Annotated in this window: 100 protein-coding genes and 4 pseudogenes (2 of these 104 only partly in view); 77 read left to right on the top strand and 27 right to left on the bottom strand. The window is 54.8% G+C overall.

Translation table 11 applies throughout. The annotated features are described in order from the left end of the window. The 5 genes and pseudogenes from DYE26_RS07125 to DYE26_RS07110 form a co-directional block, all read right to left on the bottom strand. Positions 1 to 1,394 (bottom strand): annotated as a pseudogene (locus tag DYE26_RS07125) (spore germination protein); it reaches 12 nt to the left of the window's first position. A 386-nt stretch (positions 1,395 to 1,780) separates the two neighbouring features. After that, positions 1,781 to 2,194, bottom strand: a complete 414-nt coding sequence (locus DYE26_RS07120) for a GMC oxidoreductase (protein ID WP_036623205.1) — start codon at positions 2,192 to 2,194, stop codon at positions 1,781 to 1,783. A 63-nt stretch (positions 2,195 to 2,257) separates the two neighbouring features. Then, positions 2,258 to 2,854 (bottom strand): TetR/AcrR family transcriptional regulator, encoded by a 597-nt coding sequence (locus tag DYE26_RS07115; protein ID WP_051985460.1) that lies wholly within the window; start codon positions 2,852 to 2,854, stop codon positions 2,258 to 2,260. A 63-nt stretch (positions 2,855 to 2,917) separates the two neighbouring features. Next, entirely contained in the window at positions 2,918 to 3,238 is a 321-nt protein-coding gene (locus tag DYE26_RS34500) for a purine/pyrimidine permease (protein WP_255310155.1), read from the bottom strand. After that, entirely contained in the window at positions 3,187 to 4,236 is a 1,050-nt protein-coding gene (locus DYE26_RS07110) for a purine/pyrimidine permease (RefSeq protein ID WP_051985458.1), read from the bottom strand. The genes DYE26_RS34500 and DYE26_RS07110 overlap by 52 nt, the downstream gene beginning before the upstream one ends. 251 nt (positions 4,237 to 4,487) lie before the next feature. Here DYE26_RS07110 and DYE26_RS07105 point away from each other — a divergent pair, with 251 nt between their 5' ends. The 13 genes and pseudogenes from DYE26_RS07105 to DYE26_RS34790 all read left to right on the top strand — a co-directional run bounded on the left by DYE26_RS07105 (position 4,488) and on the right by DYE26_RS34790 (position 20,250). Beyond that, entirely contained in the window at positions 4,488 to 5,714 is a 1,227-nt protein-coding gene (locus DYE26_RS07105) for an MFS transporter (RefSeq protein ID WP_036628209.1), read from the top strand. Between the two features lie 198 nt (positions 5,715 to 5,912). Continuing rightward, positions 5,913 to 6,521, top strand: coding sequence for a TetR/AcrR family transcriptional regulator (locus DYE26_RS07100; RefSeq protein WP_124332176.1), 609 nt, complete (start codon positions 5,913 to 5,915; stop codon positions 6,519 to 6,521). A 16-nt stretch (positions 6,522 to 6,537) separates the two neighbouring features. Continuing rightward, positions 6,538 to 7,524 (top strand): ABC transporter ATP-binding protein/permease, encoded by a 987-nt coding sequence (locus DYE26_RS07095; protein WP_082207781.1) that lies wholly within the window; start codon positions 6,538 to 6,540, stop codon positions 7,522 to 7,524. 163 nt (positions 7,525 to 7,687) lie between these two features. Beyond that, positions 7,688 to 8,062, top strand: a complete 375-nt coding sequence (locus DYE26_RS07090) for a GntR family transcriptional regulator (protein WP_036628206.1) — start codon at positions 7,688 to 7,690, stop codon at positions 8,060 to 8,062. Positions 8,063 to 8,065: 3 nt separating this feature from the next. Beyond that, complete coding sequence (locus tag DYE26_RS07085; RefSeq protein WP_036623202.1) at positions 8,066 to 8,929, top strand: ABC transporter ATP-binding protein; 864 nt, start codon at positions 8,066 to 8,068, stop codon at positions 8,927 to 8,929. Then, positions 8,926 to 9,564: an ABC-2 transporter permease gene (locus DYE26_RS07080; protein ID WP_036623201.1), complete on the top strand. Its 639-nt coding sequence runs from the start codon at positions 8,926 to 8,928 to the stop codon at positions 9,562 to 9,564. The genes DYE26_RS07085 and DYE26_RS07080 overlap by 4 nt, the downstream gene beginning before the upstream one ends. Positions 9,565 to 10,089: 525 nt before the next feature. After that, positions 10,090 to 11,604: an ABC transporter substrate-binding protein gene (locus tag DYE26_RS07075; protein ID WP_240534136.1), complete on the top strand. Its 1,515-nt coding sequence runs from the start codon at positions 10,090 to 10,092 to the stop codon at positions 11,602 to 11,604. Between the two features lie 89 nt (positions 11,605 to 11,693). Further along, positions 11,694 to 12,647 carry a carbohydrate ABC transporter permease gene (locus DYE26_RS07070; protein WP_082207780.1) on the top strand — a complete coding sequence of 318 codons (954 nt, stop codon included), beginning with the start codon at positions 11,694 to 11,696 and terminating at the stop codon, positions 12,645 to 12,647. Continuing rightward, on the top strand, positions 12,644 to 13,477 hold the full coding sequence (locus tag DYE26_RS07065; RefSeq protein ID WP_036623199.1) for a carbohydrate ABC transporter permease: 834 nt from the start codon (positions 12,644 to 12,646) through the stop codon (positions 13,475 to 13,477). Before DYE26_RS07070 ends, DYE26_RS07065 begins: the two co-directional genes overlap by 4 nt. A 93-nt stretch (positions 13,478 to 13,570) precedes the next feature. After that, entirely contained in the window at positions 13,571 to 15,133 is a 1,563-nt protein-coding gene (locus tag DYE26_RS07060) for a response regulator (RefSeq protein WP_036623198.1), read from the top strand. A 7-nt stretch (positions 15,134 to 15,140) separates the two neighbouring features. After that, on the top strand, positions 15,141 to 16,970 hold the full coding sequence (locus tag DYE26_RS07055; RefSeq protein WP_036623195.1) for a sensor histidine kinase: 1,830 nt from the start codon (positions 15,141 to 15,143) through the stop codon (positions 16,968 to 16,970). Positions 16,971 to 17,109: 139 nt separating this feature from the next. After that, a pseudogene (locus DYE26_RS07050) lies at positions 17,110 to 19,827 on the top strand (DUF5695 domain-containing protein); the annotation flags it as partial. Continuing rightward, on the top strand, positions 19,819 to 20,250 hold the full coding sequence (locus tag DYE26_RS34790) for a galactose-binding domain-containing protein (protein WP_306308134.1): 432 nt from the start codon (positions 19,819 to 19,821) through the stop codon (positions 20,248 to 20,250). The pseudogene DYE26_RS07050 and the gene DYE26_RS34790, both read left to right, overlap by 9 nt. Positions 20,251 to 20,315: 65 nt before the next feature. On the opposite strand, the gene DYE26_RS07045 is transcribed toward DYE26_RS34790, so the two are convergent. The 3 genes from DYE26_RS07045 to DYE26_RS07035 are packed head-to-tail and all read right to left on the bottom strand — an operon-like array spanning position 20,316 to position 22,733. Continuing rightward, positions 20,316 to 21,050, bottom strand: coding sequence for an ABC transporter permease (locus DYE26_RS07045; RefSeq protein ID WP_115311190.1), 735 nt, complete (start codon positions 21,048 to 21,050; stop codon positions 20,316 to 20,318). A 16-nt stretch (positions 21,051 to 21,066) separates the two neighbouring features. Further along, positions 21,067 to 21,825: an ABC transporter permease gene (locus DYE26_RS07040; RefSeq protein WP_036623190.1), complete on the bottom strand. Its 759-nt coding sequence runs from the start codon at positions 21,823 to 21,825 to the stop codon at positions 21,067 to 21,069. Further along, entirely contained in the window at positions 21,822 to 22,733 is a 912-nt protein-coding gene (locus DYE26_RS07035) for an ABC transporter ATP-binding protein (RefSeq protein WP_036623188.1), read from the bottom strand. Before DYE26_RS07035 ends, DYE26_RS07040 begins: the two co-directional genes overlap by 4 nt. 125 nt (positions 22,734 to 22,858) lie before the next feature. Here DYE26_RS07035 and DYE26_RS07030 point away from each other — a divergent pair, with 125 nt between their 5' ends. Both DYE26_RS07030 and DYE26_RS07025 read left to right on the top strand, forming a co-directional pair. Next, positions 22,859 to 23,584: a response regulator transcription factor gene (locus tag DYE26_RS07030; protein ID WP_276307693.1), complete on the top strand. Its 726-nt coding sequence runs from the start codon at positions 22,859 to 22,861 to the stop codon at positions 23,582 to 23,584. After that, positions 23,581 to 25,008, top strand: coding sequence for a sensor histidine kinase (locus tag DYE26_RS07025; protein ID WP_036623186.1), 1,428 nt, complete (start codon positions 23,581 to 23,583; stop codon positions 25,006 to 25,008). Before DYE26_RS07030 ends, DYE26_RS07025 begins: the two co-directional genes overlap by 4 nt. Before the next feature lie 35 nt (positions 25,009 to 25,043). Here DYE26_RS07025 and DYE26_RS07020 read toward each other — a convergent pair whose 3' ends face one another. Next, positions 25,044 to 25,448, bottom strand: a complete 405-nt coding sequence (locus DYE26_RS07020; protein WP_051985456.1) for a hypothetical protein — start codon at positions 25,446 to 25,448, stop codon at positions 25,044 to 25,046. A gap of 378 nt (positions 25,449 to 25,826) precedes the next feature. Between DYE26_RS07020 and DYE26_RS07015 the strand changes: the two genes are divergently transcribed. The 3 genes from DYE26_RS07015 to DYE26_RS07005 are packed head-to-tail and all read left to right on the top strand — an operon-like array spanning position 25,827 to position 29,063. Next, on the top strand, positions 25,827 to 26,867 hold the full coding sequence (locus tag DYE26_RS07015; protein WP_036623182.1) for a nucleotidyltransferase family protein: 1,041 nt from the start codon (positions 25,827 to 25,829) through the stop codon (positions 26,865 to 26,867). Further along, entirely contained in the window at positions 26,864 to 28,024 is a 1,161-nt protein-coding gene (locus DYE26_RS07010) for a glycosyltransferase family 4 protein (protein WP_036623181.1), read from the top strand. Before DYE26_RS07015 ends, DYE26_RS07010 begins: the two co-directional genes overlap by 4 nt. Continuing rightward, positions 27,999 to 29,063: a glycosyl transferase gene (locus DYE26_RS07005; RefSeq protein WP_036623180.1), complete on the top strand. Its 1,065-nt coding sequence runs from the start codon at positions 27,999 to 28,001 to the stop codon at positions 29,061 to 29,063. The genes DYE26_RS07010 and DYE26_RS07005 overlap by 26 nt, the downstream gene beginning before the upstream one ends. Positions 29,064 to 29,266: 203 nt before the next feature. Here the strand turns inward: DYE26_RS07005 and DYE26_RS07000 are convergent, their stop codons facing one another. Genes DYE26_RS07000 through DYE26_RS06990 form a run of 3 tightly spaced genes read right to left on the bottom strand, consistent with a single transcriptional unit; the run spans position 29,267 to position 31,120 of the window. After that, complete coding sequence (locus tag DYE26_RS07000; protein ID WP_036623176.1) at positions 29,267 to 29,854, bottom strand: ferric reductase-like transmembrane domain-containing protein; 588 nt, start codon at positions 29,852 to 29,854, stop codon at positions 29,267 to 29,269. Continuing rightward, complete coding sequence (locus DYE26_RS06995) at positions 29,838 to 30,776, bottom strand: FAD:protein FMN transferase (protein ID WP_036623174.1); 939 nt, start codon at positions 30,774 to 30,776, stop codon at positions 29,838 to 29,840. The genes DYE26_RS07000 and DYE26_RS06995 overlap by 17 nt, the downstream gene beginning before the upstream one ends. A gap of 14 nt (positions 30,777 to 30,790) precedes the next feature. Further along, positions 30,791 to 31,120: a hypothetical protein gene (locus tag DYE26_RS06990; RefSeq protein WP_036623173.1), complete on the bottom strand. Its 330-nt coding sequence runs from the start codon at positions 31,118 to 31,120 to the stop codon at positions 30,791 to 30,793. A gap of 364 nt (positions 31,121 to 31,484) precedes the next feature. Between DYE26_RS06990 and DYE26_RS06985 the strand changes: the two genes are divergently transcribed. After that, complete coding sequence (locus DYE26_RS06985) at positions 31,485 to 32,096, top strand: SRPBCC family protein (RefSeq protein ID WP_036623172.1); 612 nt, start codon at positions 31,485 to 31,487, stop codon at positions 32,094 to 32,096. Between the two features lie 101 nt (positions 32,097 to 32,197). Here DYE26_RS06985 and DYE26_RS06980 read toward each other — a convergent pair whose 3' ends face one another. Both DYE26_RS06980 and DYE26_RS06975 read right to left on the bottom strand, forming a co-directional pair. Continuing rightward, the gene (locus DYE26_RS06980) at positions 32,198 to 32,830 is read right to left on the bottom strand and encodes a nitroreductase family protein (protein ID WP_036623170.1); all 633 of its coding nucleotides are present in this window, start codon (positions 32,828 to 32,830) and stop codon (positions 32,198 to 32,200) included. A 548-nt stretch (positions 32,831 to 33,378) separates the two neighbouring features. Then, positions 33,379 to 34,344, bottom strand: a complete 966-nt coding sequence (locus tag DYE26_RS06975) for a DMT family transporter (RefSeq protein WP_051985455.1) — start codon at positions 34,342 to 34,344, stop codon at positions 33,379 to 33,381. A 209-nt stretch (positions 34,345 to 34,553) separates the two neighbouring features. Between DYE26_RS06975 and DYE26_RS06970 the strand changes: the two are divergent. Both DYE26_RS06970 and DYE26_RS06965 read left to right on the top strand, forming a co-directional pair. Continuing rightward, positions 34,554 to 35,896, top strand: a pseudogene (locus DYE26_RS06970) (aminotransferase-like domain-containing protein). Positions 35,897 to 36,042: 146 nt separating this feature from the next. Next, positions 36,043 to 39,237 (top strand): bifunctional cytochrome P450/NADPH--P450 reductase, encoded by a 3,195-nt coding sequence (locus DYE26_RS06965; RefSeq protein ID WP_036623168.1) that lies wholly within the window; start codon positions 36,043 to 36,045, stop codon positions 39,235 to 39,237. A gap of 690 nt (positions 39,238 to 39,927) precedes the next feature. On the opposite strand, the gene DYE26_RS06960 is transcribed toward DYE26_RS06965, so the two are convergent. From DYE26_RS06960 to DYE26_RS06940, 5 genes are all read right to left on the bottom strand, one after another. Further along, the gene (locus DYE26_RS06960) at positions 39,928 to 40,344 is read right to left on the bottom strand and encodes a VOC family protein (protein ID WP_036623166.1); all 417 of its coding nucleotides are present in this window, start codon (positions 40,342 to 40,344) and stop codon (positions 39,928 to 39,930) included. Between the two features lie 49 nt (positions 40,345 to 40,393). Further along, the gene (locus DYE26_RS06955; RefSeq protein ID WP_036623164.1) at positions 40,394 to 41,326 is read right to left on the bottom strand and encodes an AraC family transcriptional regulator; all 933 of its coding nucleotides are present in this window, start codon (positions 41,324 to 41,326) and stop codon (positions 40,394 to 40,396) included. A 78-nt stretch (positions 41,327 to 41,404) separates the two neighbouring features. Further along, on the bottom strand, positions 41,405 to 42,583 hold the full coding sequence (locus tag DYE26_RS06950) for a MalY/PatB family protein (protein ID WP_036623162.1): 1,179 nt from the start codon (positions 42,581 to 42,583) through the stop codon (positions 41,405 to 41,407). A gap of 54 nt (positions 42,584 to 42,637) precedes the next feature. Then, positions 42,638 to 43,201 carry a beta-class carbonic anhydrase gene (locus DYE26_RS06945; RefSeq protein WP_036623160.1) on the bottom strand — a complete coding sequence of 188 codons (564 nt, stop codon included), beginning with the start codon at positions 43,199 to 43,201 and terminating at the stop codon, positions 42,638 to 42,640. Positions 43,202 to 43,231: 30 nt separating this feature from the next. Beyond that, complete coding sequence (locus tag DYE26_RS06940; protein ID WP_036623159.1) at positions 43,232 to 43,555, bottom strand: iron-sulfur cluster biosynthesis family protein; 324 nt, start codon at positions 43,553 to 43,555, stop codon at positions 43,232 to 43,234. 142 nt (positions 43,556 to 43,697) lie between these two features. Between DYE26_RS06940 and DYE26_RS06935 the strand changes: the two genes are divergently transcribed. From DYE26_RS06935 to DYE26_RS33335, 21 genes are all read left to right on the top strand, one after another. Continuing rightward, positions 43,698 to 45,215 (top strand): carboxypeptidase M32, encoded by a 1,518-nt coding sequence (locus DYE26_RS06935; RefSeq protein ID WP_036623156.1) that lies wholly within the window; start codon positions 43,698 to 43,700, stop codon positions 45,213 to 45,215. Positions 45,216 to 45,487: 272 nt separating this feature from the next. After that, on the top strand, positions 45,488 to 46,507 hold the full coding sequence (locus tag DYE26_RS06930; protein ID WP_036623154.1) for an ABC transporter substrate-binding protein: 1,020 nt from the start codon (positions 45,488 to 45,490) through the stop codon (positions 46,505 to 46,507). Positions 46,508 to 46,813: 306 nt separating this feature from the next. Next, a complete protein-coding gene (locus tag DYE26_RS06925) occupies positions 46,814 to 47,644 on the top strand; it encodes an ABC transporter ATP-binding protein (protein WP_051985454.1) in 831 nt (276 codons plus the stop codon). 37 nt (positions 47,645 to 47,681) lie between these two features. Continuing rightward, positions 47,682 to 48,428: an ABC transporter permease gene (locus tag DYE26_RS06920; protein WP_371861067.1), complete on the top strand. Its 747-nt coding sequence runs from the start codon at positions 47,682 to 47,684 to the stop codon at positions 48,426 to 48,428. Positions 48,429 to 48,533: 105 nt separating this feature from the next. Continuing rightward, positions 48,534 to 49,514, top strand: coding sequence for an aromatic acid exporter family protein (locus DYE26_RS06915; RefSeq protein WP_036623151.1), 981 nt, complete (start codon positions 48,534 to 48,536; stop codon positions 49,512 to 49,514). Between the two features lie 153 nt (positions 49,515 to 49,667). Continuing rightward, entirely contained in the window at positions 49,668 to 50,210 is a 543-nt protein-coding gene (cotE, locus tag DYE26_RS06910; RefSeq protein ID WP_036623149.1) for an outer spore coat protein CotE, read from the top strand. Between the two features lie 145 nt (positions 50,211 to 50,355). After that, complete coding sequence (locus DYE26_RS06905; RefSeq protein ID WP_036628193.1) at positions 50,356 to 51,843, top strand: putative amidoligase domain-containing protein; 1,488 nt, start codon at positions 50,356 to 50,358, stop codon at positions 51,841 to 51,843. 75 nt (positions 51,844 to 51,918) lie between these two features. Beyond that, positions 51,919 to 54,759 (top strand): DNA mismatch repair protein MutS, encoded by a 2,841-nt coding sequence (gene mutS, locus DYE26_RS06900; RefSeq protein ID WP_036623147.1) that lies wholly within the window; start codon positions 51,919 to 51,921, stop codon positions 54,757 to 54,759. A 41-nt stretch (positions 54,760 to 54,800) separates the two neighbouring features. Continuing rightward, positions 54,801 to 56,966: a DNA mismatch repair endonuclease MutL gene (gene mutL / locus DYE26_RS06895; protein ID WP_115311189.1), complete on the top strand. Its 2,166-nt coding sequence runs from the start codon at positions 54,801 to 54,803 to the stop codon at positions 56,964 to 56,966. 25 nt (positions 56,967 to 56,991) lie between these two features. Next, positions 56,992 to 57,774 (top strand): class I SAM-dependent methyltransferase, encoded by a 783-nt coding sequence (locus DYE26_RS06890; protein ID WP_036623145.1) that lies wholly within the window; start codon positions 56,992 to 56,994, stop codon positions 57,772 to 57,774. Further along, a complete protein-coding gene (gene miaA / locus DYE26_RS06885) occupies positions 57,761 to 58,735 on the top strand; it encodes a tRNA (adenosine(37)-N6)-dimethylallyltransferase MiaA (protein WP_036623143.1) in 975 nt (324 codons plus the stop codon). Before DYE26_RS06890 ends, miaA begins: the two co-directional genes overlap by 14 nt. Positions 58,736 to 58,759: 24 nt before the next feature. Continuing rightward, on the top strand, positions 58,760 to 58,999 hold the full coding sequence (gene hfq, locus DYE26_RS06880; RefSeq protein ID WP_036623142.1) for an RNA chaperone Hfq: 240 nt from the start codon (positions 58,760 to 58,762) through the stop codon (positions 58,997 to 58,999). Positions 59,000 to 59,211: 212 nt separating this feature from the next. Further along, complete coding sequence (locus DYE26_RS06875) at positions 59,212 to 61,899, top strand: penicillin-binding protein 1A (protein WP_036623140.1); 2,688 nt, start codon at positions 59,212 to 59,214, stop codon at positions 61,897 to 61,899. Positions 61,900 to 62,093: 194 nt separating this feature from the next. Then, on the top strand, positions 62,094 to 62,654 hold the full coding sequence (locus DYE26_RS06870; RefSeq protein ID WP_036623139.1) for a ribonuclease FAU-1 family protein: 561 nt from the start codon (positions 62,094 to 62,096) through the stop codon (positions 62,652 to 62,654). A gap of 3 nt (positions 62,655 to 62,657) precedes the next feature. After that, positions 62,658 to 63,338, top strand: coding sequence for a YdcF family protein (locus DYE26_RS06865; RefSeq protein ID WP_051985453.1), 681 nt, complete (start codon positions 62,658 to 62,660; stop codon positions 63,336 to 63,338). A gap of 285 nt (positions 63,339 to 63,623) precedes the next feature. Continuing rightward, positions 63,624 to 64,604: a stage V sporulation protein K gene (gene spoVK, locus DYE26_RS06860; protein WP_036623137.1), complete on the top strand. Its 981-nt coding sequence runs from the start codon at positions 63,624 to 63,626 to the stop codon at positions 64,602 to 64,604. Between the two features lie 26 nt (positions 64,605 to 64,630). Continuing rightward, positions 64,631 to 65,953 (top strand): GTPase HflX, encoded by a 1,323-nt coding sequence (hflX, locus tag DYE26_RS06855; RefSeq protein WP_051985452.1) that lies wholly within the window; start codon positions 64,631 to 64,633, stop codon positions 65,951 to 65,953. 18 nt (positions 65,954 to 65,971) lie between these two features. After that, on the top strand, positions 65,972 to 67,225 hold the full coding sequence (locus DYE26_RS06850; RefSeq protein ID WP_036623135.1) for a methionine gamma-lyase family protein: 1,254 nt from the start codon (positions 65,972 to 65,974) through the stop codon (positions 67,223 to 67,225). 84 nt (positions 67,226 to 67,309) lie between these two features. Next, on the top strand, positions 67,310 to 67,720 hold the full coding sequence (locus DYE26_RS06845) for a MerR family transcriptional regulator (protein WP_036623134.1): 411 nt from the start codon (positions 67,310 to 67,312) through the stop codon (positions 67,718 to 67,720). A gap of 24 nt (positions 67,721 to 67,744) precedes the next feature. Further along, positions 67,745 to 69,073: a type I glutamate--ammonia ligase gene (glnA, locus tag DYE26_RS06840; RefSeq protein ID WP_036623132.1), complete on the top strand. Its 1,329-nt coding sequence runs from the start codon at positions 67,745 to 67,747 to the stop codon at positions 69,071 to 69,073. A gap of 647 nt (positions 69,074 to 69,720) precedes the next feature. Further along, the gene (locus DYE26_RS33335; RefSeq protein ID WP_164815291.1) at positions 69,721 to 69,882 is read left to right on the top strand and encodes a hypothetical protein; all 162 of its coding nucleotides are present in this window, start codon (positions 69,721 to 69,723) and stop codon (positions 69,880 to 69,882) included. Between the two features lie 104 nt (positions 69,883 to 69,986). Here the strand turns inward: DYE26_RS33335 and lexA are convergent, their stop codons facing one another. After that, positions 69,987 to 70,613, bottom strand: a complete 627-nt coding sequence (gene lexA, locus DYE26_RS06835) for a transcriptional repressor LexA (RefSeq protein WP_036623131.1) — start codon at positions 70,611 to 70,613, stop codon at positions 69,987 to 69,989. 491 nt (positions 70,614 to 71,104) lie between these two features. Between lexA and DYE26_RS06830 the strand changes: the two genes are divergently transcribed. The 24 genes and pseudogenes from DYE26_RS06830 to DYE26_RS06720 all read left to right on the top strand — a co-directional run bounded on the left by DYE26_RS06830 (position 71,105) and on the right by DYE26_RS06720 (position 95,432). Further along, positions 71,105 to 71,389 carry a LysM peptidoglycan-binding domain-containing protein gene (locus DYE26_RS06830; RefSeq protein WP_227872762.1) on the top strand — a complete coding sequence of 95 codons (285 nt, stop codon included), beginning with the start codon at positions 71,105 to 71,107 and terminating at the stop codon, positions 71,387 to 71,389. A gap of 266 nt (positions 71,390 to 71,655) precedes the next feature. Further along, on the top strand, positions 71,656 to 71,829 hold the full coding sequence (locus DYE26_RS06825; protein WP_082207779.1) for a DUF896 domain-containing protein: 174 nt from the start codon (positions 71,656 to 71,658) through the stop codon (positions 71,827 to 71,829). A gap of 13 nt (positions 71,830 to 71,842) precedes the next feature. Next, complete coding sequence (locus DYE26_RS06820) at positions 71,843 to 72,379, top strand: hypothetical protein (protein ID WP_036623127.1); 537 nt, start codon at positions 71,843 to 71,845, stop codon at positions 72,377 to 72,379. 54 nt (positions 72,380 to 72,433) lie between these two features. Next, positions 72,434 to 73,231, top strand: a complete 798-nt coding sequence (locus DYE26_RS06815; RefSeq protein WP_115311188.1) for an HAD family hydrolase — start codon at positions 72,434 to 72,436, stop codon at positions 73,229 to 73,231. A gap of 64 nt (positions 73,232 to 73,295) precedes the next feature. After that, a complete protein-coding gene (locus DYE26_RS06810; protein ID WP_227872761.1) occupies positions 73,296 to 73,700 on the top strand; it encodes a FixH family protein in 405 nt (134 codons plus the stop codon). Positions 73,701 to 73,884: 184 nt separating this feature from the next. Continuing rightward, positions 73,885 to 77,325: a methionine synthase gene (metH, locus tag DYE26_RS06805; RefSeq protein ID WP_036623125.1), complete on the top strand. Its 3,441-nt coding sequence runs from the start codon at positions 73,885 to 73,887 to the stop codon at positions 77,323 to 77,325. A 126-nt stretch (positions 77,326 to 77,451) separates the two neighbouring features. Further along, on the top strand, positions 77,452 to 78,393 hold the full coding sequence (gene rnz, locus DYE26_RS06800; protein WP_036623123.1) for a ribonuclease Z: 942 nt from the start codon (positions 77,452 to 77,454) through the stop codon (positions 78,391 to 78,393). A 220-nt stretch (positions 78,394 to 78,613) separates the two neighbouring features. Next, positions 78,614 to 79,405: a TIGR01457 family HAD-type hydrolase gene (locus DYE26_RS06795; RefSeq protein ID WP_230877084.1), complete on the top strand. Its 792-nt coding sequence runs from the start codon at positions 78,614 to 78,616 to the stop codon at positions 79,403 to 79,405. Positions 79,406 to 79,505: 100 nt separating this feature from the next. Next, positions 79,506 to 80,324, top strand: a complete 819-nt coding sequence (locus tag DYE26_RS06790; protein WP_036623122.1) for an Fpg/Nei family DNA glycosylase — start codon at positions 79,506 to 79,508, stop codon at positions 80,322 to 80,324. After that, complete coding sequence (locus tag DYE26_RS06785) at positions 80,314 to 81,165, top strand: deoxyribonuclease IV (protein ID WP_036623121.1); 852 nt, start codon at positions 80,314 to 80,316, stop codon at positions 81,163 to 81,165. Before DYE26_RS06790 ends, DYE26_RS06785 begins: the two co-directional genes overlap by 11 nt. A 228-nt stretch (positions 81,166 to 81,393) precedes the next feature. Next, positions 81,394 to 81,621, top strand: a pseudogene (locus DYE26_RS34785) (cyclic-phosphate processing receiver domain-containing protein); the annotation flags it as partial. Positions 81,622 to 81,696: 75 nt separating this feature from the next. Next, positions 81,697 to 82,758: an SAM-dependent methyltransferase gene (locus tag DYE26_RS06780; protein ID WP_036628179.1), complete on the top strand. Its 1,062-nt coding sequence runs from the start codon at positions 81,697 to 81,699 to the stop codon at positions 82,756 to 82,758. A gap of 193 nt (positions 82,759 to 82,951) precedes the next feature. Continuing rightward, positions 82,952 to 84,463, top strand: a complete 1,512-nt coding sequence (locus tag DYE26_RS06775; protein ID WP_240534235.1) for a serine/threonine-protein kinase — start codon at positions 82,952 to 82,954, stop codon at positions 84,461 to 84,463. A 16-nt stretch (positions 84,464 to 84,479) separates the two neighbouring features. Further along, positions 84,480 to 85,379 carry an SAF domain-containing protein gene (locus tag DYE26_RS06770; protein WP_036623118.1) on the top strand — a complete coding sequence of 300 codons (900 nt, stop codon included), beginning with the start codon at positions 84,480 to 84,482 and terminating at the stop codon, positions 85,377 to 85,379. Between the two features lie 19 nt (positions 85,380 to 85,398). Further along, entirely contained in the window at positions 85,399 to 86,115 is a 717-nt protein-coding gene (locus DYE26_RS06765; RefSeq protein ID WP_036623117.1) for a MinD/ParA family ATP-binding protein, read from the top strand. A gap of 2 nt (positions 86,116 to 86,117) precedes the next feature. Then, the gene (locus DYE26_RS06760) at positions 86,118 to 86,975 is read left to right on the top strand and encodes a hypothetical protein (protein WP_036623116.1); all 858 of its coding nucleotides are present in this window, start codon (positions 86,118 to 86,120) and stop codon (positions 86,973 to 86,975) included. A gap of 2 nt (positions 86,976 to 86,977) precedes the next feature. Beyond that, entirely contained in the window at positions 86,978 to 88,858 is a 1,881-nt protein-coding gene (locus DYE26_RS06755) for an ATPase, T2SS/T4P/T4SS family (protein ID WP_036623115.1), read from the top strand. After that, positions 88,848 to 90,935 (top strand): hypothetical protein, encoded by a 2,088-nt coding sequence (locus DYE26_RS06750; RefSeq protein WP_036623114.1) that lies wholly within the window; start codon positions 88,848 to 88,850, stop codon positions 90,933 to 90,935. The genes DYE26_RS06755 and DYE26_RS06750 overlap by 11 nt, the downstream gene beginning before the upstream one ends. Positions 90,936 to 90,957: 22 nt before the next feature. Then, positions 90,958 to 91,446: a hypothetical protein gene (locus tag DYE26_RS06745; protein WP_036623113.1), complete on the top strand. Its 489-nt coding sequence runs from the start codon at positions 90,958 to 90,960 to the stop codon at positions 91,444 to 91,446. Between the two features lie 21 nt (positions 91,447 to 91,467). Further along, positions 91,468 to 91,929, top strand: a complete 462-nt coding sequence (locus tag DYE26_RS06740; RefSeq protein WP_036623112.1) for a hypothetical protein — start codon at positions 91,468 to 91,470, stop codon at positions 91,927 to 91,929. 13 nt (positions 91,930 to 91,942) lie between these two features. Next, complete coding sequence (locus tag DYE26_RS06735) at positions 91,943 to 92,497, top strand: hypothetical protein (RefSeq protein WP_036623111.1); 555 nt, start codon at positions 91,943 to 91,945, stop codon at positions 92,495 to 92,497. Next, positions 92,484 to 93,494, top strand: coding sequence for a hypothetical protein (locus tag DYE26_RS06730; protein WP_036623110.1), 1,011 nt, complete (start codon positions 92,484 to 92,486; stop codon positions 93,492 to 93,494). The genes DYE26_RS06735 and DYE26_RS06730 overlap by 14 nt, the downstream gene beginning before the upstream one ends. A gap of 89 nt (positions 93,495 to 93,583) precedes the next feature. Beyond that, positions 93,584 to 94,639: a ThiF family adenylyltransferase gene (locus tag DYE26_RS06725; protein ID WP_036623109.1), complete on the top strand. Its 1,056-nt coding sequence runs from the start codon at positions 93,584 to 93,586 to the stop codon at positions 94,637 to 94,639. Between the two features lie 115 nt (positions 94,640 to 94,754). Continuing rightward, a complete protein-coding gene (locus tag DYE26_RS06720) occupies positions 94,755 to 95,432 on the top strand; it encodes a response regulator transcription factor (protein WP_036623107.1) in 678 nt (225 codons plus the stop codon). Between the two features lie 66 nt (positions 95,433 to 95,498). Here DYE26_RS06720 and DYE26_RS06715 read toward each other — a convergent pair whose 3' ends face one another. Together DYE26_RS06715 and DYE26_RS06710 are read right to left on the bottom strand one after the other, a co-directional pair. Then, positions 95,499 to 96,008 (bottom strand): C40 family peptidase, encoded by a 510-nt coding sequence (locus DYE26_RS06715; protein WP_036623106.1) that lies wholly within the window; start codon positions 96,006 to 96,008, stop codon positions 95,499 to 95,501. A 260-nt stretch (positions 96,009 to 96,268) separates the two neighbouring features. Further along, a complete protein-coding gene (locus tag DYE26_RS06710) occupies positions 96,269 to 96,910 on the bottom strand; it encodes a thiamine diphosphokinase (RefSeq protein ID WP_036623104.1) in 642 nt (213 codons plus the stop codon). A 138-nt stretch (positions 96,911 to 97,048) separates the two neighbouring features. Here DYE26_RS06710 and DYE26_RS06705 point away from each other — a divergent pair, with 138 nt between their 5' ends. Beyond that, complete coding sequence (locus tag DYE26_RS06705) at positions 97,049 to 97,720, top strand: trimeric intracellular cation channel family protein (protein ID WP_036623102.1); 672 nt, start codon at positions 97,049 to 97,051, stop codon at positions 97,718 to 97,720. A 95-nt stretch (positions 97,721 to 97,815) separates the two neighbouring features. On the opposite strand, the gene DYE26_RS06700 is transcribed toward DYE26_RS06705, so the two are convergent. After that, entirely contained in the window at positions 97,816 to 98,544 is a 729-nt protein-coding gene (locus DYE26_RS06700; protein ID WP_036623101.1) for an alpha/beta hydrolase, read from the bottom strand. 195 nt (positions 98,545 to 98,739) lie between these two features. Here DYE26_RS06700 and pdhA point away from each other — a divergent pair, with 195 nt between their 5' ends. Genes pdhA through lpdA form a run of 4 tightly spaced genes read left to right on the top strand, consistent with a single transcriptional unit; the run spans position 98,740 to position 103,573 of the window. Then, on the top strand, positions 98,740 to 99,807 hold the full coding sequence (gene pdhA, locus DYE26_RS06695) for a pyruvate dehydrogenase (acetyl-transferring) E1 component subunit alpha (RefSeq protein ID WP_036623100.1): 1,068 nt from the start codon (positions 98,740 to 98,742) through the stop codon (positions 99,805 to 99,807). Positions 99,808 to 99,856: 49 nt separating this feature from the next. Next, on the top strand, positions 99,857 to 100,837 hold the full coding sequence (locus DYE26_RS06690) for an alpha-ketoacid dehydrogenase subunit beta (protein ID WP_036623099.1): 981 nt from the start codon (positions 99,857 to 99,859) through the stop codon (positions 100,835 to 100,837). Between the two features lie 26 nt (positions 100,838 to 100,863). Continuing rightward, a complete protein-coding gene (locus tag DYE26_RS06685) occupies positions 100,864 to 102,150 on the top strand; it encodes a dihydrolipoamide acetyltransferase family protein (RefSeq protein WP_036623097.1) in 1,287 nt (428 codons plus the stop codon). Positions 102,151 to 102,157: 7 nt separating this feature from the next. Beyond that, the gene (lpdA, locus tag DYE26_RS06680) at positions 102,158 to 103,573 is read left to right on the top strand and encodes a dihydrolipoyl dehydrogenase (RefSeq protein ID WP_036623095.1); all 1,416 of its coding nucleotides are present in this window, start codon (positions 102,158 to 102,160) and stop codon (positions 103,571 to 103,573) included. Between the two features lie 381 nt (positions 103,574 to 103,954). Here the strand turns inward: lpdA and DYE26_RS06675 are convergent, their stop codons facing one another. Genes DYE26_RS06675 through DYE26_RS06665 form a run of 3 tightly spaced genes read right to left on the bottom strand, consistent with a single transcriptional unit; the run spans position 103,955 to position 107,645 of the window. Next, positions 103,955 to 104,773, bottom strand: a complete 819-nt coding sequence (locus tag DYE26_RS06675; protein WP_036623094.1) for a class I SAM-dependent methyltransferase — start codon at positions 104,771 to 104,773, stop codon at positions 103,955 to 103,957. A 58-nt stretch (positions 104,774 to 104,831) separates the two neighbouring features. After that, positions 104,832 to 107,357, bottom strand: a complete 2,526-nt coding sequence (locus DYE26_RS06670; protein ID WP_036623092.1) for a DsrE/DsrF/DrsH-like family protein — start codon at positions 107,355 to 107,357, stop codon at positions 104,832 to 104,834. Continuing rightward, positions 107,358 to 107,645: an ArsR/SmtB family transcription factor gene (locus DYE26_RS06665; RefSeq protein WP_036623091.1), complete on the bottom strand. Its 288-nt coding sequence runs from the start codon at positions 107,643 to 107,645 to the stop codon at positions 107,358 to 107,360. 94 nt (positions 107,646 to 107,739) lie between these two features. On the opposite strand from DYE26_RS06665, the gene DYE26_RS06660 reads away from it, so the two are divergent. Continuing rightward, positions 107,740 to 107,979 (top strand): hypothetical protein, encoded by a 240-nt coding sequence (locus DYE26_RS06660; protein WP_124332149.1) that lies wholly within the window; start codon positions 107,740 to 107,742, stop codon positions 107,977 to 107,979. Between the two features lie 92 nt (positions 107,980 to 108,071). Here the strand turns inward: DYE26_RS06660 and DYE26_RS06655 are convergent, their stop codons facing one another. Beyond that, positions 108,072 to 108,845 carry a hypothetical protein gene (locus DYE26_RS06655; protein WP_036623088.1) on the bottom strand — a complete coding sequence of 258 codons (774 nt, stop codon included), beginning with the start codon at positions 108,843 to 108,845 and terminating at the stop codon, positions 108,072 to 108,074. 297 nt (positions 108,846 to 109,142) lie between these two features. Between DYE26_RS06655 and DYE26_RS06650 the strand changes: the two genes are divergently transcribed. The 5 genes from DYE26_RS06650 to DYE26_RS06630 form a co-directional block, all read left to right on the top strand. Beyond that, positions 109,143 to 110,774 (top strand): alkaline phosphatase family protein, encoded by a 1,632-nt coding sequence (locus DYE26_RS06650; RefSeq protein WP_036623087.1) that lies wholly within the window; start codon positions 109,143 to 109,145, stop codon positions 110,772 to 110,774. Between the two features lie 114 nt (positions 110,775 to 110,888). Beyond that, positions 110,889 to 111,683: a thymidylate synthase gene (gene thyA, locus DYE26_RS06645; protein ID WP_036623085.1), complete on the top strand. Its 795-nt coding sequence runs from the start codon at positions 110,889 to 110,891 to the stop codon at positions 111,681 to 111,683. 19 nt (positions 111,684 to 111,702) lie between these two features. Next, positions 111,703 to 112,194, top strand: a complete 492-nt coding sequence (locus DYE26_RS06640) for a dihydrofolate reductase (protein ID WP_036623084.1) — start codon at positions 111,703 to 111,705, stop codon at positions 112,192 to 112,194. 184 nt (positions 112,195 to 112,378) lie between these two features. Continuing rightward, positions 112,379 to 113,866 carry a glutamate synthase subunit beta gene (locus DYE26_RS06635; protein WP_036623082.1) on the top strand — a complete coding sequence of 496 codons (1,488 nt, stop codon included), beginning with the start codon at positions 112,379 to 112,381 and terminating at the stop codon, positions 113,864 to 113,866. A gap of 451 nt (positions 113,867 to 114,317) precedes the next feature. Beyond that, positions 114,318 to 115,343, top strand: the 5' end (the start) of a protein-coding gene (locus tag DYE26_RS06630) for a type IA DNA topoisomerase (RefSeq protein WP_036623080.1). 1,266 nt of this gene lie beyond the right edge of the window; the window shows 1,026 of its 2,292 coding nt (coding positions 1-1,026); its start codon is at positions 114,318 to 114,320; the stop codon falls past the right edge of the window.

Raw genomic sequence — 115,343 nt, 5'->3', positions numbered from 1 at the left:
CAGCTCCAATTCCTGCCCGACGCGGCGCTGCCGTTTATTAAGTACCTGCCAAGGAGCTCTAAAGAAAACGTCGAGTAACCCTTCCAAATGAAACGGAGCTACAGGTGACAGGTAAGGGACGCCGAAGGACCGCAGATTGGTTAAGTGAATCAGAATGGCGATCAAACCGGCCCCGAATCCGTAAAGCCCGAATGTCCCGGCGCAAATCAGCAGCGGAAAGCGCAAAAGGCTGACCGCCTGGCTCAAATTCGGATTGGGAATCAGAAACGAGGCGATCCCCGTCAACGACACCACAATAACGAGGGGCGCCGATATAATGCCGGCCTGAACGGCCGCTTGTCCGATAACCAGCGCGCCTACGATGCTGATGGTCTGCCCGACGGGACGCGGCAAGCGGACGCCGCCCTCGCGAAGCGCCTCGAACGTGACCTCCATCATGAGCGACTCCATAAGCGCCGGGAACGGAACAACTTCCCGCGATGCCGCAAGGGTCATCGTCAACGACGACGGGATCATTTCGGATGATAAGTTGTGACCGCTACGAAGATGGAAGGCAAGGCAAGAGCCAGGAAAGCGAACAAATACCTCAACATACGCAGCATGGAAGCGAACAGGAAATTGATGTAGTAATCCTCGACCGTCTGGAATGCGAACCAGAACGTCACGGGCAGGATCAGCGCAAAGGGCGAGCCGTTTACAAGCACGGCTACTTTGCCTTCGATCAGCGAGGCCGACACGGCATCGGGCCGCTGGGTCGACTGAAGCAACGGAAACGGAGACCGGGGATGATCGCTGATCAACTCTTCAATATACCCGGAGGTCAGTACGCTGTTCATATCGATTTTGTTCAGCCTCCGCCGGACCTCTTCTACTATGTTTTGGGCTGCCAGGCCGTCGATGTAGACGATTGCCACCTCGGTTTGTGACGTCGTTCCTAAGGTAATATTCTCCATCTTAAGCTGCGGCGTCCGGATAATATGGCGAAGTAGAGCCATGTTGACATCGATTCTCTCGATAAAGCCGAGCCGCGGGCCGCGAATCACCGATTCGGTGCTGGGCTCTTCCAGCTGGCGCTGCAGTTTGTTCCTGATCTTGATGGATAATGCCTGCCTGGAAGACTCGAAAAATAAGACGACCTCGCCATTGACGATGCGCCCGCCAGCTTCCTTCAGATTTGATACCGTTTCCATTGAGACAATCGATGGCAGATGATGCTTCAAGCGTTCAATCAACTGCTCCGGGGACTCAGCTTCTTTGGGATCCAGCTTCATTAACGGCGTTAACAATCCTTCGTCCCAAAGCGTATGATCGACCAACACCTCGAGATACACCGCCAAGCAGGGAAGTGAATGAACAATATAAAATTTCCGCGTGACCAGATCGGCGCAATGCATAAAAGCCTGTCTGATTGCCGCTTCGTTGAGGTCGAGACTGTCAGATAACGGCGTGTCGGGAGTCGGGTCGATCCCTGCCAGCTTTTTTGTCAGGCGTTTCGATAGACGTGTGTTTTTCAACAAGCTTCACTCCAATAGGTTCATGCTTAATAGGGTATCCTGCATCTTCCAGTTTATTCGGGAACAAAGCAAAGGGCGGTGCCAGAAAGGCTCGGCCGGCGAAGTTTGAATAAATTTCCTATGAGGCATGCATACTTCAACCATAAGATTTTGGAAAAGAGGCGGGGAAAAAAGGAGATGAAGAGCTTTGGCAAGGCGATCGTTTTTTTGGCCATAGTCGCATTATCGGGCGTTGCCCTGTATTTTTCCGTGACCCTGCCGCCGGGCTAAGCGAAATATTTAGCCGCAAGTTTTTCGGCCGTCCGGGTGGCCAGCGCCTGGGTCGTCAGCGTCGGATTCGGACCTCCGATTCCGTTGAAGTGAACGCTATTGTTGGCGATATATAGCCGTTTGACCTGATAAGCTTCGCAGTTCGTGTCTACGACGAAACCCATGCGCATGGTGCTTTCCAAATGAAGCTGAAAAGCGAAAGGAGTATCGGAGCGGATGATTTTTTTGGCACCGGCCGCTTTCAAGGATTCGCAGGCGTATCTGGCCAGCCGATCGCGCCTTTGCAGCGTTTTTGCGCTCGGGGTGTAATGCACGACCGGGATTGGCCCGTTCTCGTCCTTTAACAGCGGATCTACTTCGACCCGATTGCGGTAAAGCGTTTCGTCATCCGTCAGCAGCAAATAAGTCAAATATTACGCCCTAGAAGAAGAAAAGCAGCAGTTAGGGGGTTCCCTGGCTGCTGCTTTCTTGTTTTAGGTATGGTTTGAAGCCAGAGGTTTCAGGATGGTGTCAACCAGTCCTTCAATATAAGTCTCATCAGGTGTTTGCTTATGGACGATAAAGCGATGGTATACGGGAGCGAAGATCAAATCCAGCGTAATCTCCGGATCAAGGCCGGGCAGAAGCTCGCCGCGTTCGATTCCGGCTTCGATAAACCGTTTCGCCTCGTTCCGCTTGGGGAGGAGATAGGAGGTATGAAATGCCCGCACCACCTCCGAATCCGCTTCGCCGCCGGCTATGACGGACAGCATGGAGCGCCCGAGCGGCTGGGCGAACAGGTCAGACATCGCTTTTAACTGGCGGATGAAATTGTCCCGTACCGAGGCGGTTTCGTCAAAGTCGATCCGGGGGGATAACAGGGTCAGGAACGCTTCCAGCACAAGCATCTTTTTGTCGCGCCACCACCGGTAGATCGTCGCTTTGCTCACACCGGCGTGGGCGGCGACGCCGTCGATGGTTAGAGAAGGATATCCGGACTGTTCCAGCAACTCGAGCGTTGCTTGCAATATGGCGTTTCTGGATGCTTCGCTGCGCGGCCGGCCCGCGGACACGTTGGTTCTGGCGGTCATTTTTTCATCTCCTGTAACCGTTGGTATATCTTTGGCCTAATCATATCATACCGCCGCAGTGATTTACACCGATGCGGCACCGCCTGACGCCGCCCGGGATCCCGGCTCCCGCTCCGGCTTCTTCTCCCTCCACGCCTGCTCAAGCGCGAGCGCCACGATCATTCCCACCATTACGCCGTTTCCAAGCAGATACTGAAACAGGGCCGGCAGGGTGTTAAACAAATCCTGAGGCAGAAACATGACGCCGGTTCCAAACGAAAGCGCCAGTCCCAAAATCGTCAGCCGTCGTTCGTCCAAAGCTTCTTTCAAAATGGAACGCATGCCGATGCCGATCATTTGGGCAAAAGAAGCGAGCATGGCCGCATTCGCCACCTGCGCGGGCAGCAGGGAGAGGACGGAATATATGCCCGGTACGAACGAGACGAGAATGAGTAGTTTCTTTGGCCGGTGAGCCGGACGAAACCCGCTGAAATCGTTAACGGAACGACGCCGATAGCCGCGAACAAGGAGCAGAACACGTTCGACAATCCAGCGGCGATGCCCCCATGGTTCAACGATTTTTCCCGGCTTTCCGGCTGCGTCTGGTCCGCAACGAGCTCCATCGCCGACCTGCTTGCGATTACGCTGGAGATCAGGATAAAGGCCACGATGATGGAAGTGACCAACATGCCGCTGTTCATGGCCGGCATTCCCCAAGCAAACAACTCCGGGGCCCGGAACAATGAAGCAGATTTAGATATCGTTCCAACCCCAGACACGCAAGCGTATGCGGCCCATCCGGCGATGACGCCAAAGAGGACCGCATAGCTTCGCATCCAGCTTTTGCCCCAAATCGACAATGCCAGCACGAGCAAGAATACGGCGAAGGAAAGAATGATGCTCGTTGGGTCGACGGAAACGGAAGCGGAAGCGCCGTTTAGCCCGACCATCCCCTTTAGCATCGTCCCGCTGAGCTGCAGTGTCAGCATGATTAAATATACGCCGGTAACCAGCGGGGTGAATACGCGCAGCATGATCCGCACCCAGCCGAGTAGGCTGATCAGAACGACGGCAAGCCCCGTGATGAGCATGCCGCCTTCCAGAAGCTGCAGCATATGCTTGGGATCGCTGCCTTGCGAGGCGGCCAATTGCCCCATCAGTACGAAAATCCCGACCCAAATGCCGGCCGGACCGTCCGCAATCGGCAGGCGGTGCCCAAACCAGCCGGTGATTAGCGAGGAAATGCCGACCACGAAAAACATGCGCTGAATCAAACCGATGATTTCGCTGGAGGACAGATGAAAGATTTGCCCCACAACAATCGGAAGAATCAAGGAATTGGCCACCAAAAATACGAACCACTGAACCGAAAATATCCCGGTTTTGAAAACTCGCTGATTCATTAATTACGCTCCTCCTTCTGCTTATTATAAAACGAAACGTATCGTTTCTAAATATAATCGAATATCGTGGGATTGACAAGAAGAATTTCAAGCAAGTAAGGAAATAATATTTCTGCTGAGCCAAAGGGTGAGCAATTGGGAAGAAATATTTATCAAGATCCAATGATATACTTATGGTTATATAAAAAATATCGAAGCACAGAGAGGGGATGACCGTGAGCCGCGTAGACAGGTCAAGCAACAATCCGCCAATGAATCATTGGAAAAGAAACATTATTCTCTTTTTAAGCAGCCAGACGATCTCACTGTTTGGTTCATCTTTGGTCCAGTATGCCATCATGTGGTATATTACGCTGAATACGAAGTCCGGAATGATGATGACGCTCTACATCCTCTGCGGCTTTATTCCGACATTTATTTTATCCCCGGTTGCCGGCGTATGGGCCGACCGTTACAACCGGAAGCTGCTTATTATGCTGGCGGACGGAATGATCGCGACGGTAACGCTGGTACTCGCGCTGCTGTTTTTGCTGGGCTACGACGCGACCTGGCTCCTGTTTGTGATCTCCGCGGTGCGCGCGTTGGGGACCGGGGTTCAAACCCCGGCGGTGAGCGCGATTTTGCCGCAGATCGTGCCGAGCGATAAGCTGACGAAGGTCAACGGGACCAACGGAAGCTTGCAGGCGGTGATTATGTTCGTATCTCCGATCGTAAGCGCCGCGCTGTTAACCGTAGCGTCCATCGAGATGATCTTTTTCATCGACGTCGTGACCGCCGCCATCGCTATTTTAACGCTGCTGCTGTTTTTCCAAATTCCGGTTCACCAAAAAGCCGCCGGCGGACAAACGACAGGGTATTTCAGCGATATGAAGCAAGGTTTGAATTACATCAAAAACCATGCTTTTCTGAAGACGTTTTTTGTGTATTTTGCCATATTTATGGTGATGATGGCCCCTGCCGCCTTTTTGACGCCGCTCCAGGTAACGCGTACCTTCGGGGATGAGGTATGGCGGCTCACGGCGATTGAAATCGCCTTCTCCGTCGGCATGATGGCCGGGGGAGGACTGATCGCCGCATGGGGCGGATTTCGCAACAAAATTCACACGATGGCCGCCGCGAGTCTTTTGATGGGCGCCTGTACGTTTTTGCTCGGCGTCGTTCCGTTCTTTGGGATCTATTTGTTGTTTATGGCCGTTTTCGGCGTGGCGATGCCGATTTTCAACACCCCGACCAACGTGCTGATCCAGGAAAAAGTGGATGAGAACTTCTTGGGCCGCGTATTTGGCGTGATCGGTATGATATCGACTTCGATGATGCCGGTCGGCATGCTGATTTTCGGCCCGATCGCCGACGTCATTCAAATCGAGTGGCTGCTGATCGGTACCGGTTTGCTGATGCTGATTCTCTCGGTGTTTTTGGGCCGAAACCGGGTATTGCTTGAAGCGGGCAAACCTTCGTTAAAGGAATCCTCGGCATAGTTGAACTATATAAGGAAATACTCATATACGGGAAATGGTGTGGCTGTGAGGCTGCACCATCTTTTTTTGGAGCAAATTTGTATTCGCCAATATATTGACTTCAAGTCAATCAAACTTCTGAATGAGGTGAAGAAGCTGGCTAGAAGAACGGATGATTCCGAGTTTGTCAAAGAATACGACGTTAAGGAACATAAGTTTATGACGATGGAAGAAGAAAGACGCGAGCGTATCATCGATGCGGCACTAAAGGAGTTTTCCAAAGGTTATACGGCGGCGAGCACCGATGTCATCGTGAAGGAGGCGGGGATATCCAAGGGCCTGTTGTTTCATTACTTTGGGTCCAAAAGAGGTTTTTTTCTGTTTCTCATTAAATATGCTTCGGACCTGATTATTGCCGAATATGAAAAGGTTATTTCAGAAAGCTGCGACTTTCTTGAAAATATCAGAAGAGTATCAAAGCTGAAGGTTGAACTGTCTTCCCAATACCCGCTTGAAATCGGCGTTCTGACAAAAGCTTATGCCGCCATGAAAGAAGTATTTCCGGAGGGGCTGCCCGGCGATTTGTTGAATTCTCCCTTGCTTGCGATACAGCAAGTCTGCCAAAGATCCCATAATGACAGAACGTTGTTTAAGGAAGGCATCGATGAGGAAAAGGCGAAAAACATCATGATATGGACGATAAACGGTCTGCTCGACAGTCAATTCCGGTATGGCGATGATATCGCCGCCTACAAAGCACATTCTGATGAACTGGTCAAAGGGCTCGAGGAGTATCTGCAAATTCTGCGGACAGCCTTATACCGGTAAAAGGAGGGGCCCCGTTATGTTTATTGATGTCGCCAACCTAAAGAAAAGCTATACAACGGACGTGGTCAAAACCGAAGTTTTAAAAGGAATCGGGATGCAGCTGGAAAAAGGAGAGATCGGCGTGATCCTTGGACCTTCGGGCTCAGGAAAATCCACGCTGATGAATATCCTCGGCGGGATCGATCGCGGCGACAGCGGCAGGGTGATCGTCGGCGGGACCGAGATCAGCCGGTTGAATGCCGACAAGCTGACCGATTATAGGCGCGAAAATATCGGTTTCGTTTTCCAGTTTTACAACCTGGTGCCCAATCTTACCGTTGCCGAAAACATTGAAGTGGTTTCCAATATCAGCAAATTCCCTCTGAATACGGACGAGGTTTTAGCGGCGGTGAGAATAAAGGATAAAAAACACCGCTTCCCCAGGGAGCTCTCCGGCGGCGAGCAACAAAGGGTTTCCATTGCCAGGGCGATCGTCAAAAATCCGCAGCTGCTGCTGTGCGACGAGCCGACCGGTGCGCTGGATTTCGATACGTCCCGCAGCATCTTGCAGCTTCTGCAGCAGGTAAACCAAACCTACGGGACCACCATTTCGCCTCTGGCATCCATGGTCGTATTCGTTGCGGAGGTGGCGTTTCTCATCGGAATGATGATCATTTATGTCGTAACCTCCATGATCATTGAGGAAAACAAGAGTACGATTTCGCTCATGAAGGACTTCGGATACCGGAAAAAGGAAGTCAATTCCCTGGTCCTTAACAGTTCCACGGTAGTCGTCGCGGCTGGATATATCCTGGGCATATTGCTCAGTTTTGCCGCTATGGGAGACTGGATGAAAGCCATTGAAAACAGCGCTCCTTTTGCCATGCCGGTGATCATTGACCCGCTTTACATCGGGGTTGGATTCGTCATTGTCATGTTCTCCAATGAGCTGTCGAAGCTGCTTTGCAGAAAAAAAGTCCATGCCGTTTCGATGAGCGAAGCCTTGAAAGCGGGAACGGAATAGAAGAGTTGTGCTTTTGCTGTTGAGGCCGCAACCAAATGGGATTGCGGCCTTAATCTTATATATATCCACTTTCGGCATGAGCGATCTTATATTGACAGGATAGTGCATTAAGTGTTTAATGTGTATTGTAGTAATACACACTAAAGGAAAGATGGCTGATAAGATGAAAATCCTCATATCTAATACATCAGACGTTCCGCTATATCAGCAAATTAAAGACCAAATAAAAGATGCGATTTTTCAGGGCGAGTTGGTTGAAGGTGACTTGCTTCCCTCCATTCGTAGCTTTGCAAATGACTTAAAGGTTAGCGTACTAACTATTAGACGGGTATATGACGAAATGGAAAAAGAAGGTTTTGTTGTAAGTCAAGTTGGAATTGGTACATTTGTTTCGGCCCAAAATTTGGAAATTCTTCGAGATTCCAAGCGACGCCTTGTTGAACAAAAGATGCAGGATATGATACAGACGGCAAAAATGCTTAATATTAGCAAAGAAGAACTAAACGCAATGATGGAAATATTGTACGAGGAGATTTAGACGATGAATAACATTTTGGAAGTTTCAGGACTTTGTAAGTCATATCGGGATTTTTCTTTAGAAAATGTGAGTTTCTCTTTGCCGGAGGGGTGTATCACCGGGTTTATCGGTATTAATGGAGCTGGGAAAACTACTACAATTAAAACCATCCTGGGCCTTGTACAAAGACGCTCTGGAACAGTAAAAGTATTTGGGAAAGAATTGGATAAACATGAAAGGGAGCTAAAAAATCGTATTGGCGTTGTGTTGGATGGAGGCAGTTTCTATGATGATTTGACAATGGCTGAAATGAAAAGCGTTATCGCTCCAGCTTATTCCAAATGGAATGATAAAACCTTTAAGGAATACATGGAGAGCTTCTCTTTGAATTCCCGGCAAAAGATTGCGACGCTGTCAAAAGGTATGCGCATGAAATACGCTTTGGCTCTAGCCCTTTCCCACGAAGCTGATTTGCTTATAATGGATGAGCCAACAAGCGGTCTTGATCCTTTGATAAGGAGTCAACTTTTAGCAATAATCAAGGATTACATGAAACAGGAGGGCAAAGGAGTCTTTTTTTCAACGCATATTACCTCTGATTTAGATAAGGTTGCCGATATGCTCATCCTGATCGATCAAGGGAAAATCATTTTTGAGCAAGAAAAAGACACCTTGCTTGAGGGCCATCATGTCGTAAAGGGCGATATTAATGCGTTAAACAGCAAAAATAGATCTCTGTTTCTGAATCTTCAAGCTACAAATTATAGTTTTACCGGCATCACAAAGCATTTGCCGGATGTTCAACAAATGATGTCTGATATTGTGATTGAACGGCCCACTATTGAGAACATTATGTTGGCTTATATTGAAAGGGGGCTAAAAGGATGATTCCGCAGTTGGTTAAGAAAGATTTTCTATTATCCAAAAATTTCTTTCTCATTATTATGGCAATGGTTATCGGGCTACCTCTATTTATTGCAAGTCGCAGTCCAGAAATCTTGGGTGTCGGCTCTTTTATGCTTACGGTCATTTTTGCTGAGTTAATATTAGGGCAGTATGTCGCAATGATAGAGCTGAAATATCCAAAGGTTAATGCTTTGCTGTGTGCCGCTCCTTTTTCGCGCAGCGATATTGTTGTGGCTAAGTATATCCACTTTCTGCTGGTTTTTGTTTGTTGTTGCGTTGTATATGGTTTGACCACCTTGATGATGCCATCGATTCCCTCAATCACTCCTTTTGCGATTTTGATGACTTTATTAATACACGTTGTCATATACGGAATATATACTCCTTTTCAATTTAAATTCGGAGTGGAAAAAACCAAATATGCTTTTATGATTATACTTTTTGCGGCTTCATTTGGAACACCTCTGATTTATAACATAGTTTCGGGAATGGATCTCACCATTTTTTCAAACCTGCCGGAGGGCATGAAATACCTGATATTAATTACTCTTGTTGTTATGATTTTAGGTATTTCTATAGCTATGTCGATTAAGATCTTTTCTAAAAATGAGCTTTAAGCTTTGCCCGACCTAAAACGGAACGAACAATCTCGGCCTTCAAAATAACGGCAATTTACGTACTTATAATCCGGATTTATAGTCTATGTCAGCTCATTAGCGGCAATTTTTGTACTTATTTTTCTATAAACGGTCCAGAATGGGCAGCCTTTCCTCGCAGCGTAGGAAAATAGCGACATAAATTGTCTCTATATCTCCCAAGCTGACGGATATCGCAGAAATAACGCCGTTTTTTGCTCTTATATTTCCACTTGAGCTTTTGGTGTTGATGTACACCCGATTCTAGCCCGATTACTTTGTCATACGCCGTTTTTTAAGTTTAGTTGTAAAGAATTCTCAAAGGACCGCAGGGCTCATATCTCTGGCGGTTTTTTCTTTTTTCGCTTCCGGCAAAGCGTATAACTAAAAAATGTCCACTTATCTGAAAAATCTATAATTTTACAATGGCAGCGTTAACATTATAATGAAACCAACTTGCTCCTAAGGTATCCACTCAGCGTGAAGAGGATGAAGAGGATGAGCAGGATGAACGAATTGCACAAGATGCAGGGAGGAAGGGATAAGGAAATGGCAAACATCCGAAAACTGCCGATGTTGCTTGGCGTACTGATCTTTGTTGCGGCAGTGGCGCTTGCGGGCTGCGGAGGCGGCAATAGCGTTAACAGCAGCAGCATTAACGGCAATCAAGGCGTTTCCCCCAATACCGCCAATCCGTCAAACGGGAGCGAATCCGCGGCGGAAACGGCCGGCCCGGCGAACGAAGGTACAGACAAGGAACCCGTAACGCTGAAGTACACGTTCTGGGGAAGCCCGCAGGAGAAGAAGGCCCTGGAGGAGGCGACGAAAAAGTTCACCGAGAAATATCCCTGGATTACCGTCAACGCCGTGCATATTCCTGAAAGCGATTACGATACCAAGCTTACCGCGATGGTTGCGGCGGGCGAAACGCCGGATGCCGGTTATGTGCATGGGGAGCTGGGAGAGGCCTGGCAAAAGGAAGGGAAATTCATCAACTTCAACGAGATGTTCGCCAAGGATACGGAGCTGAAAAAAGAGGACTTCCTCGACTATATCTGGTTCAACGGCGACGATCCGAATTACACTTGGGGCATCAGCACGGCGGGCGAAACGTTCGCGCTGTTTTACAATAAGGACTTGTTCGAGGAGGCCGGCGTGGAAATGCCTCCAGCCAAAGCGGAGGACGCCTGGACGTGGGACCAGTTCGTGGAAGCCGCCAAGCAGCTGACGATCGACAAAAACGGTAAAAACGCCGCGGATCCGGGCTTCGATAAGGACAATATCAAGCAATTCGGCGTTTCGTTCGAGAGCTGGTACGGTCCGGTGATGGCGCACATCGTCAACAACGAAGGCGACCTCGTTTCGGAGGACGGGACGAAGTTCGCTCTCGATCAGCCGGAAGCGGTGGAAGCGATCCAGCGGTTGGCCGACCTGATCAACGTTCACCATGTCGCGCCCAACCCGGTGCAGGCCAAGTCGATCCCGTCGCAGGCGGTCGCTTTGCAATCCAAGCTGGTGGCGATGAGTATGCACGGGCAATGGATCAATCTCGATCTCGGGGCGGCCGAGGTCAATTACGATATCGGCGTCCTTCCGAAGATGAAGCGCAGCGTTGCCATGGGCATCAGCGGCGTCAGCGCCATGTTCAAATCGACGAAACATCCGGAAGAAACGTGGCTGCTCACCAAATTCCTCGCCGACCCTTCCGGCGCGTTAAACCTATATCGGGACGGCCTGTGGATGCCGACGCTCAAGAAATGGTACACCGATCCCGAGCTTGTCGCCCAGTGGGCGGAAAACAATCCGTCGCACCCGTCAGGCTTCAAGGATGCTTTCCTGACCAACCTGCTGAACAACAGCACGCCATCGCCGGTATATTACGTGAAAAACTTCGGCAAGGTCAGCTCCTTGGCGTTTTCCGCGCTGGACCCCGTGTGGCTCGGCAAACAATCGGCCGAAGAAGCCATGAAAGAGGTCGCTTCCAAGGTCCAGCCGGAAATCCAGGGCCGTTACGGCAAATAGAGAAACCGGCGGCATAGGGGAGGCGCGCGTCGGGTACGTTTGGTCCGTATCAGAGCCGCGCGCGCTCGGCAAGCCGGGAGGAGAGGCTTATGAGATCTGTCGCTGAAACATCACGTCAAGCGGCGTTCGATCCCTTGCAAGGCGCCCGGAGGCGAAGGAGAAAGGAACTGAAATACGGCTTGCTGTTTGCTTCTCCAGTGCTGCTTGGCTACCTGATATTTGTGCTGGGTCCGCTTATATTCACATTTTTGCTAGGGTTTACCGAGTACAGCATGGTCGGGAGCCCCAAGTTCGTGGGTTTGGAGAATTTCGCGCGGCTATTCAGCGGCAAGGAACCGCTTTTTTACGACGCCGCGGTCAGCACGCTGTATTACGTGTTCGTCAGCGTTCCGCTGGGCATCGCGTTTTCCTTTCTCCTGGCGCTGTTGCTTAACGGTAAAATCAAAGGAAGGGCGTTTTTCCGCGGTTTGTTTTACCTGCCGGTCGTGATCCCGCTGGCCGCGTCGTCGATCATCTGGCTGTGGATGCTGCAGCCGGATTTCGGAATCGTCAATTATGGGCTTGGTTTATTCCATTTGCCCAAGTTTTCCTGGCTCTCCTCGGACACCACCGTCATTCCGACTTTGATCCTCTTCAGCCTGTGGTTGACGGGGAACACGATGGTGATCTTCCTGGCCGGGTTGCAGAATATTCCGGCGCAGCTGTACGAGGCAGTCGAGGTGGACGGCGGCAACACCATGCACAAAATTTGGTACATTACGCTGCCGATGAGCTCTTCGATCATTTTTTTCAACACGGTCATCGGGTTCATCAATGCGTTTCAGACCTTCGTGCAACCCGCGGTCATGACGCAGGGCGGACCGGACAACGCCAGTTACCTGATCGTTTATTACTTGTTCAAGGAAGGGTTTCAGTTTACGAAGTTCGGCACGGCCAGCGCTGTAGCAACCTTATTGTTCCTCGTCGTTCTGCTGTGCACGTTCGTCCTGTTCAAATTTTCGAATTCGCTGGTTTATTACGAAGGGCGGGAAAGCGGGAGATGAAAATACGCAAAATCGCCGTCCGCTTGAGCCTTTATGCCGTATTGTCGGCGGGCGGGCTCGTGTTCGTTTTTCCTTTCTACTGGATGCTGCGAACGGCGTTCGTGGGCATGGACGGCCTGTTTGCCATTCCGCCGGACATCGTGCCGGACTCTCTAAGGTTCGACAACTTCGCCAAAGCGCTTTCGAGCAACCCTTTTGGCCGCTATTTCTGGAACAGTACAGTCGTCACGGCGCTTTCCATCGCCGGCGTCGTCCTTTCGAGTTCGGTGTGCGCGTACAGTTTTTCGCGGATTACGTGGCCAGGCAGAGACAAAATATTCGGCTTTATTCTTACAGGGTTGATGATGCCTTTTTTCGTCGTGATGATTCCGCATTTTCTCGGCTGGAAAACCCTCCATTTGACCGATACGCTCGTTCCCCTGATTGCGCCGGCCTGGTTCGGCGGAGGGGTGTTCAACATCTTTCTGCTGCGCCAGTTTTTTCTGACGATCCCGCGGGAAATGGACGAAGCGGCCAAAATGGACGGGGCCGGACATTTCCGGATTTACTGGAACGTGATTATGCCGCTCGGCAAGCAGTCGCTCATCGTCGTCGGCATGCTGACTTTTCTGGCCAACTGGAACGATTATCTGGCTCCGATGGTGTTCATTTCCTCGGAAAAAAATTATACGCTGATGCTGGGACTCACTTTGTTTCAGGGCACGTATTCGGCGCAATGGCATCTGATGATGGCCGCGACCGCCATCATCGTATTGCCTTCGCTCGCGGTGTTTCTCGTCGGTCAGCGATATTTTGTGGAGGGAATCGCGATGAGCGGTGTAAAAGGCTGAAAGGATTGGCGGGATTTTTTGGAGCAAGATGCAGGAAATAGTCCCTTTCATACCAAATTATTCTATTGGAATGAGGCATAAGGAGGGAGGAAGATGCTGCATTTTCTGTTGGTCGACGACGAGCCGGGCCATGTGATCGGGTTCACCAAACTGCTGGGCAAGCTGAGGCCGGGCGACGCCGTCAGTTCCGCGCGCAGCGGCGAGGAGGCTTTGCGTCTGTGTGAAAGGAGAGTGTTTGATCTCATCTTTACGGATATCCGGATGCCGCAAATGACCGGGCTGGAATTTATGGAAAAGCTAGACCCGGCAAACCGGACAAAGGTGGTTGTGCTGAGCGGGTACGATTTTTTCGAATATGCTCAGCAGGCGATTACGTTTGGAGCGTTCGGCTATCTGCTGAAACCGGTTGATGCCGCCAAGCTGCAGGAGGTGTTTGCGCGGGCGGAGCAGATCAGCGAGCGGGAGCGGCGCGACCGTTTAAGGCAGCAGGAGCTGGCGGCCAGGATTGACCGCATGGAGCCGGCGTACAGCGGCAAGCTGCTGCAATCGTGGATCGACGGCACCCTAAGCGGCGATCGGCTGGGGGAGCTTAAGGTGATCTTGCCAATTGCCGGTGCAGGCGCAGCCGTAAGCGTAAAGCGGAATTCTTCCTTTGGGCCGGAAGAGGCGTCGCGGGTACAAACCTTGCTTCGCAGGTACGGCGGCTGCTTTTGCTTCGTCAATGGACATGACGACGAGGAACTGATCTGCGTGCTCGGCGATGGCGTTGATCCGCAGGCGGCCGGGCAGGTCTTTGAGGAACCGGAGCTGCGGTTCGGGGCGGGGCATCTATCGGCCGGGATCGGCAGCCGCAGGGATAGTCTCCTGGAGGAAGCCCACATCAGCGTCCGCGAAGCGCGGTTCGCCAGGCAGGAGTATTTCTATGAGGAAGATCGAGCCGTGTTTGCGATCGGGGCCAGCAGGCTGGACCGGGAACGCATTCCGGCGCTGGCTTCCGCCGCGGAAACCGCGCTGAAGGAGGCGCTGCGGAGCGGAGACGAACAGGCCGTGACAGCCGCGCTGGCCGGCATGTTCCGCGAGTGGCGCTCCCCTCCTTACCCGCTGCCGCATCGTTTGCGGGATAAATGCAAGCTGCTGCTCGTCAAAATGATCGAAGATCACGACCTGCTCAGAGAAGGCAGCTTGCATGACGATTTTTTGCGGGAGATCGAGGTTTTGACCGAGCATACGGCCGTCTATTCCCAATTGGAAGGCGGCGCGCTTGAAGTGGTGGTTCGCGCTGTCCGCACGATCAAGGAATGGAAGGAAAATCACCGCCATCAGCTCGTTCAGCGCTGCCTGGCCTACATCGACGAACACTACCGGTCCGACATTTCGCTCGAATCCACGGCGCAGAAGTTTGGACTCAGCGCTGGTTATTTTAGCCAATATTTCAAAAACAAGCTGAAAATCAATTTCACGGTATACCTGAACCAAGTCCGCTTATCCAAAGCCAAAGCCATGTTGGAACATGAAACTTTACGCGTCTACAAAATCGCCGAAGCGGTGGGTTACCAGGACGTAAAGTATTTCAACCGAGTGTTTAAAAAAGAGTTCGGGATGACTCCGGAGGAGTACCGCAAGACGATCCGCATCCTGCGCCAAAAGCGGGGGTAACCGTGCCATGAAACGCGTTCTCCGCCGGTTCGCCCGGCTCAAGTTGCGGACCAAACTAATCGTTTACTACGTTTTCCTCATCACGTTCCCCATAATTCTCATCAGTTATGCCTACTACAAGACCAGCTCCGACATCATTCTGAAGCACGCCAGCGACAGCATGCAGGAGGTTGTACAGAAAAACAACCAATATACCGACATGGTGCTAAGCCGGATCAAGGACCAGTCGCTGTCGCTGCTGGCCGATCCGGAGTTATTCCAACTGTTTGACAGATCGGCCCCGACGGATCTGCTGGAACTTCTGCAAATGGACCGAAAAGTATCGGAGATTCTGAACACGTATTACGCCTCGGAGCCCAGCGTCGAAAGCGTTCAGCTTGTCACCGGCTATTACAGCTTTGGCGGAACGGCCATCCTGACCTCCAGGCCGACCTTCGTCTCAGTCAAACCGGACAAGCTGCACGCATCGCAGCTCTACCGGGACACGCTCCGGGCCGACGGCAAACTGATCTGGATTCCCACGTATGATTTTGCCAAGCAGTTTGACCAAGAGGAACTCGGAGACTTGGATCCGCGGTACCGTTATGTTTTCTCCGCCTCCCAACTGCTGAAAAGCTCAATCGTCCAGGACGGCGTGGTCAAGAGCTGGGGAGCGCGCACCGAGAATCCGGTCCTGCTCATTAACTTCAACGAAAGCTTTTTTCGCTCGCCCCAGCCCGGCAAGACGGCGCTCGACGGCTCCTACATGTTCGTCGTTTCCCCGCAGGGAGAAATCGTGGCTCATCCCGATACCGCCAGGCTAACGGACATTGAAACGGCGGGTTGGCTGGACAAAGCGATTGCATTCAGGACCGGGACGGCGATTTCCAAAGTCAACGGGAAAAAGATGCTGATCTGTTACGATACGTCGGAAATAACCGGTTGGATCAGCGTTCTGGTCGTTCCTTACGACAGGCTGCTGAGCGATCTGCCTTTGGTCCATACGTACAGCTTGTACATCGCGGCCGTGCTGATCGCCGTTTCCATCGCCGTCGCCTACATGATTTCGGGTTGGCTGACGATCCCGATCAAGAAGCTGCTGGTGGCGATTCAACTGACCGGGAGCGGCGTGTTTTCGACCAAAATCCCGGAGCAGAACGACCTTGAATTCGGCATTCTGATCAATAAATTTAATTTGATGAACGAAAAAATCAGCGACCTGATCAACGAAAACTACGAGACTCGGCTCAGGGAAAAAGAAGCCGAAATCATGGCGCTTAATCTTCAGCTCAATCCCCATTTTTTGTACAACACACTTAACGTTATTAACTGGATGGCGCTCGAGCGAAATGAAGAGGAGATCAGCAAAATGCTCGTCTGCTTATCGACGATGCTCCAATATACGGTTAAAAACAAACGGGAGCTCGTCGCTTTCGGCGATGATATCGCGTGGCTCAAGAGCTACCTGCATATCATGGAGCAGCGTTATTGCGGGGTGTTTGAAGCCAGGTACGAGCTTGACCTTATTCCGCCGGATTGCAAGGTTCCGAAAATGTTTTTGCAGCCGATCGTCGAAAACGCGATCATTCACGGTTTTGCTTTACGGACCAGCGGTGGACTGCTGCGTATTACCGGTCATGAGGCGGAAGGCGCGCTGGTGTTTACGGTGGAGGACAACGGACAAGGCATGGACGAAGAAACGCTTGCTTCCGCGCTGAATCCGGAAGCGCCCGGTGTTGGCATGGCCAATGTGCTAAACCGGATCAAGCTGCTTTACGGGGAAGCGTACGGGGTGAAGATCCGTTCGGCCCGGGACCAAGGCACGCGGGTTACCGTCCGGTTGCCAAAGCGGACATAGCGGCGGTGGCGGCGATGGCTTTATCCGGAAAGGAGGTGATGTTCCTTAGCTAAGCAGGATACAAAAAAACAAACCGGGATCGGAGGAGAGGGCTGCTGAATCTAATTCCTGAATGGAAATGAAAAGGAGCGGTGAAATGATGGGACATGAACGGACGCTGAAACCCTTGAAGTTGATTGTCGGCTTGTTTGTCGCCAGCGCGCTGGCGGTCGCCATACCAAAGGCGGCCTCGGCCTATACGTTGTCAAACAGTGAGTTTCAAGTTACGACCGGAAACCATGGAGAAATCACGAACCTGCAAATCGTCGGGGACAGCTTCCCGACCAATTACGTGATGAACGCCACCAACGCTCCGCAGCAGAACACATCCGACCATCAATGGGTCGGTGAGCTGATGTTTACCTACCGGCTGGGAAGCGGTGCCTGGACGAAGGCCTGGACCAACCGTTCGGCGGACGGGCGGACGCAAAGCCAATCCGGCAACACGGTAAACATCACGTATCAGAACTCCAGCAATGCGGAAGGGATTCGCAACTTCAAAGTGGACGAGTCCTACGCTCTCCAAAGCGACCATTTGCGCTGGTCGATCACGGTAACCAATACCAGCAATCAGACGCTCGAAATCGGGGATTTCGGCCTCCCGCTTCCCTTCAATGAATATTGGTCCGCAGGAGGCGGGGAGCAGATCTACGAGTCGCGGGTCGTCACCCATTCCAACGTGGCAAACAACAATTCCTACATTACCGTGCAGCGGCCCAGCGGCATCGGCGATACGCTGCTGATGGTGCCGGATGTTTCGACCGGAGCCGGGTTCGAGTATATGGACAATTGGCGCATCGAAGAGCACCCGGGCAGCAAATGGGCGGCCGATGAGGGCGGCTGGCCGGAAGGGCTGACCGTGTTCTACGTTCATTCCAATGTAATCAAAAGCACGAACCGCGGGTATCTGCCGAACACGAGCCTGGTGCTGGCGCCGGGTGCCAGCAAGACGTACGCGTTCAAATTTTTCAAGGCGGCGAATGAACAGGCAGTGAAGGACCGGCTGTACGCGGAAGGGATGATTGACTTCACCGTCGTGCCGGGGATGATCGTGCCGACCGACCAGACGGCGAAATTCAGCCTCCGGACCACGAAGCCGATTAATTCGGTCGTCGCCCAATATCCTTCGCAAACGACGATCACTCCGCTCGGGACCGCGCCGGGCGGCCACCGATTGTATTCGTTAACCTTAAGCCGGCTGGGGCAAAACGATATTACCGTCAACTACGGCAACGGCGAAAAAACCGTGCTGCAGTTTTACGCGATCGAACCGGTCGCCGACGCTTTGCAGCGCCATGCCACGTTTATGGTGAACAATCAGCAATGGAACGTGCCCGGCGACATCCGCGACAAAGTGTTCGACGACTGGATGATGCAGTCCAACTCCCGCCGCAATGTGTTTAACGGTTATTGGGGCTGGGGCGACGATTGGGGGCTGACGCACGGGCAGTTCCTGGCCGAGAAAAACGTGCAGAAACCGGTTGCCAAGGAAATCGAAGCCGTGGACAAGTATTTGGAAACGGCGATTTGGACCAACTTGATGAACGGCCATCATGAGGATTACCTGATTCACGATTTCCTGATGCCGGAACCGAACACGACGCCGACGTACCGGGGCTACGCTTATCCGCACGTCTACAACACGTATTTCAGCATGTACAAACTCGCCAAAATGTACCCGGACATGATCGACTACATTCACCCGCGCACGACGTATTTGCTGCGTGCTTACAACATCTTCAAAGCGCTTTACGACGGACCGGTCGCATACAACTGGAACATCGGCTTGATGGGAGAAATGACGACGCCCGAGATCATCAAAGCGCTGCGCGAGGAGGGCTACACTTCCCAGGCCAATGACATCGTCAGCAAAATGAACACCAAATACAACAATTTCAAAAACACGACCTACCCGTACGGCTCGGAGTACAACTACGACAACACCGGGGAAGAGTCGGTGTACACCTTGGCCAAAATGAACAACAACCTGTCGATGATGGGCAAAATCAACACGAAGGTGCGGGCGACGCGCGGGGCTATGCCGTTGTGGTACTTCTATTCCGTACCGGTGACGATTACCGGGGAGCCGTGGTGGAACTTCCAGTACACCGTCGCGCTGCAAGGTTATGCGATGGATGACTGGGTGCGCAACCATTCGGCCAATCCGGAGGTCGAACAGCGTTTGACCTACGCTTCGAAGCTCGGCAACTTAAGCGCGATCAATTCCGGGCAGATCAGTTCGGACCCGGCCGATATCGGCGCGGTTGCCTGGACGTACCAAATGACCAAAGGCAACCACGGGGCGCTTGGCGTCGGGGGCGGGCCGCTGTTCAACGGCTGGCGCGGCATGTCCGGGGAAGCCGATCTGGGCCTTTGGGGCGCGATCAAGATTTTGAGCGCCGACGTGGCGGTCGATCCGCTGTTTGGACTTTACGGCTATGGGGCCGAGGTGACGAAGAACGGGAACAATTATGTCATCGTCCCGAAGGACGGCGTATTCCAAAAGCTGAATCTGATTACGGAAAAACTCGGCATGGTGCTGGAGCGGGACACGTATACGACAGCTACGGTAGCTGCCGCCAAAGATTACGTCAACTTCTCGCTGAAAAACGCGACGCCCGGAACCGCCCATACGACGAAAGTCACCTTTAACGGTTTGGCGCCGGGCTCCTACAACGTGCTGATCAACAACAACGCCGCCGGCAGCGTGACCGCGGCGAACGGAGCGCCCACGATCGTCAGCTTGAATATCGGCGCGGCCGCGACCTACGATATCAAGCTGCAGAAGGGCGGCGATCCCGAGGGGCCGGTGGATGTGGCCCCGCTGGCCACGGCCTCAACCTCGTATGTTTCACCGTGGGAGAGCCTGGCCGGGCTGAATGACGGGTATACGCCGGCCAGTTCGGCCGACCGGGGCCATCCCGTTTACGGCAATTGGGACAACCCGAACACGACGCAGTGGGTGCAATACGATTGGAATCAAAATTATACGCTCAACCGGGTCGACGTGTACTGGTTCGACGACGACCAGGGCATCGATTTGCCGGCTTCCTACACGATTCAATACTGGAACGGCTCGGCCTGGGTGAACGTCAGCGGGGCGTCAGGTTACGGCGTACAGCCCGACCGGTACAACACGACCACGTTCACGCCGGTGACGACAAATAAAATCCGGCTGAACATCGTCGCCAAAGCATCGACATCCACCGGTATCCAAAGCTGGAAGGTGTACGGCAAGTGATTCTAGCGAACAAGGACTCCCTCGGGAGTCCTTGTTCGGGTTTCGCACTAAATATGGAACGGTATTCACAGGGTGTCGCGTTTCGTAAACCTCCATAAACCAAGCAGCAGCAGGACGGTGAAGCTGCCTGTCAAAAGGGAATAGAACAAGAAGTAAGATTGAATCGGGGATTCATCTTCGGGCGACATGGCCAGCATCGGCTGCGTCCACGGGTAAACCTGTCCCAGCGGCGTGCCGGCGACGAGAATCGCCGGCAGCGTAAAAATAATGCTGACCGCCAGGGGAATGCCGAACGTTTTGGCCCGGATGGAGATCACTAGCTGCAGGAGCGCCAGCGGCAAGGTTGCTAAAATCCCCCGCAACATATACCCGAGCAAGGCGAGCAAAGGAAAGTCGCCTGCAACGCCTTTAACCAGACCAACGATAGTAAAGAAGCCGAAAAGGATCACCATAGTAATGACCACCATACGCACGACCATAAAAAATTTTCCCAGGAAGATTTGCGAATGTCCGACCGGCAGCGCCAACAGCTGCTTCCATCCGCCCCCGACATGCTCCCCCCGGCAGACGAAGGCCGCATAGATGCCGACCAGGATCGGCAGAACGAAAGGGCCCATAAATAAGGCGACCTGTGTCCAGGCCTCAAGCCATGCGTTATCTCCGGGCTGCATAAACAGATCGTAGTTTTTATAGAAGTTCGCGTAAGCCAACAGCACGCCCAGCATGGGGCCGATAAAGTAGAGCAGCCACAGCCTGGAGCGTTTTAACTTTAATCTCTCGACATACAAAATATTTTTCAAAAGAAATCCTCCTTGCTTACTGAACATCCCTAGCGGCAAAATGCATAGCCCCGCCAAACAGCAGGATGATGCCCAAGCCCAGACTGATCGCGAGGTACACCGGGAAATAAGGATTTAATCCGATGCCTTCATAGCGCAGGATCACCGTGGAGGCTTGTACCGGATAGGCCAGCGGGAACCAGCGGGTCGTTTGAGCCGCGGCCAGGAACAGCCCCATCATCGCGGACACTGAACCGACCAGGATGGAAAAGGCTTGATTTTTCAAGGTCATGGACAGCCAAAATTGCGCTGCTGCGATGGGAAATACGGCGATCAGCATCCCATAACAATCTCCCGCGAGCAGTCCCCACGGCACCTCTCCGCCAAATCCCAGCAGCTTGCCGAGTAGGACCATCCCGATCAGGAAAACCGTCACGGAAACCAATAACCCGGCGTTTAACCAGATGAATTTACTGAGATAAATTTTGCTTCTGGCAACCGGGAAAGACAGGGCTTGCTTCCACCCGTTTGCTTGGTGCTCTATATTTGCAATGACGGATGCGGCCAGGGTTGCGGACAGAGGAAAGCCCAAACCGAACAGCAGGCTGTTGTCGTACAACAAGAACATCCATGGGGAACCCGCGCGGAACAGTTCGGCTTGTCTCTCGACAAACTCGGCGCGGTAGGTAAAGTTCACCGTTTCATAAGCTAGGATGAGCAGCGGAACCAACATCACGACGATCCATAACGACGAACGCCTCAGCTTTAATCGGTCGGCTTTAAGCAGATGTCTCATAAGCTTCCCTCTGTACCGGTCAATTCCAGGAAAATATCCTCGAGCGACCGCTTTACTTCTTCCAGCCGGTATACGGACAAGCCCGCATGGACCAATAGCGAGTTCAGGCCGGAGACGAAACCCGGCTCCGTACGGGGGACCCACAAGCCATCGTCGCGGATTTCGGCCATAATTCCGTTTCGGGAAAGCACGGCTCCGGCTTCCCATACATCGCTGACGCCAACCTTAAGCAAGGGCTGCTGCTTTTCCCGCAGGCGTTCGATCGAATCCTGAAAGATCATTTTTCCGTGATGAATAATCCCCACCTGCGTAGCCATCTGGTCAATTTCGCTCAGCAAGTGGCTGGACACAAGCACGCTCATGCCGTTCTCCGGCAGTTTCTTAATCAATTCGCGAATTTCCTGGATGCCGGAAGGGTCCAAGCCGTTCGTCGGTTCGTCGAGGATCAGCAAATCCGGCCTGGAGAGCAGCGCGGCGGCAATACCGAGCCGCTGCTTCATGCCCAGGGAATATTCTTTGGTCAAGCGGTCGGCCACATGCGTTAATCGGACGATGTCCAAGGCCTCGTGGACGCTTTTTTCCGGGAGTTCCCTTAACCTGCGGACCGCTTCCAGGTTTTCACGGCCGGTCAAATTTCCATAATAAGTCGGGGATTCGACCAGCGATCCGATGCGCTTCAATATGGACAGGCGCCCTTTTTTTAGGCTTTGGCCAAAAATTTCAATACTTCCTTTCGTAGGTTCGATCAGACCGAGCAGCATGCGGATCGTTGTTGTTTTACCAGCGCCGTTTGGACCGAGAAACCCGTAAATTTGCCCCCGTTCCAGCCGTAAATTCAAGCCGTCGACGGACGTGCGGCTCCTGTACTTTTTGGTTAGCCCGTTTGTGATCAAAATTGGCTCATTCATTAAAATCTCACCTCAGGGTCCATCGTATAAGAAAAAGGCTGAACGGGAGCAAAACTCTTCCTAAACATTTTCTTAACGAATCGCCATCGATATTTATTTATAATAGAAGCGGGAGGAGGATAAGCGTGGCTTATAGACTGGAGGAACATATCCTTCTGCTGGTGGATGACGACCGGCATATTTTGAATTTGCTGACCACCGTATTCGAAAAGGAGGGATTTCGTCATATTTTGACCGCCCTATCCGGAGCGGAAGCCCTTGCCATTACGCGCCAAAAACGGCCAGATCTGATCTTGTTGGATGTGATGCTGCCCGATATGGACGGCTTTACCCTGTGCGGAACGATCCGGGCGGAGACGGATGCGCCCATCCTGTTCCTGACCGCGCGCACGGCCGATTTGGACAAGCTGCAGGGTTTTGGCTTAGGCGGGGACGATTATATTACCAAGCCCTTTAATCCGCTGGAAGTGGCCGCTCGCGTCAAGGCCCAGCTGAGGCGCGCCGCCCGGCCGCCGCTAGAGCCGGTGCGCAAACCGGTATACGATTTCGGGTCGTTTGCGGTAGATCCGAATACCGGGAGATTGACCGTACACGGGATACGGATTAACTGCCCCGTTCAGGAACTAAAGCTGCTGCTTTATTTTTGCGAGCATCCAAACCGGATTTTAAGCAAGCGCCAAATCTATAAAGACGTGTGGGGAGAACTTTACGGCGGGGACAGCACAGTGATGGTGCATATCAGCCGTTTGCGGGAAAAGATCGAGGAGGACCCGGCTAACCCCCGGTGGATCAAAACGGTTCGCGGATTGGGTTATCTTTTTGAGGCGCCGGCGGACAGGGAAAGGCCATGAAACTGAGAAATCGAATCGCCTATTACTTCGTTTCGCGGCTTATTTGGCTGCTTCTGGTTTGGGGGCTGCTCATCGCCGGAAGTATGCTGCTGTTCAGCTTTTTTTTCGGTTACGGCAAAACGCCAGCCTCGCAATGGTCGGTTCGCGAGATCGCCGAGCAAACGGCGGTTGAAGGAAGTCGCCTCACGGTTGCCCCTGATGTCCGGGAGGATATCATCCGAAACGATATGTGGCTTCAGGTCCTGAATGAGCAGGGAGATGAGATTTATTCCGTAAATAAACCCGAAAGCATTACGGATCACTATATTCCAGGGAAACTCGTTTCTGACTATATTTATCCGGCCAAAAACGGGTATCAGCTTTCCACCTGGTACGGAGCGGCGGGCGGACGCGAGCTGACCTGGGTGGCAGGGAGGCCGTCGGCGGACGGCAATCCCTTGCTTTACGGGCTGAATATATTATGGATTTTGGCGATACTGGCCGTCGGGATTGTAACCGTCCTGTATTTTGGCAGACAGCTCGGCTCCCCCTTGCTCTACATCGTCTCCTGGATCGAACGGTTGTCCGCAGGAAAATACGAGGAGCCCCTGCAGCAGCGTAAATCCGTATTGAATGGACACCTGCGCAAAAGGGCCGAGTACAGGACGTTTCACGAATTGATACAGGCGCTTTCCCGGCTAACCTCCGCCCTTCGCAGCAACAAGGAAGAGCGGGAGCTGTTGGAGAAAACGCGGGAAGAATGGATGGCGGGCGTCTCGCACGATCTGAAAACCCCCCTGTCCGTAATCAAAGGCTATACCGTCCTGTTGTCATCTTCCGAATACGACTGGGAGCCGGATCAGGTGCGCGGCTTTTCCCGCATTATGGGGGATCGCGTGGAATATATGGAGCGGCTGATCGAAGATTTTGGCCTGACCTTCCGGTTGAAAAACGATGCGCTTCCGCTGCGGCTCGAGCCAAACGATCTCGTAAGGATGACAAGAGATATTTTGAAGCAGCTCCAAAGCTTGCCGGAGTCCGCGGACAAAACGTTTTTGTTCGAAACGAACCGCGGGCAGATTCCGCTTGATCTGGATCCGGGGTACATGCAGCGCGCACTGGAAAATGTAATTGCCAACAGCATTAAGCATAACCCGCCCGGCACCACCGTAAAAATCACGATCAATGAAGAGCGGGGGACAGGCGGGCGGGTTCGCATCGGCATTGAGGACAATGGAGCCGGGATGGATCAGGAAACGTTGGCCCGTTTGTTCGAACGGTATTTCCGGGGGACAAACGCATCGTCCGACAGTTCCGGCACAGGGCTCGGAATGGCCATCGCCAGACAGATCATTCTCGCACACGGCGGAGAAATCGACATCAACAGCCGGCTTGGTCAGGGGACGGTATGCATGATTACGTTCCCGCACCCCCGCCGGCGTTAGTAATTAAACCGGCGGGGCCGGATAATTATTTTAAATTATTTCACTTCCAGCCATAAAAACGTGGAATGGGGGCCCTGCGGCTTGTCCAGCCAGCTAACTATGATCTCTATCCATCCCTTATAAAGGCCTTTGTAGTACACCGTGTTATTGTCCGGATCGGCATAAACGTCAACCGTGGGATCAACGGGTGCAACGTAAATATCGTCAGCGGAAAAATCAATGGGGATGCCGTCGCTAACAGGGCCGCAGTAGAACTTCGCCTGGCCAACGCCGCCAACCTCTACGGCTTCATCGAAAACGGCGGAGATGAACGTTGAGCAGGCGCTTGGCTCAATGCCGCCGCCGGATTCGGCATTCGCCGAAACAGCATTAAAGAGCAGAATTGTTGCGAAGGCCATCGAGAGTGACAAGAAGATCTTGCTGATTCGTCCAGTCTTCATGTTACCAACCTCCACTATATATTTTTTTAGTATAAATATTCTATTAATAGAAATGTATACTAAATTTATAATAATTTACAATATATAAAATTTCAAATATCTGGATGAATCGAAAAACGGAGAAATCATGAGATTTCTAAAGAAAATTAGGGATCAGACGGGCCGATTAAGGGATTTTGCCGGAACTATTAAGCATGGGATAACTTGAGGAAAAAAAGCAACTTTCCATAAAATACTATATTATCAGCACTCGACTAGATGGAGTGCTGATAATTGTGAGCTAAAGGAGGGAACGGCATGAGATATTAGCGTCAGTGCCGAAACTGGCGTAAGTTTGTTTATCGAACCATTTTTTGGGGACAGGAGGAGATTTCGAAAATGAATGTGCTGTTGCTTGCCGGTGGTTTGGGAACCAGACTTAGACCTTTGACGGAGAACATGCCGAAGCCGATGGCGCCGATCCTCAATCGCCCGTGGCTGGAACATCTCATTCTTCATCTGAAGGAACAAGGCGTTCACCGTTTCGTTATCGCTCTGAAGCATCATCCCGAAAAAATCAAAACGTATTTCGGCGACGGCCGCAGGCTGGGCGTATCGATCCAGTACGCCGTGGAAGAAACGCTGCTGGGCACGGCCGGGGCGATCAAAAACGCCGAAGCGTTGCTCGATGAACAATTTGTGGCCATGAACGCGGATATCGTCCACGATATCGAACTGAAACCGCTGCTGGATTTCCACCGTTCCCGCGCGGCTTCTGTGACGATCGGCCTGACGGAGGTGGAAGATCCGAGCGCGTACGGGGTCGTCGAGCAGGACGATGCAGGGCGCATCTTGCGTTTTGTGGAGAAGCCCCGCTTGGACGAAGCGCCCTCAAGACGGATCAATGCAGGCATTTACATCATGGAAAAAAGCGTGCTGCAAGCGATACCGTCCGGTCGGGAAGTCTCCATTGAACGCGAAACGTTTCCGCAGCTCATCCGCGAGAACATAGGGGTATTCGGAACAACCATCCAGGGCTATTGGGCGGATATGGGCACGAAAGACAGATACCGCAAAATCCATTGGGATCTCTTAAAAGGAACAAGCCGGATCCGCATTCCGGGATACGATCGGGACAGCGGGATCTGGATCGGCAAAGGCTGCAAAATCGGCACCGGCGTCCTCCTCGTTCCTCCGGTATTGATCGGAGACCGCGTAAGCATCGGCGCCCGTTCCGTCATCGGACCCTATGTCGTGCTCGGAGACAAGTGCTCGATCGGCCCGAACGTCCGGCTCGCGGAGACGATCCTGTGGGACGGCTGCCGGGTGAACGAAGGGGCGTACTTAAACAACTGCATTTTCGGTTACAACCTGGAGCTCGGCTCAAGACATATTTTGCACGAAGCCGTTATGAACCGATTGGGAGTGATGCAAGCATGACGCGGGTTGCTTATGTCAGCACTTACGTTCCGAAAAAATGCGGCCTGGCCACATTCACCTATCATTTGCGTCAATCCGTCCATGCGGCCAAAGAGTGGAGAGCGAAGGACCGGGTGGTCGTCCTGCACGACGGGGAAGCGGACGGACTGACTGACCCGCTGCTGTGGCTGCTGCGGCGCGACTGCGAAAACGATTATGAGAAGATGGCGAACAAAATCAACAATTCGGATATTGAGGTCGTTTCGCTGCAGCACGAGTTTGGGATATTCGGCGGGGAGGCCGGCCGGTATATTTTGCGGTTCATCCGCGCCCTAAACAAACCGTTTGTGACAACGTTCCATACGGTGTTTGAGCATCCCCGCGAACCGTACGCCGGCATCCAGCGGGAAATCGCCGAGCGAAGCGCCCGGATCGTCGTGATGAACCGTAAGGCGATCTCCTATTTAAACCGTTCGTTCGGCATTCCTGAGGACAAGATCGTCTTTATTCCGCACGGCACGCCCGAACCCGATGCGGAGCGGCGGCAAACGTTCCGGGAGCGGCTGGGCTGGTCTGACCGGAAGGTGCTGATGACGTTTGGACTGCTGAGCCGCGGGAAAGGGATCGAACTGATTCTTAAAATTCTGCCGGAAATCGTCAAACAGGTCCCCCATGTTTTATATGCCATCGTAGGCCAGACGCATCCGGAGGTTAAGAAATGGGAGGGGGAGAAATACCGCGAAGAGCTATGGGCGATGATCGAGGACAGCGCCATCGGGGACAACGTGGTCATGATCGACCGCTACATGGAGGAAAACGACCTGGTTCGCCATATCACCGCCTGCGACATTTATGTAACGCCTTATCCGGGACTGGAGCAAATTACCAGCGGTACCCTGGCTTATGCCGTCGGTTTGGGGCGGCCGGCGCTGTCGACGCCGTACTGTTATGCCCAGGATCTGCTTGAGGGTGAGCCGGATCTGCTGATCGCGGCGGATGCCGAGGCGTTATGGCGGGAACGGATCGTAGCGCTGCTGAACAACGAAGTGATGCTGCAGGATGTGGTCCGGAAAATGAAGCGGCTGGGGCAGACGATGCATTGGCCGAACGTCGGAAGCGAATATCACCGGCTGTTTACCGAGGTGGGGAGATATGGAGCGGCGATCCGTTCGGTTTGATCATCTGGCGAAAATGACCGACGAGACGGGGATTTTGGAGCATGCCCTGGGGGTGGTGCCCCGGCGCAATGAAGGGTACAGCACCGACGACCAGGCCCGGGCATTATGGGTTTGCCTGGAATGGGCCGGCAATTGCGGCCCGGAGGAGCAAAAATGGCTCGATCGGCTTGCGGAAACGTATACCGCTTTTTTGCTGTGGGCGCAAAAAGAAGACGGGCATTTCCACAACAATTTCGCTTACGACCGCAGCCAAGAGCCGGAAATGCCGTCCGACGATTGCCTGGGGCGCGTACTTTGGGCTTGCGCCAAGGTAATGACATCAAAACCATCCTCGTCTTTCGCCTTCGCGGTCGAATCGATCCTGCGCAAAGCGCTCGCTCAGGCCGATGGAATGCGTTACCCGCGGGGATGGGCTTACGCCTTGGCCGCGTTCGGCCTGCTGCAGCGCTCCGGGTTCGATATCGATTTGACCGTTCGAATCAAGGAGCTGGCAGATCGGCTTACCGGTCTTTATCGCCGGCATTCGGCACCGAACTGGTCGTGGTACGAGCCCGAAATCACCTACAGCAACGCGCTGCTGCCCTGGGGGCTGTTGTGGGCGTACGAGATCTTGCAGCGGCCGGAATTGCTTGAAACCGCCCTAAACTCCCTCGATTTCCTGATCGGTTTGTCGCAAAATGAAGCGGGTCAGATTCGGCCGGTGGGAAGCCATGGCTGGTGCCGCCCGGACTATCGGGCGCTGTGGGACCAACAGCCGGTCGATGTGATGAAGCTGGCATTGGCCGCGGCTAAAGCTTATGAACTGACCGATATGCCGAAATACGAAGCGGTTGCCCTGAAATGCCGCGATTGGTTTTACGGCGCTAACGATCTCGGAGTTCCCATGGTTAACGAGCGGGACGGCAGCTGTTACGACGGATTAAACGCGGACGGCCCCAATCGCAACTGCGGAGCGGAAGCGGTCGTTTCTTACTTGCTGACGGAAGCTGTTTGCGAAAAATGGGCGCGCGAACAAGCGCAGCTTGCCAAAATCCAATAGATATTCGTGGAGGATACGCCATTCTCATTGGGAAAAGCCCAATTGATTGGCGGGAATTGAACCTTATTTTAAGCACCTGCTTGGATATATCCAAGCAGAATGTTTGTCGGGCTGCCAATAATCGCAACAAAAGCTCCTGGCCGGCGCAGGCGCCGTTTAGGAGCTTTTGTTATGCTGCCGCGAATACGGACTCATGCGGCGGCCTAACGATGCTCGGTTGCCTGCGGAATCATGGTGGGAATGGTTTCCCCTCTTTTGCGAAAAGTCAGAATCAGCCGGGCCGCAGTAAGCCCGATGACGATTGCCGCTGTGCTGAGATAAATCAGCTTTGCCCAAAGGTACTGCGAGTCCGTCCCGATGAACAGACCATGCACCAAGGCAAGGAAAAAACCGGGAAAAGCCAGAAAATGAATGGTCCGCCATGCTTTTTTGCCGATCCTTTTGATTCCATCGGAAGTTAGAATTAGTAACAGGGCGATATAAAAAGCGATCGTTCCCAGCCCGGTAACGATGGGATGTGTAGTCGCGGTAAACGGCACCAGCAGACCGGTGAGCGAGTAGCCGACGTATTTGTCGAACAGCAGTACTCCGCCATGGATCCGCCCGAACAAAAAGCCAGACCAGCCGCTGGATTCATGTACTGCCAGCAAGAGGGATGTCGTTCGTCCTTTTGCCAGCTTGAGACCCATCATCAGCCCGGCTGCTGTTGATACAAACAGCAGAAGATAACAGATTAAACCTGCGGCGCGCGTCGTTGACCATACATTAAAAGCGTCAAGAAATGAGCTCATAGGGGATGCCTCCTTTTGCGGCGTTGTATTGTTCCAGCATTCCGCTGACGACGATGGACCGGTCGTGCTTAACGCCGATCATGGCGCTCCAAGGATAATGGCCGCGAAGCCACTGTGCTCTCGCTGCGGCGCCCAAAATAAGGATGCATTTCGCGCAAACCTCCGCTTCGGGCAAATTCGGCGCCACCACCGTGACTTGCGCCAGACCCGAGTCGGCAGAGGTGCCGCGGCGCGGGTCGAGGATATGATGAAGGATTTTTCCGTCCGTATCCGTCCATCGCCGCTTCATCGGACTGCTTGTCGCGATCCCCAGCGTCCCGTGCAGATGCAATTTCAGCAAATCCCGCTCCTCTTGCCACAGATTGGCGATTCCGATATGCCATCCTTCACGGGGCGTGCCCCAGAGCGCAATGTCTCCGCCGGCGCCGATCGCTCCCGGAGAAATTCCCTCCTTTTGCAGCTTCAAAGCGAAGTGGTGTGCACTCCATCCTTTGGCGAAACCGCCAAGGTCGACGGAAATCCCCGGTTCCAGCGTAATCCGCCGCGTTTCCCGGTTCAAGCCGGCCGGACGCGGGCCGATCCCAGCGATGTTGCGGATCGCTGTAACGGTTTTGCTTGGCTCCGTCAAGGTTTCAAAGGAACGGGAATACCCTAGTTCGCAAAGCGCCGCGCCAAGGTAAGGGTTAAATAAGCCTTCCGTTTTTTGATAATGCAGATCCGCTTCGGATATGACGTCGAATAACAGAGGAGAAGCCGCAAAAGGCCGCCCGCCGCACCGGTTTAATGCCGAAAGCTCGCTGTCGGGCCGAAACCGGGTAAGTTTGTTTTCCACATAAATAAACCAGTTCATGGCACTGCGCCGGAAAAGTTGAGGGAGACCGGCCGTGAAAAAGAGAGCGTTCATCGCGCGAAATTTGTGCATGGCCGTTCCCTCCTTTAGGATGCGTGGGATCTCATCCCCCCGAATTCGCCGGATTGCGGCCCGGCTCCGGAGTCGCCGCCATCGTAGCCGGCCCCGGGGGAGTCGCTGCCGTCATTACCGTTAAAGTCTTCAAACCGCGGTCTCCGCTCGGTTACTTGATGATCATAGGTGAACTGGCCGCTGTTTTGTGCAGATTCGGATGCCGTTGATGAAGATGAAGACGAGGATGAAGATGAGGATGGGTTCGCTGCATCGCTGTGGTTTGCGTTCAGGCCGATCAGTCCGACGAATACCGCCGCGCTCGATACTCCGACACACCACTTTGTCCATTTGTTGTTTGCCATGGGGATGTCCTCCTTAGTTGAATAAGTCTTGTTGTAAGCTTAGTATGACTGCCCTACCTTAAGTCCATATGAAAACATACTGAAAGTTTGCTGAGGCCAGTCCTTCTATTGGAAAAATCCAATAGATTGATGGCAATCGAACCTTTTTTATAGCTCTCGTTGGATTCCCTACGGCAGTAAACTAGTTGTTGAAATGCTGCTCTAATGGCAAAGTGGACTAGATTGTGTGCGGATGATATCATAAACTTTAGAAAATGCAGGTCAACGGCTTTAATCGTGCTCTTGTTAGTGAATCATATACTGACCGATTTTGTCAGGGTTTAACTTTATATTATAGGAAAATCAGAAGGCTAGGGGTGAGCGGATGGTAAGCTCTGTTTTCAAGAAAGGAATCAAAAAGGCCACGGGAAGATCATGGGAGGATTGGGTCACAGCGCTGGCAGGTACGATTAATCCGGGCTGGTCAGACGACCGAATACAAAAGGAAATTCAGCAGCAGCATCAAGTGTCGGAAGAGTGGAGCGAATGGATCGCCACGATGTACGCTCCGTTAATGGGACGAGTCCCTGTCGGGACAACCAAAGATTCGGGTGTGCAGATCGGGGTCAGAAGGACGTTTGCCGCTTCGAAGGAAGGGGTTTGGGAGTTTCTCACGACACCCGCAGGGTTGCCGTTATGGATCGGGGATGTCCCGTCGTTCAAATTTGAGGTAGGGTATGAATTTGCGTCAAAGGAAGGCGTCTCCGGCAAAATAACGGTGGTCAAGCCTTACCATAAGCTGCGTTTGACCTGGAAACGACCGGAATGGGAGCAGTTTTCCCGCTTGCAGATCTACGTGTTGTCGACGAATACCGGCAAAACGACCGTTTCGATCCACCAGGAAATGCTGGAGGATGTTTTTATCCGAGAGCTGATGAAACGCCACTGGGAAGACATGCTTGCTGAGCTCAAATGGCGGTTGGAGGATGCTCTTTAGATGAGTTCCGCGTTATCGATGTCCGAGTGCCTGCCATTTGGGCGGCGCTTCCAGTTAAAAAGAACCCCTCGCAACTAACTTTGCAGGGGTTCTTTTGCCGGTCAGAAGCCGTTCCAAACGACGGTCTGTTCGGCGGACAAACGGGTGGAAGGCCGGGCGGGCTGGGCCGCTTTCCCGACGGCAACGAGCATCACGGGAATATAACGTGACGGTATGTCAAACGCCTCGATCAATGCGGCAGGGTCGTAACCGCCCATCGGGCAAGTGTCATACCCGATCGCTTTGGCGGTGAGCATCAACTGCATGGCGGCAAGGGAAGCATTGCGGATTGCTTCATCCCGGGGAACTTGCGGGTTGTTCAAATAGGCCGCTTCGATTTGACCGCATAGGTTTGCCTTGATTTCTTCCGGCATTAACCCGGCAGCCACGTCGCGGCTCAAAATCATATCAGCGTCCCGGTGTGCCTCAAGGTCCCCCAGGACGGCAATCACGGCGGAAGCTTCCACCACCTGGCGCTGACCGTATGCGACGGGGAGCAGTTTCTCCTGAAGCCTTTGATCGGCGATCACAAGAAATCTCCAGGGCTGAAGATTCCAGGCCGACGGGGCGCTTCCCGCCATTTCAAGTAGAAAGGTAATTTCGCTTTTGCTCAGCTTATGTGCAGGATCAAAGTGCTTGACCGCATGGCGTTCCCGCATCACGGTAAAAAAGTCGGCTTGTACCGCGGATGTCATCAAATCCACTCCTTAGTTGTAAATTTTTCTTTATAATCAAGGCCGGAGCCCCAAGCTTAGGCCGGATAACGGACCGTATAGAGCCCTTATTTGCCCCAAAATGGGCGGAAATGAGCGTCGAACCGTCCAATAAGCACTGGCGTTGCATTAACGCCCACACAAAATCTCTGGTACACCTTGCCCGCTATTCCATTTGAGATCACGTCAGAAATCTAACGGTTGTATCAGTCGCTATTTTGCCAAAAACGACCTTTTCTAAATTTTAACGGTTGTGAGCGCGGTTATCTGCTCAAATCTGAGCCCAAATCGCCGGGTTATAGCTAAATAAGCGCCATGGCAACCGTTAGAATTTGAAAACGGCGATATTGGAGCAAATAGCGGCTGTGGCAACCGTTAGAATGTGGTGGCGAGAAAAAATGTATCTTGTCGGATTTAATGCAACGCTAGTGTCCAATAAGGTCTCTGGTATCCGTTATCCCCAAAGCTCCCGTTTTTGCTGAAATAACAGCCCTGGTTTCCGTTAGAATCCAGCGGGTGGTACAGATTGGTTATATTGCTTCGCCTCCAGAACGAACCGTGGCTTTTCCGGACTTGTTGTTTTCTGACTTGTTGTTTTCGCCCTTGCTTGTTTCACCTTTGCTTTTGGCTCCCAAGAGATTCGCGCCCGTTACACCGGCGATGATCAGGAGCGAGCCGATCACATGATACACCGTCACTTTCTCTCCAAGAACCATCGCCCCGGCGGCAATCGACACCACGGTCGACAAGTTGGAAAAGACGCTCACCCGCGAGGCTTCCAGCTTGGACAAGGCGTAATTTGAGCTTAGCGCGGTGACGAGCGAAGACAGCACGCCGAGATAGATAACCGACAAAATAAACCTGCCGCTCCTAAGCGGCGCCAGCCAGTTCCCGAGCGTCCCGGCGGAGGCGTGCCCGGCCACCGAAACGGCCAGAAAAACCAAGCAGCCGATGCCGAGCGTCAAATAGCTGATCTCCCACGGACTGAAAAGCTTCAGCAGCGACCTTGCCAGCACGCTGTATCCGGCAAACGCCAGGCCGGACAAGAACAACAGCAGAAGCCCTGTCATATTCTCGAAATCAATACGGCCGTTGCCCATAACAAAAATAAACACTACGCCGAATACGGAAAGAAGGATTCCCAGCTTCTGTCCCAAGGACGTCGTTTCCTTCAAAAAGACGTAGGCCAAAACCATCGTCAACACCGGCGTAAAAGCATACATAATGCCTCCCTCCGCGGAGTTGGCGTGCTGCAGCCCAAACGTTTGAAACAGGAAAAACCCCAACGGATAGAACGCAGCCAATAAAATCACCCGGAAGAGCGGCTTGCCTCGAAATTGAAGTTTGATCAGGCCCAGTGCTGCGGGAATCGACATCGCCGCAAACGAAACGGCAAAGCGGAAAGCCAGCGTATCGACAGGACCCGCGTCTTCCAAGGCGATTTTCGTAAACAGAAAAGAGAAGCCGATGATCGCGGCGTTGACCAAGGCGGACATATAAGCAAGAGTTTGTTTTTTGGATTCGATAAGCGGACAACCTCCTTAATGAGCTTCAAGGCTTGATTCTGTTCGCGAACAGTCATTCTGTAAGCAATGGTATAATGAATCATCGATAAGAAAAATCGCAATTTTTCAAAACTGTACCGATACAGATCAGCTGCATTGCGGCCAGTCCGGCAGTATTAACGGGAAAGGGGAGCAGAAACGTGAAAAAGTACATGGCCATCCTGTCCGACATCGAACGGAAAATAGCTGCAGGCCGATATCGCCCGGGACAAAAGCTTCCGCCGGTGCGCAAGGCCGCTCAAGAATACGAATGCAGCGCCAGCACGATCATCAAGGCCTACGCGGAGCTGGAAAAGCGGCATGCGATCTACTCCGTGGCGCAAAGCGGGTTTTATGTGGTCGGGCATTCCGCCGCAGCGCGGACAAGCGCAGAAAGCGATACCATCGATTTTACGTCGGCGTCGCCGGATATCGGCCTGTTTCCCTATCTCGATTTCCAGCACTGCCTCAACAAAGCGATCGATACGTACAAGGCCCAGCTCTTCACCTACGGAGATCCGCTGGGGATGGAGAAGCTGCGGCAAACGCTGGTTTCCCATCTGGCAAGCAATCAGGTGTTCGCCAAAATGGAGCATATCGCGGTCACCTCCGGCGTGCAGCAGGCGCTGGAAATTTTGGCGAAAATGCCTTTTCCGCACGGAAAGTCGGCCATCCTGGTCGAGCAGCCGAGCTACGATATTTATCTGCGCTTTCTCGCGGCGGAAAAAATCCCCGTGCAGGGTATCGCACGTACTGCGGCAGGGGTCGATTTAAGCGAACTGGAGGAGCGGTTCAAGAGCGGGGGGATCAAATTTTTCTACACCATGTCCCGCAATCACAACCCGCTGGGGACGACGTTAAGCACGGAACAAAGAAAGGCGATCGCCAAATTGGCCGAAAAATACGACGTATACGTCGTTGAGGATGACTATATGGCCGACCTGGGCGATGAGCGGGGATATTCCCCGATCCATGCGTATGACAGCGCCTCGCGCATCATTTATTTGAAAAGCTTTTCCAAGGTCGTTTTTCCCGGGCTGCGATTGGGCGTTGCCGCGCTGCCGGGCGAGCTTTTGGAACAGTTTCGAGCTTATAAAAATTATGGCGACACCTCTCTGTTGTCCCAGGCCGCACTGGAGGTGTACATCAAAAACGGCATGTACGAACGCCACAAGCAAACCTTATTCGACCGGTATTCCGAACGGATTCGAACGTTGTTGGAAGCGGTGCGGCGGCATGCCGAAGCCGGGCAGGCCGAGGTTCCGGACGTCAACTCGGGCATATTCGCGCAGCTGCGCTTGCCCCGGGAGGTCAATTTGGAACGTTTGACGGAGCGGCTGGCGGCCAGAAATTCCGGGTGTCACCCGGCAAAGCGTTTTATTTGGCGGACTATCTGGCGAGGGAGAAGTTTTTGCGGATCAGCGTTTCAAGGGTGCCGCTGGCGCAAATCGATCCGGGCGTCAGGGCGATTGTGGAGGAAGCCGCTAAGGCATGGGGAAAATGACGGAAATGCGCCTCTTTGTTCAACCGCTATTCGCTATTGGACAATTCTTGCTGAATAATAAAATGGGAAATTTATCAACCTAAAAGAGGTTGTCCAAAAAGAATAGTTTGCGGCAATCCCAAAGCAAAAAGGAGTGTTCGTTCCCGATGGATCAGCAACTAGAACCGATCCCCCAGCCCAAAACCTACGGGGCGCTCGGCAACCTGCCTTTGATCGATAAAGATTTGCCTACTCTATCTTTTGCCAAACTGGCCGACGAGTTCGGACCGATTTACCGGTTCGAGGTGGCCAACCGCTCATTTATCGCCGTATCCGGACATAAGCTTGCAGCTGAGGTTTGCGACGAGTCGCGTTTTGACAAAAGCATCGGCCATTTGCTGAAAGTACGCGATTTTGCCGGCGACGGTTTATTTACCAGCCTGACGAAGGAGCCGAATTGGGCCAAAGCGCATCATATTCTTATCCCTTCCTTTAGCCAGCCGGCGATGAAAGGTTACCACGCGCGCATGGTCGACATCGCCCTGCAGCTCGTGCAAAAATGGGCCCGGCTGAACCCCGACGACAGCATCAATGTGCCGGAGGACATGACCCGGCTTACGCTGGATACGATCGGTTTATGCGGATTCGATTACCGGTTCAACAGCTACTACCGGGAAACGCCAAATCCGTTTATCGTCAGCATGGTGAACGCGCTCGACGAAGCGATGCATTATTCGAGCCGGCTGCCGATTCAGAACAAATTGATGGTGAAGAAAAAACGCCAATACGAACGCGACATTCAATCGATGTTTTCCCTGGTCGACCGCATCATCGCCGAACGCAAGGCGAGCGGGGAGCAGGGGGGCACCGATTTGCTCGCCCGGATGCTCAGTGCGGCCGAGCCGGAAACCGGGGAGCTGCTGGATGACGAAAATATCCGTTTTCAGATTATCACCTTCCTCATCGCCGGGCATGAGACGACAAGCGGCTTGCTGTCGTTTACCATCTATTTTTTGCTGAAAAATCCGGATGTGCTGAAAAAAGCCTATGAAGAGGTGGATCAAGTTTTAACGGACCCCGTTCCCAGCTACGAGCAGGTGCGGAAGCTGAACTATATCCGCATGATTTTGGACGAATCGCTGCGGCTGTGGCCGACCGCCCCGCAATTCGGTTTGTTCGCCAAGGAGGATACCGTCATCGGCGGCAAATACGCGGTCAAGAAGGGCGAGACGGTCGCGGTTATCCTGCCGAAGCTGCATCGGGACAAGGAGGCTTGGGGGGAGGACGCCGAACAATTCCGGCCGGAGCGGTTCGAAGATCCGAAAAAAATACCCCACGATGCTTATAAACCGTTCGGGAACGGACAGCGGGCCTGTATCGGCCGGCAGTTTGCCCTTCACGAAGCGGCGCTCGTTCTCGGGATGATTCTGCAGCGGTTCGAGCTCATCGATCATACGAATTATCAGCTCAAAGTCAAACAGACGTTGACGCTAAAGCCCGAAGGTTTTACGATCCGGGTGGCGCCCCGCTCGAAAAAAGAAAACCTCGCCGGGAAAGTGCTTCCCGTCCAGGAAGCCGGCAAAGGACCGCTTCAGATGCTGGAAGCGGAAACGCCCCGGCCGGCGGCGCTGGTCGGGATTAACGACCGTCCGCTGCTCGTTCTCTACGGTTCGGAAATGGGAACGGCGGAAGGAATCGCCCGGGAGCTGGCCGACCTGGCGCGCCTGCATGGAGTCCGCAGCGAAGCCCAGCCTTTAAACGAGCGGGTCGGGAATCTGCCCAAAGAAGGGGCGGTCATTATCGTCACCTCCTCGTATAACGGCAGACCTCCGGCGAATGCCAAACAATTTGTGGAATGGCTGGAGGAAGTGGAGCCGGGCAGCCTGGCCGGCGTCAATTATACGGTGTTCGGCTGCGGCGACCGCAACTGGGCAAGCACGTACCAGCATGTGCCGAAATTTATCGACGAGCAAATGGAGCTCAAGGGAGCCAAACGTTTCTCGGTACGCGGCGAAGCCGACGCCAGCGGCGATTTCGAGCAGCAGCGCGAAACGTGGGAGTCGCGGATGTGGGGCGAGGCGATGGACTTTTTCGGGATCGCTTTGAATCCGAACGCCGAAAGGGAGCGCAGCACGTTAAGCATCCGATTCGTAAACGAATTGACAGAATCGCCGCTGGTGCAGTCCTACGATGCGGTTTCCGCCGCGGTAGCGCTTAACCGGGAATTGCAGGCCGAAGGCAGCGAACGGAGCACCCGGCATATCGAGCTGTCCCTGCCGGAAGGACTCGGCTACAGCGAAGGCGATCATCTGGGCGTACTGCCGGAAAACAGCGGCGTTCAAATCGAACGGCTCTTAAAGCGGTTCGGTTTAAGCGGGGCGGATCAAGTGATCATGACGGCCAGCGGCTTCAGCGCGGCCCATCTTCCTTTGGATCGGCCGGTGAACCTGCGCGATCTGCTGGCGCATGGCGTGGAGCTTCAGGAGCCGGCGACCCGGGCGCAAATTCGCGAACTGGCGTCTTACACGGCATGTCCGCCCCATAAACGCGAACTCGAGCAGCTGCTGGAAGGGGAAAATTACACGGCGCAGATCGTCAAACGCCATATCACCATGCTCGATTTGCTGGAAAAATACGCAGCGTGCGAAATTCCGTTCGAACGCTTTATGGAATTGCTGCCCCCGCTTAAGCCGAGATATTACTCGATCTCCAGTTCGCCCAAAATATCTCCGGAAACGGCCAGCATCACCGTGGGCGTCGTTCGCGGGCCGGCCTGGAGCGGGCAGGGCGAATACCGCGGAGTGGCGTCCAATTATTTGGCGGAAGCCAACCCGGGGGACCGCGTCGTCATGTTCGTCCGTACGCCGGCATCCGGGTTCCGGCTGCCGGACGATCCCGGGACGCCGGTCGTTATGGTCGGGCCGGGAACCGGGCTGGCGCCGTTCCGCGGTTTCCTTCAGGCGCGCTCGGCGCTGAAGCGGGAGGGGGAACAGCTTGGACGCGCCATGTTGTTTTTCGGCTGCCGGAACGAGGCCGACTTTATTTACCGGGATGAGCTGGAAGGCTATGTGCGGGACGGAATCGTTTCGCTGTATACGGCGTTTTCCCGGAAGGACGGCGTCCCCAAAACGTATGTTCAGGACCTGATCGAGCAAAATGCCGAAGAAGTGATAACCTTGCTGGCAAGCGGCGGACATCTGTATATTTGCGGGGACGGCAGCCGCATGGCGCCGGATGTGGAAGCGCGCCTGCTCCAGTCCTATCAAAAGGTTCAGGGAACCGGAGCGCGAGAAGCGAAGGAGTGGCTGGAGGGCTTGAACGCGGAAGGACGGTACGCCAAGGATGTGTGGACCGGGGTGTAAGGGGGCGGCGTATTTGCAGAGACTGCTGAAGGAACGGTAAAAAGGGAGTTTGGCTAATTTTTAGGGAACTCGCCCAGGTCGAGCATGAGGTTAACAGCGATGGAATGCGGGGCTTGAGACCGCTATTCGGGAACTTGAGCGAGTTGAAGCCTTTCGCATAAAAGGAACTATATGCCACTCCCGCTACGTTGCGATATAAGGAAGAGAGGGACCCTCCCACCACGAAATGCAAAAGTGCAGGCGGTTTTTGTCGGAACTCCTCTAAACCGGTGGTTCAAATGCAAAAGTGCAGTTCATTTCCGGTAAAAAGTTACTTTTTTATCATATAGCCCAAAATGAGATGCACATTTGCATTTCAATCGCTCTAAAATCGTAATTTAGGGGAAATAGAATGCACTTTTGCAGTTGATCCGGTCGGGCCATCCTTCTTTCCATGAAAGATGATAAACTCGCCCCGCAGCCCTTAACCAAACCCGGCTTGGTGTAATCCCAGCAACGGACCTGAATGACCGTATTCGTCCATTTCCCGGGTATTTCCCGCTCTAACGAGCTCACCTGTCGTTATCGGGCTTCCAAATAAGTCCTTTGGGCTAATGTGACGGGGATAAGCCATCTCGGTCCGTTAGCGCCGGTGATATGAACAAAGCCGATGCTGATATGAAAAAGTTGATTAGGTGTCTTCCCGTTTCCTTAATTCTCCCAAGCCGGATTCCAGACAACTTCCCACAGATGGCCGTCGGGGTCTTGGAAATAACCCGAATACCCGCCCCAAAACGTGTCGTGCGCCGCCAGGGTGATGGTGGCGCCGGCCTGTTCGGCTTCCTTCATGACCCGGTCCACCTCTTCTTTGCTGCTTACGTTGTGGCCCAGCGTAAATTCGGAAGGACTGGCCGCGGTTTGGGGAATTTGCGCGTCATGGGCCAAATTTTTGCGGCTGAACAGGGCGAGCCGGATCCCCGGCTCCAAATCGAAAAACGCCACGGCGCCATGCTCAAATTCTTGTCCGACAATGCCTTCGGTCGGGAATCCCAGACCGTCGCGGTAAAATTTTACCGACTTCTCCAGGTCGTCCACGCCGATCGTAATGACTGTAATACGCGGTTTCATATCAATGGAACCTCCTTGTGCCAAATGGATGGGTTTGCTCTGCTTTATTTTAGTCGGCCGCATGGGGGAGCGTATTGTAAAAATCGGACACGCCCCCGAATTCCCGCACCGCCGTCATCGGAGAACAACCGTAATATCGCTTAAACTCACGGATCATATGCGCTTGATCAAAATAACCGTGCTTGAGAGCAAGGGAGGCTCCGTCCATTTCGGGGGGATTCCGGATGGATTGGATTACCGCCTGAAAGCGCACGATTTCACTGAACTTTTTAGGGCTCGTCCCGATCCGGTTCAGGAATATCCGGTTCATTTGGCGCGCGCTGATCACCTCTTGTTTAGCCAACTCGCGGACGCTCATTTTTCCTCCGGAAACCAAAATGCGGTGCAGCAGATTTCGAAACTGGTTTTCACCTCCAGCCCCATCCATCCACATAGCGGACAGCAGGAATTGTTCGGCAATGTGAACCCTGCCGCGAAACGAAGTCTCCGCAAATATTCGGGATGCCGTCTCGTCCGTCATTCCCGGCCAAATGAGATCAAGCGCAACGAGTGTGTTGGTAAGTTCCCCGAGCGGCAAACCGAGCAGCGCGTAGGCTGCTCCGGGAAAAAAACGGATGCCGAAGTTGCACAGGGGATAGTCCCGGTCGTAACGAATCGCAAACGGCTCGTCCGATAATCCGCAAAACAGCACGCTGTAGCGACCCCGCTTAAGATCATGCGAAAATAAAATATCGCTGCAGCCGTCCGGGATTACCCGGTCAATCGGCTTGTTCTTGTGCCGAAGAGACCGGTTTAAGTTCAGCCGCGGATCTTGGATTTGATGTTCCCGCACGGAGTCTCCTTCGCCAGCAGGTTCGCTCTGCCAATAACAGGAGACGAACGGAGCCAGCATCGGGGAGGGGGGCAGCTCGCGGTATCGGTAAGCCGGATCTCTTCCGTTGGCCTGTTTGGGTTGAAAAAGCGTATGGAGATGCGTCGGCATAAAAACGGTCCTCCTTCGCAGGATACCTGCGGATTACACAAAGAACCTGGCGGCTGGGCCAGGTTCTTCCGTTGACGTTTATTTCGTTGCCGCCGCCACCGCCGCGGCGAAACGTTCCAGCGCTTCGGCCAGCAGCTCGCGCGAGCAGGCGAGGTTGACGCGCAGGAAACCTTCGCCGTTCCGCCCGTATGTGGAGCCTTCGGTAAATGCAACTTTGGCGTCCTTGTACATCAACCGTTTCAACGCGGCTCCGTCAAGTCCCAAAGCGCGGCAGTCGATCCAGAGCAGGTAGGTTCCCTCCGAGCGGACCGGGATCAGCATCGGCAGACGCTCGGCCAAAAAACCGACCGCAAAATCCCGGTTGGCCCCGATGTATTCCAGCACCGCTTCCAGCCAATCTTCGCTTTCATTATAGGCCGCGATCGTGGCCGAAGGGCCGAAGTAATTCACCGAACCGATGGCCAGGGCATCGATCCGGTCGGTGAATTTCTGCCGCAGCTGCGGGTTGGAAATGACGGTGAACGAACTGGCCAGTCCGGGAATGTTAAACGTCTTGGACGGCGCCAGGCAGGTGATGGTCATGTCCGCATGCTGCTGGGACAACGAGGCGAACGGATAATGGCGGTTGCCGGGGAACACGAGATCGCAATGGATTTCATCCGATACGACCTTCACCCCGTACCGGCCGCAAAGCTCTCCCAACCGTTCCAATTCCGCTTTCGTCCAGACTCGCCCGCCGGGATTGTGCGGGTTGCAGAGCAGCATCAGCTTGGCGCCTTGCTGCATTAAGCTTTCCAGATGCCCGTAATCCATCCGGTAGGCGCCCTCCTGCAAAACCAGCGGACTTTCGGCCACCTGGCGCCCGTTCTTCACGATCACATCGTAAAAGGGGTTATAAACCGGGGACTGCAAAATAACGGCATCCCCAGGTTCCGTCAGCGACTGAACGGCGACGCTTAGCGCAGGAACGACCCCGGGAGTATTGGCAATCCAGGAAGCGTTCAGCTGCCATCCGTGCCGTCTGCCAAACCAGCCGATAATCGCATCCAGATATTCCTGAGGTCTGGTCGTATAGCCATAGATTCCGAGCTTGGCCCGTTCGGTGACCGCGCCGATCACCGCCGGCGGGCATTTGAAATCCATATCGGCCACCCACAGGGGAAGCACGTCGGGATCGCCAAACAGCTTTTTGCCGAGATCCCATTTTTCGGAACATGTTCCTTTGCGTTGCGTGCGTTCGTCAAACTGATAATTCATTTATGTTAACACCCTTTCCGCTTCATACACTTCGATGCGATCCTTATATGCATACTACTCTTCGTAACCGTTGACGACGACTTCCAGTTCTCCCGTCGTGGAGTCGATCAGCATCCCGTGAACGGGAACGCCGGCAGGGAGAAGCGGATGATTTTTGACCAGGTTCACGGTTTGAATAACACCTTGCTTCTCATTGTCAACGCCGCGCAGCCACTCGTTTAGTTTGATGCCGGAATGTTCCAGCGTGTTCAGCACGTCTTCGGAAATGCCGCGTTCGCGCATCGAACCGATCATTTGATCGGAATTCAGCGCAGCCATGCCGCATCCGGTATGGCCCACGATGTATACTTCTTGCGCGCGCAGCTCGTAAATCGCAACCAGCAAGCTGCGCATGACGCTGCCGAAGGGATGGGAAATGAGCGCCCCTGCGTTTTTGATCAACTTGACATCGCCGTTGCGCAGGTTCATCGCTTTCGGGAGCAGCTCCACGAGCCGCGTATCCATACAGGTGACGATGGCCATTTTTTTCTCGGGGAACTTGTCCGTCATGTATTTTTCGTATTCTTTATCGGCGACGAATTTACGGTTAAACTCCAGGATAGTATCAAGTTGGGTCATTGGTTTTGCCTCCTAGGATAAAATTTGGGATTACCGCCGGTCTACCAGGCGAATATTCGATTTGTAAAATTGCGACCTGCCGTCAAGCCGAAAGGTTCCGGTCGTTTCTTCGCCGCTTAAGGTCAGATCTTCTTCAAAAAAAACGGCCTGCATCCGGTCGATCCAGAACGGATAGGCGTCGTTTTCCAAGGGGATATCGTAATCGCCCGGCTTGGAGACGAGCTGCAGACCGGGAACCCCGCTCATGCCGCAGCCGCAGTTTTCCGTATCATACACGATGCGCAGCATGCCCGGCTTATCGGCGAGGGACGTCCGGATAAGCTTTTCCGCCGCCGTATTAAGAGTTACTTTCATCGCGCCATAGCGCCTCCTTTTCGTCTGGAAGTCAATTATTTCAAAAATAAATTATACAAACCCGCCTTAAAATTTGATTATACGGTTTGTTAAAAGTATCATCAAGAGTAGCAGTTATTTTAGAGTAAAGGTGGGAATGGCCATGAAACAAGAAACGGCGGAAAAGTGGGGACTTTTTCGCGGACTTCTGCAAAAAATTCAGAGCTATCATGAGGCGGTCGCGCTGATGAACTGGGATTTGCGCACCGGCGCGCCGAGAAAAGGGGCGGAAACCCGCGCGAAATCGATCGGGCTGTTGTCGACGGAGGCGTTCAAAATGGAAACTTCGCCGGAAATGGGAGAGTATCTCGCCTATTTAAGCCAGCCGGCGGTTATGGACGAACTGGACGATACCCAGCGGAGAATGGTGCTTGACGTGCAGGAGGAGTATGAGCGCAGCGTTAAAATTCCGCCGGAAAAGTTCCAAGCGTACACCGAACTGACAGCGCATGCCGAAACGCTATGGGAGGATTTCAAGGAAAACGCCGATTTTCCAGGTTTTGAACCTTATTTGACGCAAATCGTGGAGAAAACCCAGGAATTCATCGATTATTGGGGACCGAAAGCGACCCGTTACGATACGCTCTTACATATGTATGAACCCGATTTGACCGTGGAGAAGCTGGATCAAGTGTTCGGACAGCTGCGCGACCGGCTCGTGCCGCTTGTCGCGGCGGTGACGAACGCGCCGAACAAGCCGGAGGCGGCGTTCCTGAAGCAGCGGTACGACGTAGGGCCGCAGGAGAAGTTCAGCTTGTTCCTGTTGGAGCAAATCGGCTACGATTTCGAGGCCGGGCGGGTCGACGAAACCGTGCATCCGTTCGAAACGACGATCAATCACGGCGATGTGCGGATTACGACGAATTACAAACAAAATGACGTGGCCAGCGCGATTTTCAGCTCGCTGCACGAAGGCGGGCACGCGTTGTACGAACAAAACGTGGCCGATGAGCTCGCCGAAACGCCGCTGGGGCAGGGAACGTCGATGGGCATTCACGAATCGCAGTCGCGGTTCTGGGAGAACGTTATCGGCCGCAGCCGGGAGTTCTGGAACCGGTATTTTGGCGAGTTGCAGCAGCATTTCCCCGAGCAGCTTAAAGACGTGACCGCGGAGATGTTTTACCTGGCGGTGAACCGCGCGGAAAATTCGCTGATCCGGATCGAAGCGGATGAACTGACCTATAATCTGCATATCATCATTCGCTATGAGATCGAGAAGATGCTCTTTAATGAAGGGCTGCCGGTCAGCGAACTGCCTAAAGTGTGGAACGAGAAGTACCAGACTTATCTCGGCTTGACGCCGCCGGACGACGGGGTTGGCGTATTGCAGGACGTGCATTGGTCGGGCGGGCTGTTCGGCTACTTCCCTTCCTATGCGCTCGGCAACATGTATGCCGCCCAAATCGCAGGCACGCTGCGCAAGGAAATGCCGGAGCTCGACGCCTTAGTGGAGGCCGGCAACTTCCAGCCGATCAAGGAATGGCTGACCGACAAAATCTACAAATACGGGAAAAGCCGCAAGCCGGCGGAAATTATCAAGGCGGTGACCGGAGAAGATCTGAATCCGGACTACTTGGCCGATTACCTGGAACAAAAATTCAAAAGCATCTACGGGCTGTAAACGGCCGTTGCCTGGCCGCACAAGCCTCCAATCCGTAGTGGCGAAACCTCCAATCCAATTGGGATTGGGGGTTTTTTGCTGATTGGAATTATCCAATAGAATGGTCGGCGGAATCTATTGAATATTTCCAATGGGAATTCGAAATGGCGGCCGGTTTCCGTCAATCCATTCGTTTTTTCCAATCAAGCCCCAGGGCACTTCACTCCTTAACCTTTTGCTGGGCAATAGCATACTATTAAGTATCCGGCAAGTTGGAAGGAGTGTGAACGTGGATGATAAAGCGCCGTACGGTGTTATGGCTGGCCGCCGCGGTGCTGCTGGGCGCGGTTTTTGCGGGCTGCGGCAATGGCGGCCAAACTCAGAAGGTAAAGGTCGGGGAAGTGACCCGTTCCGTTTTTTATGCCCCCCAATACGTTGCCTTTGAAAAAGGCTTCTTCAAGGAAGAGGGCCTCGATGTGGAGCTGCAAACGACGTCGGGCGGTGATAAAACGATGACCGCGCTGTTGTCCGGGGCTGTGGACGTGGCGCTGGTCGGGGCGGAAACATCGATTTACGTCTATCAGCAGGGTTCGGACGATCCGGTGATCAATTTTGCCCAACTGACGCAAACGGACGGAACTTTCCTTGTGTCCAGAGAGGATGTCGGCGAATTCGATTGGGAGAAATTGAAAGGGAGCGTTTTTCTCGGCCAGCGGAAAGGCGGCATGCCGCAAATGGCCGGCGAGTTCACCCTGCGCAAGCGGGGAATCGATCCGCATCAGGATTTGGAGCTGATTCAAAACATCGATTTCGCCAACATCACCGCCGCATTCGCCTCGGGCACCGGCCAGTTCGTCCAGCTGTTCGAGCCGCAAGCCTCCATCATCGAGCGGGAAGGAAAAGGCCATGTCGTCGCCTCCTTCGGTACGGAAAGCGGCAAATTGCCCTACACGGTCTTTATGACCAAACAAAGCTATATCCAAGATCAGCCGGAAGTGGTGCAGAAATTCACCAATGCGGTCCATAAGGCCCAGCGCTGGGTTCAGGAGCACACGCCGGAGGAAACGGCCGAAACGATCGCGCCTTTCTTCAAGGACACGGATCAGGATATTTTGGCCAGCTCCGTCAAGCGTTATTTGGAGCAGGGAACTTACGCCGAAACGCCGGCCTTGGCCGAGGATGCCTGGAACAATCTGCTTGATGTGATGGAAAGCGCCGGGGAATTAAACGAGCGGGTAGAGCTTAAGAAGCTGGCCGACAACCGGTTTGCCGAAAAAGCGGTACAATCCGCCTCCGCAGCAGCCGGCCGGTAAACCGGCATTTATAATGCGTGTTCAATTCGATGCCGAGTTACACTCAGTAGTCAACTCCTTCTTATATCTTCAAAAGCTGACTTTTCGAACAACCTTAAAGTGCGAGTTCAAAAAGTCGGCTTTTCAGCACCGAGAAGGTTGGATGAAGCTAGGGACGTCAGGAGCGGAGCGTACGTTTTGGGTACGTGAGCACCGGAAGGCCCGGCTGAATTCAAGATTCGACGTCGAGAACACTTCCTGACCCGCTTCGTGATCAAAAGATGACTTTTTGAACAACCTCTTACACGGAAAAGGAGCGTGAGCGCTTTGTTGCCTGTCTTGGAACTGAAGGATCTGGATCAGGTTTACGTGACGGATCGGGAAGCCGTGCTAGCCTTGAAAGGGATGAATTTGACCGTGGAGCCCGGTGAATTCATCAGCCTGGTCGGTCCCAGCGGATGCGGAAAGACCACGCTGCTTTCCGTGATGGCCGGACTGCTGGCTCCTTCCCGGGGGGAAGTGCTGCTGCACGGCAAGCCGGTAACCAAACCGACCTCGAAAGTAGGCTACATGCTGCAGCAGGATTATTTGTTCCCGTGGCGGACCATCCTCGGCAACGCCGTGATCGGCCTTGAGCTCACCGGACGCTTGACCCGGGAAACGACGCAAACGGTACGGAACCTGCTGGCCGAGATGGGGCTTGGCGATACGGCCAGCCTGTACCCCGGCCAATTGTCGGGGGGCATGCGCCAGCGGGTGGCGCTGGTGCGGACGCTGGCCACCGATCCGGAGGTGCTGCTGCTCGACGAGCCGTTTTCGGCGCTCGATTACCAGACGAAGCTGCAGCTGGAGGATCTTGTCGCCGGCACGCTGAAGCAGCGGAAAAAAACGGGCGTGCTCGTGACGCATGATTTGTCCGAGGCGATCGCCGTCAGCGACCGGGTTATCGTGCTGGCTCCAAAGCCCGGCAGAATCCGGAGCATGTATACCGTTCCGGACAACATCCGCAGGGCCCTGCCTTTTTATGCCCGGGAGGAAGCGGGATTCAACGAATTGTTTCAGGAGATTTGGCGGGATCTCGAGACATCGGATGAAGGAGGAGGGGCCATTGATGCAGGCGGATGTAACGCGTTTGCCGGATCGGGAACGTTGGCTTAGAGAAAAATGGAACCAGCACCGGAAGCAAAAGCGGAAGATGAAGCGGATGGTGCTGGCGGTCCAAATCTTTCTGCTGCTGCTGTTAATCGGATGGTGGGAGCTTGCCGGCCGGATGAAGTGGATTGATGTGCTGATCTTCAGCTATCCGTCCAAGGTGGCAAGGCAAATATTCAAAGATGCGGCGAGCGGCGAGCTGTGGCCGCATCTGGCGATGACGGTCGGCGAGACGGCGGTCGGATTTTTGCTGGGCACGCTGCTCGGGACGCTGCTCGCCGTGCTGATTTGGTGGTCGCCTTTTCTGTCCAAGGTGCTTGATCCGTATATGGTCGTCTTCAACAGCATGCCGAAGGTGGCCTTAGGGCCGATTTTTATCGTCATGTTCGGAGCCGGCTTCACCGCCATCGTCGTGACGACGCTGTCGATCACCGTGATCGTGACGACGCTGGTCGTGTTCAACAGCTTCAATGAAGTCGACGCCAACCTTGTCAAGGTCATTCGCACATTCGGAGGAAATCGGCGCGACGTGTTTATGAAGGCGATCTTGCCGGCGTCGTTTCCGACCATCGTCTCGACGTTGAAGGTGAATGTCGGCATGGCTTGGGTCGGCGTCATCGTCGGCGAATTCCTCGTCGCCAAAATCGGGCTCGGCTATCTGATCGTCTACGGGTTTCAGGTGTTTAACTTTACGCTGGTATTATCCAGCCTGGTCATTATCGCGGTCGTCGCCACGGCGATGTATCAACTGGTCGTTTATATCGAACGGAAGCTGGTTCGGGAGCGGTAACGCTCCTTTTTCGTTTTGGCGGGATTGTAAGCGGGCGTGAAATCAAGTAGGATATTTTCATACAATCGACAATAGGCGGCAAATCCATACATAAGGGTGGTCTTCATGCGCATTGTTAAAACGGCTATTGCTACGCTGCTCGCGATTCTGATCGCGGAATTTACCGGGGTGGACGGGGCGCTGTCCGCGGGCCTGCTGGCCATTCTCGGGGTGGATGTGACCCGCAAGCGCAGTCTTGTGACGATCTCGGCGCGTTTTTTCGCCTCGATTTTGGGACTGATTCTGGCCTTTATCCTGTTTTACGTGCTGGGATTCCATATTTGGGTGCTGGCGATTTATATTTTGATCGCCTTCCCGCTGATTGCCAAAGCCCGCTTTAAAGAAGGCATCGTGACCAGCTCGGTCGTCGTGTTCCGGGTGTTTGGCGGGGAGGAGGTTTCCTGGCACGTCATGCTGACTCAGGTCGAGCTGTTGATCATCGGCCTCGGCTCGGCGCTGCTGGTCAATTTCCTGTACATGCCGAAACCGGAGGAGAAGCTCATGGAAATCCGGCGGCAGGTGGACGGGCGGTTTTCCGTCATTTTTCGGCAAATCGCCGCCTCGCTGCGCGACCCGTATCATCTATGGGACGGCAAAGAGCTGACGGAAGCGGCTAAACTTGTGGATGAAGGCTTGTCCGCCGCTAGGCGCGCCGTGGAAAATCAGATGATCTTTCCGAACGAGGCCTGGACGGTGTATTTTTATATGCGCAAACAGCAGCTGGACCGGATTGAAGGCATGCTGGAGCTAATCTCGCAAGTGTACCAGCGGATGCCGCAAGGAGAGATTGCCGCCCTGCTGTTCGACCGCCTGAGCATTGACGTAAGTCAAGAGGAATATACCGGTATTACCGAGCGGATGCTGGCCGAGCTGGAGCAGCAGTTCAAAACGATGGAGCTGCCGTCGACCCGCGAGGAATTTGAAATCCGTTCGGCGATATTGCAGCTGTGCCGCGAGCTATCTTTATATCTCGAAGTTTCGAAAAAAAGCAAGGCGCCGCTCCCCTTGAAAGCGGCCGGGCGGAAAAAAACGCTGTTGGGCCGCTGATTTTCCGGGCGTTTTTCGTCCTTGAAACTAGCGGCAATTACATATACTGCCTAATAAAAGCAGCCATAATATTTTTTATTTATCTCTGCATATTCAACATTCGCCTATGTCCTGCATACACTTAAGTGAATGATGTATGGAGGAGGTACTAACATGTCATTGAAATATCAAAGTAGAGAGGTCATTACGAAAGCGATCTGCGGCAAAGGTCGTAAGTTCTCTACCGTAACACATACCGTGACTCCACCGCACAAACCGTCCAGTATTCTGGGGGCCTGGATTATCAATCACCAGTACGAGGCGGTCGCGGCGGGAGACGGAATTGAAGTTATTGGTACTTACGATATCAACATCTGGTATTCCTACGATAAAAATTCACAGACCGAGGTCGCCAAGGAAACCGTATCTTACGTCGAGAATGTGCCGCTGAACTACCTCGATGCGAGACATCGCGCCTCGACGGTCGAAGTTTCCGCGGAAGCCACGCAGGAACCGAGCACCGTCGAGGCCAACGTGACGGGAGACGGCCGCGTACTGATCCGCGTGGAGCGCGAGTTCGCGGTGGAACTGATCGCCGAAACGAAGCTGAACGTCCTTGTCGTGCCGGGGGGCATTGAAGACAAGGATTATGATTTCGGCTCCGAGCTGGGGGACTACGAAGATCTGGATCCCGATCTCCTCGACGACGAACTGTAATTCAAGCCTTATACATTCGGATGTTGAGCTCCAGGTGTTCGGGCTACAATGTAGCATATGCAGCAGGGGCGTCGTCGAAGAGGGCGGCCGCCCTCTTTTTGTGGAAAATTTTTCGAAAAGCCGAATGAGACGGGAGATGCGGACCGTGAACAGGGAAAAATATACCGTGCTTAAAATCCGCGTCGCTTCGGAAGAAGCCAAAACGCGTCTGACGCAGGCTTTGGAGCGAAGCGGCGGCCGTTATCGAGTGATTCGCCCTTTCGGGGCGGAACGTACGGAAAGGCTTCGCGGCAAACGAAAAAGCCGCGCAGAGCGCCGCGGCGCCTGGATTCATTACGGACCGGAGGAGGCCTACTGGGGCGGCGGGGTACAGGAGATCGTGCTTAACCGTTCCTGCGTTGTAACGCCGCAGCGGCCGCCGGAGGACGCGAGCCGCCGTTTGCGGGCAGCCGGGATCAGCGTATCGGAAGCGCTGCGGCCGCTATCTTCAGGCTCCGGCATGGAGCTGCCGCCGCGCCGGTTTATCCGGCGGTACGCGGTAAGCGTGTTTCACCTGCGCGCCCTGGAGGCCCGGCCGCTCGGACGGAGCGGGCATGCGCTGCAATTCCCCGCCAACGGGCCGGCCCCGGGCTCCGTGCTGTGGAAAAGGCTGGAGTCCACGGCGGTCCGGGCTTTATACGCGCTGGGGCTGGATATGGGAGAGGTCGTGATCGCGGCCGGAGAAGAAGGCCGCTTTACGGTGGAAGCCCTCTCCCTGGCGCCGGAGGTGCCGGACCTGCGGCAAGCCGGCCTGTTCGCCCGGGCGATCCGCGAAGCGATGGAAGAGCTGGAGCAAGCCGGCGAAGCCGCGCAGGAGCCGCTGATCGGGATGGACCCGGAATTTTTGCTGGTGAATCCGGCCACCGGCAAAGTGATCCCGGCCTCGCGCTACCTCAGCCGCCATGGCGCTGCCGGGTGCGACGTGCTGCGTTACCGCGGGCGCCGCATGTTTCCGCTCGCCGAGCTGCGACCGCAGCCGGGACATGATCCGCGCGAAACCATCGTTCACCTGATGCGCGCTTTTCGCGCGGCGGGCGAAGCGATCGATGACCGGGAGCTTGTCTGGCAGGCCGGAGCCATGCCGCAGCGAGGGTTTCCGCTCGGCGGACATCTTCACTTCAGCGGCGTTCCGCTGACGAGCGAGCTGCTGCGGACCTTTGACAACTATTTGGCGCTGCCGCTTGCGGTGCTGGAGGATGGCCGCAGCCATCGCCGCCGTCCGCGCTACGGGTTTCTCGGCGACGTCCGCCGCAAAGATTACGGCGGCTTCGAGTACCGGACGCTGCCCAGCTTTTTGATTTCCCCGCTGGTGGCCAAAGGGACCGTCGCTCTGGCCCGCCTCATCGCCGAAAACGCCGGACAGCTCAATCGCAGGCCGCTGGAGAAAACGGCCGTTTTCACCGCGTTTTACGCCGGCCGGCAGCAGGAACTGCGGTCCGTTTTGCCCCCGCTGATCCAAGATCTCCGCGCCGCCGCCGCTTATCCCCGCTACGAAAGCTATATCGCTCCTCTCCTGGAAGCGGTCCTGTCCGGGCGAACCTGGGACGAAAGCGCCGATATCCGGCCGTTATGGAATTTGCAAATTCGTTCGTAACCCCTACCCGCCTTTCTCTGTTATAATAGAATTCTACGAATGACATGAAAATAGAGGCAAATCTGGAGGGGAATCATGGCTACCTACACGCCGATGATCGAACAATATTTGCGGGTCAAGGCGGAGGCGCAGGACGCGTTTCTGTTCTTCCGGCTCGGCGATTTTTACGAAATGTTTTTTGACGATGCGATTTTGGCGGCCAAAGAGCTGGAAATCACGCTGACCGGCCGGGACGGGGGGGCCGACGAGAAAATACCGATGTGCGGCGTTCCTTACCATTCGGCGGACAGCTATATTCAGCGGCTGATCGAAAAAGGATACAAGGTGGCGATTTGCGAGCAGACCGAAGATCCCGCCCAGGCCAAGGGAGTGGTCAAGCGCGAGATCGTGCGGGTGATCACCCCGGGCACGATTATGGAAGGGAAAACGGTTGGCGATAAAGTCAACAATTACATAGTTTGCGCAACCGAACGCCAGGGGCTGATGGCTTTGTCCGCTTGCGACCTGTCCACGGGAGCCCTGTACGCCACCTCGTCGCCGTCAAGCAAGGAGTGGCTGCGGGACGAGCTGGGTCTGTACGATCCGGCGGAAATCATCGGGGATTCCGTGCTGCTTGATTGGATTAAGGAGCAAGCGGCCCCGCTCAGCAAGCCGGTCGTGTATACTCCGTGGAACAAGCCCAAGGAGGATGCCGGCCGGACGCAGTTCGGCGAGGCCGAATGGATCCGCCTGGAGCCCGAACGCAGGGAAAACATCGCCCTGCTGGTAGGTTACTTGAGCGAAACGCAAAAGCGTTCGCTGGGGCAGTTGACAAAGATTCACGCGTACGAGCCCGAGCAGTTTATGATTCTCGATCCGTTTACCCGCCGCAATCTCGAACTGGTCGAAACGGTGCGGGAACGCTCCAAAAAAGGCTCCCTGCTGTGGCTGCTGGACCGGACGGAAACATCGATGGGCTCGCGTCTGCTGCGCCGCTGGATCGACAAGCCTTTGCTGCAGCGCGCGCGGATCGAGGAACGGCTCGAAGCGGTCGAGCATCTGCATGGCGGCTTTATTTTGCGTGAGGATTTGCGCAGCTCGCTGCACAATATTTACGATTTGGAGCGGCTCGTCGGCAAGGTGGCGTTTGGCAGCGCCAACGGGCGGGATATGGTCGCGCTGAAAACCTCGCTGCGCCAGGTGCCGGCGATTAAGGAGCTGTGCGGAGGCGCGGATTCGTCCACGCTGCGGCGGCTGGCGGGAACGATGGACGATTGCGCGGATCTGGCCGATATGATCGAGGCGGCGATTGCCGACGATCCGCCGGTATCGGTGCGGGAAGGCGGGATCATTAAGGCCGGTTATCATGCGCGGTTGGACGAGCTGCGGGAGGCCGGCGTAAACGGCAAGCGCTGGATCGCCGAGCTTGAGGCGGCCGAACGGCAGGCGACCGGCATCAAATCGCTGAAGATCGGCTACAACAAAGTGTTCGGCTATTACATCGAAGTTACGCGGGCGAACCTGTCCGCGCTCCCGGAAGGCCGCTACGAACGGAAGCAGACGCTGGCCAACGCCGAGCGGTTTGTCACCCCCGAGCTGAAGGAGAAAGAAGCGCTGATCCTGGAGGCCGAGGAAAAAATGGTCGATTTGGAGTATGCGCTGTTCAGCGAGCTGCGGGAGAAAATCGCCGCGGAAATTCCCCGGCTGCAGCAGCTGGCCGAACGGATCGCCGAAATCGACGTGCTGCGCTCGCTGGCGGCCGTCGCGGCGGAGAATCGCTTCGTGAAACCGGCGCTGACCGACGGATATGACCTGATCGTGGAGCAGGGCCGCCACCCGGTGGTGGAATCGGTCATGAACGATACGGCGTTCATCGCCAACGGCACCGCCCTGCGCAAAGAGGAGGCGAGCATCCTCTTGATCACCGGGCCGAACATGGCCGGGAAAAGCACGTACATGCGCCAGGTGGCGCTGATTTCGATCCTGGCCCAGATCGGCAGCTTCGTGCCCGCGGCCAAAGCGGAAATTCCGCTGGTTGACCGCATTTTCACGCGGATCGGGGCGGCGGACGATCTGATCGGCGGCCAGAGCACGTTTATGGTTGAAATGGCCGACATTCAGATCATGACCGAAAAAGCAACGCCGCGCAGCTTGATCATCATCGACGAATTGGGCCGGGGAACGTCGACCAGCGAGGGGATGGCCATCGCCCAAGCGGTGATTGAATACGTGCACAACAAAATCGGCTGCAAAGCGCTGGTGTCCACGCATTTCCACGAGCTGGCCCATCTGGAGCACAGCCTCGGGTCCTTGCGCAATTACAGCATGGCCGTGCAGGAGAGCGGGGACAAAGTCCACTTCCTGCGCAAGCTGATCCCGGGGGCCGCGGATACGAGCTACGGCATTTACTGCGCCCGTTTGGCCGGGCTGCCGGAGGAAATCATCGGACGCGCCTACGGGCTGCTTCAGGATCTGGAGCAAAAGGCGCCGGTGACCGGCGGCGGCGCAGGGGCGAAAACGGACGCGGGAGAAGAGGCGGCATTGGCCGCGGATGGATCGGGAGGCGGAGCCGCCGGCAAGGATCGACCCGGAACGGCGACGGAATCACGGCTTGCCGGCGCAGCGCTGAACCGCGAAACGGCCTCGTCTTATGGCGCCGAAGCCATGGACCCGTCCTTTGGCAAGCATACGCCGGCCGGGCAAGAGGCGGCGGCAGCGAGAGCTTCTTTCAAGGACGAGCCTATGGTTGAGGAGGAGGTCGTGCAGCTGTCCATCTTTGGCGACGAAACGCCGCCGAAGAAAGCGAAGCCGGCCGCCGAGGACCCTGGGGCCCGGCAGATCATTAACATGCTTAAAAATGCCGATTTGATGAATATGACGCCGCTGCAGGCGATGCAGCTCGTGAACGAGCTCAAGATGAAGGCTAAAGACATGTAGCCAAGGAATGAACGGAAACGGCAAGGCGGGAGGGAAAACAAGTGGCAAAAATCGTAGTATTGGACGAGCATATCGCCAACCAGATCGCCGCCGGCGAGGTGGTGGAACGGCCGGCGTCGGTCGTCAAGGAATTGGTCGAAAACGCCGTCGACGCGGGGGCGACAAGCATTGAAGTGACGGTGGAAGAAGGCGGTCTTGAGCTCATTCGGGTGACGGACAACGGCTCCGGCATCGCCCCGGAGGACTGCGAGACGGCGTTTTACCGCCACGCGACGAGCAAAATCACATCAGGCCGCGACCTGTTTCAAATCCGCAGCCTTGGGTTTCGCGGCGAGGCGCTGCCGAGTATCGCCGCCGTCGCCAAGGTCAAGCTGGTCTCCTCCAGCGACGACACCGGGCTCGGCCGGCAGATCATGATCGAAGGCGGAACGCTGAAGCAAAACGAAGAGACCGCCGCGCCGCAAGGCACGGATATTACGGTGCGGGAATTATTTTACAATACTCCGGCAAGGCTGAAATATATGAAAACGATCCAGACGGAGCTGGGGCACATCTCGGACTGTGTGTACCGGCAGGCGCTGGCTCACCCGAACATCGCTTTTACGCTGCGGCATAACGGCAACACGCTGCTGCAGAGCCCGGGCGGCGGGGACCTGCTGCAGGTCATCGCCGCCATCTACGGCGTAAACACGTCGAAAGGGATGGTGCCGATCGAAGCCGAGGACTTGGATTACCGGATCTCGGGCTACATCGGCCGGCCCGATCTGGCCCGGTCGAACCGCGGCGGGATGTCCACGATCGTGAACGGCCGCTACATCCGCAATCAGGGCCTGCATCAGGCGATTCTAAGAGCCTACCACACGCTGCTGCCGATCAACCGCTATCCGCTGGTCGTATTGATGCTGGACATGCACCCGTCGCTGGTGGACGTGAACGTGCATCCGGCGAAGCTGGAGGTCCGTTTCAGCAAGGAGCCCGAGCTGAACGGGTTTGTGGAGAGCAGCATCCGCAGCGTGCTGAACGGTCTGGTGCTGATTCCGCAGGTCGTACGGCAGCAGATTGGCAGAGGATCCAGCAAAGCGGTGATCCAGGAGCAGTTTCACTTCCCCGCGCCGGATGCCGGCGCGGGAGAAGCCGCCGCCGGGCAGCCGGGCGCGGCGGGGAACGGGACGCTCCGGCCGCAGGCCTGGGGCGGAGCGGACATAGGCGCGGGGTCCGGCATGGCGGACCGCGGCTTTTCCGGGGCGGCGCCGGAGCGCGCCCCGGGCACGGCTGGCGGCGCGTTCGCCGAAGGCGCCGCCGGCGGCCCGCTTCCGGGCGGCGGCTCGGCCGCCCGGACCGCGGGCCCGGGCGCTCCCGCAGCGGCCGCAGGCCTGACGCTGCGGGAGCGGGGCCCTGCCGGCGCCGGCGCGTACGGCGCCGCGCAGCCCGAAGCGGCGCTGGCGCAACGCCAGGCGCCGCCGCAAACCCCGGCCAATGCCCCGCAAAGCGGGCTTGGCCGGGACAGCGCCGCCGCGGCCGCGTATAGCGGCGGCTCGGCATCGCAGCAGCCGCTCCCGCCCGAGCGGCTGCAGGAGATGCCGGAAGCGCTGTACGGCGCGCCTGCGGCGGCGCCGGAGCTTCCGGCCTTTCCGGAGCTGTCCCTGATCGGACAGCATCACGGCACATACCTCATCGCCCAAAACGAAGAGGGCTTGTATTTGATCGACCAGCACGCCGCGCATGAGCGGGTGAATTACGAATACTATTACGAAAAATTCGGCCATCCGGCGGACGCCTCGCAGGAGCTGCTGATCCCGATTACTCTGGAATTTACGCCGTCGGACAGCGCCAAGCTGAAGGAGCGGCTGCACTGGTTCGAACAGGCCGGCGTCATCCTGGAGCATTTCGGCGGGGGCACGTTCCGCGTCGTCTCTCACCCGTATTGGTTTCCCCAAGGGGAAGAAGAAGCGATCATCCAGGAAATGGCGGAATGGGTGCTGCACGAGCGGGCCATCGACCTCGCCAAGCTGCGCGAGGCCTCGTCCACGATGGTGTCCTGCAAAGCTTCGATCAAAGCAAACCAGAAGCTGACGCCGGAGGAAGCGAACACGCTGATCCGCCGCTTGGCGGCCTGCAAACAGCCGTACACTTGCCCGCACGGGAGACCGATCATCGTTTCGTTTACGGCGTACGATTTGGAAAAGCTGTTCAAGCGGGTCATGTGAGCGGCGCGAACGGAGGAATTTCATCATGTTAATTACTACGGGAGACCGCGAGACTCCCGCCGTGCTTGAGCGGGCTCAAAACCTGGCGGCACTGACCGGGGCAACCCGCGTTCCGCGCGGCCGGACCTCGCTGGCCAAGCTGGCCGAGCGTTACGGAGACGGCGACATTCTGGTCGTTATGGAGCAGGGGGTTCGTTTGCACCGGGCCGGGCAAGAGCCGCTGACGTTCCACCCCAGCATGGGTTTCGTCCGCGCCAAGCGGCTGCTTAAAGGCGAAAGCGACGCCATGCTGGAGGCGGCCCGCGCCGCCCCCGGCGACTTCGTCATCGACGGCACGGCCGGTCTCGGCTCCGACGCGAGCGTTTTCGCCGTTGCCGCCGGCCCCGGGGGACGGGTGCTGGCGCTGGAGGATTCGTTTCCGCTCTGGGCGCTGCTGCAGGAGGGGCTGAAGCACTATGTTTCCGGGTTGCCGGAGTTTGACGCCGCTTTGCGGCGCATCGAAACGGTGCATGGGAACCATTTGGAGGTTTTGCGCGGCATGCCCGACAAAAGCGCGGACATCGTTTATTTCGATCCGATGTTCCGGCATCCGCTCGAGGATTCTTCCTCGATTTCGCCGCTGAGAACCTTTGCCAACGCGGGCAGCCTCAGCGCGGAGGCGTTGCGGGAAGCGTGCCGGGTCGCCCGGAAAACGGTCGTCATGAAGGAACAAAAAGGGAGCGGCGAATTTGCCCGGCTTGGCTTCGAGACGAGCGCCCGCGCCCATACCAAAATAGCTTACGGAGTGATCGCGCTTGACCATAAATAAGAAACCGCGGCTGCTCGTGCTCGTCGGTCCGACGGCGGTGGGCAAAACGAAGCTTAGCGTCGAAATCGCCAAAGCGTTTTCCTGCGAAGTGATTTCCGGCGATTCGATGCAGGTGTACCGGGGCATGGACATCGGCACGGCCAAAATCGCTCCGGCGGAGATGGAGGGCGTCCCCCATCATTTGATCGACGTGCTGGAGCCGGACGAACCTTTTTCCGTCGCCCAATTTCAGGAGTGGTGCCGCAAGCTGATTCCGGAGATCGAAAGCCGCGGGCATTTGCCTTTTATCGTCGGGGGGACGGGGCTGTATATCGAATCCGTCTGCTATGAATTCCAATTTACGGAAGCCGGGGCCGACGAGGCGTTCCGCGCCGCGGAGCTGGCGTACGCCGAAGAACACGGCGCGGAGGCGCTGCACGCCAAGCTGGCGGCCATCGATCCCAGATCCGCCGCCCGTTTGCATCCGAACGATGTGCGGCGGGTGATTCGCGCCATGGAAATCCACCATCTGACGGGAACGACTCTATCGGAGCAATTGGACAAACAAATCAAGGAGTCCCCGTACGATTTGTGCGTCATCGGTTTGACAATGGACCGGCAAATGCTTTATAACCGTATTGAACGGAGAATTGACGAAATGCTGCGGCTTGGTCTTGTGGATGAGGTGCGCCGCCTGCTTCGTCAGGGTTATTCCCGGGAACTCGTGTCCATGCAGGGGCTTGGCTACAAGGAAATCGCCGAACACCTGGAGGACGGCGTTCCGCTGCCGGAAGCCGTGGAGAAATTAAAGAGGGATACGCGGCGTTTCGCCAAGAGGCAGCTCTCCTGGTTCAGGCATATGAAGGAGATCGCCTGGATCGATGCGGGGAGCGGCGAAAATTTTTCCGGGATTTTGGCGGCGGCCCATGCTATAATAGCAGGAAAGTTTCCCGCTGATCTTGAATATAATTCAAAACACTAATTGATTCCTATTGGGGGTACGGCTATGAACAAGACCATTAATATCCAGGATACATTTCTGAACCAGCTTCGCAAAGAAAGCATACCGGTGACGGTATTTCTGACGAACGGATTTCAGATCAGGGGAACGATCAAAGCCTTTGACAACTTCACGATCGTCATCGACAGCGACGGACGCCAGCAAATGGTGTACAAGCACGCGATTTCCACGTTCCAGCCGCAGCGCAACGTGTCGCTGATGCAGGAAACGCAGAACGAGGGCTAAAGCGATAGTGAAACTTTTTTGATTTCAATACGTTAAAGGTATAGGAAAAGGAGAGAGCAACCTGACCCAGGTTGTTCTTTTCGTTCCGGGCATTTTTGGGCGCTCCGGATTCACCGGGAGCGGGTTCAACCGCCTCGCTGCGGCGCTGCCGCCGGGGTATGAGGGCGGAGGCCGAACCTTTAACGGAGAGGTAAAAGGGGGTCAGAGAAACCATGTCCAGCCAAAATCCAAGACTGGAACGAAGCAATAAATCGGGGAAAAAAGGAAAGGCGCCGAAGGCGCGCAAAAAGAAAAAACTGACCGTAAAGAAACTGCTGTGGACTTCGTTTTTCACGATCGCGTTCGCGGTTTTCTGCGCGATTGCGGGTTATATGTACATTACGGTCAGCGGCGAAAAGATCCTCATGGAAAACGGGGACAAGCTGACGGTCTACGAAACAACCAAGGTATACGACCGTAACGGCGCGTTGATGGGGGAGCTCTCGATCGACAAAAGCGAGCCTGTTGACGCAGACGAAATCCCGGACCTGCTCAAAAAAGCGTTTGTCGCCACGGAAGACCGGCGGTTTTTCGAGCATAACGGCGTCGATCTTTGGTCGATCGGCAGAGCGGCGGTAAAGGATGTCGTGGCCCGTTCCCTGGTGGAAGGCGGAAGTACGATTACGCAGCAGCTCGCCAAAAACATTTTCCTCAGCGCGGACAAAACGTTTTTCCGCAAAGCGACGGAGATGTCGATTGCGATGGCGCTGGAACGCCACAAAACAAAAGATGAAATTTTAACGCTTTATCTTAATCGGATTAATTTCGGCGGAACGGTGTACGGAATTAAAGCGGCTTCCATTCGCTATTTCGGCAAATCGAATTTGAACGACCTGAAGCTGTGGCAAATGGCTACACTGGCGGCTATGCCCAAAGGGCCGTCCAAATATAACCCGCTGCGGAATCCGGAGCTTTCGCAAGAGCGCCGCGGCGTCGTTCTCGACCTGATGTATCAGGAAGGGTACATTACCGCCGAGGAGCGGGACGAGGCGAAAAAGGTGGTTTACGACTACGAACCGCCGGCCAGCAACCAAAGCTACCTCGCCTTTAAAGACTATGTGGTCGAGGAAGCCGAGGAGAAGTTTGGCCTCACCGAAGACGAGCTGAACCGCGGCGGCTACAAAATTTACACGACGATGGACGCCCAGGCGCAAAAAGCGGTGGAGAAGGCGTTCGCCAACGACGATTATTTCGAAAAAAGCAAGGACGATAAACAGGTTCAGGGTTCGATCGTCATCATGAACCATGAGAACGGCAGCCTCGTCGCTCTGCTTGGCGGCCGGGATTACCAGCGCAAAGGCTACAGCCGCCTGAACAGCCGCAGACAGCCGGGTTCGGCGTTTAAGCCGATCGTGTCCTATGCGCCGGCGCTCGAATCAGGCAAATTTACGCCGGATTCGCAGATCCCGAACAATAAGCAGTGCTTCGGCGATTATTGTCCGACGAATCTGCACGGCTATTCGAACACGATCAACCTGACGACCGCGCTGACGAAATCGGAGAACATTCCGGCCGTGTGGCTGCTGAATGAGGTCGGGGCCGGCACAGGCGTGAAATACGCGCAGGAAATGGGCATCACGATGGACAAAAACGACCGCAACCTGGCGATCGCGCTTGGCGGTTTGACCTACGGGACGAACACGCTGGAAATGGCGGGGGCGTTCAGCGTGTTTGCCAACGGCGGGGAATACAACCCTCCGTATTCGATTAAGCAGATTGTCGATCATAACGGGGTAGTTAAATATAAATACAACCCGCCGAAACCGAAAAGGGTAATCAGCGAACGCACGGCCTACTATATGACGAAAATGATGGAAAACGTCGTCAATGAAGGGACGGGCCGGCGGGCAAAAATCGACCGTCCGGTTGCCGGGAAAACGGGGACGACGCAGCACGGCATCCCGGGCCTGCGAAGCAGCAAAAACCGCGACGTGTGGTTCGTCGGCTACACGCCGGAGTGGACGGCCGCGATCTGGATGGGCTATGACAATGCGGATAAAGACCATCTGCTGAACGGAAGCAGCGGCCAGACCGCGGCGCTGTTCGCGGCGGTGATGAAAGAGGCGCTGGCCGGCGTGCCGGTCAAGGATTTCCCGATACCGGCCAACCTGAAGCCGCCGGCGCAAGAGGAACCGAAGACGGCGGCGCCGTCCGAACTCAGCGCGGTCTATAACGCGGATACCGGTACGGTTGCGCTTAGCTGGAAAGGCGTGGAACAAGCCGGTGCGGTTTACCGGATTTACCGCCGTGAAGCTTCGGAAACGGATTTCACGCATATTATGGATTCCAGCGCTACGGAAACGGAAGACATCAGCATTACCCCGGGAACGGGTTATATCTACCGTGTTACGGCTTACGACCCCGTCAACGACGCGGAAAGCGATCCATCGAACAATGCCCAGGTGTTGATCGAAGCGGGCGAAGATCCGATGGACGATCTGCCCGATCCGGGCGCAGACGGTGATGGCAACCAGGGATTGCCGGGGGATGGGCAAATTGACGACGGCAGCGGAAATCAAGGTTTCCCGCCCGGAAACGGGGATGGCTCGGGAGACGGCCAGGGGAACGGCAACGGAAATGGCCAAGGCAACGGAAATGGCCTAGGGAATGGCCAAGGCAATGGCAATGGCAACGGTAATGGCAACGGTAATGGCAACGGCAACCCCGGAAACGGAAGCGGGAACGGAGACGGGGGCGTCTCGAATCCCGGCACCGTGGTTCCTCCTGACGGCGGCTTAGGCGAAGGAAATGCGGATACGTCCGCGCCACCCGCCGATGGAAATAACGGCCAAACCGATTCAGGGAACGGGCTGAACGCACCGGCTGGTGCGAATGAAGCGATTCAGGGGACGGGAGGCTAACCTGCCGAATTCCCGAAAGCGCCGATCGATCTATATGGCACGCGAACCCGCGGGCCAACCACCCGCAAGGCAAAGACCTCCAGAGCGGCGCGTTTAGCGTCCGGGGGTCTTTTCCCGTTTGTTGCGGCTGTTTTGTGACTCTTTTTCAAATATGGTAAAGTGATAGTACATTGTTGGTGAAAGGGCTATAATCTATGAAGCGAAAATTCGGAGACCGCGCGAACTGGCGCCGCATAACCCAGCGTCAGTTCAAATCCAAGTTTGTACAAAACGATGTCTTCACGGGGCATGTGACGTTGTATACGATTCAAGATCTTCGCGATCCGCTGTGGAAAACCTATGGAGGACACACGTTTCGCATTGCCGACAAAGGGTTTACCTGGCTGCAGTACTACCCGAAAGGGGCCCATTACGTCGTCACGGCGATGTTCGATGACCAAGGGGAAATCGTGGAATGGTATATCGATATTTGCAAAACGCAGGGGATTACGGATCAGGGCGTGCCCTGGTTTGACGATTTGTATTTGGATATCGTCGTGTTAAAGACCGGAGAAGTGTTTTTGCTCGATCAGGATGAACTTGACGACGCGCTTACAAGCGGCCTTATTACGGTAAAAGATTATGATCTGGCAGCAGAGACGGCCCATGAACTGCTTCATGCCATTAACAAGCAGCGCTTTCCGCTTTTTCAGTTGTCGCTTGAGCATTACCGCAGCGGGTTTATGAACGCGGATTCGCATCCCGATGGAGGTTGAGACATGCTTTTTGCCAAGAAAAGAACAACGTTGACTTTTGGCGAACCGGTACGGAAAAAACGGGGGATACGGGGAAAGTTGATTCGCTGGGGCCTCGTATTGTGCGCGCTGGGACTGGCCTGGGTGCTTTATGTGCTGGCCCAGATCGGCAGCATCGAGCGAAATCCGGCCGTGAGCGCCAGCCGCTCCGAACCGGCCGATGTCGGCATCGTGCTGGGAGCTTCTCTGTGGGGGGACGAACCGAGCCCGGGGCTGCGGGAGCGGCTGGAGCAGAGCATTCAGGATTATAAGGAGGGGAAGTTTAAGCTGTTTTTGCTGACCGGCGGCAGGGATACGGCCAACTCCAAATACACCGAAGCGGAGGGCATGGCGAATTATCTGGAACGCAGCGGCATCCCGCGGGAAAAAATCCTGCTTGAAAACGAGGCGACCAGCACGTTCGAAAACCTGAAATTCAGCCAGGCGATCATGGAGGAGCGCGGGTACGATTCCGCTCTCATTATTACGCATACGTATCACGGGAACCGGGCGCTGGAAATCGCCGAGGCGTTTGGCTATCATGACCCGAAGCTGTCGTTGAAGAAATCCGCGGTGCTTAAACCGATTCCCAATACGGTACGGGAGATTTTGGCTTATACGAAATGGAAAATGGATCAGCTGGCGCTCGCTTTGGGCCGAGGGTGACAAAACTTCTAATAACGGACAGGGAGAGAGAATACATTTAAAAGTGTGCTTCGAAAAAGGCTGCCTTTTTTCAACCTGCCCCTTTAAATTAAGATCAAAAATCCGGGTTTCTAGCACCGAAAGGTTGGATGAAGCGTAGGGATTGAGCGGCGGAGCGTAGGCACGCCTACGTGAGCAACGGAAATCCCGGCTGAATTCAAGGTTCGACGTCGAATAGACCGCTTGAGTTTCTTCGTGATGGAAAGACGAATTTTTGATTACCTTTATAAAAGAGGTGATGTCCCTGTGTCTGGGCGTGTTATAGCCAGAAGCGGCTCTTCGGATGAGAGACCGTCCCGGCAAATCAACGTCATTTTACGCAGCGCCGAGCCGCCGGTCGTCTCGCAGAGCGTTCCCGAAAGCGAACCGGGCCCGGCCGCCAAAGCTTTGCCGCAGCAAGGGCTGTTCGTGGAAATTCAAAAGGAATTGGATCACCTGATCGGGTTGGATCATATTAAGGAGTTCATGTACGAAATTTTCGCGTTTTTACAGATCGCTTCCATGCGTTCGGAAGCGGGCCTGCTGTCGGGGCCGCAGGTATATCATATGATTTTCAAGGGCAATCCGGGCACCGGCAAAACGACGGTGGCGCGCATCGTGGCCAAGATGTTTCAACGGATGGGCGTGCTGAGCAAAGGGCATTTGATCGAGGTGGAGCGGGCCGACCTGGTCGGCGAATATATCGGCCATACGGCGCAAAAAACGCGCGATCTGGTCAAAAAAGCGCTGGGCGGCATTTTGTTCATCGACGAAGCCTACAGCCTGGCGCGGGGCGGGGAGAAAGACTTCGGCAAGGAAGCGATCGATACGCTGGTCAAAGCGATGGAGGACCAGAAGAACCAGTTCATTCTCATCCTGGCCGGCTATTCCGATGAAATGGACTTTTTCCTGTCAACGAATCCGGGGCTGCCGTCCCGGTTTCCGATCCAGATGGATTTTCCGGACTATACGATCGACCAGTTGATACAGATCGCCGAAGCGATGGCCAAAGAAAGGGATTATATCCTGATGCCCCAGGCGATACTCAAACTAAAGCAGCATTTGCTTAAGGAAAAATGCGAAAGCGAACATCTGTTCAGCAACGCCCGCTACGTCCGCAACGTGATCGAACGTTCGATCCGCCAGCAGGCCGTCCGGCTGCTGAACCAATACGGCGGCGGCTCCCCGGGCAAACTGGAGCTGATGACGCTCAGGACGGAGGATCTAAAGCTGGAGAAAAAGGGATAACCGGTTGATATAAGGAGCAGTGGTTTATGGCCAAATCATTACATGAGACCAACGACAAAATTCAGGATATCGCCGTTCTCGTTAGCTTGATTACCCCGGAGACGAAGCAATCCGGGATCGATCCGTCCTATTCTTTGGACGAATTGGTCCGGCTGGCGGAGACGGCGGGCGTGGAGGTGGCGGAGACGGCGGTGCAAAACCGCGACAAACCGGATCCGCGCTGGCTTATCGGTAAAGGCAAGGTGCTGGAGCTGAGGGAGCTCATGGACCGCCTGAGAGCGAATACGGCGATCTTCGACCAGGAGCTGTCCGGGGCGCAGGTGCGTAATCTGGAGGAGATGCTGGACGCCAAAATTATCGACCGCACGCAGCCGATCCTTGATATTTTTGCCCAGCGGGCCAAAACGCGGGAAGGGATCATTCAGGTGGAGCTGGCTCAGCTGACCTATCTGCTGCCGCGGCTGTCCGGCCACGGCAAAAACCTGTCCCGGCTCGGCGGCGGCATCGGCACGCGGGGACCGGGGGAAAGCAAGCTGGAGATGGACCGCCGCCATATCCGGCGCCGCATCGGCGAGCTGAAGCGTCAATTGGAAGAGGTGACGCGGCACCGCCGGCTGCATCGGGCCCGCCGCAAGGAGACCGGGGTCGTGCAGGTGGCGCTGGTAGGCTATACGAACGCCGGCAAATCCACGCTGCTGAGGCAGCTTACGAACGCGGACGTGTACGTGGAGAACCAACTGTTCGCCACGCTTGATCCGACGACGCGACTATTGCCGCTGCCCGGCGGCAAAGAGGTGGTGCTGACCGATACGGTCGGATTCATTCAAAACCTGCCGCATGATTTGGTGGCCGCTTTCCGCGCGACGCTGGAGGAAGTGAACGAGGCGGACTTGATCCTTCACGTCGTCGACGCGTCGTCGCCGATGCGTCAGGAGCAGATGGCGGTCGTGGGGCGGATTTTAACCGAGCTGGGGGCGGGGGGAAAACCTCAGATCGTTCTGTTCAACAAAATCGATCTTTGCCGGCCCGATGGCTTGCAGATGCTGCCCTCCGGCGAAGGGTACTTAAAGATCAGCGCTTACGATGAACGGGACCTCGCCGCGATCCGCGAAGCGGTGCAGCGCAGGTTGTCCGGCGGAACCAAATCGTTTCGGATTCCGGCGGAGCGGGGCGATCTCGCCTCCGTTTTGTACCGGATCGGCGATGTGGTGAATCAGCAAATGGATGAGGCGGACATGATTTACGATGTGAACGTAAACCAGGCGGATTTTGCGAAATACGGGTATCAGCTCGCTCCTTTTGCGGTTCAAAAGCCTGACGTCCATGAAGAAACGAACGAATCGAGATAAGGGAGAGAGAACAACAAGATGGCGGTATTTTCGGATGAGATCGTAAATTGGCTAAAAGCGGCCGAGCGTAAGGCGGAGGGGAGGTTTCGGGAGATCGACGAAATCGTCGATCACAACTCGTGGAAAGTCATCGAAGCGTTTCAGCGGCACCAGGTGAGCGATTACCATTTTTCCGGATCGACCGGATACGCCTACAATGACCGCGGACGCGAGGTGCTGGATCTCGTGTACGCTGACGTATTCGGCGCGGAGGCGGCGCTCGTCCGCCCTCATTTCGCTTCCGGAACGCATACGATCGCAACGGCATTGTTCGGTGTCTTACGTCCCGGGGACGAACTGCTCTATATCACGGGCCGTCCTTATGATACACTACATAAAGTGATAGGTAAGCCGGGAGACGGCAGCGGCTCGCTGCAGGACTTCGGAATCGCCTATAACGAGGCGGAGCTAACTGCCGACGGCACAATCGATTGGAAGGCGGTGAGAGGGAAAATTACCGATAGGACGAGGGTGATCGGCATCCAGCGTTCGCGGGGATACGATTGGCGCGATTCCTTTACCGTCGAACAAATCGGGGAGATGGTGCGCGAGGTTAAAGCGCTCAAACCGGAGGCGATCGTGTTCGTCGACAATTGCTACGGCGAATTTACCGAAGAACGGGAGCCGACCTCGGTCGGCGCCGATCTGATCGCCGGCTCTTTGATCAAAAATCCCGGCGGCGGCCTGGCTGAAACCGGGGGATATATCTGCGGGCGCGAAGACCTCGTGAAGCTCGCATCCTATCGTCTGACGGCGCCGGGAATCGGCGGGGAAGTCGGGGCGATGCTGGGGACGACCCGCGGCATATACCAGGGGCTGTTCCTGGCGCCGACCATCGTGGGACAAGCGGTCAAAGGCAGCGTCCTGGCGGCGGCGGTATTCGAGCGGGCCGGCTTCGAAAGCCGGCCGGGGTGGAACGAGCGGCGGACGGATTTGATCCAGGCGATTTCCTTCAGCGGTCCGGAGCAATTGATCGCTTTCGTGCAAGGCATTCAAAAGGCGGCCGCGGTGGACGGTCATGTCGTGCCGGAGCCTTGGGATATGCCGGGCTACGAGCATCCCGTGATTATGGCCGCCGGCACCTTCATTCAGGGAGGAAGCCTGGAATTGTCCGCCGACGCGCCGATACGCGCCCCTTATATCGCATACATGCAGGGCGGATTAACTTATTCTCACGTGAAATTCGGGTTGCTTACCGCCCTCCAGACGATGAAAGACCGCAACTTGTTGTGAGTTATCCTAACATATCTATTGACATGTTAGGATAACTCACATATGATAAGGTCAAGAGATTATATAACTGGAAGGTTGAGAGCGATGAGTGACGAAATTCGCAGAAATATGGCCTTATTTCCTATCGGTATCGTAATGAAGCTCACGGATTTGACGGCAAGACAAATCAGATATTATGAACAGCATGAGTTGATTGTGCCTGCGCGCACTTCGGGAAACCAGCGTATGTTCTCTTTTAATGATGTCGAGCGGCTGCTGGAGATTAAAGGTCTCATTGATAAAGGCGTTAATATCGCCGGCATCAAGCAGGTGATGAATCCGATGTCACGTGAATCCCAGGAGGCGACGGTGATCACGAAGGACACGGAAGAGAAGCGGAAAGAAATGACCGATTCTCAGCTTTACCGCATGCTGAAGCAGCAGTTGGTCACCGGGAGCAAGCCGAATCAGGTTTCCCTGATCCAAGGCGAGCTGTCCCGCTTTTTCAAAAAATAATCTAAATGTTGGGAGAGGTAATTCATGAGTTACACCAAAGAAGATATTTTGCGCATTGCCAAAGAGGAAAATGTACGTTTTATCCGCCTGCAGTTTACCGACTTGCTCGGTACGATCAAAAACGTGGAAATTCCGGTCAGCCAGTTGGAAAAAGCGCTCGACAACAAGATGATGTTTGACGGCTCTTCCATCGAAGGTTACGTTCGTATCGAAGAATCTGACATGTACCTCTACCCGGATCTGGATACCTGGGTGGTTTTCCCTTGGGTGACTGAAGATCGCGTTGCCCGCCTGATTTGCGACGTGTATATGCCGGATGGCACGCCGTTTGCCGGAGATCCGCGGGCCATTTTGAAGCGCGTGCTGAAGGAAGCGGAGGAAATGGGCTACACCTCGATGAACGTTGGTCCGGAACCGGAATTTTTCCTGTTCAAAACCGATGACAAAGGCAATCCGACGACGGAACTCAATGACCAAGGCGGCTACTTCGACCTGGCGCCGACGGACCTTGGCGAGAACTGCCGCCGCGAAATCGTGCTGACGCTGGAAGAGATGGGCTTTGAGATCGAAGCTTCTCACCATGAAGTGGCTCCAGGCCAGCACGAAATCGACTTCAAATATGCGGATGCGGTCAAAGCGGCCGACCAGATTCAGACGTTCAAACTGGTCGTCAAAACGATCGCGCGTCAGCACGGCCTGCATGCCACGTTTATGCCGAAGCCGCTGTTCGGCGTCAACGGCTCGGGGATGCACTGCCACCAATCGCTGTTTAGAGGGGATACGAACGCGTTTTATGAGGAAAGCGATCCGCTTGGCCTGAGCAAGGAAGCCCGTCATTACATGGCCGGCATTCTGAAGCACGCCCGCGCGTTCGCGGCGATCACGAACCCGACGGTCAACTCATACAAACGCCTTGTTCCGGGTTATGAAGCGCCGTGTTATGTGGCCTGGTCTTCCAGCAACCGCAGCCCGATGATCCGGATTCCGGCTTCCCGCGGCCTCAGCACCCGGGTCGAGGTGCGGAACCCTGACCCGGCGGCCAATCCTTACCTGGCGCTTGCCGTGATGCTCAAAGCGGGCCTGGATGGCATCAAGAAGGAGCTTCCGCTGGTGGAACCGGTCGATCGCAATATCTATGTGATGTCCGAGGAAGAGCGCGTCGAAGAAGGCATTCCAAGCCTGCCGGCCGATCTGAAGGAAGCGCTTGGCGAGCTGCTCCGCAGCGAAATCATTTCCGAGGCGCTTGGCGATCACGCCTTGACCCATTTCTACGAGTTGAAGGAAATCGAATGGGATATTTTCCGCACGCAAGTACATCCGTGGGAACGCGATCAGTACATGACGCTGTATTAATTGAGGAATCCCTTGGGGCCGTTGGCCTCAGGGGATTTTTGTTTTTTGCGGGCAATAATGGGCTCAGCCTAGGATATCGACGCTTAACAGCCTGCTGCTGGAACGACTTTGCGCCGGATGAACGGCTAACCTGTCGGGTGGAACGGCTGACCTGTCGAGTAGAATGACCAACCTGTTGGATGGTACGGCTAACCGTCGGGTGGAACGATACACCGTTGACCTTCAAAATAGCGGCACTTTATGTACTTATCATCCGGACCCAGGCATATTTATCCCCATTAGCGGCATTTTTTGTTCTTATTGACCTGTGAACCGTCCGGAATGCAGCATTTTCTCGAGGGCGGGGGAAAATAGCGGCATAAATTGTCTCTCTTTCTCTCAAATTGACGGACTTCGCCGGAATAACGACGTTTTTTGTCCTTATGTTGTTAGAGCCGGACCGGAGATCCTCCTTCGATCCAAGTACCATCACACTGGAAGGCTCAGCGCAACGGGTTAAGATAAAAAATAATCTTATGCAGTTCATACTTTTTCCATCAACCGGCCTGGCGAGTCCGTTTATTGGACTAGAATATTTTGGAAACTGTAATTATGCCGTTTTTTATTCAGCGATTGGATACCTTATAGATATAAGGAGGTTGAATGAAATGGTTACCGCACTCAAAAGATATCAGCGGCGCCGGTATCGTTTGAAACAGTGGTGGGTTTCCGAACGGGCGGGATTCGGGTTTGGATGGGGAATGCGAGGCAGACGGGGAAAATCCGGCTACGGAACGATGCCTTATTTCCCGGATTTGGATTGGGACTAGCGGACGGAGGGGTGCATCATCCCTTTTCCGATGAAAATTTCAAGTGGAAAAAAGGACGCTGCAGACTGTTCTGCTTCGTCCTTTTTTCATTGCCGTAAAATGAATCAGTTCAGATCCCGGAACAAGCCCACCACTTTACCGAGGATGGTCACGTGCTTCAGACGCAGCGGCTCCATGGTCGGATTTTCCGGCTGCAGACGAATATGGTCCTTCTCCTTGTAAAAGGTTTTGACCGTCGCCTCGTCGTCTTCGGTCATCGCAACCACGATATCCCCGTTGTTCGCTGTCTGCTGCTGGCGGACAATCACGTAATCTCCATTATGTATGCCGGCTTCGATCATGCTGTCCCCAACTACGGAGAGCATGAAGATTTCTCCGTCTCTTGTGTAATGATCCGGCAGCGGAAAGTAATCTTCGATGTTCTCCGTGGCGGTAATCGGAACACCGGCCGTGACTTTGCCCACGACGGGAACGCGTGCGACGGTTTGAGCGAAGTTATTGAAACTCTCGGATTCTTCCTGATTCAACAGCTCGATGGCACGCGGCTTGGTCGGATCGCGGCGGATCAGCCCCTTCTTCTCCAACCGGTCCAAATGGCCGTGAACCGTAGAGCTGGAGGCAAGTCCTACAGCTTCCCCAATCTCCCGGACAGAGGGAGGGTATCCCTTGGCGCGAACTTCATTGCGGATAAATTCCAGAATGGCCTGTTGCCGGCTGGATATCTTTGACATATCGGATCAACCCCATTTAGTAACGTTTGGAAAAATTATAACACAGAACTTCCGTTCGCACAAACATTAGTTCTAAAAGTAAACTTTAAAAAGAAATCAAAAAGTAATCTTTTGATCACGAAGCGGATTATGAAGCGGTTTCGACGTCGAATCTTGAATTCAGCCGGGCTCTAGCATATGCTTCCGAAGCATGTTCCTAAGGAAGCATTCAGGTGTTCACGTACCCAAAACGAACGCTAAGCTCCTAACGTCCACGGCTTCAACCAACTTTCTCGGTGCTGAATAACTGACTTTTTAAACTCGCACTAAAGAAAAAAGGGAACAATTGTTCGAAAAAAGTGTTGAATCAAACAAATGTTCGTGTTATAGTAATGGCATTAATAAGAACGCTTGTTTGGAGTGATGAATTTATGCCAAGATACACTACCTATAGAAGCATCTATGACCAACCTTCTTTTACTCGTCCCGCAAAGAGAAGACTACATATTTCGATGTTTCGTCACAGCCTCGCCAAGGTTGCCGTTTTTCTTCTGGTGCTGAGCCTTACTTGTACGGGCGTGGTAACGGCATTTGCCGCCTCCTCCGATTCCGGCCGTCCGGAGCGGGAGCTTGAGCAAGTCGTTGTTCTGCCCGGGGATACATTGTGGGAAATCGCGGTTGAACATAAGCCGCAAGGATCGGACACGCGCGTCTACATCAAGAAGTTGATTCGCGTCAACGGGTTGAACTCTAGCGAGATTAAGGCGGGGGATATTTTGTTCATTCCTTTGGAATGACAATACGTACAACATACGGAAATCGTTATTTTCTTATATATGTTAGCGCGTGTTTATAAGGGGCTGTCGTCAAAGCGGACTTTTTAAACCATTTCTATAAACTAAAGGGGCTTGCCATTGGCGTTCTGGAGTGATTTCCGCCGCCTTGACAAGCTCTTTTTCTCATGTCAAAGTAAGAATTAATGCCCTGCATGATGCTTGTTCCGCCAAAGTGCGGCTAAACCGGAATCATCGGAGCGCATAGTAAATGAATCCAGGAGGAAGATATGGACATCGATGCTTTGGTAAAGCGGATTAACGAACTGGCCCGCAAGCATAAAACGGAAGGTTTAACGCAGGACGAGATGCTGGAAAGAGCCCAGCTTCGCGAAACATACCTGGAGAATGTCCGCAGAAATTTTCGCCGGCAACTCGAATCGATCGAGATTGTAGATAAATAGGGGAGGAACATGCATGGCTTCGTTTGACCGGAAAGTGGAGCGGAATCAGCTCCGGATGCAGAAAAAAGGAAAGGGCCCGAATTTGGGGAGCGGGCAGGGCGGAAGAAACGCGAGAAGCGTCTTGGGACCTAACGGGGAAGGCGACGTCTTCAAAGGGCGCAACTTTATTTTGCCGATCGTGCTGTTCTTGTTGGCTCTGCTCTATGCCAGCGTCGGCATCATCGGGAATTCGGCCGAGGTGAATACGATGATGTATTGGATTACGATCATCCTTTACGCCGTGCTGGCGCTCGCCATATTTCTCCGCAAGCCGTATTTGCGCATCAACAAAAGCTGGCTCTACACCTCGAAATTTAACCGGGACAAATCTCTGGATGCCGGAAATATCAGCAAAATCATCGTAAGCCGGAACAAAATCGTAATTGAGCCGAAAATCCGGGATGCAAAATGGGTATTTTACCGGACGCGCAACCGCTTTGACACCGAGGCGATGGCCGCGCGGCTGGAACTGTATGCCAACACGCATCACGTGAAGCTGGTCAAGGAATAAGGAAGGCGTTGTTCATTTGCCCCCATAGGGAGATCATGGAGCGAGGTTGAAACGATGACGATTAAAGCTGTTTGTTTTGATTTGGACGATACGCTGCTGTGGGATGACCGCAGCGTAAAGGAAGCTTTTGCCGCGGCCTGCGAGTTCGCGGCGCAGCGGGTTCCGGGAATCGAGCCGGAAGAGCTGGAGGAAGCGGTGCGGCGGGAAGCACGCGGACTGTACGAGTCTTACGAAACGTATCCGTTTACGAAGATGATCGGGATTAATCCGTTTGAAGGCCTATGGGCTACGTTTTCGGCCGGAGAGCAGCCGGAGTTCCGCCAGCTGGAGCAGCTTGCCCCGGTATACCGCAAGGAGTCCTGGCGGCGCGGGTTGCTGGCCGTCGGCGTCGATAACGACCAGCTCGGCGAGGAACTGGCGGAGCGGTTCGCCAAAGAGCGCCGCGCCCGTCCGCATGTTTACGAAGAAACGTTTCAAGTGCTCAAGGAACTTCACGGAACCGTTAAGCTGCTGCTGCTGACCAACGGCTGCCCGGCCCTGCAGCAAGAGAAGCTCGACGGCGTGCCGGAGCTGGCGCCGTTTTTTGACGAGATCATCATTTCCGGCAAGTTCGGCAAGGGCAAACCCGATCCGTCCATTTTCCGCCATGCGCTGGAACGGTTAGGGATCGATGCCGGCGAAGGGATTATGGTTGGCGACAAGCTGACGACCGATATCAAAGGCTCGCTCAGCGTCGGCATGACGGCCATATGGATCAATCGCGACGGAAAACAGCCTAGCGACGAAATCAAGCCCGATTACGAAATTTCGCACTTGTCCGAGCTGCACGAAATTATCGCGCGATTGGCGTAAGCTTGCGTACGAACGTCCAATCTCAAAACGAATGTACGGAATAAGCGAAAAGGAGGGAAATCCATTGAAGGGAAAAGCCGGGCGGATCGCCGTTATGGTATTGTTGATCACGGTGCTTGGCGGCTGCGGACGAAGCGAAACGGCGGCGGTGGATAATGGACCGCTGGAGCCGATCCGGGTAGATCTTGAAGTAACGCCGGATACCGTTGAAAGCGGCGGGACCGTGACGTTTACCGCCAAGGTGGGGCATCGGGGGGAAAACGTCGATGACGCGCAGGAGGTTACGTTCGAATTTTGGAACACCGATGACGAAAACGCCGAGCACAGCAAAGTGACGGTAAAAAGCGCCGGAGACGGCGCCTATGTCCTCGAGCGCAAGTTTGCGGAGCCGGGAACCTATAAAGTGATTTCCCATGTGACCGCACGGGATCAACATTCGATGCCGTCCAAGCAGTTTACGGTACAGTAACGCCGATCGATCATTACATAAAAGCCCCGCGCGCAACAACGATCAAGCTGCCTGCATCCGCTGAGATGAGGGCAGCTTGTTTTTTGCAACATTTTTTGCAACATTTCATACGCCTGTCCTCTCTTTTCTTCAACGCTTTATTCTGTTAAACTAAGTCTTAACGTTTTACGGGAGGGACATGATCATGAGCAAACCGAGCCTGGAAGACCGAATAAAAGAACGAATATTGATACTTGATGGCGCCATGGGCACCATGATCCAGCAGGAGAACCTTGTTCCGAGCGATTTCGGCGGGGAAGAGCTGGATGGCTGCAACGAGATGCTCGTTCTCACCCGTCCGGATGTGATTCAAGGCATTCACGAGCAATATTTGGCGGCCGGAGCCGACCTGATAGAAACGAATACGTTTGGGGCAACCTCCGTTGTTCTGGCCGAATACGATATATCCCATAGAGCAAGGGAATTGAATTTGGCGGCGGCAAAGCTAGCCGTAGAGGCCGCGAAGAAATACAGTACGCCGGACCATCCGAGATATGTCGTTGGCGTACTTGGTCCGACGACCAAAACGCTGTCCGTCACCGGCGGGGTCACCTTCGACGAATTAACCGAAAGCTACGAGGAGCAGGCCATCGCCCTGATCGATGGCGGCGTGGATGCGCTGATGCTGGAAACGTCCCAGGATACGCTGAACGTGAAAGCCGGAAGTATCGGGATAACGCGGGCGCTGCAAAAATCGGGGAAACAGCTGCCGCTGATGATTTCCGGAACGATCGAGCCGATGGGTACGACTTTGGCCGGGCAAAATATCGAAGCGTTTTATATTTCGCTCGAGCATTTGAAGCCGATTTCGGTTGGATTGAACTGCGCCACCGGCCCGGAATTTATGCGCGATCATATCCGCACGCTTTCCGGCATTGCGAAAGCCGCGGTAAGCTGCCACCCGAACGCTGGACTGCCGGATGAAAACGGCAAATACCACGAATCCCCGGAATCGCTGGCCCAGAAAATGGCCGCGTTCGCCGAGGAGGGGTGGCTGAACGTCGCGGGCGGCTGCTGCGGCACAACCCCGGCACATATCGCCGCCCTGGCGCAGAAGCTGAGCGGATACCGGCCGCGCACGCTGGCCGGAGACCACCCTCCGGCGTTGTCTGGAATCGAGCCGGTTTATGTCGAAGCGGCAAATCGGCCTTATTTGGTCGGAGAGCGAACGAATGTTCTGGGGTCGCGAAAATTCAAACGCCTCATCGTGGAAGGCAAATACGAAGAGGCTTCGGAAATCGCCCGGGCCCAGGTGAAGAACGGCGCCCAGGTGATCGACGTGTGCGTTCAGGATCCGGACCGCGACGAAGCGGAGGACATCAAGAAGTTTCTTGAACTGGTCGTCAAGAAGGTGAAAGTGCCTTTGATGATCGATACGACCGATCCGAAGGTCATCGACCTGGCGCTGAAATACTGCCAGGGGAAATCGATTATTAACTCCATTAACCTTGAGGATGGGGAAGAGAAATTCGAACGCGTCGTCCCGCTGATTCATAAATACGGGGCGGCTGTGGTCGTAGGGACGATCGACGAACGCGGACAGGCGATCACCCGCGAAGACAAATTGGAAGTGGCCAAACGTTCCCACGATTTGCTCGTGAACAAGTACGGATTAAACGCCGAGGATTTAATTTTTGACCCGCTCGTGTTTCCGGTGGGAACGGGGGACGAGCAGTACATCGGCTCTGCCAAGGAAACGATTGAAGGCATCCGGCTGATCAAGGAGGCGCTGCCTAGCTGCCAAACGGTGCTTGGGGTCAGCAACGTGTCTTTCGGTCTGCCGGAAGCGGGCCGCGAGGTGCTGAACTCCGTATTTTTGTACGAATGCACTAAGGCCGGCCTCGATTATGCGATCGTCAACACGGAAAAGCTGGAGCGGTACGCGAAGATTCCGGAGGAAGAGCGGCGGCTGGCGGAAGAACTTATTTATCATACCAATGACGAGACGCTGGCCGCGTTCGTGGCGGCTTTCCGCAACAAAAAAGTGGAGAAAAAGGAACGGACGGTACAGCTGACGCTGGAAGAACGGCTCGCTTCCTACGTGGTGGAGGGCACGAAAGAAGGACTGATTCCCGATCTGGACGAAGCGCTGAAACGATACAGCGCGCTGGAGATCATCAACGGTCCGCTGATGGCCGGGATGGAGGAAGTCGGGCGGCTGTTCAACAACAACGAGCTGATCGTCGCGGAGGTGCTGCAGAGCGCGGAGGTCATGAAGGCTTCGGTTGCTTATCTCGAACCGTTTATGGAGAAAAACGAATCGAGCGTTAAGGGGAAAATCCTGCTGGCTACCGTAAAAGGCGACGTCCATGATATCGGCAAAAACCTGGTGGAGATCATTCTGTCCAACAACGGTTACCAAATCGTGAATTTGGGCATAAAAGTACCACCAGAGCGCATCATTGAAGCATATCGGGAAGAGAAAGCCGACGCGATCGGCTTGTCCGGCCTGCTCGTCAAATCGGCGCAGCAGATGGTGCTTACCGCGCAGGATTTGCGCAACGCGGGCATCGACGTGCCGATTCTGGTTGGCGGGGCGGCCCTAACGCGCAAGTTTACAAAAACGCGCATCCGGCCGGAGTATAACGGCATGGTCGTCTACGCCAAAGATGCGATGGACGGTCTGGACCTGGCCAACAAGCTGATGGATCCGGCGAGCCGGGAGCAATTGCGCTTGGAGATGGAAGCGGAGAAAGAGGCCGACGCGGCGGCGGTGGCCGTTGCCGAGCCGTTGCCTGAGCTGACCCGCGTCCAGCGTTCGCAAATCCGCACCGACGCGCCGGTGTTTATCCCGCCGGATTTGGAGCGGCATGTGCTGCGCGATTATCCGATCGGCCATATTACTCCTTATGTGAATTGGCAAATGCTTTTGGGTCATCATTTAGGTTTGCGCGGCTCCGTCGAGCAACTGCTCGCGGCGGGGAACGAAAAAGCGGTGGAGTTAAAACAAACCGTGGACCAAATTTTGCTGGAGGCGGTAACGGACGGTATTATCCGCACGCAGGCGATGTACCGCTTCTTCCCTGCGCAATCGTCGGGTAACGATATATTGATCTATGATCCGGCCGATCACGGCAAAGTGATCAAACGGTTCAGCTTCCCGCGCCAGCGGGTGGAGCCTTATCTGTGCCTTGCCGACTACCTGAGATCGGTGGACAGCGGAGAGATGGACTACGTCGGTTTTCTCGTCGTTACGGCCGGGCAGGGCGTCCGCCAATTGTCCGAGACATGGAAAGAACGGGGCGACTATCTCCGCTCCCATGTGCTGCAGGCGGTTGCGCTGGAGCTGGCGGAAGCGCTGGCTGAGCGCGTGCACCACATCATGCGGGACATTTGGGGGTTCCCGGATCCGGCGGATATGACCATGAAGCAGCGCCACGGGGCCCGTTACCAAGGGATTCGCGTTTCGTTCGGCTACCCGGCTTGTCCGGATCTTGAGGATCAGCAGCTGCTGTTTGATCTGCTGCATCCGGAGGACATCGGGATCGCGTTGACGGAAGGCTTCATGATGGAGCCGGAGGCCTCCGTGTCGGCGATGGTGTTCGCTCATCCAGAGGCCAAGTATTTTAATGTGGACAAAGCATAAAATGCGCGTTCACAACCTCTTAAATAAAGAAGCTTCTGGCAAACCCTCCGATTAACGGAGGGTTTTGGCAGTCTATTTTGCCAGTTTTTCATTGATGACTTGATTACAACCGGAAGGACGATGTGCATGGAACTTTATTTTTTGGGGACCAATGCCGGGGTGCCGTCGCTGGAACGCAATGTAACCTCGTTGGCGCTGCGCCTGCTTGAGGAACGCCGTTCCTTGTGGCTGTTCGATTGCGGTGAAGGGACGCAGCACCAGATTCTCCGTTCGCCCCTGAAACTGAGCAAGCTGGAATATATCTTCATCACGCACCTGCACGGCGACCATCTTTTTGGCCTTCCCGGACTGATTTCCAGCCGCGCCTACCAGGGCGGGGATTCGCCGCTGACCATATTCGGACCCAAGGGTTTGAAAAAATTTGTGGAAACCACGCTTGGGCTAAGCGAATCGCGAATCGATTACAAGCTTGAAATCGTAGAACATGATGGAGGGCTGCTATTTGAGGATGATACCTTTCGAGTGGAAGCCGCTTTGCTGGAGCACCGGATTGCCAGCTACGGATACCGCGTTGTCGAGAAGGACCTCCCCGGCAAACTGGACGCCGCGGTGCTGGAACGCTTTGGCATTCGCCCCGGACCGCTGTACGGCAAGCTGAAGAAAGGAGAAAGCGTGGTAACGCCAAGCGGAGAAACGCTGTATGCCGTTGATGTGCTCGGAAAGCCGAAAGCGGGACGGGTCGTTACGATTCTCGGCGACACCCGCCCTTGCAGCGCGGCCCAAAAACTGGCCCAAAACGCCGACGTGCTAGTGCATGAATCCACCTTTTTGCACGAATTGGCCGACACCGCGCACGCATATCACCACAGCACGGCTAGACAGGCGGCGAAAACCGCGCGCGATGCCGGAGCGCAGCATTTATTTCTTACCCATTTCAGCTCGCGGTACAAATCCGAGGAACAGCTCGGCCGGCTTGAGGATGAGGCCAAAGCGGTTTTTGCCGGATCGGAGCTGGCCAGGGAGCATGTGCTGTATCCGGTTCGGCGCCGATGCGATCGGGAGAGCTGAAAAATATTTTCCGGGAAAGCGCAGGAAATGACAGCCGCCTTCAAAGTTTGGCATTGCGCCAAGGCCCGGTTTTCTTTAGCTTCGAGGAGCTTCGACGCCGACAAGCGCGTCAAGACGTTTTTTTGACAAATTCCCAAAAAAGCTAAGGCGGAAATTTGCCTGATCCTGGGTGAAATAGGTACAATGAAATGGATAGGTCCAAATGGGAAGGATGAATATATTGCCTGAGAGATGGAAGGCGTTTCTGATTGATTTGGATGGCACGTTATACCACGGGACGCGGATGATTCCTGGTGCGGATCGCCTCGTTTCGGCGTTGCTGGACAAAAAGATCCCTTTTTTATTCGTCACGAACAATTCGTCCCGGACTCCGGAGCAGGTTGCCGGGCATTTGCGGGCGATGGGGATTCCCGCCAAAGCGGAAGACGTCTGCACCTCGGCGGTGGCGGCAGCGGAATATATCGCTGGCGAGCTGCCGGCCGGCGTCAAGGTGGCGGCGATCGGAGAAGCGGGACTGCTGACCGCGCTTCAGAATGCGGGGCTGCCGCTGGACGAGGAACAGCCGGATGTGGTCGTCCAGGGAATCGACCGCAATTTTACATACGAAACGTTAACCAAAGCGGCCCGCTGGATCGGCGGGGGCGCCAGGTACGTGCTGACGAATCCCGATCTGCTGCTGCCCTCGACGGGAGGTTTGATGCCGGGAGCGGGGACGCTGTCCGCCGCAATTCAAGCGGCTACGGGGGTCAAACCCGTCGTTATCGGCAAGCCGGCCGAGCCGCTGATGAATTTTGCCATCAAGCGCTTAGGCTTGAGGAATGATGAAGTGGCCGTCATCGGAGACAACATGCTGACCGATATTGCCGCTGGAGTAAACGCGGGCTGCGGGACGATTTTGACGTTGACGGGAGTGACGACCGAAGAAAGGTTGCCGGACGCGATCAAAACCTCCGGCTTCCGGCCGGATGCGGTATGCCGTAACTTGGATGAGGTTGCCGGCCTGATCGGCTGACGTCCGGCGAAGACGAAGCAACGAATGAACCAATGAACGAACTTATGAATCCATGAAACGTTCCAAATCATGAACCTCATGAACGAAGGGAAGATGACCCATGCCGGAACTGCCGGAAATGGAAAATTATCGAATTCAGTTGTCACAGCACATTTTGGATGTTCCGATGACGGAAATCACGATTCACCGGGAGAAGTCGATTAATATGGAGGCTGCCGCGTTTGCGGGGGAGCTCACCGGCAGACAAATCATTTTTATCGAGCGGCGGGGCAAGCATTTGCTGTTTCACTTGGACAACGGCAAACGCCTGCTGCTGCATTTGATGTTAGGCGGACTGCTTTACTTGGGCTCGCAAGAGGACCGGCCGGACCGGAACACGCAAATCGAAATTGCGTTTGCCGACGGCCAGGCGCTTTATTTCATCGGCCTGCGCCTTGGGCATCTGCATCTGCACAGCGCCAAGGAAGCAGAGGAGCTCATGGCGCATTTGGGCCCGGAGCTGCTTGACCGCAGAATGAACGAAGCGCGGTTCATCTCGATTTTGCGCAAACGCCGCGGCAGCTTGAAAACGACGCTCGTCAACCAGGACGTCGTCGCCGGCATCGGCAACCGCTATGCGGATGAAATTGCATTTGCCGCCGGACTGCTGCCGATGGCCAAGCTGCAAAACATGAGCGACGAAGATTTGTCGCATCTCTATAAAGCGACGAGAGAAGTGCTCCTGGAAGCGATCGAAGCGGGCGGATACATCGAACTGCCGCTGTTCAAGAACGATACGCTTACCGGCGGAGCAAACGGGATTTGCCGCGTGTACGACCGGGAGGGAGAGCCCTGTCCGCGCTGCGGCGATTCCATCGTGAAAGCGGAAATGAACGGACGAAAAGTGTTTTACAGTCCGGGCTGCCAACATGACCGCTGAGCTGAAAATCGGGGGACATTTAAGCATTCGCGGGGGATATTTCGGGGCCGCCAAAGCGGCGCTTGGGCTTGGAGGCGGAGCCTTTCAGTATTTTCCCAAAAACCCCCGCAGCCTTACGGTAAAAAACTTCGACCCGCGGGATGCGGCGAACTGCCGAAGCTTTTGCCGGGAGCATGGCCTTGTTTCCGTGGCGCATACGCCGTATCCGAGCAATTTGGCGGTAAGTTCGGATGACACCGCCGCGTACCGGAGAGTCGTGGATTCGCTGCGCAACGACTTGGCCATTGCGGAGGCCTGCGGTTCTTTGGGAATTGTTGTTCATTTTGGCACATTTAAGTCAGGAAACCCCTTACAAGGATACCAAAATATTATACAATGTATTAATGATGTGCTCGACGGCTGGGAGGGGGCGGCGAAGCTGCTCATTGAAAATCAGGCCGGCGATCACGGGGATATGGGCATGACGATCGATGAGCTGGTACAAATTCGCCGTTTGTGCCGGGATTCGGAGCGGATCGGCTTTTGCCTCGACACCTGCCATGCTTTTGCTGCGGGGATGTGGCGGGGAGAAGGCGATGAGGACTTTGCGGAGAAAGCCGAGCGGCTTGGGTTTTGGGACGGCCTGGGCGCCGTTCATTTCAATGATTCGAAATACCCGGTATTATCGCGAAAGGACCGTCATGCCCGCGTCGGCCAGGGTTATATCGGCGAATCCGGTTTTCGCTGGTTGCTGAAGATCGACGCCATCCGGAACGCACCGCTTATTTTTGAGAGTGAAACCGGAGAAGATGGGACCTATAGAGACGATTTGGAGCGAGTGAGGCGGTGGGTGGAACCCTAGAGAGGTTGTTCAAAAAGTCATCTTTTGATCACGAAGCAGGTCGTGAAGCGGATTCGACATCGAATCTTGAATTCAGCCGGGCCTTCCGTTGCTCACGTAGATCTATCTACGCTGCGCTACTCAGTCCCTAGCTTCATCCAACCTTCTCGGTGCTATAAACCTGACTTTTTGAACTCCACTTTGAGTGAAATACCGCGGAAAGGAAGAACTAAGTTGATTCATGTATATATGGACGATTTTCGCCGATGTCCACAAGGGTTTACGCTAGCGCGCACCGTCGACGAATGTCTGGAATTGCTGCGATTAACGGAGGTAGACATTTTATCGCTGGATTACGATATGGGACCGGGGGAGAAGAACGGTACGGACATGGCCGCGGCCATGGTGCGGGAAGGCCTGTTTCCGCGGGAAATTTATTTGCACACGTCCAGCAATTCCGGAAGAAAGAGCATGTACGAAATTTTATACCCGAACAAACCGGAGCATGTGCTGCTGCATAACGGACCGATTTCGTTCGAACGGCTCGATGAGATCGCCCGGGATTGCAAGGTGCCGCCCCAATCCAAATGGATTTGCACGGCCAATCACGGCTTCGCGCCGTATGCTCAGGAGGAGCTGCGGCGGGCGTTCGGCAGCGTGAAAAGCACGATGCTGATTCCCGGCGAAGTGTTTGCCGCCACCCTGCAGAAGGCGGTGGAGGAAGTGACGGAACAGCTCGCCGCCGCACCTCCGGTATTTCTTCGCCACGCTTTTTTGGTCGACTGGGAATGGTGTCCCGGCGAGCAAGCGGATGCCGATCGGCACGGCTGGCTGCCGGCCCTGCGCAAGTTTCTGCTGGGCGATTTCCGGCTGCCCGGCGCCCGCGTTGCCGTACAAACGCGCAAGTCGGAGGACGGCTTATGGAGCGGAACGGCCGCGGAAATGAAAGATGCGCTGCAAAATGAACTGCAGGAATTGGCCGGTACGGAATTCGTCGTCCGGGACGCGGACTGGGTGATCTCTGTGTTTGCCAGTCGCGACCGGGTTTATGCTGGCGTGGCTCGCCCGGAGGACAATCTGTCCGACTGGAACGGCGGGGCCATCCGTTTCCGGAAAGAGGAAGGGCAAATTTCGCGGGCCAAATTCAAGCTGCTGGAAGCGGAAGCGACGTTCGGCATCCCGTTTGCCTCGTTTCGCGATGCGCTTGATATCGGAGCGGCCCCGGGGGGATGGACCTCCTTTCTGCTGGAACGCGGGCTGAACGTAACGGCGGTCGATACGGCCAAATTGCATCCTTCCTTGCTGTCATCGCCGAAACTGACCTTTGTGCAGCGCAACGCCGACAGCGTAAAATTCAAGGAGCACCAGTTCGACCTGCTGGTGTGCGATATGAGCTGGAGCCCGAAGCTTGCCGCCAAGCTGGTAACGAGCCTGCTGTATGCGCTCGTCCCCGGAGGAACGGCGATCGTTACGGTGAAGCTGATGCACAAAAAACCGATGGCATTGATTCAAGAGGTCATCGGCATGTTCCAGGATGCGAGGCTGCAAGTGCAGCGGGCGAAGCAGCTGTTTCACAACCGCGACGAGATTACTTTGTATATGATTAAATATTAATTCCATAAATTAATTTCGTGCAAAAAAAATGCTTTACAATTGGTGCAAACCTGTCCTATACTAATTCCAAAATTATACAATGACCGCGAAGGGAAAGTATCCTGTTTCGCTGCCTTTGGCCTTACGGCTGAAGCAGTGGGATGGGGGCTTTCCCTTTTTTGCGTCTGAAAAGGAGGGGTTGAGCTTGTCTTTTGTGCCGCAGTTGGCCCCCGGAGATTTGCTGGCCGGGCGCTATTCGATTGAGCGGGTTGCCGGACAAGGCGGGATGAGCCGGGTGTACCTCGCTTCGGATTTGAAGCTGCCGGGGAAGGTTTGGGCCGTGAAGGAAAGCCAGGCGGCAGCGGGGCACAGTGTGCTGGTGGCTCAGGAAGCCGAGCTGCTCATTTCGCTGAACCACCCGCGGCTGCCGCGCATCGTCGATTTCATCCAGGAAGGCGGTACAGGTTATTCGTACATCGTGATGGATTACATCGAGGGGGAGCATTTGGACCGTTATGTGAAGACGCGAGAAGGACGTATGCCAACGGAAACGTTGATCCGGTTCGGCCTGCAAATCGCCGAGGGGCTGCATTATTTGCATACGCATCGTCCGCCCGTCATCCATCGCGACGTGAAACCGTCCAATTTACTGGTGGACGGCAAAGGCCAGGTTCGCTTCATCGATTTCGGTATCGCCCGCACGTATTCGCCGGATAAAGCCGAAGACACGGTTCAGCTCGGCACGGTAGGTTTTGCGGCCCCGGAGCAATACGGCGGAAGCCAGAGCGACGGACGCGCAGACTTGTATTCGCTTGGCGCGGTGCTGCTGTATTTGGGAACAGGCTGCAAATGCAGCGCATGGACGCAGGAGGCGGAAGAGTGTTTGCGCGGCCGGGGGCACGGCGCGCTGCTTCCGGTTCTGGAGCGGCTGCTTCAGCAGCGGCCGGAAGCGCGTTATGATTCGGCGGAAGCGGCCGGCGAAGCGCTGCGGGGAGTGCTCCGGCCGCAAGCGGCGGACCAAGCGGCCGCCTCCCTATCCGCTTGGGAGGGGCCTGTTTCCGGCGTCCAGCCTGCCGCCGGGGGGAGAACGGCGGTCATCGCCGTCATCGGCGCGTCGCCGGGAGCGGGAACGACCCACACGGCGATCGCGCTGGCCCATGTGCTGTCCCGCAGCGCCAAAAGGATCGCGATCGCCGAAATGGAGGCAAAATCGCCGGCTTTTCAGCGGCTTGCCCGGGTCGCGCTCGGCGAGTCCGCCTCCTCCGCGGAGCGGCAGTTTCGCATCGGCGGGGTTCAATACATCAGAGCGCCTTCGCGCACCGAATGGCTCGAGCTGCTGACCGGCGGATATGAGTATCTCGTATGCGATTTGGGGAGCGGCCGGCAAAAGGAACAGCTGGAGGAGTTCAGACGCGCCGATTTGTCCCTCGTCGTCGGCTCGGCCGCAGAATGGCGGGCGGAGGAGCTGGAGCGGTTCGCCGAAGCTGCGGGGTTGGCCGGGAAATGGCCGTCTACCTGGAAATTCTGCGTCCCTTTGGCCTCCGCATCCGCGGCAAAACGGCTTGCCAAAAGGCTGCGGACGCGCAGCGTGTACGCCATTCCGCCGGAGCCGGATCCGTTTGACCCCGGCGAAGCCGTAACCGCGGCGCTCCGGGCGCTCTGCGACGGCCTGCTGCCGCGGCCGAAGCGAGGCGGCAGGGGCTTTCTTGCAAAGCAGAAATTGTAGGTAGGGAGATGAACAGATGTCAAGATTGAGACGGAAAACGAAGCAATTGATCTGCGCCGGGCTCGCGGGAGCCGCCGCGATGGGTTTGATTTTCGCGGGATATGCCGTACATCAGGGGAAGCAAAATCAATCGGCGAGGCTGGCGTTAAAGCAGAAATACGAAACGGAAATCGAAAGATTGCGGAAAGAAGCGAACCGCGCAACGGTCAGGGGATGGGTGCCGGTCAGCGAGATTCGGGCGGGGCATCCGATCAAAGCGGACGATATGAAGGAGGTCGAGCTGCCGGCCGACAGCATCCCGGCCGACGCCCTGAAGTCAAGGGAGGACATCGCCGGCAAGATCGCCAAGATCACCCTGCGCCCGTTTACGTTATTAACGGAGACGCTGCTGTACAAGGAAGCGCCGACGACGGACGATTTGCGCTGGCGGGAAATGAGCTTTGTTTTGCTTCCGGCCGCCTTGAAGGAGGGCGATGTCGTGGATATCCGCATTCAGTTTCCGACCGGCCAGGACTATATTTTGCTGTCCAAGAAAAAGATCGAAGCGCTGGCCACCGGAACGGTGACGGTAACGCTGGGCGAAGCGGAGATTTTATCCCTTTCCAGCGCCATCGTCGACGCTTACCTGCATAAAGCGTCCATTTACGCGCTGACCTACGTCGAACCTTATTTGCAGGGCAAGTCGACGCCGACTTATCCGGCGAACGGCGCGGTAATGCAGCTGATCAAAAAGGATCCGAACATCGTCCGGGAGGCGGAGAACGCCTTAAACGCCGCCGCTCGGGAAAGGCTGGAGAGCGACCTATACTCGATGTCCCCGCGTCAGGCTGCCGAATTCGCCAGCAGCCGGGTGGACGCACAGGAGGCGCTGCAGAATGAAACGCCGGCTGAAGCGGACAGCTTTCAAATGAAATAGAGGTCAGGGGGAAGGAGAAATGAAGCGCTGGGTATTTATTGGCAAAAGCGATAAACGGGATCTGCTGCTTTATTTAAGCAGCGCTTTAACGGCCGCGGGACGGAGCGTGCTGCTGGCCGATGCCACGGAAGGCGGCAAATACCGCTACTCGATCGGAGAAGTTCAGCAACTCCTGCCGGTGACGGAGTTTTGCGGGTTTGACGTGGCGGCGGGACCGCTGGACATGCGGCTGCTCCATAATGCTGCGGATGGACACGATGGAAAGGGCGTCAAGGACTACGATTACGAGCTGGTTGATTTGGAAGCTTTACACGCCGCTTCGCCGGATATTTTCGCTTCCGCCGATGAGTTGGTTTTGGTCACTTCCTTTGATCGTTATGAGGTCGAATCGACCGCCCGGTGGCTGCGCGGTCTCGTGAATATGCGGCCGGAGCTGCGGGGGATGCGCGTGCGCCCGGTTTTTACCCGAACGGTGGACAGCTATCTCAGCACCGACTATATTCTCGGCTTTATGGACGATATCGGAATCCAGTGGCATGAGGAGGAAATCATCATTCCATGGAATGAGCTCAATCAGGCCGTACAGCTTGAAAATGAACATGGGCGCCGGCTTGCCATGAGCCGCTTGTCCCGATCTTACAAACGGGCGCTGCGCCGGCTCCTCAGCGGGCTGGCCGGCTTTGAAGCCGGAGCGGCGAAAAGAGCGCTGCGCCGCGCGGAAAGGAGACGCGCATGAGCATGGTTATGTTTTGGGATCCCGGGCATGGGTATGCGGCAAACGTAGCCGCGGCCTGCGCCGTCACTGTAGGCCTCCATTATCCGCTGCGCGTGCTGCTGTTAAATGACGGGCGTCATGGCAGCGGCGTAGAGGAGGGATTGCGGGCGGGAAGCCGCCATGCCCCGGAATCCGGACCGGGAGACACCGGCGCTATGGACACGCGGCTTAGCGAATACGGGGCGGATGCTTTGCTTCGCCTGTCGGCCAGCGGGCTGCTGACGAAGGCGAATTACTCCGATTACACGCTGCCCGTCATTCGCGGCCGCCTTGATTTGGCGACCGGGGTTCGGGCCGGCGATTTGCGCGGTACGTCCGGGTTTGGCGAAGGGGAGGGGCTCTTGGAATTGGCAATGGCCGCCGAACAGAGCTACGACCTGGTGCTGCGGCACGCCCCGCGAATCCGGGAGCTGCCGGAAGCATCGGCCGGCAGCGAAGGGGAGATTGTGGTGGCGGTACTGCAGCAGCGGCGGTCGCAGTTGGACGATTTTTTTGCCGCGCTCGCGAATCAACCGTTGGCGGGCCGGCGCAAACTGTGCGTGGTCCTGGCCCCTTACGATCCGGGCTGCGCCTTGAATCTGGCCAATCTGAAACGCCGTTATCGCAGCGACCTGCCGGTCCACGGCATCCCTTACGACACCGAGTTTGCGGACGCGTGGAACGATCGGGACGTCCTGTCGTTTTTTCGCCGGTACAGACTGCTTCCGAAGCGGGGCGGCTCGCGGGAAGCCATGCTGTCATGCTGCCGGGATTTGAGCCGGAATCTGCTGGAGCTTGCGGGGCAAGCGGCGGGGCAGGCGGCACGCGAGAGGGGGGCTTAGGTTTGAACGACAAAATCGTTAACCTGCTGCTTATCGTCCTGATTTCGCTGCTGGCGCTGCTCTTCCTATGGGTGAGGGCGCGTGCCGCCGCAGGCGGACCGGGAATAAGCAAGGCGGGCGACGACCGCTATTCGTTTCCCGCGCTGATCGAATACGTGAAGCGCAGCTTGCACGAGCTTAGCCGTTCGCACGCCAATGATTGGGGAATGGGCGAAGAGACCTGGAACCGCCGGGTCAAAGCGCGGGCCGAGCTGCGCAAGGCGCTGCGGGGATGTACATATGGCGATGCGCAGGACAAACGGTACGTGAAATCCTTTATCAAGGATTTACTGGCCCACGGCTACGGGGTCGGGGAAGACAATATCGACCGGATTATTCCGTTTGGGGACAGGGACCGGCTGACGGTTCAGGACCGCTTCGACATCGTTTTGTATCTATATAAGCTGAACTTCGGAACCGATGGGTTATCCCGGTTGATCGAAGAGTACGGCCTGGATGCGCCCAAAGCTCCCAAAGCGGAAGAAGGGACGTTTGTTTATGAGATCAACGCCGAGGATATGGACCGTATTTTTTACCGTGAATACCGCTTGTTGACGTTCCGGGAAAAGCTCGATCTCGTCGTGCAGCGCATTTATCAGGCGTACAAAGGCTTTTCCGTCGTAGACGAACTGCTGGGGCAGCGGATTGACGGCGTGAGCGGCGGCGTCAGCGGCATCCCTGCGCATATGGCGGCGATCCCGGCAGAGGGCGGACAGGAGGCGGAGAAGGATGCGCTGCGCCGAACCGACGAGGATGGGGAAGAAGTTTCCCGTTCCTGGGACAGCGTATGGATTTTTTACAAAGGCAAAAGCGTGCGTCTTTCCTTCCTGTCGTTCGGCAGCGAAGCCGAGCTGAAGCGGGTGTGCCAGAACATTTACAAATTTAATTTGCCCGGCCAGCTGTCCGAAGCGAACGGCTATAAAGTCAACGAGATGAAGGACGGTTCGCGGGTCGTGGTGGTCAGACCGCCGTTTGCGGAGTCGTGGGCGTTTTTTGTTCGCAAATTCGATGTGAAAAACGCCGTGCTGGAGCAGCTTATCCAAGGAGAAAATGCGCCGCTGCCTATAGAGCTGCTGAAATTCCTTATGAAAGGAAGCCGCATTACCGCGATTACCGGTTCGCAGGGCTCGGGCAAAACGACGCTGCTGATGGCGCTCGTCAAGCATATTTACGCCTCCTATACGCTGCGCGTCCAGGAGATGTCTTTTGAGCTGAATTTGCGCAGGATCTATACGGGCAGAAACATTTTGAGCTTCCGGGAGACGGATTATGTCAGCGGCCAGGCGGGGCTTGATCTGCAGAAAAAAACCGACGGCACCGTGAACATTTTGGGCGAGGTGGCCACGGACGAGGTCGCCGCGTGGATGGTGCAGATGGCGCAGGTGGCCAGCCTGTTCACCCTGTTTACGCATCACGCCAAAACGTTCCGCGATCTGATGGAATCGCTGCGGAATTCTTTGCTGAAAACCGGAGTGTTCCGCGATGAACGCGTGGCGGAATTGCAGGTCGCCTCGGCGATCGATTTCGATGTGCACCTGCGCAGGGATATGAGCGGGAAGCGTTATATCGAGCGGATCACGGAGTGCTGCCGTCCGGACGAAAAGGAAGCCGGCGAGCCGGGCGCGAACGATGAAACGGGAGGTGGCTTGGTTTACGGGGCCATGCCGTACCGGCGCGGTTATTCCGAGCGGGTGATCGTTGAATACCGGGACGGTTGTTACGTCGCCGTGCAGCCGATCTCAAAGCGCTGCCGGGAAGCGATGATCCGCGAGATGACGCCGGAGGACGCGGCTTCGTTCGGACGGTTTGCCAAGGCGTATTGGGGGGAGAAAATTGGAGCTTAAATCGGCGCTTATCGCGGTGATGGGAATATCGCTGATCGGTTTCAGCCTGTTGTATGCGGCCGGCCGCTTAATCGGCTCGCGCGAGGAGGCGCTGGGGTTTGAGGAGGGCGCAGCCGAAAGGGCTGGCCGGGGAGCGAGGGACAGCTTGAACCGGACCTTTTCCGCCTTTGCGATGAGATCTTATGCGCTTTGGATGAAGCTTGCGCCGCTTAGGCATTATGCTTTGAAAATCCGCAAACGGCTGGCTCCGGTCCACCGGTTAGACGAGTTTGAACTCCGGCGCGAAACGATGAAATTCGCTTATTTCTCCGCAGGCGCGTATGTGGCCGTCGTTGGAGTTCTGGCAGCATTAAATCCGAACTGGATTTTCGTGTTGTCGCTGCTGATCGCCGGGACGGTTATTCAAGGCGTGCTGCTCGACGGGTACGTAAACAGGCAGGAGACCAGGCTGCTCGAACAGATGCTCGATTTCTTTGCCGCTGTCCGCCATGCTTACCACCGGCACGGCATGGTCGCCGACGCGATCGAGGAGGCGGGGGAAACCACCGGACGGGAGATCGGAATTCACGCGCATATGATCGGCGAGGCGCTGACGGACGCAAACCCGGACGAAGCGCTGGAGAAATACTACGAAACGGCGCCAAGCCGCTTCCTGAAAGCTTTTGCCGGCATCTCCAGGCTGGTGCTCGAATACGGGGATCGCAAACGTGCGCAGGGCTCTTTGTATTTGCGGGGGATAACCAGCCTTACCGGGGAAATTCAACTGGAGCTGATCCGTAAAAACCGGCTGGATTATTTGTTGAAAGGGCTGCATGTGATTGCCCTGACGCCGGTTTTCTTTACGAAACCTGTGGAGGTATGGGCGAGAAGCCATTTCCCGCTGATGGACCAGTTCTATTTAAGCAAAGCGGGGATGGTGATCAAAATCGGCCTGTTTCTGATCATCCTGCTTTCTTACCTGCTGCTGCAAAAGTTGAAAAGCGAGGAAGAGACGGCATACCGCGCCGGGCAGGCTAAAGTTCCCTGGGAAGCTCGTTTGTTAAAGGTGCGCGGACTTGGAACGCTGGGCCGCCGGTTTGTGCCGCGCCCTGCCACGGAGGCTTACCACAAGCTTGCCCGGCTGCTGAAGGATACGAACCATACGCTGCCTGTGGAGCTGTTTCAGATAAGGCGCGTCGCTTTATTTGTCAGCGGTTTGTTGGTTACGCTGGTTGCCGTTTTTACGCTTCATCATTTGTCCCGGCAATACATTTTGCTGGAGCCTCCGGCCGGAGCGGTGTTTTTTGGCTCGCTTACGAAGGAAGAGACGGCCGAGGCCCGCGTTCAAGCCGAACTGGACGCCCGGGTGATGAAACAGCTTGGCATGGCCGGCGATGCGAAGGTTGATGAAGTTGCCGAATCGGCTGCGTCGCTGATGGGCAGCGGGCGTACGGCCCCAACCCGCGAAGACATTTCCGCTGCCGCTCAGCGGATTCAGGGCAAGCTTCAGCGCTGGAACGATGAGTACCTGAAATGGTGGGAGCTGCTGCTTGCGCTTCTGGCCGGGGGGGCCGGATATTATTTTCCCCTCTGGTCGCTGATGTTTCAGCGCAGCATGCGCCTGATGGACATGAGGCACGAGGTTTATCAATTCCAGACGATGATCGCCATATTGCGGGAGCTGGAGCGAATTTCGGTGGAGGAAATTTTGGAATGGCTGGCTTCCTATGCCGTCATTTTCAGGACACCGCTGCAAAAATGCTTGCTGGATTACGGCCACGGGGCCGAAGCCGCTTTGGAGGAGCTGAAACGGGAGGTGGTGCTGGACGAATTCCGGCGGCTTGCGGACAAGCTGCTGCTGGCTTCGGAAAAAATCACGATAGCCGATGCGTTTGACGATTTGGACAGCGAGATGTCCTATCATTTTGAACAGCGGCGGCTCGATTACGAGAAGTCGATTGATGTAAAGGCCGGATTCGGCCGGATGATCGGGTTTGCGCCCATGTATTCGCTTGTGTTTGCGTACCTGGTATTTCCGCTCATTTGGATGAGCTTTCAGCAAATGGGCTTGTATTTTGAACAAATCCAAAAATTATGATGAACCAAGGAGGACTGTACCTATGAATAACGCTTCATCCGCTCTAAAGGTGGCTGCCGGTATTTTCTTGACGATCGCTTTGATTACGATTGTGGTCATTTTGTTCGTTTCCGCCCAGGAGGCGACAAAAACCGCGCAGAACAATTTTTCCGACATTCAGACGGAGTTGTCCCAGGCTTCTTTTACGGTGTACGACGATACGACGATCAGCGGTTCGCAGGTGACAAACGCGCTGCGGAAATTCCAGGATCGCGACCAGTTCGGCATTCAGGTAAAAACCGGGAAGAACAGCGTTGGGGAATGGTACGGATACATTTTGAACATCGGTGCGTCTTCATCGAGGGATTACGGTACGGTTACAGGCAAAAGCAGTGCGGACATCAGCGATTCATGGAATGAAAAGCTGGATGAATACGTAAACCCCAGCGGGAAATTTAAGGCTCAGGTCGTCAAGGATAACTCCAATGTCGTACGCGGCCTTATATTTACGCAAACGACGGTAAATCGTTGAGTCGGGCCGGACGGACAGATGATGAGTCAGCTGAAAAGCATACTTTGGCTGCTTCTTTCCGTATCGTTTAGCCTGGCCGCGGCCTTTATCACGTTAAGTTTTGCGGAGCGGCAGGATTTGGCGCTGGAGCAGCTGGCGGCGCAAACCCATGTTCAGGAGCGGAATGTGTTTTCTTTAGCGGACGGTGCGCTTGCGGGGACGTTGGCTGTTCCGTCCGATGTTGCCGTTGCCGTGCCGGACCGGGCGGAAGCATACTCCGGACTCAGCTTGCTCTTCGGCCTGCAGCTATGGGTTGAGCTCGGCGTACCGGTCGAGGTGGAGGGCCGGCGGTTTGCGGTTTTGACCGGTGATGAACCGGCCGAGGTTATGGAACAAAGGCGCAGGGAGGCGCTGGCTTTGATTGACCTGCAGGGGCAATACGAAACCCGGCGTGAATACGATGCCGGCAGCCGGTTGTTGAAGCTGGTTTTCACGAAAAAATGAGGGGACGTTCAATATGACCAACGCTTTGTCCAAAATCGCGTCCGCGCTGCTCGCCGTATTGCTGCTGTACTTGTTTCCGGCCGTTCAAACGGCGCAAAGGGAAGCGGATATCCGCTATATGTCGGCTTATCACGCCTTGACCGAGTTTGCCGATGCGGTTCGTACGAAAGGGTATATCTCACCGGTGATGTACGAGCAATTTACCCGCAGCCTGGAAGCCAAAGGAAATCTTTACGATATTGAGCTTGAACACCGGCACAAAAAATATCACCCCGAATACGGCGATCCGGCCGATCCGGACACGTTTCAAGACCGGTTTAGCGTCGTTTACGACGCCTATTACACCGAAGATATCCTAGGCGTTCTGTTTAGCGAGAACCGGGCGGCAGCCGGCGAAGAGCAAGTGAAGTACACGCTGCAGGCGGGAGATTTTTTCAGCGTTACCGTAAAGGCCCGGTCCCGTTCGCCGTATGACGTGCTCTCCGAATTTTTATATGGAACCGGGACGGCAGCGGGTTACAAAGATGTGTTGTCCTACGGAGGAATGGTATTAAATGAAGATTACTGATTGGGCGGTCGTGTTTGTGCTTATCGTCAGCCCGTTCCTTTGGCTCGGCAGCTTGCATGCCGAAAATATCCGCGAGACGAACATGCTCGAAACGCGGTATACGACGGCGCTGAGAACGGCCGCCCAAGATGGCGGCAGCGCGCTGAACCTCAACGAGCTCCAACGATACGAAAGCGGGTACGGTTCGCAAAAATGGATGCGCGCCGATAAAGACCGCGCTCTTTCCGTGCTGCTGCAAAGCTTGTACATTCATTTTGGGGTGACGGATGACCCGCTGGCCCAGCAGGCTTTGCTGGTATACATACCTGCCATCGTCGTTATAGATTATGACGGATACTCGATTTATGCGGCGGCGGAGTCTGCCGATGCGGACGGCAGTCCCGAGATGACGCACCGATGGAGCCTCAAGAAGCCTTACGCATACGCGGATGCCTTCGGCAATTATGTCTCCTTTACACTGGACCGGCATATAACAGCACACGACTCCGGTTTGGATGAGTGGGAGGACGGACTGCAAACCGAACTGAAATCGGAGCTTACGATTCCGCTTCTTCAAGACGATGAACGGTTTGATCAGGTGCGGCGCACGGCCATTGTGCACAGTATCGAGGAGGATCTGGCAAAGGTAATCCATAGACATAATGAGTTTGCCCTAAAGAAGGGCGTTCATTATACGTTCACGCTGCCGGTCATTTCACAGGAGGAATGGAGCAATACGCTGGACGACGTTGGGGTGCTTGTGTTTTTGCAAGGCATACCGATCGGCGACCGCTACTACAACAATTATGCGTTGGGCGGCGGACGCCTGGTGAGAAGCGATGCCGTACTTGGCGGAGTGAATAGGAGAAACGGGCTTAAGTATTATTTCCGGGACACTTGTCCGGAAGCGAGCAGTGCCGATTATGAGGTTAGCGAGGTGTTTCCCGGAGAGCGGGCGGCGGCGGCAAGCGGATATTTTCAGGCGAAATGCTTCAGATCGGGGGTTGTAACTCCCTAAGTGGGTGGATTCCCTAAGTTACAATCCGCAGCCTAGATGATAAAATTAGCTATATACACATCCAGGCGGATTATGGGGAGGATACCTTCATGAAGTTAGAGGATACCGCAGTACCGGGGGATAAAGTCGATCGCTATTCGCGGCAAAAGCTTTTTGCTCCGATCGGCGCCGATGGCCAAAATATGCTGGGGAAAGCGAAGGTGCTGATCATCGGCGCGGGAGCGCTCGGAACCGGGATCGCCGAGTCGCTCACCAGGTCTGGTGCGGGGCATGTCGTTATCGCGGACCGCGATTATGTCGAATGGAGCAATTTGCAGCGGCAGCAGCTGTTTTCGGAAGCGGATGCCGCCGGAAGAGTGCCGAAAGCGGTCGCGGCGAGCGAGCGGCTAAAGGCGATCAACAGTACGGTTGAGATCGAGGCATTGGTGACGGATGTGGGCCCCGAAGAACTGGAGGCGCTTATCCCCGGGGTGCATCTGATTATGGACGCCACGGACAATTTCGATACCCGGATGGTGATCAACGATATTTCGCAAAAGTACCGGATTCCGTGGATTTACGGAGGCTGCGTCGGCAGCTACGGCATCACGTTTACGGTTTTGCCGGGAGTGACGCCCTGCTTGAACTGTTTGCTGGGGAGCATCCCCATGGGCGGCGAAACCTGTGATACGGTCGGCGTCATCCCTTCGGCGGTCCAAATGGTTGTGGCCCATCAGACAACGGAGGCGTTAAAGCTGTTGACCGGGCATCCGGAAGCGCTGCGCGGAACGCTGTTGACCTTTGATTTGTGGCGCAACGAACAAGCTTCCATTAAGGTGGCTTCCGCCAAACGGGAAGACTGTCCTTCCTGCGGTGCGCACCCCGGCTTTCCGTACTTATCCGCGGCGAGCCACCGAAAAACGGAAGTGCTCTGCGGCAGGGATACGGTTCAGATCCGTCCGGCCCAAAAGCGCCGGTTGAACCTGCCTGATATGGCGGCAACGCTTAGCCGGTTAAATGAAGGCAAAGTGGAAGTGAATCCGTTTCTGCTGTCCTACACGATCGGAGAACGGCGTCTGGTTTTGTTTGAGGACGGACGGGCCCTGATTCACGGCACGAAAGATCCGGTGGAAGCCAAAGGAATCTATGACCGCTTTTTGGGGTAAAGTCCGAAGAACGGCAAAAGCCCCAACCCCCAAAGGCCTTTGGAATGGTTTTTGCGAAGATTGATCATCTTATTAAATAGGATTGGCATTTGCAGGCAAGGTGGTTGGGGCGAAAATGAAAAGGAAGGTGCTGTTGGCCTTGGCGGATCCTTCCGCGGGGGAACGGTTAAGACTTGGGCTGGAAGAGGCGGGGTATGAAGTCGCACAGCATCGTAACGGAAAAGAGACGGTCCGTTATCTCGAAGACGAGTTTCCGGACCTGGTGCTGCTGGGAACGGATTTGCCGGATCTATCCGCGGGGGAAATTTTGCAGCAGGTTGGCCGGTTTGCCGCCTACCCGCTCATCCTTCTATTGCGCGAATGGAACACGGATGAAGTCGTGAGCGGGTTTGCGGCCGGCGCAAACGACGTCGTAAGTATCGACGTCCCGATCGCCGAGCTGTATGCCCGGGCCGGTCATCTGATCGCGATGTTTAAACGGATCGGGGACGGTTCGCTTACTGAGCTAAGCTATGGGGATTTGCGGATGGAGCTAAAAAGCCGCAAAGTGTATCGCGGGGACGAAGAGGTTAAGCTGACGCCGAAGGAGTTTGATTTGCTGCTGTTTTTGTTAAAACGGGCAGGCAAGGTATGCGGCCGGGAGATGATTTTGCAGCAGGTATGGGGTTACGATTTCGCCGCCGGGACGAACGTAGTCGATGTGTATATACGTCATTTGCGCAAAAAAATCGACCGCGGGCAAACGCAAAAATTGCTGCACACGGTGCGCGGAACGGGATATATGCTGCAATGAAAAGACAAAAATCCCGGCAGAGAGGCTGCCGGGATAAAGGGTGAATTGCACTGGTACGATTAAAGTTTACAGGACGCGGCGGGCTTTCAGGTAAGTTCTTTTCCAGTTTCCGGAGTTCAGGTCGGAAATGGTCACGCCCGGTTTACCGTACGTATGCAGAATTTTACCGCCTCCCATGTAAACGGCGACGTGAGTCACGTTATGGCCGTTTGCGCGGCTGCCGCTGGAGAAGAACACCAGGTCGCCTGGCTTCAGATTGGATTTGGAAACCGCGTAGCCTTCTTTCGATTGAGCGGCGGAAGTCCGGGGCAGGTCAACGCCGTACCGTCCAAAAATGTACTTCATAAATGACGAGCAATCAAAAACTCTTGTTGTCGAAGTAGAAGCGCCAAATTTATAAGGCGTACCCATAAATTGTTTACCGAAGTTAACGATTTGCGATCCTTTCGAAACAGCCGTGCTGGTTGCCGACTGGGCTTGTACAGGCTCAGCCCCACTGGCAAGCAGAGTGCTGAAACCGATGGTGGACACAATGCCGACCGTCAATACTTTTTGGAATATGCTGCGCATGTTCATGTTGTATACCTCCAAAGTTATTGTTTTTCAACCGGTTCGTAGAGAAGTATAACAGAAATGTTACCTCCTAATATATGGCATAGTCTCCTAAAAACCTGATATATTCATAGTTTGGATGCATTTATTAAAATATCATTAAAGTTTACAGATTTTTAAGAAAAAAAGCAGGATTTTGCAATTTACAAAGAAAAAACCCTTGAGGATCAAGGGTTTTTTCGACTTCATGCAAACGATCAAAAAGGTTACAAAATTGTTTTCATTTAATCTTTGCTTTGCATAATCAGCAAAAGACCGCTTGAAACCCGGACAATTCCTTCAGGCCCCGTCAAACGGTTGCTGATACCCAGCGATTGGCCTATACGCAAGCTGGCATTGTCCAGCGGGTACAAAAATCCTTCAAGCGTAATTCCCGTTACTTCGGGTGTAAGCGGGAGAAGGGAAACGTAAGTATAACCGCGATCCGTTATCCGGCATTCCGAACCGGTTAACGTTATGTAATTGTGCTTGTCCCAAATGTCGGTACGGATTTGCTGCTGCAGGCCGCGCAGCATCATATGCACGTTGGCGAGCGTATGGTCGAGCCGGGTCCCGATGACGCCGGTCATCAAGATTTCCGCGGGCTGTTGCTTTAATGCCAGGTTGTAGGCCAGCTCGGTATCGGTCAAGTCCTTGTCGACGGGATCGCAGGCGATGAGCTCCATACAGTTCTGTTTAATATTGTCCAGTTCCTCGGGACTGACGGAATCGAAATCCCCGACCGCCAGGTGCGGCCGGATTCCATGCTCTACCAAAAATAAAGCGCCCCGATCGGCGCCGATCAACACATCATCCGCTTGGATATCCTGTAATACATCAGGATCGATGCGTCCGCCCGCAAAAATGAGCACGCGCTTTCCAGCCATTTCTTTTCTTCCTTTCTGGTTGAATCCCTTGTTCATGTAGTATAATTCAAATTTGAGGACTACACAATTTTGGCACAGAGGCCTAAAATGATGATGCAGGCACAAGGGGCGAAAGAGAGGGCAGAAGAGTACAATAGAATGCACATATTTGACATTTTCAGCATCATCGGAACGATCGCATTTGCCATGTCGGGAGCGTTTGTGGCGATGGAAGAGGAATACGACATCCTGGGCGTTATGGTGCTTGGCTTGGTTACTGCGTTTGGCGGGGGAATCGTGCGCAATGTGCTCATCGGCATCCCGGTTACAACGCTGTGGGGGCAACACGACTTGATTTTACTGGCGGTGTTGTCCGTGCTGGTAGCCTTTATTTTGCCGCTGCCGTGGATCCGGCATTGGAAAAGGGCGGAGGTGTTTTTTGACGCCATCGGCCTGTCCGCCTTTGCCATTCAAGGGGCGCTGTATGCCACGGAAATGAAGCATCCGATGAGCGCGGTGCTCGTAGCGGCGGTACTGACGGGGATCGGCGGCGGAATTATCCGCGATTTGCTCGCCGGACGCAAACCGCTGGTGCTGCGCGATGAGATTTACGCGGTATGGGCGATGCTGGCCGGGCTTGCCGTGGGCTTTGGATTTTTTAAATCCACGATGGAACTGATTTTGCTGTTTGCGATCGTCGTATTTTTTCGCATGTTATCCGTCCACTACAAATGGAAGCTGCCGCGCCGGTCGCTCAAAAGGCCCGAAACTCCGGCCGAGCTGCCGAAAAGCGAGCATGTCGCCGCTTCCGGGTCGGTTCACCGCAATTAAATAAAAAAACAACCAGAGGCTGTCCGAAATAGTTTCCTACTATATTAAGACGGCCTCTGTTGTTCCGATTTTGGCGTCCGTTTGTTTTGAAAGCGCTATTTCAAGAAATGGACGAGCGCTCCGGGAAGCTCTTGCTGCCAAAAGCCCCATAAATGTTTACCGTCTTTTTCGGTATAGACGATCCTGGCTCCCCGTTCCTCAAGCAGCGCTTTGGCCTGGCGATTCAATTCGACGAAATTATAGGTGCCCGTGTCGGTCGTGTAATGATCCTCCTGCAGCCCGACGACCATAAACAAGGACAGGTAGGACAAGTCCGTTTCTTGGGCCAGCAGTTTGAGGGACGGTCCATAGTAGGCTCCGGACAAGCTGATGATTTTGGAAAACAGTTCCGGATTTTTCATAGCCAAGTGGAGGGAGACGGTCGCCCCCAGCGAATCGCCGGCCAGGACTCTTTCTTCGCGTTCGCGCCGAACCGGATAATTCCGTTCAATGAAGGGAATAATTTCTTCCGTGAAACAGCGGGTATAAGCGTCAAAACGGTTGCCGAACGGGGCGTATTCCTCGGTGCGCACTTTCGTATCCACTTCCACGCCGACGATGATAAACGGATCGATCCCTTCGTCGAGGATCAGCTGGTTGGCGTGCGTGGCAATACGTCCGAAATTGAAAAACTCTTCGCCATCCTGACAGTATACGACAGGATAACTCAAGATTTCGTTATACCCGGGAGGCAGGTAAATACGAAGATATCGTTTTTCCCCCAAGTATTTGCTGTCGATTTCCTCCTTAATAATGGTTCGTTTCAAATAACGCGAATCCGTCATGCTTTGTTACACGCTCCTTGTCATGATGGGTTAAATGGGGTTGTGTTATATTATTTTCGAAAAACTGTTATATAAACAAAAATAAAAATATGACACAATTCTCCTTAATTCCTTTGACTTTGAGAATGAAACAGGAGTATAATAATTCTATAACAGAGGAACAAGATAATCAAATTTTCAGTCGAGGTGAAAAAAATGAGCAAGATTCCTTATGAAGTATATACGGAGGAAGTCGAAGCTTTGTCCGTGCTGTCGCCGGACGGTGAAATCGTTAACAAAGATAAGCTGCCGGAGCTCTCCGACGATCAATTGAAAGAACTGATGTACCGCATGGTATTCACCCGCACTTGGGATGAACGCGCCATTAACTTGGGCCGTCAAGGCCGCCTTGGTTTCTACGCTCCGGTATCCGGACAAGAGGCGACGATGGTCGGCAGCGAATTTGCCTTGGAAAAAGACGACTTCGTCTGCCCGGGCTACCGCGATATGCCGCAGCTCGTATGGCACGGTCTGCCGCTGTATCAAGCTTTCCTGTATTCCCGCGGCCATCAGCATGGCGGACAAATTCCGGAAGGCGTCAACGTACTTATGCCTCAAATCATTATCGGCGCGCAAGTTTTGCATGCCATGGGCATCGCGATGGGCTACAAATTGAAGAAGCAAAAACATGTGGCCATTACTTATACGGGTGACGGCGGTTCTTCCGAAGGCGACTTCTACGAAGCATTGAACTATGCTGGGGCCTTCAAGTTGCCGGTCATTTTCTTTGTGCAAAACAACGGTTACGCGATTACCACGCCGTTCTCGAAACAAACCGCTGCTTTGTCCATTGCTCATAAAGCCGTTGCGGCCGGGATCCGCGGCGTGAAAGTCGACGGCATGGACGTGTTTGCCGTCATCGCCGCCGTTCGCGAAGCGGCTGAACGTGCGCGCAACGGGGAAGGCGCAACTTTGATTGAAGCGGTAACTTACCGTTTCCGTCCGCACTCCCTTTCCGACGATACCTCCAAGTACCGGACGAAAGAAGAAGAAGGGGAATGGAGCGAAAAAGACCCGATTGCCCGCCTCGCCAAATATTTGGAGAAAAAAGGTCTGTGGTCCGAAGAAGATACGGCTCGCGTAAAAGACGAAGCCAAAGCGACCGTTAACGAACAGATCAAAAAAGCGGAACAAACGGAAAAAATGACGATTCCTGGCTTGATCGACAGCATGTTCGAGAAAACGCCGAAGCATCTGGAAGAGCAAAAAGCCGATTTTCAATAAGGTTAGAGTCTAATCTAGTCAGATCGTTCTAAAGAGGAGGATATATAGAATGGCACAAATGAATATGAAAGAAGCAATTCGCGACGCGCTCCGCGTGGAACTGAAGCGTGATCCGAACGTCCTGATTTTCGGCGAAGACGTAGGTCATGTGGGCGGCGTGTTCCGCGTAACGGAAGGTCTGCAAAAAGAATTCGGGGAAGAGCGCGTGATGGATACGCCGCTGGCCGAGTCGGCGATCGGCGGCATGGCGGTTGGCCTCGGGATTCAAGGTTTCCGTCCGGTAGCGGAAATTCAGTTTGTCGGCTTTATTTTTGAAGCGCTCGACCAAATTTTGGTGCAGGCGGCGCGGATGCGTTACCGTTCCGGCGGACGTTACCATGCGCCGGTCGTATTCCGCACGCCGTTCGGCGGCGGGGTCAAAGCAGCGGAGCTGCACACTGACGCCCTGGAAGGATTGATCGCGCAAACTCCGGGAATCAAGCTGGTGATTCCGTCCAATCCTTATGATGCGAAGGGCCTGCTGATCTCGGCCATCCGCGATAACGACCCGGTGTTTTTCATGGAGCATTTGAACTTGTACCATGCTTTTCGCGCCGAAGTGCCTGAAGAGGACTATACGGTTGAACTGGGCAAAGCGAACATTGTTCGCGAAGGCTCCGACGTCACGATCATCGCTTACGGGCTGATGGTTCACACGGCTGTCAAAGCGGCGGAAGAACTGGAGAAAACCAAAGGCATCAAAGCCGAAGTTATCGACCTGCGCACGCTGGTGCCGCTCGACATCGACACGATCGTCGCATCGGTGAAGAAAACGAACCGCGCCATCGTCGTACAGGAAGCGCAAAAATCCGCGGGCATCGCCGCGGAAGTGATCGCGCAAATCAACGAAAAAGCGATTTTGCACCTGGAAGCTCCAGTGCTTCGCGTTGCGCCGCCGGATACCGTATATCCGTTCGCGCAAATCGAGGATCAATGGCTTCCGTCTCCGGCTCGCGTCATCGACGGCGTCAACAAAGTTCTTGAATTTTAATTCGACGAAATAGGAGGTCATTTACGGTGGCTAAATTTGAATATCGTTTCCCTGAGCTTGGGGAAGGTTTGCATGAAGGCGAAATTATTAAAATGCACATCAAACCGGGCGACAAAGTAACCGACGAAGATATCATTATGGAAGTGCAAAACGACAAAGCGGTCGTGGAAGTGCCGTGTCCGGTTAACGGTACGGTTCAGGAAGTGTTCGGCACCGACGGCGCCGTGTTCCGCGTAGGCCAAGTCGTCGCCGTGATCGACGCGGAAGGCGACATTCCGGAGCAAGCGGACGCACCGGCGCATGACGAACCGGAAGCGGCGGCCCCGGCACCGGCTGAAGCCGCTCCGGCTGCAAGTGCGGCGGCTCCGGCGGCAGCGGCAGCTCCTGCAGCGCCGAACCGCGAAGTATTGGCTACGCCAAGCGTACGCAAATACGCCCGCGAGCTGGGCATTGACATCACGCAAGTGCCAGGCACGGGCAAAGCCGGCAAAATTACGCGTGAAGACGTTGATGCCTTCAAGAACGGCGGTGCACCTGCGGCAGCTTCGGCAGCGCCTGCGGCAAGCGGTGCGGCTCCAGCGGCTCCGGCACCTACCCCGATCGCAGTGGCCGACGAAGAAGAACGCGTACCGTTCAAAGGCATCCGCAAAGCCATTTCCAACGCGATGGTTAAATCGGCGTATACCGCGCCGCACGTTACGATCATGGACGAAGTGGACGTTACGGAACTGGTGGCTTTCCGCACCCGTATGAAACCTGTTGCCGAGAAGAAAGGCATCAAGGTGACTTACCTGCCGTTCATCGTTAAGGCGCTCGTGGCGGCGGTCCGCAAATATCCGGCGCTCAACGCGTCCATCGACGACGTAAACAATGAGATTGTTTACAAGAAACACTACGACATCGGTATCGCTACCGACACCGACAACGGCTTGATCGTGCCGGTTGTGAAAGCTGCCGACCGCAAGAGCATCTGGATGATCGCCGAAGCGATTTCCGATTTGGCGCTGCGCGGCCGCGAAGGCAAGCTGTCCGCGAACGAAATGAAGGGAAGCACGATTTCGATCTCGAACATCGGTTCCGCTGGCGGTATGTTCTTTACGCCGATCATCAACTATCCGGAAGTTGCCATCCTGGGCACCGGCCGGATCAGCCAAAAACCGGCCGTTAGAGACGGAGAAATCGTTGTTGCTCCGGTTATGGCCTTGTCGCTCAGCTTCGACCACCGTTTGATCGACGGCGCAACGGCTCAAAACGCGATGAACTATATTAAACAGCTGCTCGCCAACCCTGAGCTGCTTGTTATGGAGGTGTAATACCATCATGGTAGTAGGAGACGCATCTATTGATATTGATACACTGGTAGTCGGAGCAGGCCCAGGCGGATACGTGGCAGCGATTCGCGCTGCTCAGCTGGGGCAAAAAGTGCTGATCGTGGACAAATCCGAGCTTGGCGGTGTCTGCTTGAACCGCGGCTGTATTCCGTCCAAAGCGCTGATTTCGGCGGCGCACCAATATGAATCCGCGCAACATGCCGATGCTTTCGGGATTACGGCGGAAAACGTTAAAGTGGATTTTAAGAAAACGCAAGAATTCAAAAATGGTGTCGTCAAGAAAATGACCCAAGGCGTATCGGGTCTCTTGAAAGGCAACAAAGTGGAAGTATTCAGCGGCGAGGTTATGTTCATCAATGACAGCGAAGCCCGCTGCTTCAATGAACACGAATCCCCGCGTTACCGTTTCAAAAACTGTATTCTGGCGACTGGCTCCCGACCGATTGAACTGAAGCCGTTCCCGTTTGGCGGACGCATCCTGTCCTCCACGGAAGCTCTTGAGCTGCAAGAAATTCCGGGCAGCCTGGTCGTTATCGGCGGCGGCTATATCGGTGCGGAGTTGGGCCAAATGTTCTCCAAATTCGGTACGAAAGTGACGATTATCGAAGGCATGGACAGCGTGCTGCCTGGCTTTGACAAGGACATGACCCGCCTCGTAGCTAAGAACATGGCCAAAACCGGCATTGAAATCGTAGCGAACGCGAAAGCCGAAAGCGCGGAGCAAACCGATAAGAACGTAACGGTGAAATACTCCGTGAACGGCGAAAGCAAAGAAATTACCGCCGATTACCTGCTCGTAACGGTGGGCCGCCGTCCTAACACGGACGGAGATCTCGGCCTGGATCTGGCTGGCGTGGAGTTGACTGACCGCGGTCTGGTGAAAGTCGATCATCAAGGGCGCACCAGCAACCCGAAAATCTTCGCGATCGGCGACATCGTAGCGGGCCCAGCGCTTGCGCATAAAGCTTCCTATGAAGGCAAGGTAGCGGCTGAAGCGATTTCCGGACTGCCTTCCGTTGTCGATTACAAAGCGATTCCTGCGGTTGTTTTCACCGATCCGGAATGCTCGAGCGTAGGTTACACCGAAAAAGAAGCGAAGGAAAAAGGCTTCAATGTGAAAGCCGGCAAATTCCCGTTTGCGGGCAATGGCCGTGCAACTTCGCTGAACCAGCCTGACGGTTTCATCAAAATCGTCGCTAACGCGGATAACAACGTTGTTCTCGGCGCACAAATCGTCGGTATCGAAGCTTCCAACCTGATCGCTGAGCTGGGCCTCGCGGTCGAAATGGGCGCAACGCTCGAAGACATCTCGTTGACGATCCACGCTCACCCGACGCTGGGCGAAATCGTGATGGAAACCGCGGAACTCGTGGAAGGCCATCCGATCCACGTTATCGCTCGCTAATCCAGCGGTGCACTGCAATTGATTTTCCACTCCTCCTAAGAGGAAGTGTTCTCCTAAGCATATTTGGGCAAGGCCGAAATTTTGGCCTTGCTTTTTTTTATGAAATTTGACAGCGTCTGCCGGAGCCGACCGGCCGGGTAGGACAACCTGCCTACAAAATAGGGACATATGTTTTCTATTTCTCTTAAATGAACCGATTTCGCTGGAATAAATGCATTTTTTGACCTTGTTTTTTGGGGCGGCTTCTCGTCGCTTTTTCCAAACCCAGTCCCTAAACAACACGAAAAAATCTCCGCAATTTTGCGACTATGCACCTCTATTACCCGGGGTTAGGCATAAAAAGGCCGCCGAAGCGAAATTCCTCCGGCGGCCTTTTAGTCATTACTTAACGCCAAGCCGCATCCGGTAGCTCAACAGGATTTCCCGAGTTTCGCCGCCGAATGCTTGAATCGCCTCGTTGCGGAACCGCTCCGCGGCTGCTGCAACTTCGCCATCTCCTAATTTCAGCGCCGTCTGCAGACTACCTTGGCTGAAGGCCAGATTCGCATACCGGCACGCATCGCAGCTTTCCCAATGGTGGAACACGATCTCTCGGGAAAAATGAAACCATCCGCTCTCCCGGATTTGCTGTAAATGCTTGTCTTTGGGGCACTTGTACGCTTGTTTGCCGCTTTCGGCCAGTTCGCTGGCCCGCTGGTCGGCAAAATCGATGAGCCGCTCGTACGCCTGTTCAAGTTCGGGGGCGATGGCCGGCGGCCAATCGCAATCATAGGCGGCGAACACGCCGCCAGGGCGCAGTACGCGAGCGAATTCCCGCAGCGTTGGTTGAGGCTCCATCCAGTGAAATGATTGCGAACAGGTGACGATATCGACGGAAGCCGATTCGAGCGGGAGTTGGTCCGAGAGGCCCTGGACGAACGTCAGCTTTTCCTGAGCACCCGTCTCCCGCAGACGGCTTAAAGCGACCTCGCGCATGTCGTCGTTCGGCTCGATGCCGATGACCCGCTCGGCATGCTTCAGCCAAATCATAGTGGAGAGGCCGGTTCCGCATCCGACATCAGCAACGTGCTCAGGCGCTCGGCCCAAATACATCGTTAAAATTTTGGCTACTTCTTCCGGTGCTTGCGGACGGCTCTGATCATAAAGCGTTCCGAAGCCGTTGAAACGGTCCACGTTATTTTGGCGAATCTGGCCGGTCAAGGAAATCACTCCTTCGGACAATGAAATTTTAGGACATCGATGATTCGATTATACCTGATTAAATAAACAAATTAATGCCCGATTGGTCCGCTTTGCCTAAATAATATCCGACTCCGCCGATTTTGACGCCGTCGATCAGCTCTTCTTTGGCGATGCCCATCAGGTCCATGGACATCTGGCAGGCGACGATTTCCACGCCTTGGCTTATCGCGGTGTCCATCAGCTCTTCAAGTGAGGATACGTTCCCTTTTTGCATCACGCCGCGAATCATTTTGGCACCCATGCCCATCATGTTCATGCGGGACAATGCCAATTTTCGGCTGCCCCGCGGCATCATCGCGCCGAACATGCGGCCGATAAAGCTTTTGTTTACGGGTACTTTTTCCGGCTTGCGGAGAATGTTAAGACCCCAGAAAGTGAAGAACAAGGTGACCTTCTTTCCGCTGGCTGCAGCCCCATTGGCGATAATAAAGGAGGCGATCGCCTTGTCCAAATCGCCGCTGAACACGACCATTGTCGTGCCCTCCGGCAATGCCGCCGGCTGCTCAGCATTTGCCGCCTCCCCGGCCATCGCGCCGCCCTTGCGCATATATGCTTCGATGATGCCGTTATCGTTTTTGCTGACCCGGAGCATCCGGTGTTTGGACATGTTGGCCCAGGCCTGCACATCCTCGTAGAATCCAGGGTCCGAGGCGGTTACGCGCAAAACTTGGCCTTCTTGAAGCCGGTCCATCGTTTGTTTCACTTGAATGAGCGGACCTGGGCAGCAAAGCCCGCAGGCGTCCAACTCCGCGTCGGAGCGTAGCGGCTCGTTCGCCACAGCTGGTTCATTTGCGGTTTGAAGCGGATTGCTCTCTTTGGCCGCAGCCGCAGCCGCGGCAACTTCCGCTTTCGCCTCCGCCGCGTCGAGACGACCCGGAGGAAGCTGAGCTCCTCCAGGCTCATAGTTAGCCATCCGGTAAAGCTTATAACCGCCGGTCAGGTTGCGGACACGGTATCCTTTTTGCTGGAGGATGCGCGATGCGGTGTACCCGCGAAGACCGACCTGGCAGTACACCCAGATTTCCTTGGCCGGATCGAGTTCGCCGAGTCGGTCCCGCAGCTCATCGACAGGGATTAGCAGTGACCCGGGAATGTGGCCGCCCGCGTGCTCGATTTCGGAACGCACGTCCACAAGCAGCGTCGATTGCTCGTCCCGTGCGGCCAAGTCTTTCGGCACGAAAACGTTCGTGCGCCCGCTGAGCACGTTTTCCGCCGTATAGCCGGCCATGTTCACCGGGTCTTTGGCCGACGAGTAGGGCGGGGCATAAGCCAGCTCAAGTTCCGTTAGATCCGTTACGGTGCCGTGGAAGTGAATGACGGTGGCGATATCGTCGATACGCTTATCGACGCCGTCATACCCGACTGCTTGGGCCCCAAGCAGAGTCCCGTCCGCTTGAAACAGCAGCTTCATCGTGATCGGCGCGGCTCCGGGATAATACGAGGCATGGGAATTTGGATGGACGTAGATGACATGATAGGGAATTCCCAGGCGCTGCAGCGTTTTTTCGTTGTTGCCGGTGGACGCTCCCGTAAGGCCAAACACTTTGATAATCGATGTGCCTTGTGTTCCTTTATAGACCGTACCTAGACCGCATACGTTGTCGGCCGCGATCCGGCCTTGCTTGTTTGCCGGTCCGGCAAGCGGAATCGCGGTTTTGGAGCCGTTCACAAAATCACTAATTTCTATGGCGTCGCCCACCGCATAGACGCCTTCCAGGTTCGTTTCCAGCTTGTCATTTACGATAATATGGCCGCGCGGCCCCAATTCGATTCCGGACTCTTTCAGGAAAGCCGTATCCGGCGCAACCCCGATAGCTAAAATGACGATGTCGCCGGCGAGCGACAGACCGCTTGAGGTGCGGACCACGATTTGCTGTCCCATTTCCTCAAACGAAGTTACGGTTTGCGACATCAGCAGTTTAACGCCGCGATCTTCCAGTTCTTTGGCCAGCACACCCGCCATTTCCGGATCAAAAGGCGAGAGAATCTGCGGCCCGCCTTCGATCAATATAACGTCAAGACCGATTTCCTTCAGGTTTTCGGCCATTTCCACGCCGATAAAACCACCGCCGATGACGATGGCCGAAGCAGCCTGTTCGTCGGCGACCCGCCGCTTGATGCGGTCGGTGTCGGGAATGTTGCGCAGCGTATGAATACGGCTGCTTTCGATGCCGGGCAAATACGGACGAATCGGTTTGGCGCCGGGCGACAAAATCATCGCGTCATAGCTTTCCTCGTATTCACCGCGGTCTTTGCTGCGGACGCGAACGGTCTTGCGGGACGGATCAATGCCGATCACTTCGCTTCCGGTCCGGACGTCGATATTAAACCGTCGGTGCATGGCCTCCGGAGTTTGTACCAGCAGCTTTGAACGGTCTTTGATTGAATCCCCGATATAATAGGGGAGTCCGCAGTTCGCAAATGAAATGTACGAATCTCGTTCGAACATGACGATATGCGCGTCTTCATACAGCCGGCGGAGTCTTGCCGCTGCGGAAGCTCCGCCGGCGACGCCGCCGATGATAAGCACTTTTTTGCTCATTTATTGTTCCTCCTCAAATAAGGTGCGGATCAGTTTTTTTACATGATCGTTGGCGATCCGGTATTTTACTTCCAATCCGCTGCGCTCGGCTTCGACGATGCCCAGGTTGCGCAATTTCTGCAAATGCTGGGAAACGGTAGATTGGGGCAGTTTTAAACATTCCTGCATGTAGGTAACGTTGCAATCTTTTTTGTCCAGCAAGCCCTTAACGATGCATAGGCGAACAGGGTGGGCCAAAGCTTTGAGTATGTCGGCGGCCTCCTGGTAGGCCTTGAAGTTGTTGTCCATCAATGCGCACCACCTCGCGTTTTTATATGTATCATTATATCGCAATATTACGATATAACAATATTAGATTTATTTGAAGGAGAATTCCGGAAAAGTGATGGAGGGGTTTAATTGTTTGCGCGAAGTTCTATCACACCTATGCTTCTTGTGGCTCATGGCGCTGAAGGAGAGCGATCTCGGGGGGCAAAATGATCTCTTGGGCAATCCGTATCCCGAGCGATTATCGGCCCGGGAAGAAGACGGCTTTTTTAAAGTGGAGGCTAGGGCCGTGTTAAAAGAAGAGGGTTCAAGCTTTCTTAAATCGGCTGCGTTTCCAAAGATAAAGTCCGCTTAAAAATGGGGGGAATCGTCAGATACGTATGGATAGAGGCAGACGGGGGAAGTGTAATTCCATCGCTGCCTCTTCTCCAGAATCAGCCCGTCATCCTACTTCGGCAGCTTGGCGGCCGCGGAGCTGATCGTTTGCGAAATTTTCTTCTCCCATTCGTATACTTTTTGTTGAGAGGCGTGAATTTTGCTTGTCTGATCATACGCCTCCTTCAGGCCGCTTACGGCCCCGATTGCGTCACCAAGCTTAACGCTTGCTCTATAACGCTTGTTTGCGGCCGTAACCGATTTTTTTGCCGCGGCCATCGTTTTATTTTCCGCGGAGATCTGTTTCTTAAATGTTTGCACCGGGGCCAGCGCCTCCTTCACGATTTTGGCTTTGGCGCTGGCCGCTTTTTTGGCGGCTGTCAGCGCGTCTTTTTTGGCTTTGATTTCCGCTTTGGCCGATGTGACCGAGGGCTTGAGTTTGTTGCGTTTTAATTTAAGCAAATCGGCGCTTTTCGTATTTTTGGCTTTGCCCGCGGCGGTAATCTGCTTGCCGAGATTGGAATACTGCTCGAGCAGCGAAGCGTGTTTGCGCTGGACCGTTTCGGCTTCGGCGGACAAGCGGCTGATCAGCGTCTTGTCGATCGCTTTCACTTTGGCGTTCACCGCCTTCAACTCTGTGTTATTTTTCTTGCGAAGCTCAGTGATCGATGCCCTTTCCTGCTTAACGACGGCCTGCACCGCGGTGAGTCCGTCGTAAACGGCGTCGATGCCGGACCAAGCCGCTTCCCAGGAATCGGCTGCCCGAACTTGCACGCTCCCCAAAAACATAAATGGCAGGATCATGATCACAAGCAGCAGGCTACGCATTTGTTTCCGCATTTTCATACTTCGTCAGCTCCCTAACCTTTTTTAATCATCACCAGGCACGCAAAAAAGCACCTCCAAGAAAGGCAGTAAATGCCTGTCTTGCGAGGTGCTTCACTCGCGGAACCTAATTCGATTTGGTGTATTTACTATAACCTTCCAGACGGAGATTGTCAACCTTTTCTTGCGAACGAATGTTCTTAAAACATGGCTATTGGCCGAGACGGAACTTATATCAGCCAGATTGAGGCCGATTTGGAATCGACTCGGATCGAGGTGACATACTAACCCTAAACAGGGAAGGCTGGTGTACATAACATGCTGCTGCACGCACACCTGAAACGTTTGTTGACCGTCATTGGCGTTTGTTTGTTAACGATAAGCTGCCATAAGCAGGAGGCTCCGCAAGAGCAAGATTTGCTTCGCATCCAAACCGCCGCAGAGCGGCAAGCCGTTCCGAAAAAGATCATTTTTTTTATGGTCGATTCCCTGATGGCGCAAGCGATTGACCGCGGGATCCGGCAAAATGAGCTTCCGACCTTTCGCTATTTCATTGAACACGGGCAGTATTTCAAAGATATGGTCAGTTCTTTTCCAACGATGTCCGTAAGCATAGACAGCTCCTTGCTAACCGGAACCTACCCCGACGGGCATCACTTGCCCGGATTAACCTGGTATCCGCAAGACGGCGATAAAGTGATCGGCTACGGCTCCGGGCCGTTCGAGGTGCTGCGGCGGGGGACGAGACAGGTGCTGACCGACGCGCTCGTTAATATGAACGGGCGGGATTTAAATCCTGCAGTGCCGACGATTTACGAAGTTCTGCAGCAGCGGGGCGTGACCACCGGTTCGGTAAACGGCCTGATTTACCGCGGACTTGCGGAGCACCGTTTAACGCTGCCGGATCCGGTTACCGCGATCACCTCTTTGCCCAAGGAACTAACGGTTAAGGGACCGGATTTTTTGACGTTTGGGGCATTGTCGAACCCGCTGGCGGGAAAGCTCTCTTTACCCGTAGGTCCGGCGGACCTAATGGGCTATAACGATCGCTACGTCGTTGAAACCGTCAAATATTTGATCCGGTCGAAGCAACTGCCTGATTTCTTGTACGTTTATTTACCGGAGCTCGATGGAAAGGTGCATAAACACGGCCCGGCGGACTTAAGCGGAATCAGGGACACGGATCGCGAGCTGCGATCTATGCTGGAGGCCTTCGGAAGCTTGGAGCAAGCGCTTAAGGAGTGTGTCATCATTATAGCCGGAGACAACGGGATGGATAAGGTGCTGCCGAAGGATCAAGCTGCGGCGATAGATCTGCCCAAGCTGCTAAGCCGTTTTGAAGTGCTGCCCGCAGGCGAAACCGTATCGCCTGCAACCGAGATTGCTTTAGGCGTCAACGACATGATGGCTTATGTCTACAGTTTAAAGCCGGAGGCGGATTTAAAGGAGATCGCCGATGTCCTAAGAGCGGATAAGCGGATCGATACGGTAGCTTGGGAGGAGAACGGCCGGACGGTCGTTTATCAGGGCGGTTCGGCAAAAACGCTGAAATTCCGGCAGGGAGGGGAGCTGATAGATCCTTACGGACAGACTTGGATAGTGGAGGGCGACGAGGATATCCTCGATCTGAAACGGATGGACTTAGGCTCAGGGAAATCCCGGCTTACCTATGGAAAATATCCCGATGCGCTAAAGCGGCTGCAGGGCGCGCTAAACTCTCACGAAGGCCGTTTTCTGGTCGTTACCGCAAAACCGGGGTATGAGCTGACGGAAGCCGGCTCGCCGACGCATCCCGGCGGCGGAGCTCACGGCGGACTTGATCAAGCGGCCTCGCTGGTGCCGTTGATCAGTTGCGGGACGGACAAACAGCCGGAGCATTTGCGGATCATTGATTTGAAGTCCTTTTTGGTGGAACTGTCGGGTCAAAGAGAACGCAGCCGCCAGCGTTAAGGGAAGCCCGCAAGCTGTAAAGCCTGCCGCACCTCGTCAACGATATGCTTTCCTGAGCGGCGAAGTCTGCTATAATAGGGAAGATCAAATCAATGGTTACGGGGTGTGTTATAGATGAAAAAATATCTGGACTTGTTGGAGGATGTATTGAAGAACGGCACGCCAAAGGAGGACCGGACCGGGGTAGGGACTCTCTCCGTTTTCGGCAGACAGCTGCGCTTTGATTTAAGCGAAGGGTTTCCGCTGGTGACGACAAAACGCATCCATTTGAAATCGGTTGTCCATGAGCTGCTGTGGTTTTTAAAGGGCGACACGAATATCGCATATTTGAAAGAGAACGGTGTCAGCATTTGGGACGAGTGGGCCGACGAGAACGGCGATCTTGGGCCGGTGTACGGCTCGCAATGGCGTTCCTGGGAAACGCCGGACGGGCGGAAGATCGACCAAATTGCCGCTGTGATCGAGGCGATCAAGAAAAACCCGGATTCGCGGCGCCATTTGGTGAGTGCCTGGAATGTGGCAGAGGTCGATCGGATGAAGCTGCCGCCATGCCATTTTGTGTTCCAGTTTTACGTGGCGAACGGAAAGCTGTCCTGCATGCTGACGATGCGCTCCGTGGACACGTTCCTCGGGCTGCCTTTCAACATTGCCAGCTATTCGCTGCTGACGCATATGGTGGCCCAGCAATGCGGTTTGGAAGTAGGCGAGTTCATCTGGTCCGGCGGGGACGTGCACATTTACAGCAACCATCTGGAGCAGGTCAAAACTCAACTGGAGCGTGAGCCGTTCCCGCTGCCGAAGCTGGTGATCAAACGCAAGCCGGACTCGATTTTCGACTATGTTTACGAAGATTTCGAATTCGTCGGCTACCAGCATCATCCGGCGATCAAGGCACCGGTGGCCATATAGACAGGGAGGCAGGATACGTATGAGTATAACGCTGATCTGGGCGATGGCCCAAAATGGAGTGATCGGCCGCAACAATCAGCTGCCTTGGCGATTGCCGGCGGACCTGAAATTTTTCAAAGCGCAGACGATGGGCAAAACGATGATTATGGGCCGGAAAACCTGGGAATCGATGGGGAGCAAACCGCTGCCGGGCCGCCATAGCGTCGTGCTGACGCAGGATACGTCCTACCGGGCCGAGGGAGCCGATATCGTGCATACCCTCGAAGAGGCGCTGCGTTACGAAAAGGAAGGCGAAGAGCTGATGGTGATCGGCGGCGCAGGCGTATTCCGGTTCTTCTTGCCTGTCGCCGACAAGCTGCTCGTGACACGCATCGACGAGGACATCGAAGGGGATGTGTTTTTCCCCTCCCTAAACTGGGAGGATTTTGATTTAGTGCATGAGGAGCAGGGGATTCGTGATGACAAGAATCCTTATGATTACCGTTTTTTGACTTACGAACGCCGCAAGTGATGTGAAGAATAATGCAAATTATCATATGATTAATCCATTAATATCGTTTCCCCCGGGTGCTAACATCAAGATACACTGACACGGAGAGTTAAAAAGTCCGCATTGATCAGTTTCAGGCTGTGAATAGCGGGCTTTTTCAAGTCATAGCATCACTAGACAAGAACACGGATGGGGGAACGTATAGATGTCTACACCAACAGGATTCATGGAGTTCAAACGCGAGCTTCCGGGGGATCGCAGCCCGTCCGAACGGGTTCGGGACTGGGAAGAATTCCATAAACATATGTCCGAGGAAGAGCTGCAGACGCAAGGCGCCCGCTGCATGGACTGCGGCACGCCATATTGCCATACGGGCATCGACATGGCCGGCGGCACTTCGGGATGCCCGGTGCATAATTTGATCCCGGAATGGAATAACCTCGTTTATCGCGGTTTGTGGAAGGAAGCGCTGGAGCGTTTGCACAAAACGAACAATTTTCCGGAATTTACGGGCCGTATTTGCCCCGCGCCTTGCGAAGGCTCCTGCACCGTCGGCCTGATCGGACAGCCCGTCACGATCAAAACGATCGAGCAGGCGATTATCGACAAAGGTTTTGAGGAAGGCTGGGTCGTTCCCGAACCTCCGGAGAAGCGGACAGGCCGCAGAGTCGCCGTCGTCGGTTCCGGCCCGGCCGGACTGGCCTGCGCCGCGCAGCTCAACAAAGCGGGCCATGATGTGACCGTATATGAACGTTCGGACCGCATCGGCGGTCTGCTGATGTACGGCATTCCGACGATGAAGCTCGACAAGGCGGTCGTGCAGCGCCGCGTTGATTTGCTGGCTGCGGAAGGCGTGAAATTCGTCACCAACACGGAGATCGGCAAAGACATCAAGGCGAAGCAGCTTGTCGACGAATACGACGCGGTCGTACTGTGCGGCGGCGCTACGAAACCGCGCGAATTCAACATCGAAGGCAGCGATTTGAACGGTGTGCATTACGCGATGCCGTTTTTGAACGGCACGATCAAGAGCTATCTGGATTCGGGGCTGCAGGACGGACAGTATTTGTCCGCCAAAGACAAGGACGTTATCGTGATCGGCGGCGGGGACACGGGTTCCGACTGCGTCGCCACGGCGCTGCGCCACGGCTGCCGCAGCATCACCCAGTTCGGCACGCACGCCAAAGCGCCGCTGGAACGCGATCCGATCAACAACCCTTGGCCGCAGTTTCCAAATGTATATACCCTTGATTATGCGCAGGAGGAAGCCAAGGCGATATTCGGCAGCGACCCGCGCGAGTTCTCGATCATGACGACGCGGTTCGTCGGCGATGAGAACGGCAGCTTGAAGGAGCTGCACACGGTGCAAATCCGCCGTACCGTTGACGAAACCGGCCGTAAAATCTATGAGCCGATTCCGGGGACGGAACGGGTATTCCCGGCGCAATTGGCGCTGATCGCCATCGGCTTCGACGGTCCGGAATCGACGATTATAGATGAGCTGGGGCTGGAAAAAGACCGCCGCACAAATGTGAAGGCGAAATACGGCCAATTCAAGACGAGCGTGGATAAGGTGTTTGCCGCCGGAGACATGCGCCGCGGACAAAGCCTGGTCGTCTGGGCGATCAACGAAGGCCGGGCGGCCGCCCGCGAGGTCGATAAATATCTGATGGGCTCGACCGTATTGGTGTAGCATTCGTTTAAAACGTCATTCTATTAACCTCAAAAGTTGTGATATAATAGTAAAAGCTTACAAGAGCTGCGCGAAGCGCGGCTCTTTTTTAGGTGCTGCCCGTTTCTTGTGTGGTGCGCGCTGAAATAACGGTAAAAAGTGTCGCTATCAGTGGAGAAATCGCCCTTTTTAACGGCTTAAGGGAATTTTATGGCGTTATTTTTGAAGCTAATCGGAAATAAAGGCTTTTTAAAGATGCGGCCGAAGAAATAAGGACATTAAATTCCTCTATTTTATGCGGATGTGGCCAAAACAGTAAAGTAACGTCATAAAATGCCGTTAACTCCCGATACCGGAGGGAATCATCCCACCGCACGCTTCGCTTATGATTTATGGTTGAATGGGCAAAAGTCAAGGTAGGGACACCTGTAGAAAAAGAGACGGAAAGACAGAGAAAGAGGGACGTTCAAGCATGAAAACGCTCGTGATTGCCGAGAAACCGGATATGGGGCGGACGATCGCCGCCGTTATCGAACCGAAAGCGAAAAACAATCGATCCTATCTGGAAGGGGAACGGTACATCATCACGTGGGCGATCGGCCATCTGCTCGAACTTGCCGAACCAGACGCCTATGACGACAAGTATAAACGATGGAATTTCGGCGATTTGCCGATCATGCCGGAACGGTTTAAAATCGTGCCGAACCCAAGAACGAAAGATCAATTGAAGACGATCGGCGAGCTGGCCAAACGCTGCGGCCAAATCGTCAACGCGTGCGACGCCGCGCGCGAGGGGCAGTATATTTTCGCTTTGATCCAGCAGCAGCTCCGTTTGTCCCAGCCGGTCAAACGGCTGTGGATCTCCGATTTGACCAGCGAAAGCATCGCCAAGGGCTTCGCGGAGCTGCATGAGGCCGCGGAGTTTGAAAATTTGACGCTCGCCGCCAGGGCGCGCAGTGAGGCCGATTGGCTGATCGGCATGAACGCTACGCGAGCGTTCACAACCAAGCATCGGGAGCTGCTGTCCGTCGGCCGGGTACAAACTCCGGTGCTGGCGCTCATCTATGACCGGCAGAAAGAGATTGAAAATTTCGATTCCCTGACGTATTACGAAATCAAGGCGGAATTTGCGCAGGACACCCGCAAGTACGCCGGAACTTGGCAAGGGGAGCGGCTGACCGACGCGGATAAAGCGAAGGCCATCGCCGATAAAGTGCGGGGAAAAGCCGGACGCATCGCCGAATACGAAGTCAAAGAAACGAAAGAATATCCGTACAAGCTGTACGATCTGACGCTGCTGCAGCGGGAAGCCAACGCCAAATACGGCTATTCCGCCAAAAAAACGCTCGATCTGGCGCAGGCGCTGTACGAGCGCCATAAAGTCATTTCTTATCCGCGGACAAGCTCCAACTATGTGACGGAACAAAATATCGACGGGATGCACAAAGTTTTTCATATGCTTAAATCGACGCCGTATCAAACGCTGGCCGAAGGCGGC

The sequence above is a fragment of the Paenibacillus macerans genome (genome assembly GCF_900454495.1).
In the GTDB taxonomy this organism is placed as follows: domain Bacteria; phylum Bacillota; class Bacilli; order Paenibacillales; family Paenibacillaceae; genus Fontibacillus; species Fontibacillus macerans.
The sequence above is the reverse complement of the archived record's forward strand: the minus strand, read 5'-3'. Positions and strand labels throughout refer to the sequence as shown.

Coding starts and splice junctions, on each gene's coding strand:
- DYE26_RS07020 (WP_051985456.1), bottom strand. CDS start 25,448: ATGAAGACTGGACGAATCAGCAAGATCTTCTTGTCACTCTCGATGGCC.
- DYE26_RS06830 (WP_227872762.1), top strand. CDS start 71,105: ATGTTTCGTCACAGCCTCGCCAAGGTTGCCGTTTTTCTTCTGGTGCTG.
- DYE26_RS07010 (WP_036623181.1), top strand. CDS start 26,864: ATGACGCGGGTTGCTTATGTCAGCACTTACGTTCCGAAAAAATGCGGC.
- DYE26_RS06960 (WP_036623166.1), bottom strand. CDS start 40,344: ATGAAACCGCGTATTACAGTCATTACGATCGGCGTGGACGACCTGGAG.
- DYE26_RS07095 (WP_082207781.1), top strand. CDS start 6,538: ATGTTTATTGATGTCGCCAACCTAAAGAAAAGCTATACAACGGACGTG.
- hflX (WP_051985452.1), top strand. CDS start 64,631: ATGGCCAAATCATTACATGAGACCAACGACAAAATTCAGGATATCGCC.
- DYE26_RS06730 (WP_036623110.1), top strand. CDS start 92,484: ATGAAGATTACTGATTGGGCGGTCGTGTTTGTGCTTATCGTCAGCCCG.
- DYE26_RS07000 (WP_036623176.1), bottom strand. CDS start 29,854: ATGAGCTCATTTCTTGACGCTTTTAATGTATGGTCAACGACGCGCGCC.
- DYE26_RS06890 (WP_036623145.1), top strand. CDS start 56,992: ATGTTAATTACTACGGGAGACCGCGAGACTCCCGCCGTGCTTGAGCGG.
- DYE26_RS06700 (WP_036623101.1), bottom strand. CDS start 98,544: ATGACGGATTCGCGTTATTTGAAACGAACCATTATTAAGGAGGAAATC.
- DYE26_RS06770 (WP_036623118.1), top strand. CDS start 84,480: ATGTCAAGATTGAGACGGAAAACGAAGCAATTGATCTGCGCCGGGCTC.
- DYE26_RS06710 (WP_036623104.1), bottom strand. CDS start 96,910: ATGGCTGGAAAGCGCGTGCTCATTTTTGCGGGCGGACGCATCGATCCT.
- DYE26_RS07005 (WP_036623180.1), top strand. CDS start 27,999: ATGGAGCGGCGATCCGTTCGGTTTGATCATCTGGCGAAAATGACCGAC.
- DYE26_RS06820 (WP_036623127.1), top strand. CDS start 71,843: ATGGCTTCGTTTGACCGGAAAGTGGAGCGGAATCAGCTCCGGATGCAG.
- DYE26_RS07060 (WP_036623198.1), top strand. CDS start 13,571: ATGCTGCATTTTCTGTTGGTCGACGACGAGCCGGGCCATGTGATCGGG.
- DYE26_RS06725 (WP_036623109.1), top strand. CDS start 93,584: ATGAAGTTAGAGGATACCGCAGTACCGGGGGATAAAGTCGATCGCTAT.
- DYE26_RS06990 (WP_036623173.1), bottom strand. CDS start 31,120: ATGGCAAACAACAAATGGACAAAGTGGTGTGTCGGAGTATCGAGCGCG.
- DYE26_RS06745 (WP_036623113.1), top strand. CDS start 90,958: ATGAATAACGCTTCATCCGCTCTAAAGGTGGCTGCCGGTATTTTCTTG.
- DYE26_RS06955 (WP_036623164.1), bottom strand. CDS start 41,326: ATGCCGACGCATCTCCATACGCTTTTTCAACCCAAACAGGCCAACGGA.
- DYE26_RS06735 (WP_036623111.1), top strand. CDS start 91,943: ATGACCAACGCTTTGTCCAAAATCGCGTCCGCGCTGCTCGCCGTATTG.
- DYE26_RS06715 (WP_036623106.1), bottom strand. CDS start 96,008: ATGAACATGCGCAGCATATTCCAAAAAGTATTGACGGTCGGCATTGTG.
- DYE26_RS06995 (WP_036623174.1), bottom strand. CDS start 30,776: ATGCACAAATTTCGCGCGATGAACGCTCTCTTTTTCACGGCCGGTCTC.
- DYE26_RS07065 (WP_036623199.1), top strand. CDS start 12,644: ATGAAAATACGCAAAATCGCCGTCCGCTTGAGCCTTTATGCCGTATTG.
- DYE26_RS07075 (WP_240534136.1), top strand. CDS start 10,090: ATGAACGAATTGCACAAGATGCAGGGAGGAAGGGATAAGGAAATGGCA.
- DYE26_RS06790 (WP_036623122.1), top strand. CDS start 79,506: ATGCCGGAACTGCCGGAAATGGAAAATTATCGAATTCAGTTGTCACAG.
- DYE26_RS07080 (WP_036623201.1), top strand. CDS start 8,926: ATGATTCCGCAGTTGGTTAAGAAAGATTTTCTATTATCCAAAAATTTC.
- DYE26_RS33335 (WP_164815291.1), top strand. CDS start 69,721: ATGGTTACCGCACTCAAAAGATATCAGCGGCGCCGGTATCGTTTGAAA.
- DYE26_RS07055 (WP_036623195.1), top strand. CDS start 15,141: ATGAAACGCGTTCTCCGCCGGTTCGCCCGGCTCAAGTTGCGGACCAAA.
- DYE26_RS06945 (WP_036623160.1), bottom strand. CDS start 43,201: ATGACCCAACTTGATACTATCCTGGAGTTTAACCGTAAATTCGTCGCC.
- DYE26_RS07015 (WP_036623182.1), top strand. CDS start 25,827: ATGAATGTGCTGTTGCTTGCCGGTGGTTTGGGAACCAGACTTAGACCT.
- DYE26_RS06935 (WP_036623156.1), top strand. CDS start 43,698: ATGAAACAAGAAACGGCGGAAAAGTGGGGACTTTTTCGCGGACTTCTG.
- DYE26_RS06655 (WP_036623088.1), bottom strand. CDS start 108,845: ATGAAAATGCGGAAACAAATGCGTAGCCTGCTGCTTGTGATCATGATC.
- DYE26_RS06915 (WP_036623151.1), top strand. CDS start 48,534: ATGCGCATTGTTAAAACGGCTATTGCTACGCTGCTCGCGATTCTGATC.
- DYE26_RS06705 (WP_036623102.1), top strand. CDS start 97,049: ATGCACATATTTGACATTTTCAGCATCATCGGAACGATCGCATTTGCC.
- DYE26_RS06760 (WP_036623116.1), top strand. CDS start 86,118: ATGGTTATGTTTTGGGATCCCGGGCATGGGTATGCGGCAAACGTAGCC.
- rnz (WP_036623123.1), top strand. CDS start 77,452: ATGGAACTTTATTTTTTGGGGACCAATGCCGGGGTGCCGTCGCTGGAA.
- pdhA (WP_036623100.1), top strand. CDS start 98,740: ATGAGCAAGATTCCTTATGAAGTATATACGGAGGAAGTCGAAGCTTTG.
- DYE26_RS07035 (WP_036623188.1), bottom strand. CDS start 22,733: ATGAATGAGCCAATTTTGATCACAAACGGGCTAACCAAAAAGTACAGG.
- DYE26_RS07115 (WP_051985460.1), bottom strand. CDS start 2,854: ATGACCGCCAGAACCAACGTGTCCGCGGGCCGGCCGCGCAGCGAAGCA.
- DYE26_RS06740 (WP_036623112.1), top strand. CDS start 91,468: ATGAGTCAGCTGAAAAGCATACTTTGGCTGCTTCTTTCCGTATCGTTT.
- DYE26_RS06815 (WP_115311188.1), top strand. CDS start 72,434: ATGACGATTAAAGCTGTTTGTTTTGATTTGGACGATACGCTGCTGTGG.
- DYE26_RS07105 (WP_036628209.1), top strand. CDS start 4,488: ATGAATCATTGGAAAAGAAACATTATTCTCTTTTTAAGCAGCCAGACG.
- DYE26_RS06690 (WP_036623099.1), top strand. CDS start 99,857: ATGGCACAAATGAATATGAAAGAAGCAATTCGCGACGCGCTCCGCGTG.
- DYE26_RS07040 (WP_036623190.1), bottom strand. CDS start 21,825: ATGAGACATCTGCTTAAAGCCGACCGATTAAAGCTGAGGCGTTCGTCG.
- DYE26_RS07070 (WP_082207780.1), top strand. CDS start 11,694: ATGAGATCTGTCGCTGAAACATCACGTCAAGCGGCGTTCGATCCCTTG.
- DYE26_RS06670 (WP_036623092.1), bottom strand. CDS start 107,357: ATGAGCAAAAAAGTGCTTATCATCGGCGGCGTCGCCGGCGGAGCTTCC.
- DYE26_RS06920 (WP_371861067.1), top strand. CDS start 47,682: ATGAAGCGGATGGTGCTGGCGGTCCAAATCTTTCTGCTGCTGCTGTTA.
- cotE (WP_036623149.1), top strand. CDS start 49,668: ATGTCATTGAAATATCAAAGTAGAGAGGTCATTACGAAAGCGATCTGC.
- DYE26_RS06870 (WP_036623139.1), top strand. CDS start 62,094: ATGAAGCGAAAATTCGGAGACCGCGCGAACTGGCGCCGCATAACCCAG.
- DYE26_RS06940 (WP_036623159.1), bottom strand. CDS start 43,555: ATGAAAGTAACTCTTAATACGGCGGCGGAAAAGCTTATCCGGACGTCC.
- DYE26_RS06665 (WP_036623091.1), bottom strand. CDS start 107,645: ATGGACAACAACTTCAAGGCCTACCAGGAGGCCGCCGACATACTCAAA.
- DYE26_RS07090 (WP_036628206.1), top strand. CDS start 7,688: ATGAAAATCCTCATATCTAATACATCAGACGTTCCGCTATATCAGCAA.
- lexA (WP_036623131.1), bottom strand. CDS start 70,613: ATGTCAAAGATATCCAGCCGGCAACAGGCCATTCTGGAATTTATCCGC.
- metH (WP_036623125.1), top strand. CDS start 73,885: ATGAGCAAACCGAGCCTGGAAGACCGAATAAAAGAACGAATATTGATA.
- DYE26_RS06845 (WP_036623134.1), top strand. CDS start 67,310: ATGAGTGACGAAATTCGCAGAAATATGGCCTTATTTCCTATCGGTATC.
- mutS (WP_036623147.1), top strand. CDS start 51,919: ATGGCTACCTACACGCCGATGATCGAACAATATTTGCGGGTCAAGGCG.
- DYE26_RS06985 (WP_036623172.1), top strand. CDS start 31,485: ATGGTAAGCTCTGTTTTCAAGAAAGGAATCAAAAAGGCCACGGGAAGA.
- DYE26_RS06785 (WP_036623121.1), top strand. CDS start 80,314: ATGACCGCTGAGCTGAAAATCGGGGGACATTTAAGCATTCGCGGGGGA.
- DYE26_RS07110 (WP_051985458.1), bottom strand. CDS start 4,236: ATGAATCAGCGAGTTTTCAAAACCGGGATATTTTCGGTTCAGTGGTTC.
- DYE26_RS06975 (WP_051985455.1), bottom strand. CDS start 34,344: ATGTCCGCCTTGGTCAACGCCGCGATCATCGGCTTCTCTTTTCTGTTT.
- DYE26_RS06875 (WP_036623140.1), top strand. CDS start 59,212: ATGTCCAGCCAAAATCCAAGACTGGAACGAAGCAATAAATCGGGGAAA.
- DYE26_RS06950 (WP_036623162.1), bottom strand. CDS start 42,583: ATGAATTATCAGTTTGACGAACGCACGCAACGCAAAGGAACATGTTCC.
- DYE26_RS06965 (WP_036623168.1), top strand. CDS start 36,043: ATGGATCAGCAACTAGAACCGATCCCCCAGCCCAAAACCTACGGGGCG.
- DYE26_RS06980 (WP_036623170.1), bottom strand. CDS start 32,830: ATGACATCCGCGGTACAAGCCGACTTTTTTACCGTGATGCGGGAACGC.
- hfq (WP_036623142.1), top strand. CDS start 58,760: ATGAACAAGACCATTAATATCCAGGATACATTTCTGAACCAGCTTCGC.
- DYE26_RS07025 (WP_036623186.1), top strand. CDS start 23,581: ATGAAACTGAGAAATCGAATCGCCTATTACTTCGTTTCGCGGCTTATT.
- glnA (WP_036623132.1), top strand. CDS start 67,745: ATGAGTTACACCAAAGAAGATATTTTGCGCATTGCCAAAGAGGAAAAT.
- lpdA (WP_036623095.1), top strand. CDS start 102,158: ATGGTAGTAGGAGACGCATCTATTGATATTGATACACTGGTAGTCGGA.
- DYE26_RS06640 (WP_036623084.1), top strand. CDS start 111,703: ATGAGTATAACGCTGATCTGGGCGATGGCCCAAAATGGAGTGATCGGC.
- DYE26_RS06825 (WP_082207779.1), top strand. CDS start 71,656: ATGGACATCGATGCTTTGGTAAAGCGGATTAACGAACTGGCCCGCAAG.
- DYE26_RS07100 (WP_124332176.1), top strand. CDS start 5,913: ATGACGATGGAAGAAGAAAGACGCGAGCGTATCATCGATGCGGCACTA.
- DYE26_RS06765 (WP_036623117.1), top strand. CDS start 85,399: ATGAAGCGCTGGGTATTTATTGGCAAAAGCGATAAACGGGATCTGCTG.
- DYE26_RS06635 (WP_036623082.1), top strand. CDS start 112,379: ATGTCTACACCAACAGGATTCATGGAGTTCAAACGCGAGCTTCCGGGG.
- DYE26_RS06720 (WP_036623107.1), top strand. CDS start 94,755: ATGAAAAGGAAGGTGCTGTTGGCCTTGGCGGATCCTTCCGCGGGGGAA.
- DYE26_RS06650 (WP_036623087.1), top strand. CDS start 109,143: ATGCTGCTGCACGCACACCTGAAACGTTTGTTGACCGTCATTGGCGTT.
- DYE26_RS06850 (WP_036623135.1), top strand. CDS start 65,972: ATGGCGGTATTTTCGGATGAGATCGTAAATTGGCTAAAAGCGGCCGAG.
- DYE26_RS07085 (WP_036623202.1), top strand. CDS start 8,066: ATGAATAACATTTTGGAAGTTTCAGGACTTTGTAAGTCATATCGGGAT.
- DYE26_RS06865 (WP_051985453.1), top strand. CDS start 62,658: ATGCTTTTTGCCAAGAAAAGAACAACGTTGACTTTTGGCGAACCGGTA.
- thyA (WP_036623085.1), top strand. CDS start 110,889: ATGAAAAAATATCTGGACTTGTTGGAGGATGTATTGAAGAACGGCACG.
- DYE26_RS06930 (WP_036623154.1), top strand. CDS start 45,488: ATGATAAAGCGCCGTACGGTGTTATGGCTGGCCGCCGCGGTGCTGCTG.